The 115,343-nt window shown below is 39.6% G+C and carries 95 protein-coding genes, 1 tRNA gene, 1 other RNA gene and 1 pseudogene (1 of these 98 running past the window's edge); 53 read left to right on the top strand and 45 right to left on the bottom strand.

Annotated features, from left to right (window positions below; translation table 11 throughout):
* Nucleotides 1–595: the 3' portion of a ComF family protein gene (locus tag H6G73_RS10905; RefSeq protein ID WP_190604229.1), read on the top strand. 74 nt of this gene lie to the left of the window's left edge; only the last 595 of its 669 coding nucleotides appear in the window; the start codon falls outside the window, past its left edge; the stop codon is at nucleotides 593–595.
* Nucleotides 596–624: 29 nt separating this feature from the next.
* On the opposite strand, the gene H6G73_RS10900 is transcribed toward H6G73_RS10905, so the two are convergent.
* Nucleotides 625–1,143 carry an anti-sigma factor family protein gene (locus H6G73_RS10900; RefSeq protein WP_390839649.1) on the bottom strand — a complete coding sequence of 173 codons (519 nt, stop codon included), beginning with the start codon at nucleotides 1,141–1,143 and terminating at the stop codon, nucleotides 625–627.
* Between the two features lie 270 nt (nucleotides 1,144–1,413).
* Nucleotides 1,414–2,070 carry a sigma-70 family RNA polymerase sigma factor gene (locus H6G73_RS10895; protein WP_190604226.1) on the bottom strand — a complete coding sequence of 219 codons (657 nt, stop codon included), beginning with the start codon at nucleotides 2,068–2,070 and terminating at the stop codon, nucleotides 1,414–1,416.
* Nucleotides 2,071–2,439: 369 nt separating this feature from the next.
* Here H6G73_RS10895 and H6G73_RS10890 point away from each other — a divergent pair, with 369 nt between their 5' ends.
* Nucleotides 2,440–3,270, top strand: a complete 831-nt coding sequence (locus H6G73_RS10890) for a L,D-transpeptidase (RefSeq protein WP_390839659.1) — start codon at nucleotides 2,440–2,442, stop codon at nucleotides 3,268–3,270.
* A gap of 57 nt (nucleotides 3,271–3,327) precedes the next feature.
* On the opposite strand, the gene H6G73_RS10885 is transcribed toward H6G73_RS10890, so the two are convergent.
* From H6G73_RS10885 to H6G73_RS10860, 6 genes are all read right to left on the bottom strand, one after another.
* Nucleotides 3,328–3,873, bottom strand: coding sequence for a late competence development ComFB family protein (locus tag H6G73_RS10885; protein ID WP_190604222.1), 546 nt, complete (start codon nucleotides 3,871–3,873; stop codon nucleotides 3,328–3,330).
* Nucleotides 3,874–3,992: 119 nt separating this feature from the next.
* Nucleotides 3,993–4,910: a M23 family metallopeptidase gene (locus tag H6G73_RS10880; RefSeq protein WP_190604220.1), complete on the bottom strand. Its 918-nt coding sequence runs from the start codon at nucleotides 4,908–4,910 to the stop codon at nucleotides 3,993–3,995.
* A 116-nt stretch (nucleotides 4,911–5,026) separates the two neighbouring features.
* Nucleotides 5,027–5,731: a DevA family ABC transporter ATP-binding protein gene (locus H6G73_RS10875; RefSeq protein WP_190604218.1), complete on the bottom strand. Its 705-nt coding sequence runs from the start codon at nucleotides 5,729–5,731 to the stop codon at nucleotides 5,027–5,029.
* Nucleotides 5,732–5,762: 31 nt separating this feature from the next.
* A complete protein-coding gene (gene devC / locus H6G73_RS10870; protein ID WP_190604216.1) occupies nucleotides 5,763–6,938 on the bottom strand; it encodes an ABC transporter permease DevC in 1,176 nt (391 codons plus the stop codon).
* A gap of 80 nt (nucleotides 6,939–7,018) precedes the next feature.
* Nucleotides 7,019–8,215, bottom strand: a complete 1,197-nt coding sequence (locus H6G73_RS10865) for an ABC exporter membrane fusion protein (protein WP_190604215.1) — start codon at nucleotides 8,213–8,215, stop codon at nucleotides 7,019–7,021.
* Nucleotides 8,216–8,731: 516 nt separating this feature from the next.
* Nucleotides 8,732–9,502 (bottom strand): D-alanyl-D-alanine carboxypeptidase family protein, encoded by a 771-nt coding sequence (locus tag H6G73_RS10860; protein ID WP_242034165.1) that lies wholly within the window; start codon nucleotides 9,500–9,502, stop codon nucleotides 8,732–8,734.
* A 543-nt stretch (nucleotides 9,503–10,045) separates the two neighbouring features.
* On the opposite strand from H6G73_RS10860, the gene H6G73_RS10855 reads away from it, so the two are divergent.
* Nucleotides 10,046–11,437: an MFS transporter gene (locus H6G73_RS10855; RefSeq protein ID WP_190604210.1), complete on the top strand. Its 1,392-nt coding sequence runs from the start codon at nucleotides 10,046–10,048 to the stop codon at nucleotides 11,435–11,437.
* A 49-nt stretch (nucleotides 11,438–11,486) separates the two neighbouring features.
* Here the strand turns inward: H6G73_RS10855 and accD are convergent, their stop codons facing one another.
* A complete protein-coding gene (gene accD, locus H6G73_RS10850) occupies nucleotides 11,487–12,437 on the bottom strand; it encodes an acetyl-CoA carboxylase, carboxyltransferase subunit beta (protein ID WP_190604208.1) in 951 nt (316 codons plus the stop codon).
* 260 nt (nucleotides 12,438–12,697) lie between these two features.
* Here accD and H6G73_RS10845 point away from each other — a divergent pair, with 260 nt between their 5' ends.
* Nucleotides 12,698–12,841 carry a hypothetical protein gene (locus H6G73_RS10845; protein ID WP_190604206.1) on the top strand — a complete coding sequence of 48 codons (144 nt, stop codon included), beginning with the start codon at nucleotides 12,698–12,700 and terminating at the stop codon, nucleotides 12,839–12,841.
* Nucleotides 12,842–13,139: 298 nt separating this feature from the next.
* Here the strand turns inward: H6G73_RS10845 and H6G73_RS10840 are convergent, their stop codons facing one another.
* From H6G73_RS10840 to leuB, 3 genes are all read right to left on the bottom strand, one after another.
* Nucleotides 13,140–13,961 (bottom strand): prepilin peptidase, encoded by an 822-nt coding sequence (locus H6G73_RS10840; protein ID WP_190604204.1) that lies wholly within the window; start codon nucleotides 13,959–13,961, stop codon nucleotides 13,140–13,142.
* 131 nt (nucleotides 13,962–14,092) lie between these two features.
* On the bottom strand, nucleotides 14,093–14,353 hold the full coding sequence (locus tag H6G73_RS10835; RefSeq protein WP_190604203.1) for a hypothetical protein: 261 nt from the start codon (nucleotides 14,351–14,353) through the stop codon (nucleotides 14,093–14,095).
* 93 nt (nucleotides 14,354–14,446) lie between these two features.
* Entirely contained in the window at nucleotides 14,447–15,532 is a 1,086-nt protein-coding gene (gene leuB / locus H6G73_RS10830; protein ID WP_190604201.1) for a 3-isopropylmalate dehydrogenase, read from the bottom strand.
* 215 nt (nucleotides 15,533–15,747) lie between these two features.
* Here leuB and H6G73_RS10825 point away from each other — a divergent pair, with 215 nt between their 5' ends.
* The 3 genes from H6G73_RS10825 to H6G73_RS10815 all read left to right on the top strand — a co-directional run bounded on the left by H6G73_RS10825 (nucleotide 15,748) and on the right by H6G73_RS10815 (nucleotide 19,702).
* A complete protein-coding gene (locus tag H6G73_RS10825; RefSeq protein ID WP_190604199.1) occupies nucleotides 15,748–16,602 on the top strand; it encodes a mechanosensitive ion channel family protein in 855 nt (284 codons plus the stop codon).
* Between the two features lie 259 nt (nucleotides 16,603–16,861).
* Nucleotides 16,862–17,836, top strand: a complete 975-nt coding sequence (locus H6G73_RS10820) for an ABC transporter ATP-binding protein (RefSeq protein WP_190604197.1) — start codon at nucleotides 16,862–16,864, stop codon at nucleotides 17,834–17,836.
* Between the two features lie 54 nt (nucleotides 17,837–17,890).
* Entirely contained in the window at nucleotides 17,891–19,702 is a 1,812-nt protein-coding gene (locus H6G73_RS10815; RefSeq protein WP_190604195.1) for an ABC transporter permease, read from the top strand.
* Nucleotides 19,703–19,777: 75 nt separating this feature from the next.
* Here H6G73_RS10815 and aroB read toward each other — a convergent pair whose 3' ends face one another.
* Complete coding sequence (aroB, locus tag H6G73_RS10810) at nucleotides 19,778–20,872, bottom strand: 3-dehydroquinate synthase (protein ID WP_190604193.1); 1,095 nt, start codon at nucleotides 20,870–20,872, stop codon at nucleotides 19,778–19,780.
* A 178-nt stretch (nucleotides 20,873–21,050) separates the two neighbouring features.
* Between aroB and petL the strand changes: the two genes are divergently transcribed.
* Nucleotides 21,051–21,143, top strand: coding sequence for a cytochrome b6-f complex subunit PetL (petL, locus tag H6G73_RS10805; protein ID WP_190604190.1), 93 nt, complete (start codon nucleotides 21,051–21,053; stop codon nucleotides 21,141–21,143).
* Between the two features lie 123 nt (nucleotides 21,144–21,266).
* Here the strand turns inward: petL and bioB are convergent, their stop codons facing one another.
* Nucleotides 21,267–22,274, bottom strand: a complete 1,008-nt coding sequence (gene bioB / locus H6G73_RS10800; protein WP_190604188.1) for a biotin synthase BioB — start codon at nucleotides 22,272–22,274, stop codon at nucleotides 21,267–21,269.
* 175 nt (nucleotides 22,275–22,449) lie between these two features.
* Between bioB and rimJ the strand changes: the two genes are divergently transcribed.
* Nucleotides 22,450–23,037, top strand: a complete 588-nt coding sequence (rimJ, locus tag H6G73_RS10795) for a ribosomal protein S5-alanine N-acetyltransferase (protein ID WP_190604256.1) — start codon at nucleotides 22,450–22,452, stop codon at nucleotides 23,035–23,037.
* 103 nt (nucleotides 23,038–23,140) lie between these two features.
* On the top strand, nucleotides 23,141–24,874 hold the full coding sequence (hflX, locus tag H6G73_RS10790) for a GTPase HflX (RefSeq protein ID WP_190604255.1): 1,734 nt from the start codon (nucleotides 23,141–23,143) through the stop codon (nucleotides 24,872–24,874).
* A 61-nt stretch (nucleotides 24,875–24,935) separates the two neighbouring features.
* On the opposite strand, the gene H6G73_RS24790 is transcribed toward hflX, so the two are convergent.
* The 5 genes from H6G73_RS24790 to H6G73_RS10770 form a co-directional block, all read right to left on the bottom strand.
* Nucleotides 24,936–25,070, bottom strand: coding sequence for a hypothetical protein (locus tag H6G73_RS24790; RefSeq protein ID WP_256443801.1), 135 nt, complete (start codon nucleotides 25,068–25,070; stop codon nucleotides 24,936–24,938).
* A 279-nt stretch (nucleotides 25,071–25,349) separates the two neighbouring features.
* Nucleotides 25,350–26,567 (bottom strand): 1-deoxy-D-xylulose-5-phosphate reductoisomerase, encoded by a 1,218-nt coding sequence (gene dxr, locus H6G73_RS10785; RefSeq protein ID WP_190604186.1) that lies wholly within the window; start codon nucleotides 26,565–26,567, stop codon nucleotides 25,350–25,352.
* Nucleotides 26,568–26,689: 122 nt separating this feature from the next.
* Nucleotides 26,690–28,177: a mannosyltransferase gene (locus H6G73_RS10780; RefSeq protein ID WP_190604184.1), complete on the bottom strand. Its 1,488-nt coding sequence runs from the start codon at nucleotides 28,175–28,177 to the stop codon at nucleotides 26,690–26,692.
* Nucleotides 28,178–28,317: 140 nt separating this feature from the next.
* On the bottom strand, nucleotides 28,318–28,494 hold the full coding sequence (tatA, locus tag H6G73_RS10775; RefSeq protein WP_190604182.1) for a twin-arginine translocase TatA/TatE family subunit: 177 nt from the start codon (nucleotides 28,492–28,494) through the stop codon (nucleotides 28,318–28,320).
* A 52-nt stretch (nucleotides 28,495–28,546) separates the two neighbouring features.
* Entirely contained in the window at nucleotides 28,547–29,941 is a 1,395-nt protein-coding gene (locus H6G73_RS10770) for a serine/threonine protein kinase (protein ID WP_190604180.1), read from the bottom strand.
* 203 nt (nucleotides 29,942–30,144) lie between these two features.
* On the opposite strand from H6G73_RS10770, the gene cbiT reads away from it, so the two are divergent.
* The 3 genes from cbiT to H6G73_RS10755 are packed head-to-tail and all read left to right on the top strand — an operon-like array spanning nucleotide 30,145 to nucleotide 31,899.
* Complete coding sequence (gene cbiT / locus H6G73_RS10765) at nucleotides 30,145–30,747, top strand: precorrin-6Y C5,15-methyltransferase subunit CbiT (RefSeq protein WP_190604178.1); 603 nt, start codon at nucleotides 30,145–30,147, stop codon at nucleotides 30,745–30,747.
* A gap of 29 nt (nucleotides 30,748–30,776) precedes the next feature.
* Entirely contained in the window at nucleotides 30,777–30,992 is a 216-nt protein-coding gene (locus H6G73_RS10760) for a hypothetical protein (protein ID WP_190604176.1), read from the top strand.
* A 19-nt stretch (nucleotides 30,993–31,011) separates the two neighbouring features.
* Entirely contained in the window at nucleotides 31,012–31,899 is an 888-nt protein-coding gene (locus tag H6G73_RS10755) for a phosphatidate cytidylyltransferase (RefSeq protein ID WP_190604174.1), read from the top strand.
* 124 nt (nucleotides 31,900–32,023) lie between these two features.
* Here the strand turns inward: H6G73_RS10755 and H6G73_RS10750 are convergent, their stop codons facing one another.
* The gene (locus tag H6G73_RS10750) at nucleotides 32,024–32,737 is read right to left on the bottom strand and encodes an LmeA family phospholipid-binding protein (RefSeq protein WP_190604173.1); all 714 of its coding nucleotides are present in this window, start codon (nucleotides 32,735–32,737) and stop codon (nucleotides 32,024–32,026) included.
* A 135-nt stretch (nucleotides 32,738–32,872) separates the two neighbouring features.
* Between H6G73_RS10750 and H6G73_RS10745 the strand changes: the two genes are divergently transcribed.
* Complete coding sequence (locus H6G73_RS10745) at nucleotides 32,873–33,667, top strand: pseudouridine synthase (protein ID WP_190604172.1); 795 nt, start codon at nucleotides 32,873–32,875, stop codon at nucleotides 33,665–33,667.
* Entirely contained in the window at nucleotides 33,664–34,455 is a 792-nt protein-coding gene (locus H6G73_RS10740; protein WP_190604170.1) for a helix-turn-helix domain-containing protein, read from the top strand. Before H6G73_RS10745 ends, H6G73_RS10740 begins: the two co-directional genes overlap by 4 nt.
* Before the next feature lie 80 nt (nucleotides 34,456–34,535).
* Here the strand turns inward: H6G73_RS10740 and malQ are convergent, their stop codons facing one another.
* Nucleotides 34,536–36,038, bottom strand: coding sequence for a 4-alpha-glucanotransferase (malQ, locus tag H6G73_RS10735; RefSeq protein WP_190604168.1), 1,503 nt, complete (start codon nucleotides 36,036–36,038; stop codon nucleotides 34,536–34,538).
* Between the two features lie 329 nt (nucleotides 36,039–36,367).
* On the opposite strand from malQ, the gene H6G73_RS10730 reads away from it, so the two are divergent.
* Together H6G73_RS10730 and H6G73_RS10725 are read left to right on the top strand one after the other, a co-directional pair.
* Nucleotides 36,368–37,246, top strand: a complete 879-nt coding sequence (locus H6G73_RS10730; RefSeq protein WP_190604166.1) for a bacteriohemerythrin — start codon at nucleotides 36,368–36,370, stop codon at nucleotides 37,244–37,246.
* Between the two features lie 37 nt (nucleotides 37,247–37,283).
* Nucleotides 37,284–37,727: an NUDIX domain-containing protein gene (locus H6G73_RS10725; protein WP_190604164.1), complete on the top strand. Its 444-nt coding sequence runs from the start codon at nucleotides 37,284–37,286 to the stop codon at nucleotides 37,725–37,727.
* Nucleotides 37,728–37,930: 203 nt separating this feature from the next.
* Here the strand turns inward: H6G73_RS10725 and H6G73_RS10720 are convergent, their stop codons facing one another.
* Complete coding sequence (locus H6G73_RS10720; protein WP_242034164.1) at nucleotides 37,931–39,829, bottom strand: phosphodiester glycosidase family protein; 1,899 nt, start codon at nucleotides 39,827–39,829, stop codon at nucleotides 37,931–37,933.
* A 502-nt stretch (nucleotides 39,830–40,331) separates the two neighbouring features.
* On the opposite strand from H6G73_RS10720, the gene H6G73_RS10715 reads away from it, so the two are divergent.
* Together H6G73_RS10715 and gltB are read left to right on the top strand one after the other, a co-directional pair.
* On the top strand, nucleotides 40,332–40,493 hold the full coding sequence (locus H6G73_RS10715; protein WP_190604160.1) for a hypothetical protein: 162 nt from the start codon (nucleotides 40,332–40,334) through the stop codon (nucleotides 40,491–40,493).
* 198 nt (nucleotides 40,494–40,691) lie between these two features.
* Complete coding sequence (gene gltB, locus H6G73_RS10710; protein WP_190604158.1) at nucleotides 40,692–45,347, top strand: glutamate synthase large subunit; 4,656 nt, start codon at nucleotides 40,692–40,694, stop codon at nucleotides 45,345–45,347.
* 150 nt (nucleotides 45,348–45,497) lie between these two features.
* On the opposite strand, the gene H6G73_RS10705 is transcribed toward gltB, so the two are convergent.
* Nucleotides 45,498–46,406, bottom strand: a complete 909-nt coding sequence (locus H6G73_RS10705) for a polysaccharide deacetylase family protein (RefSeq protein ID WP_190604156.1) — start codon at nucleotides 46,404–46,406, stop codon at nucleotides 45,498–45,500.
* A gap of 1,239 nt (nucleotides 46,407–47,645) precedes the next feature.
* On the opposite strand from H6G73_RS10705, the gene H6G73_RS10700 reads away from it, so the two are divergent.
* Together H6G73_RS10700 and H6G73_RS10695 are read left to right on the top strand one after the other, a co-directional pair.
* Complete coding sequence (locus H6G73_RS10700; RefSeq protein ID WP_190604154.1) at nucleotides 47,646–50,084, top strand: hypothetical protein; 2,439 nt, start codon at nucleotides 47,646–47,648, stop codon at nucleotides 50,082–50,084.
* 3 nt (nucleotides 50,085–50,087) lie between these two features.
* Nucleotides 50,088–51,608 (top strand): ArnT family glycosyltransferase, encoded by a 1,521-nt coding sequence (locus tag H6G73_RS10695; protein WP_190604152.1) that lies wholly within the window; start codon nucleotides 50,088–50,090, stop codon nucleotides 51,606–51,608.
* A 17-nt stretch (nucleotides 51,609–51,625) separates the two neighbouring features.
* Here H6G73_RS10695 and H6G73_RS10690 read toward each other — a convergent pair whose 3' ends face one another.
* On the bottom strand, nucleotides 51,626–52,810 hold the full coding sequence (locus H6G73_RS10690; RefSeq protein ID WP_190604150.1) for a hypothetical protein: 1,185 nt from the start codon (nucleotides 52,808–52,810) through the stop codon (nucleotides 51,626–51,628).
* Between the two features lie 129 nt (nucleotides 52,811–52,939).
* Here H6G73_RS10690 and H6G73_RS10685 point away from each other — a divergent pair, with 129 nt between their 5' ends.
* Nucleotides 52,940–54,838 carry a GTPase family protein gene (locus H6G73_RS10685; RefSeq protein ID WP_190604148.1) on the top strand — a complete coding sequence of 633 codons (1,899 nt, stop codon included), beginning with the start codon at nucleotides 52,940–52,942 and terminating at the stop codon, nucleotides 54,836–54,838.
* Between the two features lie 213 nt (nucleotides 54,839–55,051).
* Here H6G73_RS10685 and H6G73_RS10680 read toward each other — a convergent pair whose 3' ends face one another.
* The gene (locus H6G73_RS10680) at nucleotides 55,052–55,408 is read right to left on the bottom strand and encodes a slr1957 family protein (RefSeq protein ID WP_190604146.1); all 357 of its coding nucleotides are present in this window, start codon (nucleotides 55,406–55,408) and stop codon (nucleotides 55,052–55,054) included.
* 577 nt (nucleotides 55,409–55,985) lie between these two features.
* Here H6G73_RS10680 and H6G73_RS10675 point away from each other — a divergent pair.
* The 3 genes from H6G73_RS10675 to ssrS all read left to right on the top strand — a co-directional run bounded on the left by H6G73_RS10675 (nucleotide 55,986) and on the right by ssrS (nucleotide 57,890).
* The gene (locus tag H6G73_RS10675) at nucleotides 55,986–56,477 is read left to right on the top strand and encodes a pentapeptide repeat-containing protein (protein WP_190604144.1); all 492 of its coding nucleotides are present in this window, start codon (nucleotides 55,986–55,988) and stop codon (nucleotides 56,475–56,477) included.
* Nucleotides 56,474–57,607 carry a 5-(carboxyamino)imidazole ribonucleotide synthase gene (locus H6G73_RS10670; RefSeq protein ID WP_190604142.1) on the top strand — a complete coding sequence of 378 codons (1,134 nt, stop codon included), beginning with the start codon at nucleotides 56,474–56,476 and terminating at the stop codon, nucleotides 57,605–57,607. The genes H6G73_RS10675 and H6G73_RS10670 overlap by 4 nt, the downstream gene beginning before the upstream one ends.
* 98 nt (nucleotides 57,608–57,705) lie before the next feature.
* Nucleotides 57,706–57,890, top strand: a non-coding RNA gene (gene ssrS / locus H6G73_RS10665) — 6S RNA.
* 259 nt (nucleotides 57,891–58,149) lie between these two features.
* On the opposite strand, the gene H6G73_RS24785 is transcribed toward ssrS, so the two are convergent.
* Nucleotides 58,150–58,278: a hypothetical protein gene (locus H6G73_RS24785; RefSeq protein WP_256443803.1), complete on the bottom strand. Its 129-nt coding sequence runs from the start codon at nucleotides 58,276–58,278 to the stop codon at nucleotides 58,150–58,152.
* A 477-nt stretch (nucleotides 58,279–58,755) separates the two neighbouring features.
* On the opposite strand from H6G73_RS24785, the gene H6G73_RS10660 reads away from it, so the two are divergent.
* Nucleotides 58,756–61,788, top strand: a complete 3,033-nt coding sequence (locus H6G73_RS10660) for an NACHT domain-containing protein (RefSeq protein ID WP_190604140.1) — start codon at nucleotides 58,756–58,758, stop codon at nucleotides 61,786–61,788.
* Nucleotides 61,789–62,062: 274 nt separating this feature from the next.
* Here H6G73_RS10660 and H6G73_RS10655 read toward each other — a convergent pair.
* Nucleotides 62,063–62,134: transfer RNA gene (locus H6G73_RS10655), tRNA-Thr, on the bottom strand.
* A gap of 422 nt (nucleotides 62,135–62,556) precedes the next feature.
* On the opposite strand from H6G73_RS10655, the gene argF reads away from it, so the two are divergent.
* From argF to H6G73_RS10640, 3 genes are all read left to right on the top strand, one after another.
* Entirely contained in the window at nucleotides 62,557–63,477 is a 921-nt protein-coding gene (gene argF / locus H6G73_RS10650; RefSeq protein ID WP_190604139.1) for an ornithine carbamoyltransferase, read from the top strand.
* Between the two features lie 153 nt (nucleotides 63,478–63,630).
* Complete coding sequence (lexA, locus tag H6G73_RS10645; protein ID WP_190604137.1) at nucleotides 63,631–64,236, top strand: transcriptional repressor LexA; 606 nt, start codon at nucleotides 63,631–63,633, stop codon at nucleotides 64,234–64,236.
* 99 nt (nucleotides 64,237–64,335) lie between these two features.
* Nucleotides 64,336–65,814: a DNA phosphorothioation system restriction enzyme gene (locus tag H6G73_RS10640; RefSeq protein ID WP_190604135.1), complete on the top strand. Its 1,479-nt coding sequence runs from the start codon at nucleotides 64,336–64,338 to the stop codon at nucleotides 65,812–65,814.
* Between the two features lie 361 nt (nucleotides 65,815–66,175).
* Here the strand turns inward: H6G73_RS10640 and murD are convergent, their stop codons facing one another.
* Together murD and glyS are read right to left on the bottom strand one after the other, a co-directional pair.
* Complete coding sequence (gene murD / locus H6G73_RS10635; protein WP_190604133.1) at nucleotides 66,176–67,546, bottom strand: UDP-N-acetylmuramoyl-L-alanine--D-glutamate ligase; 1,371 nt, start codon at nucleotides 67,544–67,546, stop codon at nucleotides 66,176–66,178.
* 84 nt (nucleotides 67,547–67,630) lie between these two features.
* Nucleotides 67,631–69,784, bottom strand: coding sequence for a glycine--tRNA ligase subunit beta (glyS, locus tag H6G73_RS10630; protein ID WP_190604131.1), 2,154 nt, complete (start codon nucleotides 69,782–69,784; stop codon nucleotides 67,631–67,633).
* A 596-nt stretch (nucleotides 69,785–70,380) separates the two neighbouring features.
* Here glyS and H6G73_RS10625 point away from each other — a divergent pair.
* The 12 genes and pseudogenes from H6G73_RS10625 to H6G73_RS10570 all read left to right on the top strand — a co-directional run bounded on the left by H6G73_RS10625 (nucleotide 70,381) and on the right by H6G73_RS10570 (nucleotide 77,793).
* Nucleotides 70,381–70,623: a hypothetical protein gene (locus H6G73_RS10625; protein WP_190604129.1), complete on the top strand. Its 243-nt coding sequence runs from the start codon at nucleotides 70,381–70,383 to the stop codon at nucleotides 70,621–70,623.
* Between the two features lie 139 nt (nucleotides 70,624–70,762).
* Nucleotides 70,763–71,200 carry a nitrogen fixation protein gene (locus tag H6G73_RS10620; RefSeq protein ID WP_190604127.1) on the top strand — a complete coding sequence of 146 codons (438 nt, stop codon included), beginning with the start codon at nucleotides 70,763–70,765 and terminating at the stop codon, nucleotides 71,198–71,200.
* Nucleotides 71,201–71,269: 69 nt separating this feature from the next.
* Nucleotides 71,270–71,545, top strand: a pseudogene (locus tag H6G73_RS10615) (Nif11 family protein); the annotation flags it as partial.
* Nucleotides 71,546–71,607: 62 nt separating this feature from the next.
* Nucleotides 71,608–71,946, top strand: coding sequence for a Nif11-like leader peptide family natural product precursor (locus H6G73_RS10610; RefSeq protein WP_190604124.1), 339 nt, complete (start codon nucleotides 71,608–71,610; stop codon nucleotides 71,944–71,946).
* 96 nt (nucleotides 71,947–72,042) lie between these two features.
* Nucleotides 72,043–73,302 carry a nif11-class peptide radical SAM maturase 3 gene (locus H6G73_RS10605; protein ID WP_190604122.1) on the top strand — a complete coding sequence of 420 codons (1,260 nt, stop codon included), beginning with the start codon at nucleotides 72,043–72,045 and terminating at the stop codon, nucleotides 73,300–73,302.
* 22 nt (nucleotides 73,303–73,324) lie between these two features.
* A complete protein-coding gene (locus H6G73_RS10600; RefSeq protein ID WP_190604120.1) occupies nucleotides 73,325–73,528 on the top strand; it encodes a hypothetical protein in 204 nt (67 codons plus the stop codon).
* A 133-nt stretch (nucleotides 73,529–73,661) separates the two neighbouring features.
* Nucleotides 73,662–73,859, top strand: a complete 198-nt coding sequence (locus H6G73_RS10595; protein WP_190604118.1) for a hypothetical protein — start codon at nucleotides 73,662–73,664, stop codon at nucleotides 73,857–73,859.
* A gap of 181 nt (nucleotides 73,860–74,040) precedes the next feature.
* Nucleotides 74,041–75,201: a phosphotransferase family protein gene (locus H6G73_RS10590; protein WP_190604116.1), complete on the top strand. Its 1,161-nt coding sequence runs from the start codon at nucleotides 74,041–74,043 to the stop codon at nucleotides 75,199–75,201.
* Nucleotides 75,202–75,227: 26 nt separating this feature from the next.
* Nucleotides 75,228–76,340, top strand: a complete 1,113-nt coding sequence (locus H6G73_RS10585) for a T3SS effector HopA1 family protein (RefSeq protein WP_190604114.1) — start codon at nucleotides 75,228–75,230, stop codon at nucleotides 76,338–76,340.
* 591 nt (nucleotides 76,341–76,931) lie between these two features.
* Entirely contained in the window at nucleotides 76,932–77,144 is a 213-nt protein-coding gene (locus H6G73_RS10580; protein ID WP_190604112.1) for a hypothetical protein, read from the top strand.
* A gap of 66 nt (nucleotides 77,145–77,210) precedes the next feature.
* Complete coding sequence (locus H6G73_RS10575) at nucleotides 77,211–77,402, top strand: hypothetical protein (RefSeq protein ID WP_190604110.1); 192 nt, start codon at nucleotides 77,211–77,213, stop codon at nucleotides 77,400–77,402.
* Nucleotides 77,403–77,538: 136 nt separating this feature from the next.
* Nucleotides 77,539–77,793, top strand: coding sequence for a hypothetical protein (locus H6G73_RS10570; RefSeq protein ID WP_190604108.1), 255 nt, complete (start codon nucleotides 77,539–77,541; stop codon nucleotides 77,791–77,793).
* Between the two features lie 131 nt (nucleotides 77,794–77,924).
* Here H6G73_RS10570 and H6G73_RS10565 read toward each other — a convergent pair whose 3' ends face one another.
* From H6G73_RS10565 to H6G73_RS10550, 4 genes are all read right to left on the bottom strand, one after another.
* Nucleotides 77,925–78,665, bottom strand: a complete 741-nt coding sequence (locus tag H6G73_RS10565; RefSeq protein WP_190604106.1) for a peptidylprolyl isomerase — start codon at nucleotides 78,663–78,665, stop codon at nucleotides 77,925–77,927.
* Nucleotides 78,666–78,757: 92 nt separating this feature from the next.
* A complete protein-coding gene (locus H6G73_RS10560) occupies nucleotides 78,758–80,296 on the bottom strand; it encodes an HlyD family efflux transporter periplasmic adaptor subunit (RefSeq protein WP_190604104.1) in 1,539 nt (512 codons plus the stop codon).
* Between the two features lie 173 nt (nucleotides 80,297–80,469).
* Nucleotides 80,470–83,184 carry a peptidase domain-containing ABC transporter gene (locus tag H6G73_RS10555; protein ID WP_190604102.1) on the bottom strand — a complete coding sequence of 905 codons (2,715 nt, stop codon included), beginning with the start codon at nucleotides 83,182–83,184 and terminating at the stop codon, nucleotides 80,470–80,472.
* Nucleotides 83,105–83,809, bottom strand: coding sequence for a helix-turn-helix domain-containing protein (locus H6G73_RS10550; protein WP_190604100.1), 705 nt, complete (start codon nucleotides 83,807–83,809; stop codon nucleotides 83,105–83,107). The genes H6G73_RS10555 and H6G73_RS10550 overlap by 80 nt, the downstream gene beginning before the upstream one ends.
* A 486-nt stretch (nucleotides 83,810–84,295) precedes the next feature.
* Between H6G73_RS10550 and H6G73_RS10545 the strand changes: the two genes are divergently transcribed.
* The gene (locus H6G73_RS10545; RefSeq protein ID WP_190604098.1) at nucleotides 84,296–84,550 is read left to right on the top strand and encodes a hypothetical protein; all 255 of its coding nucleotides are present in this window, start codon (nucleotides 84,296–84,298) and stop codon (nucleotides 84,548–84,550) included.
* A gap of 29 nt (nucleotides 84,551–84,579) precedes the next feature.
* Here H6G73_RS10545 and H6G73_RS10540 read toward each other — a convergent pair whose 3' ends face one another.
* Entirely contained in the window at nucleotides 84,580–86,520 is a 1,941-nt protein-coding gene (locus tag H6G73_RS10540) for a heavy metal translocating P-type ATPase (protein ID WP_190604096.1), read from the bottom strand.
* 106 nt (nucleotides 86,521–86,626) lie between these two features.
* Between H6G73_RS10540 and H6G73_RS10535 the strand changes: the two genes are divergently transcribed.
* The 5 genes from H6G73_RS10535 to H6G73_RS10515 all read left to right on the top strand — a co-directional run bounded on the left by H6G73_RS10535 (nucleotide 86,627) and on the right by H6G73_RS10515 (nucleotide 94,466).
* Nucleotides 86,627–88,171: a hypothetical protein gene (locus H6G73_RS10535; protein WP_190604094.1), complete on the top strand. Its 1,545-nt coding sequence runs from the start codon at nucleotides 86,627–86,629 to the stop codon at nucleotides 88,169–88,171.
* A gap of 48 nt (nucleotides 88,172–88,219) precedes the next feature.
* Nucleotides 88,220–89,341 (top strand): precorrin-8X methylmutase, encoded by a 1,122-nt coding sequence (locus H6G73_RS10530; protein WP_190604091.1) that lies wholly within the window; start codon nucleotides 88,220–88,222, stop codon nucleotides 89,339–89,341.
* Nucleotides 89,342–89,753: 412 nt separating this feature from the next.
* Nucleotides 89,754–92,636: a substrate-binding domain-containing protein gene (locus H6G73_RS10525; RefSeq protein WP_190604090.1), complete on the top strand. Its 2,883-nt coding sequence runs from the start codon at nucleotides 89,754–89,756 to the stop codon at nucleotides 92,634–92,636.
* Between the two features lie 290 nt (nucleotides 92,637–92,926).
* The gene (locus tag H6G73_RS10520; RefSeq protein ID WP_190604088.1) at nucleotides 92,927–93,508 is read left to right on the top strand and encodes a hypothetical protein; all 582 of its coding nucleotides are present in this window, start codon (nucleotides 92,927–92,929) and stop codon (nucleotides 93,506–93,508) included.
* A gap of 178 nt (nucleotides 93,509–93,686) precedes the next feature.
* Nucleotides 93,687–94,466 (top strand): hypothetical protein, encoded by a 780-nt coding sequence (locus H6G73_RS10515; protein WP_190604086.1) that lies wholly within the window; start codon nucleotides 93,687–93,689, stop codon nucleotides 94,464–94,466.
* 532 nt (nucleotides 94,467–94,998) lie between these two features.
* Here H6G73_RS10515 and H6G73_RS10510 read toward each other — a convergent pair.
* A complete protein-coding gene (locus tag H6G73_RS10510) occupies nucleotides 94,999–95,313 on the bottom strand; it encodes a helix-turn-helix transcriptional regulator (protein ID WP_190604253.1) in 315 nt (104 codons plus the stop codon).
* 126 nt (nucleotides 95,314–95,439) lie between these two features.
* Between H6G73_RS10510 and H6G73_RS10505 the strand changes: the two genes are divergently transcribed.
* Nucleotides 95,440–96,978, top strand: a complete 1,539-nt coding sequence (locus H6G73_RS10505) for an RNA-directed DNA polymerase (RefSeq protein WP_190604084.1) — start codon at nucleotides 95,440–95,442, stop codon at nucleotides 96,976–96,978.
* Between the two features lie 294 nt (nucleotides 96,979–97,272).
* Here H6G73_RS10505 and H6G73_RS10500 read toward each other — a convergent pair whose 3' ends face one another.
* On the bottom strand, nucleotides 97,273–98,784 hold the full coding sequence (locus H6G73_RS10500) for an AAA family ATPase (protein WP_190604082.1): 1,512 nt from the start codon (nucleotides 98,782–98,784) through the stop codon (nucleotides 97,273–97,275).
* Between the two features lie 269 nt (nucleotides 98,785–99,053).
* Here H6G73_RS10500 and H6G73_RS24780 point away from each other — a divergent pair, with 269 nt between their 5' ends.
* Complete coding sequence (locus H6G73_RS24780) at nucleotides 99,054–99,176, top strand: hypothetical protein (RefSeq protein WP_277925184.1); 123 nt, start codon at nucleotides 99,054–99,056, stop codon at nucleotides 99,174–99,176.
* A gap of 65 nt (nucleotides 99,177–99,241) precedes the next feature.
* On the opposite strand, the gene H6G73_RS10495 is transcribed toward H6G73_RS24780, so the two are convergent.
* Nucleotides 99,242–101,977 carry a DUF3536 domain-containing protein gene (locus H6G73_RS10495; protein WP_190604080.1) on the bottom strand — a complete coding sequence of 912 codons (2,736 nt, stop codon included), beginning with the start codon at nucleotides 101,975–101,977 and terminating at the stop codon, nucleotides 99,242–99,244.
* Between the two features lie 705 nt (nucleotides 101,978–102,682).
* Here H6G73_RS10495 and cax point away from each other — a divergent pair.
* The 3 genes from cax (at nucleotide 102,683) to H6G73_RS10480 (ending at nucleotide 106,204) form a co-directional block, all read left to right on the top strand.
* A complete protein-coding gene (gene cax / locus H6G73_RS10490; RefSeq protein ID WP_190604078.1) occupies nucleotides 102,683–103,762 on the top strand; it encodes a calcium/proton exchanger in 1,080 nt (359 codons plus the stop codon).
* Nucleotides 103,763–104,061: 299 nt separating this feature from the next.
* Entirely contained in the window at nucleotides 104,062–104,433 is a 372-nt protein-coding gene (locus H6G73_RS10485; protein ID WP_190604076.1) for a Crp/Fnr family transcriptional regulator, read from the top strand.
* Between the two features lie 100 nt (nucleotides 104,434–104,533).
* Entirely contained in the window at nucleotides 104,534–106,204 is a 1,671-nt protein-coding gene (locus H6G73_RS10480) for a glycosyltransferase family 4 protein (RefSeq protein ID WP_190604074.1), read from the top strand.
* A 22-nt stretch (nucleotides 106,205–106,226) separates the two neighbouring features.
* On the opposite strand, the gene H6G73_RS10475 is transcribed toward H6G73_RS10480, so the two are convergent.
* Nucleotides 106,227–107,243, bottom strand: coding sequence for a metallophosphoesterase (locus tag H6G73_RS10475; RefSeq protein ID WP_190604071.1), 1,017 nt, complete (start codon nucleotides 107,241–107,243; stop codon nucleotides 106,227–106,229).
* Between the two features lie 315 nt (nucleotides 107,244–107,558).
* Here H6G73_RS10475 and H6G73_RS10470 point away from each other — a divergent pair, with 315 nt between their 5' ends.
* Nucleotides 107,559–108,128, top strand: a complete 570-nt coding sequence (locus H6G73_RS10470) for a hypothetical protein (RefSeq protein ID WP_190604069.1) — start codon at nucleotides 107,559–107,561, stop codon at nucleotides 108,126–108,128.
* A gap of 81 nt (nucleotides 108,129–108,209) precedes the next feature.
* Here the strand turns inward: H6G73_RS10470 and H6G73_RS10465 are convergent, their stop codons facing one another.
* From H6G73_RS10465 to H6G73_RS24970, 7 genes are all read right to left on the bottom strand, one after another.
* Nucleotides 108,210–108,950 carry a hypothetical protein gene (locus H6G73_RS10465; RefSeq protein WP_190604067.1) on the bottom strand — a complete coding sequence of 247 codons (741 nt, stop codon included), beginning with the start codon at nucleotides 108,948–108,950 and terminating at the stop codon, nucleotides 108,210–108,212.
* 81 nt (nucleotides 108,951–109,031) lie between these two features.
* Nucleotides 109,032–110,672: a GspE/PulE family protein gene (locus H6G73_RS10460; RefSeq protein ID WP_190604065.1), complete on the bottom strand. Its 1,641-nt coding sequence runs from the start codon at nucleotides 110,670–110,672 to the stop codon at nucleotides 109,032–109,034.
* A gap of 268 nt (nucleotides 110,673–110,940) precedes the next feature.
* Nucleotides 110,941–111,240 carry a cell division topological specificity factor MinE gene (gene minE / locus H6G73_RS10455; RefSeq protein WP_190604064.1) on the bottom strand — a complete coding sequence of 100 codons (300 nt, stop codon included), beginning with the start codon at nucleotides 111,238–111,240 and terminating at the stop codon, nucleotides 110,941–110,943.
* Between the two features lie 35 nt (nucleotides 111,241–111,275).
* The gene (minD, locus tag H6G73_RS10450) at nucleotides 111,276–112,082 is read right to left on the bottom strand and encodes a septum site-determining protein MinD (RefSeq protein ID WP_190604061.1); all 807 of its coding nucleotides are present in this window, start codon (nucleotides 112,080–112,082) and stop codon (nucleotides 111,276–111,278) included.
* An 85-nt stretch (nucleotides 112,083–112,167) separates the two neighbouring features.
* Nucleotides 112,168–113,301: a septum site-determining protein MinC gene (gene minC / locus H6G73_RS10445; protein ID WP_190604059.1), complete on the bottom strand. Its 1,134-nt coding sequence runs from the start codon at nucleotides 113,299–113,301 to the stop codon at nucleotides 112,168–112,170.
* 128 nt (nucleotides 113,302–113,429) lie between these two features.
* Entirely contained in the window at nucleotides 113,430–114,749 is a 1,320-nt protein-coding gene (locus tag H6G73_RS10440; protein ID WP_190604057.1) for a four-carbon acid sugar kinase family protein, read from the bottom strand.
* Between the two features lie 356 nt (nucleotides 114,750–115,105).
* A complete protein-coding gene (locus tag H6G73_RS24970) occupies nucleotides 115,106–115,306 on the bottom strand; it encodes a DUF29 family protein (RefSeq protein ID WP_190604055.1) in 201 nt (66 codons plus the stop codon).
* Nucleotides 115,307–115,343 lie beyond the last annotated feature (37 nt).

Below are 115,343 nucleotides of genomic sequence, written 5' to 3'. Positions count from 1 at the left end.
GTGTGAATATTGCATCAAGCAACTACAAACTTGTCGATTACAAAACCCTAGTTATCTTTGGCAACAGCCTTTACCTGTGTTTGCCTGGGGAATGTATGGTGGTTCTTTGAAAAGAGCGATCGCTACGATGAAATATGATAATCAGCCGGCAATTGCCCAGATTTTAGGTCAATTTCTGGGAGAAGCCTGGTTATTGTCTTCACCTTCTCCCCAGCAGCAAGTGACCGTTGTGCCTATCCCCATTCACCCCCACAAACTCAAAGAAAGAGGCTTCAATCAAGCTGAATTAATCGCTGTCAGTTTCTGTGCCACTACAGGCTTAAAATTAAAAGTTAATGGTTTAGAAAGACGCAAAGCCACAAAAGCCCAATTTGGCTTATCAGCATCAGCAAGGCAAGAAAATTTAGCAGATGCTTTTGCCCTTGGCGCTGATTTTCACCGTCGTCATCCAAATACACCTGTGTTGTTAGTAGATGATATTTACACCTCTGGTGCTACTGCTAAATCTGCCATATCTACTCTTCAACACAGTAAAATAGCTGTTTTGGGGTTAGCTGCTGTTGCTAGTGCCCATCAAGTGGCTGGGAAAAAATAATGAGTCATGACTACAGCCCCAGAGAACTTTTAGTTGATATTGGGTTCTCTATTCTGAGAATTATGTTTAACTGAATTAGCAGAATTATCTTCAGGATTGGCTACTGCTGTTTTGGGAATTTCAATCACTGGATTGTTTAAAGCTACCATCAGCGGTGAGGCGGTAACAGCAGGTTGTGCCATTGTGGCTTTTGGTTGCTCTGGTTGTTGTGCTAATTGTAGATTTCTAGATTCACTGCCTGGTAGTAATCCAGCAAGGGAACTAATCACACAGGCAGCGATCGCAGCACCACCACCAATCCAGGCTAATTGATAACGGCGACGGATGCGATTCCAAACCTGTTGGAATGTTTCTTCTGGTGTGTGTTGGGCTTGGGGGATAGGGCAATTCCGCAAGCCTTGTCTGAGCTTTAATAATCGGGCATAAAGGCTCTTAATTGAGTCATCAGTGGCGAGCCATTCTTCAACTTGCCTGCGTTCGGATGCTGTTACCTCACCGTCAAGGTAAGCACTCAATAACTCGAAGCTATCGCGCTTCACCATATCCATAGTACCCGTTGATTCGTTGGTATGTTTAACCGTCCCCTTGGGGTCAGCCTTGGGCAGTTGTGGAAAAAATCAATTGAAAAGCTGATTATTCTGTGTTTATTTTAACGCTATTTCCCATTTACCCACGGTTAAATTCAGGGAATGATTGGGAAAAAATTAGTAAAAATCAGTCTTTATCGGGGAAATGACAGAAACAAACTCCAGTGATGGCTAAAAATCCTGAATATTTCTTAAATTTTGTGATAGGTCACCAGAAATATTCGGTAAAATTTAGTTATCTAGATAAAGTTGCAATTGCGCTTGCAATCTAGCTCTAGCTCTAGCTATTCTTGATTTGACTGTTCCTAGAGAAACACCAGTAATTTCGGCTATTTCTTCGTAGGCCATCCCCTCAATTTCTCTCAAGACAATGGTAGTCCGAAAAACTTCTGGTAAATCCGCGATCGCTTCCCGCAGTTGTTCGTAAAATTCTCTGGTGGTCAGTTCTTCTTCTGGGCCCGGTGTGTCCCCAGCAATTTCCCAATCCATTTCACCATCGTCTACGGAACGAGGCGCATCTAAAGACAAAGGACTAACAACTCGTTTGCGTTTGCGTAACTCATCGTAAAACAAGTTAGTGGCGATGCGACTTAACCAGCCACGGAATTTAGCGGGTTCTTGTAAACGGTGAATATTGCGATAGACGCGAATCCACACTTCTTGTGCTAAATCTGCCCGGTCAGCCCAATCAGGAGCGAGGTGATATAAAACTCGTTCAACCTGAGTCTGGTAACGACGTAACAGTTCTGCAAAGGCAACGCGGTCAGGCCGCATTCCTGCTTGACAGCGCAAAATAAGATCGTGATTTGAGAGTTTGTCAACTTGCACTGATGCTTCTGAATATGTGGCATCAACTGTTGACCAGGATACAGTAATCGATTGACTCATAGGTCGTACTGGCTTTAAATCATCCCTTTCTATTAGACTGCTTTATTTGTCATAAGTTCCTGAGATAGGTGACGGATTTATAAGCGGAACACTGAAATAGGAAAAGTAGATTAGATTTCTTTGTCGGTCTCCGTGTGAAATGCCCTAGATGCGGGAGTAGCCAATAATTGACCATGAAGGGGGGATGACAAAAATGATGATCGGTTTCATAACTGACCACTCCCCTGGGAGAAAAAGTGGTATCTATAAAATCAAGATGTTATTAGTAGATGAATGAAAAAACTATTAATGATTGCTAGATTTATTGCTAATTGGTCGATACTAGCGGTCAATTAGTCAGCCAGATATGTCAGGGATAAACTATAGGCGATAGCAATGGTAAGAAACGAATCTCTAGGACGTATGGTGATGTGGCTCTGCTTTGGCACAGCATTTTTATCTCTGGCTGTCCATTGGTATACGACAAATACAACAGAGCCTTTAAATTCTGCTGTCTCGATGAATAGCAGGAAAAAAGCGATCGCTGCCAATACTTCTCTAGACAATGGTTCAGTCACTAATTATAGGTATACTGCACCAGTGACTTTTGGGGAAACTGCCTTTGGCGCTTCCGTTCCTGCTACTGTCAATCAATCAGATGAACAGGTAGAAAGACAGCCCTCCAACCTGATTCAAACTCAAGATGCCCCAAAAAATACGAGATTAGTAGTTTCAGCCCAGGAATCTCCACAAAATCAGGGCAATTTACCACAGAGCATCTTGGCCCCACTGATGGGTCAATCCAAATCATCGGACACAGGGTCTAATCAGGGTCAATTATTGGTGGATTTAAGCGATCGCCGAGTTTACGTTTATCGTCAGGATGAAGTAATCGCCAGTTATCCTATAGCCATTGGTAAACCTGGCTGGGATACACCTGTAGGTGAGTTTAAAGTCCTGCACATGGAACATGATCCGATTTGGAAGCATCCGATCACCGGAAAGGTGTTTGAGCCAGGCACTGATAGCCCCTTGGGTGAGCGGTGGATTGGCTTTTGGTCGGATGGCAAAAATGAACTAGGCTTCCACGGTACACCGTCATCAGAGATAGACCTAATTGGTGCTGCGGTGTCCCATGGTTGCCTGAGAATGCGTAATGCTGATGTGAAAATGCTTTATGACCAAGTAGGGTTAGGAACTACCGTCGTAGTCCGCCCATGATGTGGCCAGTTGTCAGTTGTTGTTTTGTGCCACCGACCACTGACCACTGACCATTGTTTAAGATGGTGATTTTTGTTCAAAATTATGGGCGTAAACTTGCAGGAGGTTACTAACTTGCTTGAGTACCTCATTACCGGTGCTTTTACCCAAGGCTTGACGTTCTGGGAAGAAGCTGGGACGGTCAAGGTAGCGAGAAATAGCTTCTCCTACTTGTTGGGCAATTAATTCATGTAATTCAGTTTTCGCTCGTTGACGCTGATAGTTTGCACCTTCTTCCGTCGTTGCGTAAAGGGGAGGGAGACGGTTAAGGGCGTAGGCAGCAATATCACCAACATCTAAGGTGCTTTCGCTGGTGGCTTCAATTTCAGCAATGCGAGCGATCGCTTCACTGAGCACCAACTCTTCCATTACGTTGATAAATTGTTTGCGAGGTACCGCCACTACCTCACCAGTCAATAATGCACCCATCAGTCGATCTAGCGCCATGTACTCCTCTATAGAGAGTTCTGAGGCATTATCACAGATGCGACCGACTTCTGCTTCCATTGCTGGTGTCAAATAACCATCCTGGAGAGCTTGTTCTACGATTTTTTCAATACTCATAACCTTCTTCATCTGATAGAAGCCACCCAAGCGAGGTAGGGACGATACCGATAAGTTAAATTTTGCCCTATATCAGGCAAATTTCGCTACTTAGTGTAGAGGCGAGATTAATCTCTACTCTACTTTATAACCTGATTTCGCCAAGGTGTAGGATCAACAGATAGTCCGTTGACATATAAACCCCAGTGTAGATGTGGACCAGTAGAAGCGCCTGTAGAGCCTACAGCACCAATAACTTGACCTGGTTTAACAAAATCACCCTCTTTAACGTTAATCCGACTGAGGTGCATGAAAATGCTAGTTACACCTTGACCGTGGTCAACGCCAACTACATTACCATGAACGCGGAACCCTTGGGAGACTTTACCGACCAAAGCTACTCGGCCGGCCGCTGGGGCGACGACTGGTGAACCGGCCGCACCTGCGTAGTCTAGACCGCGATGGTAGTAGTCTTTGGCAAATTTACCATTATAGTAGCGGCGGACACCATAGGTTGTGCTCATGCGCCCTTTATTGGGGTTAATAAATGGGCCATCCCAATATTTTTCTGGGGTTTGGAGGGCTTTGAATTCGGCAACTCGCTTGAGTTCAAGTTCTGTGGCTTCTACACCGGCTTTACCGGGGGGTAAATTAATCCGTTGAACGGGGAATTTGCGATCGCGTACTTGCACTGTAATTGTTTTTTCGTCCCCGTCTCCAGCTACAGAAATTCTTCTCACACCAGGACTTTCTAGGGGAGTGGTGGGAATAAAGGCTCGATATTGATTTGGTGCTATGGGAAAGGCTGGGTAGGTTTTTTCCCCAACGCTGACATTAGGATTGCTCTGATTATCTGGGTTGTCCACATTGATGATGACAGACAGAGTGTCTCCTAACCTGGGGGTAGTTGGTGTTACCTGTACTTCTAAAGCTGCTGCGGGTAAAGCTAAAGTCATGGGTACAGCCGCAACTATGCCCATAAACATTTTCTGTAATCGGTTGGTAATACTAATCTGTGACTGATGCTGCAAATTGATTTGTGGAGCTTTAGTAGTCATGAAGTCTTCAAAAAAAGTTCTGGCTGCTGTTGAACACCAGACTAACTTACTATGACTTGTGTTTCCCAATCAGCCAAGATTTTTCTCCTCCACCCTGATTTTCACCTCTATATTCTTTAACTCCACCATTGGTAACTAAGATTTTCTACTTTTTCCTGCAATTTGCCATCTTCCATTTGTAAAATTCGGTCTGCAATGTCAAGGATGCGGTGGTCATGAGTCACCATTAAAATGGCACAGCCTTGTTCTTTAGCTAGCTTTTGCATTAAGTTGACCACATCGCGTCCAGATTGACTGTCTAGGGCTGCCGTTGGCTCATCTGCTAGGACGATTTGGGGACGACTGACTAAAGCACGAGCGATCGCTACCCGTTGTTTTTGTCCACCAGATAATTGATCAGGATAGTAGTGTAGTCGATTACCTAATCCTACTTGCTCTAGCATTTGCATTGAGCGGGTATACATTTCTTTTCCACTGAGATGGTGATGTAATTCCAAACCCATTTTCACATTTTGCACCGCTGTTAAACTGCCGTGCAAATTATGAGCTTGAAAAATATAACCATTTTGTCTTCTGGCTTGTACTAATTCTTCCGCACTGGCACCACAAAGTTCTTTTCCTAAAACATATAAACTGCCAAACTGAGCCGAGCGTAAGCCACCCACTAAAGTCAGGAGTGTGGTTTTACCAGACCCAGAAGGCCCAGTCATAATAATTATTTCTCCGGCAGCAATTTCTAAATTAATTTTAAATAGAACTTGTTTTCTTAATTGACCATAACCAAAATAATGGTCAAGATGATTAATAGATATTACTGACATATAGCTAAAATAATAATGAATAAGCAAATGTTTAAAACATATCAGCCGGGTCAGCGGCTTGCAGTTTGCGAGTAGCGATCGCTCCAGAAATGACACACATAATAGTCGTTAAAATCAGCACTAATATAGCTCGACTCAAAGTCATATACATAGGTAAGTTAGTAGCTTGTTTAGTTAATTGATATAAACCTAAAGACACTAATAAACCTGGAAAAAAACCTAATATGGCTAAAATTAAAGCCTCTTCAAAAATTACACCCAGCAAGTAATAGTTTCGATAACCTATAGCCTTAAAAGTTGCGTATTCTCTAATATGAGCATTCACATCAGTGGAGAGAACTTGATAAACAATTATTACACCCACAACAAATCCCATTAATACCCCTAAAGTAAAAATAAAACCAATAGGCGAATTTGTGCGCCAAAAATTATTTTCAAATTCTACAAATTCAGGATGAGTTAACACACGTACATCATTTTTTAGATAAGCTCTTAAATGAGTAGCTACTTGTTCTACATCATACCCAGGTTTTATTTTCACTAAGCCAATATTCACACTACTTGCAGATTGGTGATTAAATAAGCGCAAAAAATTTTGGTCACTAGTAATCAAGCTACCATCCGCAGCAAAGGAAGCACCAATTTTAAATAAACCACTCACAGTGATAGTCCGTCCATCTATTTCTGTAGTGACGGTTTTACCTTGTTTAATTTGTGCAATTGCTTGTGCATAGTCTCCCCGTGCATTTTCATCAAATAACACTGTATCGGGTAATTTAATAGCTGATAATTGTTGATTAACTTCCGGTAAATTAAATGCAGGTTTATCTGGATTTACACCAAAAATCAACACCCCAGTTTTTAAGCGGGTCTGGGGATTTTTCCAAATTACATGGTTACAATACATGGCTTCTGCTGATTTCACACCCGGTACATCCATTGCTTGATATAGTCGCCTGCGCGAGAAATTAAACATACTTTGTAGGTTACGTGCTTGGGGACTTATGAGAACAATATCGGCTTGAAAACTGCGATGTAATCGAGTATTGCTGTCATATAATGCTGCTTGAAATCCTAACTGCATGAACATCAAGACATCAGCAAAAGCTATCCCTGATAATGCCACCAGTAAGCGACTTTTTTCATGGCTGAGTTGTAACCATCCTAAAGGTGTACGGCGTTGCAGTTTTTGGAAAATGCCAATCATGGATCATTACAGTTACAAAGGACAAAATTCAAATCAGGTATTCTCAATGCAAAATTCAAAAGTCAAAATTTTATCCACGCTTAAATTTCAATTACTACCTTGACTTGCATATTAGTAAATTTGGCAGCCTTTTGACTTGCGGTTTGATCTAAACGAATCTTGACTTTAACTACTCTGTTATCAATATTGCTAGATGGATCAGTAGCTAATAAATTTTGTCTTTTGACTTGTAAGCCAATTTTTTCCACAGTTCCTTGTAATTCTTCAGGTAAAACATCACTAAATACTTTTACCTGTTGTCCTGAACGTATTTTAGTGATGTCACTTTCATAGATTTCAGCAACTACATACATCTGGCTAGTTTGCCCAATATCAGCAATACCATCGTTCGTGATTAATTCCCCTGGATGGGTATTAATTTCAAATACTTGACCAGATTGGGGCGATCGCACATAAGCTTGTTGTAAGTTGGTCTGGGCTGTTTTGACTGCGGCTTGAGTACGTCTCACTTCAGCTTCGGCCGCAGCTACATCTACAGTCCTGATTTCTGTAATTTCCTGTAAATTTGCAGCAGCTTGTTTGAGTTTTTGTTTATTCGTCCGATGGATCTGCTTTAACTGTGCTTGGGCAGAGTTGAGATTAATTTGGGCAGTTTCTAAAATGAGGCGTTGACTATCTCTCTGGGCAGAGGAAATAGCACCTTCTGCATATAGTTTCTGATAACGTTTGTCTTGAATTTGAGCATTTAATAATTCTGCTTTGAATCGGGCAATATTAGCCGTTTGAGTTTCGATTTCACCTTGACTTTCTGCCATGATGCGGTCAATAGCAGCTTTTTGGGCGGCAACTTTGCCTTGTTTTGCACCTGCAAGGATCTTCTCTAAGTTAGCTTGGGCTACTTTCACTTCTTCTTCTGCTTCTTGCAATGTTGCTGCCAAGCGATCGCGACTATCTAAAATAGCAATTACTTGTCCTATTTTGACCCGATCACCTTCCTGCACCATTAACTTTTCTACCCGACTCCCTTCACTAGATGCTGCTGCGGCAACTTTGATTACTTCTCCTTGGGGTTCAATTTTTCCCAAAGCTGTCACAGTTTTAATTTCTGGCATCATTTCTATAGGTTCCGAGACTTTTTGATTACTGACATCTCGAAACCTGACGATTGTTACCACACTAATACCAAATACCGTTAATGATGCAATCAGGGCTATACTAATCGGTAAACGTAAACTTTTGCTTGACAAAAATGAACTTTGTAGCTTGTGGTTTTGCACAATAGCATACCTTTTCGGCGATTTAAAATTAGTTCATTGAAATCTAAAAATCAAAGCCAACAAATCTTTCTCAATTTGAGTGAATTTGCTTGGAGATGCCTGGAAAAATATCTAATCAACAATAATAAAAGTTTGAAAATGCTGGAAATTAATCGTTTTCTAGCCTGTTTAACTAATTAATCCTTGATAATTGTTTGTAGAGGCTAGCACAAAATACTCTCGCAGCTTTCTGTCCTTCGGACTGTAACGTAGGACTCTACTCCTGAAAGTAAAAGTCAGGGAAATTAAAAATTTAATCCCTTCAATCTATGGAGAGATAAGATTAAAATTAAAGATGTTGTTTGATAAAACTCAGGTTGAATTCAGTTATTTGGCAAACAAATCAAACGATATTACACTTATTTTGTAAATAAAAATACATTAAATATCTGGTGAAAATGAATGTAGAGACCTTCCATTGGAACGTCTCTACAAGGATTTAAAAGCACCCATATTTAATTACCACCAGATGTCCATTTATAGAAGAGGTGTTAACCAATAGGTAATGCCATTGACAACTTTATTTTTTAATCCAAACTTAGCTAAATTTTCTTCAGTCCAACCCAGATAAGTCCAATGAGGGGCATCATTTTCGACAGTTTGAAACCAGCCATGTTGATTTAAAGTTTGTCTTTGCGCTGATGTAGAAACTCGTAAATCAATTGCTAAACCCCAAAGATGCTGTGAAGTACCTGGAGGAGCAACTGTACCCAAAATTTTTGTTTCCTTACCTTGTTTGACTTGTTCCAAAGTATGATTATTAGCGTATTTACGCCAAAATCTGAAATTCATATCAAAGTCCCGCGTACAGTCACCAATATAACCAGATTTTAAGGGAATATTTACCAATTCTCTAGCTTTATTTAAAGCATCCGCAGCATTTTTTTGTAAATAACAATCACTGGTACCAGTAACTTTAGCCCTAGTTAAAGTTGATTGAAATGCTTTTATTTCTTGTGCATCAGTAAATAAAACCTTCGTTGGCAGTTTAATATCCGCTGCTTGGTTAATAAATATAGCACCATAGGCTTTTAATAAAGTATATTCAAAAGAATTATTTTGAGGTACTATTGTTAGTCTATGAGCAACCGTCTTTAAAAAACGTTGCTGCTCATCTAGTTGCTGGTTAGGTATAAAAGGTTTAACAACTTTTATAACCTGAGTATTAGTGCTATGAGTAGCTAATGCTTTATTTACTGGTTTTTGATGAGTAATATTGTGAACAATAATCAATATAATTGTACTCAAAATTACAACTGTCAAAAAAATGATTTTTTTAGTGAAAATTGCCATTAAACATCAAAATATTGTGAGATATCGCATTTAATCATATAGCAAAATATAGGAAGCATCCTGGATTTTGAGTACATATAGCAGGTGACAGTGCTAAAAGCCTTTGTTTATCTCAGTTTTAGCTGTAGTTAATATTCTAACTGCCTCGTCTACGGCTATAAATACACAGATAAATATATCTGCTTGATTTTTATTATTTCCTATTTATCTTCATTGTCATTAAACTTCTTGCCAAAGTCACAATTTTCCTTGATTTTTTGCGATTTGGCGTTAACAAAATACTTATGTAAGATATATTTTATCTAAAAATAGATACTATTTTGATATCAATTCGTTTTGGTAATTTTAGATATCATTTTATACATATACAAATGAGTTCATTGCTGTTATTAATTTGCGGTTAATTTACTAATATACATTGACATTATTCGTTTGATGAAAATTACCAAATAATAATTTATAAACACTAGGCTATTTTATGTTTCCTAGTCTATATTCATGGAATTAATTACCGTGGAAAACATTGCATCTACATCTGATGGCATAGCGCATATTGATCCGTCATCTATTATTATTGACAAAAATTCAGCTACTAAAATTAAATTTTCTAAACATGAAATTCGTACCAGTTTGCGAGCATCTACGATGGACGGTATATTGTCGGGAATTTTTTCTTTGACAACTAATGGAATTTTTATCAGTAATTTTTTAGTAGATTTACATGCCAGTCCCATTGTGTTTGGGATGCTGGCTTCAATTCCTATGTTGGTGAATCTCATTCAACCATTGGGTGCTTATATCTCGGAACGAACAACCAGTAGATGCCAATATTCTTTGTTAATTTATGGAATTTCTCGCTTGATGTGGGTAATTCTCTTGATAGGTATTATTAGTATAAATTTAGGAGTGATTTCTGCTCAAAACTTGATACTAATCACATTAATCATTGTCCTATTCAGCCATCTTTTAGGAGGACTAGGAAGCGCATCTTGGCTGAGTTGGTTAGCAATGATTGTACCGCGAAGATTGCGGGGTAGATATTTTGGTTTACGTAACGGTGCTATCTGTCTCACTAACTTACTATGTGTGCCTTTATTAGGTTTTACTATCTCCCATTGGTATGGTGGGACAATTCAAGGTTATGGAGTGGTTCTGTGTGGGGGATTGATTTTAGGCTTGATGGGATTAGGGTGTCAGTATTTTAAGGTTGATGTTAATCCCCAATTACAAAACAATTTAATACTTAATTCCTTATCAAAACAGACTCCATCTTTGCCTATTTCTGAGAAGAAATGGCATGACAGTTTTCACCAAAATTCTAATTTTGTGATTTTTTTGATTTATTTGAGTTTATGGATATTTTCTATTAATCTCAGCGCACCTTTTGTAAACTACTATTTACTGGAAATATTGGATTTAAATATTAGCTGGGTAACTGTTTATAGTAGTCTTCAATCTGCGGCTAGTTTGATGATGCTGATTTTTTGGGGCAAACTAGCGGACAAAATAGGTAACAGAATCATTTTAATTGTGATGGGGATTGTAGTGGCAATTACGCCTTTGTTATGGCTGTTAACTGGTCGCAGTACCATGATGATTTGGTTATGGTTGCCACTAATACATATTGTGATTGGTGGAACTGGAGCAGCAATTGACCTGTGTAACAATAACATGCACATAGGTATTGCGCCAATCAAAAATCAATCTATTTATTTTGCTATCACTGCGGCTGTGACTGGTGTCACTGGTGCTTTAGGTGCAGCAATTGGCGGTATGATTGCCCAATTTCTCCAAGGTGGATTAATGGCATTATTTGCTTTATCTAGCTTGTGTATGCTAGGTGCGCTGATGCCATTGATATTTGTGGAAGAAGCGGGGGAGAAAGGATGAGAAGAAGGGGTTGAGTTTTCTTCCCCTACTTCCCCTAATTTCTGTATACCTACTCCGCAACAGTAGAACTTAATGTTCTGGTTTCCCACAAAACCATGTTGGGTGCGGTTGGTAAAGGCTGGTGTAAAGCAATTAGCTGTGCCAGAGTGTTTTTCAGTTGGGTACGAGGTACGATTTCATCAACAAATCCGTGTTTGAGTAGGTCTTCGGCTGTTTGGAAATCTTCTGGTAGTTTCTCGCGCAGGGTTTGTTCAATGACTCGTCTGCCAGCAAAACCGATGGTGGCTTTGGGTTCAGCAATGATCATGTCACCCAACATAGCGAAGCTAGCTGTGACACCACCTGTGGTGGGGTTGGTGAGGACGGGAATATATAACAATTTTGAGTCGCTGTGACGTTGTAGGGCCCCGGAAATTTTGGCCATTTGCATGAGGGAAAGCATACCTTCTTGCATTCTCGCACCACCGGAGGAGCAAACAATTACCACTGGATAGCGACGTTGGGTGGCTTGTTCAATTAAGCGGGTGAGTTTTTCACCGACTACAGAACCCATGCTACCACCCATAAAACGGAAGTCCATAACTCCTAAGGCTATGGGCCAGCCGTTAATTTGACCTAAGCCGGTTTTGACAGCATCAATTAAGCCTAGTTTATCCTGGGTTTCCCGCAGGCGATCGCTATAGGGTTTGCGATCGCGAAATTGTAAAGGATCAGTTGGCCGCAAATGCTCATCAATTGGTTTCCAGGTGTTGGCATCAATCAATTGTCTGATTCTTTCATCACTATCTACCCGATTATGATGCCCACATTCCACACAGACCATTTGATTTGCTCTCAGGTCTTTTGCATAACTCAACACACCACATTTAGGGCATTTATGCCACAAACCATCAGCTATTTCTCGTTCTTGGCGTTCAATGTTGATGGTTCCTGATTTACGCCGATTGGCAAACCAATCAAATAGAGACTTTAAACCGCGTGATTCTTCGTTGTTCGCCATTTTTATCTTATTTAACTAGGTATGAGGTCAAAAATTAGGTCAAGCAATTTTCGATTTTGGATTTGGGATTTTGGATTAAGTTCACCGATAAAGGTAATTTGTTTGAGGATTTGAGATTGATATCATCCTGCGAGGGAAGCTAAGAACCGCAAATCGAAAAAATCTAAAATCAACAATCTAAAACCTAAAATTGTCGGTCAAGGTAATACAGAGAGTAGAAGTGAAAAAGTCTAACGTTTAAATTTAGGTGATTTTGGCTGGTGACAGTGGACTTTATCATCAACTTAAGCCTGCAATTGCCAGCTGAAGGAAATGTCCTAGTCAGAGTAGTTATTGATGTCAAATTACTGGCAAAGCCTTTGGTGTTACATCCCCCAACGAGAATGCCCTTTCCTCCCTCTTGATCATGCTATTTACTTAGGTGGTAAGCAGTTAGTATGCTGGGTATTTGGTTTTACTTCCTGACTACACCTGATGATTTGGGGGTAATACAAGTCACAGCTTAATATTACCAAAGTCTTAATGGTCAATGGGGTAATGGAGGTTACAGTCACGGTGGATGGAGATTTCCTATGATTGACTGGGGTTGTAATAAACAATGAACAAGATAAACAGACATTTATAGTGGGATTTTAAAGTGGGAACTTGGCAGCAGCAGAGGAATGTTCCGCCGATGATTTGGCATTAATTTGTATCTATATCTCAAGATACAGGAATAAAGAGCCTCATGTAGTGTGACAGCATAAATTCACCACTCAATGCGGTAATTACGGCACCTAAAGCCAAGAAAGGCCCAAAGGGAATCTTTTGCCCCATTTGCTGCCGTGATAACATCATTGCTCCACCACCTAGTATTACTCCCAAGGCACAGGCGATAAAGCTCGCTAACAATAAATATCGCCAACCTAACCAAGCACCCATCATGGCGGCTAATTTCGCATCTCCTGCACCCATGACTGTTTTTCCGAAGGCTAGGGAACCAAGGAGAGCGATCGCATCAAATAACCACAGACCCACCACAGCCCCACCTATACCTACTATTAGGTGCTTGACTACCCCTACTCCAGTGGGATTGATGCTGTAACCCAAAATCATTTGAAAGGTTATACCTAAAACTAATCCTGACTTAGTGAGTCGATTAGGTAAGGTCATGGTATCCCAATCAATCAAGGCTAGGGCTAATAACCAACAACAAAAAGCCCAATAACCTATGGTGAAAAGAGAAAATTGAAAGACCCAAAATACAATTAAAAATATAATGCCCGTTGCCGCCTCTACCAAAGGATAACGGAGAGAAATTTTATTGTGACAATAGCGACAACGCCCCCGCAACCACAACCAACCCAATACCGGCACATTATCGTAGGCTTTCAGGGTGTTGAGGCAATGAGGACAACGAGAAGGAGGCCAGAGTACAGATAATCGAGCAGGTAGCCTATACACCACGACATTAATAAAGCTACCCAAAGATGCACCCAAGGCGAAGACAATGATACTTGCAGGAACTTCGAGCCAGATGTTCATAAGGTCAGTTGTCAGTCATCAAATTTTATTTTCCTGTCACCTGTTACCTACGATGCACTGTATCTCGAATACGTGGTAGTTGAGCGTAGTCGAAACTCGATAACCGCGAAGTAATATCGCTTTCCCTCTGACTAATACATGTAAGATTCGATTTGATGCAAAGGCACAAAACATTCTTGTGGTAGCAGGACTGGGTTATTAGTAAAAATTACCTTACCCCGATGAGTTACACGGCTAATGGCCACTCCTGAAGCTTGCCCAATAATTTCAGGATGTACCTCACAGTAGGTATAGTAAATTTTGCCAGCAGCCCGGATGACGGTAGGATCAATCAAAGGCGGCTGGTTATTTGGGGGGCTAGGGTTTACCTGTTCTGGTTTTAAAGCGTACACTATTGGCTTTGGGTGATTGATAGATTTGCTTTTAGTTTATCCGAATCTTTTAGCAAAAAATGCCAAAATCCACAAGGCCGCGCCAGAAAATTATTAACTCTCTAGGATGTGAATTAGTGCATCGCCCATTGCACGACAACCGACTAATTTCATTCCTGTGGACATAATATCCCCGGTTCTATAGCCTTGCTGCAAAACTTCTAACACAGCATCTTCCACTGCGTCAGCTGCTGTGGGTTGGTTTAAGGCATAGCGTAACATCATCGCCGCGCTTAATACCTGTGCCAGAGGGTTGGCTTTATCTTGGCCAGCGATATCTGGGGCAGAACCGTGAACAGGTTCAAACACACCAGGGCCAGAGGCACCTAAACTAGCGGAAGGTAACATCCCAATACTGCCTGTGAGCATGGCAGCGGCATCGGAGAGAATATCCCCAAATAAGTTACCTGTAACGATGGTGTCAAATTGTTTAGGCGATCGCACCAACTGCATAGCAGCATTATCAACATAGAGGTGAGATAGCTCAATATCTGGATATTCGGCGGACAGTTTAGTTATGCCCTCACGCCACAGTTGAGAAACATCCAACACATTCGCCTTATCCACAGAACAAAGTTTGCCCCCACGTTTTTTAGAGGTTTCAAAGGCGACTCTACCAATCCGCTCAATTTCCGATTCACTGTAAACCATGGTGTTGACACCACGTTTTTCACCTGTCTCGCTGGTGAATATGCCTTTGGGTTTGCCGAAATAAATACCGCCTGTCAATTCCCGCACCACCATAATATCTACCCCTTCCACTACTTCACGCTTTAAGGTGGAAGCGTCAATTAATTGGGGCAATATTTTTGCCGGGCGTAAATTCGCAAATAGTTCTAAACCAGCCCGTAAGCCTAATAAACCTGCTTCTGGGCGCAAATTCGAGGGCAAAGAATCCCATTTATAGCCACCAATGGCTGCGAGTAAAACAGCATCGCTATTACGGCAAGCATCAAGGGTGGCGACTGGCAGAGGTTCCCCTGTTTCGTCAATTGCTGCACCACCAATTAAAGCTGTTTGAAATTCAAAGTTAATACCAAAGCGTTTCCCGACGACTTTTAGCACGTCTACCGCTACGGCCATAATTTCGGGGCCAATGCCATCGCCAGGAAGTAGGGTAATGCGGTAGTTGTCAGTCATAATTCAGTACGATGAAGTAAAAGTTTAGGCAGATTTACTATCATACCTAGCAAGTGTACCCACATAGTTGTTAATTTCTGTGGGGATGGGGATTGGCGCTGGTTACAGCATATTTCCCAAAAAAGTTAAGAAAAAACTATCTAGAGCATTTTATTTATTTATTGGTTGTATTTTAGTTGTGTTAATAAATGCAAATGCCCAACTAAAACTAATTTATGGATTTCAAACAAATTGGCGAAGTAGCGAGCGCTTTGTTAACTCAATTTGGACTCAAGCTAATTGGTGCCATCCTACTGTGGATTGTCGGCCAAAAGTTAATTGAGTTGGGAGTGAAACTGCTTAAACGTGCTTTCAAAAGGCAGAATGTAGAACCAACACTCATTAACTATCTTTTAAATATTACTGGTGTCACCTTAAGAATTGTTCTCATTGTTGCCATTCTTGGCTTCTTCGGCATTGAAACAACTTCTTTTGCTGCCCTATTAGCGGCGGCTGGTGTGGCTATTGGTGCGGCTTGGGGGGGACTATTAGCCAACTTTGCCGCCGGTGCATTTTTAATTATCTTTCGCCCTTTCAATGTGGGTGACTTTATTACCGCCGCAGGTGTAACAGGAACTGTTACAGAAATAGGCTTGTTTACAACCTCGATTAATACGCCTGATAATGTGCTGACAATTGTCGGCAATAACAAAATTTTCGCAGATAATATTCAAAATTTTTCCTTCAATCCCTATCGTCGTGTGGACTTGTTAGCCCAACTTTCCCACGATGTAGACCATAATCAGGCGATCACACTTTTAAAAGCCAGAATTAGTCAAATTGCCAATGTACTCAACAATCCTGCACCAGATGTAGAGATTTTCACCTTTAACCTGGCAGGCCCTGTACTTGCAGTCCGTCCCTATTGCAGTAATGATCATTACTGGCAAGTTTATTTCGACACGAATAAAGCCATTCGTGAAACCTTTGGTGAAGCTGGTTATCCTGTACCTGAACAGCGTTATACAGTTAATGGTTCATCAGGTGATAGTGCCCAACCAATCATTCCCACTTCTTCAGAAATAGGGTGAATGTGAATTAAAAAGTCAAGCTTTTGTATAAAAAATTATCAATATTTAACAATAGGTAGGGTTGATGCCTTGCCTATTTTATTTTTAGGGTTTTAAGGATAGAACATATGAAAGCTGAAAACCCTCATAAATTCATAGTTTGCCAATTTAAAACTGGGAATTTTGAATTGATATTGGTTTCTATTTCCGAAACGAATATCACAACAGATGTAGAAACAGGTTAGGGTTACACTTGACAATCAGCCAAACCTGACCAGCCATGGCACAAGAATTAGCAATTTGCACTCGTGGACTCACTAAGCAATTTGAACGACACATAGCCGTGAATAATGTTGACTTAGAAATCCAAATGGGTGAAGTATATGGATTAATTGGCCCCAATGGAGCAGGTAAAACCACTCTCATTCGGATGTTAGCTATGGCTGAGGAGCCAACTACTGGTGAAATATATATTAATGGTGTTCGCGTAGCAGGTTATTCAGACCATTTCCTTTCTGAAGATAAAAGCAACTCTACCCTCAAACGTCGATTGGGTTATTTACCAGATGACTACCCACTTTATGACGAATTAACAGTTTGGGATTATCTAGATTATTTCGCGCGTTTGTATCGGTTACGGGAACCACGACGCACTCAACGTTTACATGAAGTTTTAGAACTGATCCAACTGGGGAATAAACGTTTTAGTCAAATTTCCACCCTGTCACGGGGGATGAAACAGCGTTTAAGTTTAGCTCGCACTATCATTCATGAACCCATTTTACTGCTGTTAGATGAGCCTGTGTCTGGACTTGACCCCATTGCCAGAATGCAGTTTCGGGAAATTATTAAGGCTTTGCAAGAAGCGGGAATGACAATTTTAATTTCTTCCCATGTCCTCAGCGATTTAGCAGAGTTATGTACTTCTGTCGGGATTATGGAACTCGGCTTTTTAGTAGAAAGCACTTCATTGCAACAACTTTACCAGCGTCTTTCCCGTCAGCAAATTTTCCTCTCTACTTTGGGCAACCTAGAAGCATTGGTGAGTGAAATCAAAAATCATCCCTTTGTGGAAGAGTGGGAGGTAATCCGCAACAAGAACAGTGTGAGAGTTAATTTTACAGGCTCACAGGCAGATAGTGCAGAATTATTGCGATCGCTTGTTGGTTCTGGTATTCCCTTAACTGACTTTCACTGTACCCAAGAAGACCTAGAAACTATTTTCCTCAAATTAGGTCACAAGCAAGCATCATAGAAATTAATAATTCATCTTTCAAACTTGGCAAAATAATCTTTGGAGCATTTAATTATGATAGCCAATTTTTTTGAAAAAATCGGGTCACTCAACCCGCAATTATTTCGAGAAATAAAAGGTAGATTTAATCCTTTTAATTTAATTGTTACTATAGCATCTTCTCTTTTGACCCAAATTATCGTTTTTGGCTATCAACTGCGAGAATTTCCCTCTGATCAACTCTATTTAAGAGATAAATATTGTGGATTAAACTCATTTTATTCTCAAAAAGAAACTTTTCTCTACACTCAGCAAAATGACCTCCAACAAAAAATATCTAACTATAAACAACTGAAAAATTTATCAGACCCTTCTATAATTACCCAACTAGAAACCCAACTCAAGCAAGTGACAACCGACATTGACAACTTGCGAAACTATATGAATAGGAACTTTTGCCCACTTAATGAAATTAATTTTTCATTATGGTGGCGTGACCATTGGGAATATATTTTCCTCACTTTTACTGTCATATTTGTATTTACATTATTAGTTGGTGGAACTTATTTACTCATCAGCGATTTAGCCAAAGAAGAACAGAGAGGAACACTGAACTTCATTCGTCTGAGTCCCCAATCACCAAATACTATTCTTGGTGGGAAAATACTAGGTGTACCTAGTTTAATTTATCTATTTTTCCTCACGATTTTACCTTTACATTTTTGGGCTGGGCGTTCTGCAAATATTGCTTCTAGCTATATATTGACCTTTTATCTCATCTTAGCAGCTAGTTGTCTTTTCTTCTTTAGTGCTGCGGTGCTTTTCAGTTTCGCTAGTCGTTCATTTAGCAGTTTTCAACCTTGGCTAGGTAGTGGTTCTGTTTTCCTGTTCTTATTTATAACAATCGTTTCAACTTCCTCCTCTATTAATTATTTTCATCATCCATTTAATTGGGTGAGATTTTTCAGTCCTTGGGATATCACTGCCTATTTATTTCCTAATCTCTTCAGGCAAGAAAATCCTGTAGAAAAGTTTCAATTTTTCTACTTTCCCATAGGTAAAAATCTAGTCACCTTGACTTTATTTTATCTAGTCAATTACGGGATTTTTACTTACATATTCTGGCAATCAATGATCCGTTGCTTCAGCAATAACAATGCTACATTTTTGACTAAAGGACAAAGTTACGCTTGCATGGCTTTCATTCAAGTTATGTTCTTAGGCTTGAGTATGCAAAAGAGCAGTGATTCCTATTATAGCGACACTATGGCTCTTTTATTAATAGTTAATTACTGCATCATTGTTGCTTTGATGTTTATTCTCTCTCACCCTCGTCAAACAATTATTGATTGGGCAAGATATAAACATCAAAATCAGCGTCAGGTATCTGTATTAGACGATTTAGTTTGGGGAGAAAAAAGCCCTGCCTTGGTAGCTATCGCCGTGAATGTATTAATTGCTTGCGTGCCTATCGTTTGTTTATTTGTATTTTCTGATCCAGAATTATTGAAATATGAATCACTGAGCAAATTTACACTCATGATTTTCGTATCCCTGTGCTTGATGATGATTTATGCGACCATTACCCAACTCACTCTATTGATGAAAAATCAAAAGCGATATGTATGGTCAGTTGGCATTGTTAGTTCCATCATCTTTTTACCAGGGATAATGTTAACAATGCTCGGTTTTTATCCAGAAAAATACTCAATAGTTTGGTTATTTTCTTCCTTCCCTTGGGCGGGAATACAATATGCAAGCACAGGATGGATGTTCACAGCAATGTTATTTGATTTCACTGTTTTGGCATTGTTAAATATTCAATTGAACAAGCAAGTGAAAAGGCTGGGTGAATCTGCTACTAAAGCATTGTTAGCTGGACGTTAATTAATTTGCAAATCTAGATAATCCGTCGAATTATGCCATTTTTTCGACGGTTTATTGTTGCTATTTTGCCACCTGTCATCTCATACTTGCCAATACCTGGCTGATGGTATCTGGTGGTACTTCATCTGTTACCTTCACCACACCAATTTGAGTTGGAAGCACAAACCGTACTTTTCCTGATTTGACTTTTTTATCTAATTGCAAAGCGTCAATGATGGCGGCAATTTCTATATTGGCTGGTAATTTAGTGGGTAAACCTGCTTTTTTAATTAAGGCGTTTTGACGTTCTGTATCTGCTGCTTGCCATAGTCCCAATTCCACAGCTATTTGTCCAGCAGCTACCATGCCAATACCTACGGCTTCCCCATGTTTGAACATGCGATATTCTGTTAAACTTTCGACCGCATGACCAATGGTATGACCATAGTTGAGAATAGCCCTGAGTCCAGCTTCCTTCTCGTCTTTACTGACAACATCAGCCTTTGCTTGACAAGAACGAGTTAAGATGTTTTGAATGAGTTCTGCTTTGACGTAACGCAGTTGTTCAAGATGTTTACTGGCTTCTAGTTGGTCAAATAATTCCGTATCCCAGATGACACCATATTTAATCACCTCTGCCATCCCTGCCCGGAATTCGCGCGCTGGCAAAGTTTTTAATACTTCTGGGTCAATGAGGACGAAACGAGGCTGATGGAATGCCCCAATTAAGTTTTTGCCGTGGGGATGATTGACCCCTGTTTTGCCACCAATAGCTGAGTCTACCATGGCTAACAAACTGGTGGGGACTTGGACAACGTTAATGCCCCGCAACCAAGTAGCAGCGGCAAAACCGACCATATCACCAATCACTCCACCACCTAAAGCCACCATGGTAGAGGAACGTTCTAGGCGGTTTTCTAGGGCTATATCGTAAAGTTTTTGGATAGAGTTAAGAGTTTTATAGCGTTCTCCAGCAGGGAGATTGTAACTTGCAACTTCAAAACCGGCCTTTTTCAGGGATGCGATCGCTCTTTCTCCATAATGCTTGAAAATCATCGGATTAGAAACCAGCAAAACCTTCTGGCCTAGTTTCACACCGCTCATTTGCTCACCCAGTTGATCTAAACTACCAGGTGCGATCGCAATTTCATAAGACTGTTCTGGCAGATTTACCTTAATTACAGAACTCATTCCCAAACCCTAAAAAACCGCTTGTGGGCTGTATTGTAACGTAATACCCATGAAAAATTAAAAATTAAAAATTAAAAATTGGCAAAGTCAGCTTTTACTAGGCTTTTCCGGTTCAATCTGTCGCATTCCTTCAAGTAATGATTCAATAGATTTAGTGAAGTAATGTGGAGAAACGTAAATGGCTATTGTTGAATACGTACTTTTCTTAGCGGTGTTTACAGGTGTAGCTGTCGGCTTGTTGTTTGGCTTGCGTGCAGCTAAAGTTCTGTAAAACCTTGATTTGACCCTTGGGGTTGGGAAGAGGTAGGTGATAGGTGAGAGTGAAGAAAAGGGTTGAGAGTGTAGTATCCTCCCCATTTCCTCACCTTCCCATCTCCTCACCTCCCCCTCTCCTCTACACAGTTACGGGAGTTGGTACTGCTTGCTGCTTTTGAAATGGTGGACGCATTTCTAAACCCAGCAGATTTAACATTTCTTGGTCGGCATCATAGTCAGGACAGGGTGTGGTGACAGTTAACATCTTGTTATCGTCACTGGAAAAGATGGAGTTAGCCCCTGCCATAAAACAAAAAGCTTGTTCTACTTGGGAAAGTCTGGCCCTACCGGCACTTAAACGGACATCAGAAGTAGGCATAATAATTCTGGCGGTAGCAATCATCCGCACTACTTCCCAAAAGGGTACATCTGGTTGATTTTCCAGGGGTGTACCAGGAACTTGAGAGAGGATGTTGATGGGTACAGACTCAGGATGAGGGTGCAAGTTAGAAAGGGTTTGTAACATACTGATGCGGTCTTGAATACTTTCACCCAAACCTAAAATGCCACCAGAACAGACAGTAACATTAGTTTGACGGACATTTTCAATTGTATTCAAGCGATCGCCATAGGTGCGGGTACTAATAATAGTGCTGTAATATTCCTGGGAAGTATCCAAATTATGGTTATAAGCATATAATCCTGCATCTTCTAGGCGTTTAGCTTGGTCTGCGGTGAGCATTCCCAAAGTGCAGCAAACTTCTAAACCCATACCTGTTACATCCTTCACCATGTCCAGAACTTCCTCAAATTGGGAATTGTTCCGTACTTCTCTCCAAGCTGCACCCATACAAACCCGGCTGACACCTGTGGCTTTGGCTTTTTTAGCAATATCAATGACAGTTTCTTTTTCTAACAGTGCTTCTGGTTTTACCTCTGTTTTATAACGGGAAGATTGGGCACAGTAACTACAATCTTCTGGGCAACCGCCAGTTTTAATGGATATCAGCTTACATACTTGTATTTGTTTTGGGTTGTGATATTGGCGATGTACACTAGCAGCTTGATAAATTAGCTCTAGCAAAGGAGTATTGTAGATGGCCAAAATTTCTGTGTTTTGCCAGTCGTAGCGTATTTCCACCGACATTTCTATCCTTGTTGAAGTCTTTGGGTTTAATGTCCAATCAGTATAGCGTTTAGAATCACGGGAAAATAGATGAGAAGCGAGTGGTAATAGGGAAGATGATTTTCTACCAAGCTTGTATAATGAGGTTTTTCATTTTTTAGCTTGAGTGTTAACTGCCGTACAACCCGACTGGTTTATGAGAAAAGAACCACCACTACTAACAAGCGATCGCCTAGTATTAAAAATTGGGATTCCCGATGATATTCCCCAAATCCTCAAATATTTCATTGATAACAAAGAATATCTCACGCCCTTTTATCCTCTGTGGGCTGACAACTTTTTCACAGAAGAGTATTGGCAATATCACATAGAAAATAATTTTTTAGAATGTGTCAATGAACTATCGCTGAGAATGTTTATTTGCCGGAGGAAAAAGCCCAAAGAAATTATTGGTACGGTAAATTTTACCAACTTTATTCGCGGTGCTGCCCATTTCTGCTATTTAGGATATAGCTTGGCCCAAACGGCTCAAGGTCATGGATATATGACAGAAGCCCTGCAAGTTTCCACCGAATACATGTTTCAAGAACTAAAAATGCACCGAATTATGGCAAATTACATGCCCCACAATCGCCGCAGTGGCAATGTACTCAAAAGATTAGGCTTTGTAGTGGAAGGATATGCCAGAGATTATTTAATGATTAATGGCAAATGGGAAGATCATATTCTCACCAGCCTGATCAATCCCCATTGGCAACCTACAAATACTTACCATTATTATTAAACTGAGGTTTGCATCCTTCAAAAGGTAGACCTGACAACATAATCCCTGTTGTAAAATAGACTATGAAGGATTCGGGGGGCCAGTTTACTGGTCAGAAACGCCTATAGAGACTATCTTCGGCAATCTTCAAGGTTTAAAGAGCAGCCAGCTAAAACAACTCCAGCGGCTGTATCATCAACGCATTCCGGGCGATCGCATCACTACTTCTGAGTTTGCCCAGCGTTTAGCAGCTATCAGTACAGAATTAAATCAACCCGTCTGCGCCTATCTCAACCGCCGTGGGCAAGTCATTCGGGTGGGGGTAGGTACTCCTCGTCAAACCCAAATCCCGCCCCTAGAACTGCCCCGTTACGGTGCTGAAAGGTTGAGTGGCATTCGCTGTATAGCGACTCATTTGAAGTCAGAACCACCCAACGAAGCAGCACTGACGGCCATGGCTTTGCAGAGGTTAGATGTGTTGGTGATGGTAAATATTACTGGTACAGGCTTCACCAGGCGGGGTGGTGGTGCAACTGGGTATGTGAAGGAAGCTTACTTAGCTCATCTTGTCGCCCACACCAAACAACTAGTCTTAACTCAATCTACTGGTATTACTACCACAGACTTTACTTTATACTCTCACATATCCCCACCTCTGAGTTTAGATGCCATATCCGAACAGGATTTCATTGACTTAGTAGAAAATCTAGAAGCAGAATTCAGCCGGGAATATGTTGCCCAAGAGGTAGATGCAGATCATGACCGGGTGGTAATTGTGGGTGTGCATACAGATGATATGACACCAATCCAATTTCAAGACACCATTGCTGAACTAGCAAGGTTAGTTGATACCGCCGGTGGAGAAGTATTACAAACATTACAACAAAAGCGATCGCGCATTCATCCCCAAACCGTTATTGGTGAAGGTAAAGTCCAAGAAGTTGCCCTCACAGCCCAAACCTTGGGCGCTAACCTCATCGTCTTTGACCGCGACCTTTCACCATCCCAAGTCCGCAACCTAGAAGCACAAATAGGTATCCGCGTAGTAGACCGGACAGAAGTGATTCTTGACATCTTTGCCCAACGTGCCCAATCAGGTGCAGGTAAACTACAAGTGGAACTGGCACAGCTAGAATATATGCTGCCACGGCTGACAGGCCGAGGTCGTGCCATGTCCCGACTAGGGGGTGGGATCGGGACGCGAGGCCCTGGGGAAACTAAACTAGAAACAGAACGACGAGCCATTCAACGGCGGATTTCTCGTCTACAACAAGAAGTTAATCAACTACAAGCCCATCGTTCCCGCTTGCGTCAACGGAGACAACATCGGGAAGTTCCCTCAGTGGCCTTGGTAGGATATACCAACGCAGGTAAATCTACCTTATTAAATGCCCTCACCAACTCGGAAGTTTACACCGCTGACCAACTCTTTGCTACCCTAGACCCCACCACTCGTCGCTTAGTCATTCCCCAACCAACTGGTGCGCCCCAGGAAATATTGATCACCGATACAGTGGGATTTATCCATGAATTACCAGCATCCTTAATGGATGCCTTCCGCGCCACCTTGGAAGAAGTGACAGAGGCTGATGCCCTAATACATTTAGTGGATTTATCCCATCCAGCTTGGTTAACTCATATTCGTTCAGTGCGGGATATTCTCGCCCAAATGCCAGTTACCCCTGGCCCAGCCCTAGTGGTGTTTAATAAAATCGATCAGGTCGATAGCCAAAATTTAGCCTTAGCCCAGGAAGAGTTTCCTCTAGCTGTGTTTATCTCTGCTAGTCAGCGTTTGGGTTTAGAAACTCTGCGCCAAAGATTAGGGCAATTAATTGAATATGCTGTAGATTGCAGGTAAGTATTCAATTAATTATTTACCTGATGTTTTTATGCCGCCAGCATGATTGCTGCGGCTTTATTCATTGTATTGTGCGATCGCCTACTTTATACCAATTCGCAGCAACCAACACATTGAGCAAACCCCTCCCCAACCCTCCCCGCAAGCGGGGAGGGTGCACGATAGTGCGGGTGGGGTAATCATCTGTTGCCAACATTGTTCGATTTGGTATTACAGCCGTAGACAAGACATTTAGGACATTAACTACAACTAAAACTTAGACACTCAAAGGCTTTTAGCACTGTCACCCCGCAGGGGTGCGCCAGTCGCTCATGGGGGAAACCCCCAAGACCGCGCTGGCTTACCTGTCACCTGTCACCTGTCCCCTGCTATACAGCCAATCGCACAATTTTTTGCTATGGTTATTTACGCCTGAAGAAACCTTTTCTAGACCTTGAGTTCATCATCTCAAAGTAGATACGACAACTTCCCAGCTTCAAATTGCCGCTTTATCGTAAGTTATTCCCTGGATATGATATGACTGTGCTGCTAACTTTGTAGTCGCAGTCAAAACTTCTTGCCTTGCCCATTGGTCAGCATTCAAGATGTCATCTAACGAGGGATTTTGTCGGTTATCATGTTGATGGCGATCGCACACCCATTCAATACACCGAGCAATATCCAAATAGCCAATTTTCTCTTCTAAAAACAGTGCTACAGCTTGTTCATTGGCAGCATTCAATACCGCAGGCATAGAACCACCAGCCCTACCCGCAGCATATGCCAACCGCATACAAGGATATTTTTGATGGTCTGGTTCCCGGAAAGTTAAACTTCCAGCTTTGACTAAATCCAATCTTTCCCAGTCAGTATAGATGCGCTCTGGCCAAGATAAAGCATAAAGTAAAGGTAAACGCATATCCGGCCAACCCAGTTGAGCTAACACAGAAGTATCTTGCAACTCTATCAGCGAATGAATAATACTTTGGGGATGAATGACAATTTCAATGTCGTCATAATCTAACCCAAATAAAAAGTGAGCCTCAATTACCTCCAGTCCCTTATTCATCAAAGTGGCTGAATCTACAGTAATTTTCCGCCCCATCGACCAATTGGGATGTTTCAGGGCATCTGCCACTGTTACTTCCGGTAACTTTTCCACCGGCCAATCACGGAAAGCACCACCGGAAGCAGTCAGCAATATCTTTCTCAGTCCACCTTGAGGAACACCTTGCAGACATTGGAAAATAGCCGAATGTTCAGAATCAGCTGGTAATAGTTTCACACCATGTTTTTCTACCAAAGGTAGAACCACAGGCCCCCCAGCAATCAAGGTTTCTTTGTTAGCTAAAGCAATATCTTTCCCAGCTTCAATAGCCGCAATAGTAGGAAGTAAACCTGCACAACCAACAATCCCAGTTACCACCGTTTCGGCATCACCATAGCGGGCAACTTCTATCACTCCCGCTTCCCCTGCAAGGATAATAGGTTGTGGATTGAGGTCTTGAATAGCTGCTTTCAGTTCTGCTAACTTTTCTGCCGCAGAGATAGCCACAATTTCGGGGCGAAACTGGCGAATTTGGGCAGCAAACAACTCCACATTTCTGCCAGCCGCTAAACCAACTACCCGAAACTGATCTGGGTACTGAGAAACGATATCTAAAGTCTGAGTACCGATGGAACCAGTAGAACCAACAAGAGTAATAGCTTTCACAATGTTTTAATAATTAACAGATACATTTAACTATAAATTGCTTAGGACTCGGAAGAAACACAGGGTATGGAGGATAGAGAATAGAAATAACAGAGAATAAGCCAGGTTTCTATCAGTGGTTGTTAATTTCCCGATTGTTTCAGAACATAATTAATATCACGGTTAGGAATCATATCACAGGCACCAGGGCGCTGATAAACACAAGTTCCCTGCCAACATTGCTGCAATTGATAGTTTTGGTATGGGGGTGGGAGAGGACGATTAGCGATAACGTAGTTAAATCCTGTGTTTAGTTGTTCAAAATCTCCATCTTTTTCCACAGGAAATATGGGTACATCATGATGAAGATAAGTGTACCCTCCCGATAAAGCCCAATTTACCCCCCAAAGCCCAAGACCGCATACATTTTTGTCGTGACTTAAACTCTGAAATGCTAACAAATTTTCAGATACAGCAGTCCAGTGTGTGGCTTGTAAATTAGTGCCAAAGGTGGAAAAGTTTAAAGGTGCATAGAGATTAAATCGGCTAGCAAGAGCAACAGAACTAGAAGTCCAAAGACAAAAACTGAGTAAGACTGCAATTGCTATTTTTCTCAGTGATAACCACTTGGGCAACCAATTGATCACTAACTCTGCTGTTCCTAATCCAGCTAATATCATCAGCATAGGAATTGCTGGATAAATAAAGCGATATTCTTTATGTGCTAGTAGACTGTGAGAGAGAATAATGATGAAAGCCAGCCATCCTAAAATTGGACTGCGACGACTACCTATCACCACCAAAATCATCATGGGGAAAAATAACCAAGACCAACTTTTGAGGAGAAAAACAACATATTCATACCAGGGCGAAACTCCATAAAGTTTGCTCCTACCCTCAACCAAATTTACCCAAATATTTAACCAAAAGGATTGAAAGGGATAAGTCCAGGTAAAGGCATCAACTGTACCAAAGATGAGGAATACGCCTGTAATTCCTGCTAACATTGGTAGCCAATACCGCCACTTGGTTTTACAAATATACACTAATGCCAAGGCTATACAGGGCAGTAAATGAATGCGTAAAGCTAGAGCAATTCCTAACAAACATCCAGCTAAAAACAATCGCTGTCGAGATGGGGAATATTTAGGTTGATAGCTTAAATAAAGACCTGGTAACAGGAAATGAGTAGCAACAACTTCAGTAAAAGCTTTGGGAGAAAAGTAAATTAACTCAAACCAAATCATGGAAATACTGGCACAAATAACAGCAGTTATCCTGCCACCGATGTTATTTCCCCAGAGAAAAGCTATGACGACAAGACTGAGAGAGATAAGTGATAAAAAAACATTGATTCCTGTTACGTACCCGGTCGAGCCTTCTCCCAGCCAAGCAGTGAGACCCATGACGACTGCTAAAATTCCTGGGAATACCCATGAGCGAATTCCGTCTCTAAACTCCCAGGTGACTATACCATGACCAAAAGCGAGTCGGTGGGCAGGTTCTTGAGTTTGAAAAATTTCATCTGCCCAAAACATATTCGGAAATTTCAGGGCAGTCACAACACGTATGATTAATGATAATAAAAGTATGATAGTTAAAAAAATATCTACTTGAAATCGGCGATTCATTCCCAAAAAATACATTCCTTATTTATTTGTTGCTAAAATATTAAGTTCTCTTGTCATTATTCAGAGAAAAACCATTTAAGGTGGTGATTATTAAAAATAGGAAAAATATTTCCCTATATTATTAATGATTAGCTGATTAATTAAAATTTTTCTTCTTCCTCTAAATTATGGTCTTCATTTGTTTTTTTGATGCCCTCTTGAAAATTTCTCAAACTTTTTCCTAATACTCCTCCCAATTCAGGGATTTTTTTAGGTCCAAAAATTAACAGGGCAACTACAGCAATTATTACAACTTCTGGCCATCCTAGTCCGAACATAAATATCCTTTACCATTAGTAAATTAGCAATTTGTCAAAATTTACCACAAATTTATTCTCTAGTAATTGGTATACCTAGCCAAGTGCTTAATTCATAAGCCAACCATTCTAGTTCTGTTTCTGATTTCAGCAAGCCAGTGTTTACATCCAGTTCAAATTTTTCCACTCCTACCAAAATAGTTAATTTTCCTGGTATTTGAGTTCTTTCACCATCATAGTTTTTAGCCAAGTAGGTGGGAATATAAATTATCTTGGTGATACTTTCTCTAGGTGATAAACGAGAACGGTGAGTTTGAAATCGCCCGATATTTTGTCTCAGGGCAATTTGTTGATGGTCTATCCGCAAACTAATGGTGCCAAATAAGCCCAATAATATTTTGTATACCATCGACAGGCCAGCACCCCAGAAAGGCAGTGAAAATAGAGCAAAAGGAATATTTACGGGGAAAGGCGCAAATAGTACACCAATTGTCCAAAATAAGATGAATGAATTCCAAGCTGTGGCAAATAAAGCCAAAAATATGATTGAGGGTTGAAAACCAACTGGAGGAATAACGATTTTCAGGAAGTTGTTGTTTTTAGTCAGTTCTATTTTGCTGCCATAGGGTTTTTTTACAGTTATGACTGGACTATGAACTAAGTTTGGCTGTTGTAAGGCGTTTAATGCTTCTGTGGCTGAACTTAAACGCCGATCTAAACTTGGTTCGGTCATTAACTGCAACCAGTGAGTAAAACTAGGACTCAGAGGTGTGGATGGTTGAAACTGAATCCGAAAGTCTATTTGGGGTAGGTCAGCAGGGTGAATGCCTGTGACTAGATAAATCAGAGTTGCACCTAAACTAAACAGGTCGGAAGCAGGTGTAGTACGTCCACCAAATTGTTCAGGTGGCATATAGCCGTAAGTACCCACAACGGTTCTGGTTCCTCCTTCTGCTGCCAAGATGGTTTGGACTGAACCAAAATCGACCAGATACACTTGACCCACACTATTGTCGGATTTTTCTGCTAACAAAATATTGCTAGGCTTGATGTCACGGTGGATAACGGGTGGGTTGAGACTTTGCAGATAAATGAGAATTTCTAAGACGGCTTGAGCGATCGCTTTGACTTCGGCTTCTGTAAAAGTCCTGCCACTGTGTAAGTATTGTTCTAAGGTAGAGGCAGGAATATAAGTCTGGACGAGGGCAAATCCTCTGTAGGTAGGGGAATTCACCTCAAAATAGTCTAAATAACGAGGAATGAAAGGATGAGACAAAGATTGTAAGATTGCTGCTTCTCGTTCAAACAGCTTGAGATCATCCCATTCAAAGTCGTTGCCAAAGGAAACCAGCTTCACAATTACTAATTCATTTGTATTAATATCTCGTGCTAAGAGTGTTTTTCTACCAGCTTTTTTACTTAATTGCTGTTGAACTTCGTAGCGATTTCCTAAGATTTCCCTATTCATGATATTTACTTATAGGGTTATGTTGCTAAATTTTCTTATTGCCGTTCGGTATTTTACGTTAGTTCACATTATAAATTGTAGACAGTAGATGGCTTCTTTTGTAGCACAGGAGTGAATAAAGACGAGTGAACCGTCTACTCAATATTTAGCGTTCATGACTACTCCACTCTAGATGATGGTTAATATTTAAATTTTAATTGCTTATGCCTTCTCAACTTTGGCCTTATGTTACCCCTGGTATTCCTGATGAATTATTTGAGTATTTGCCAGGTATTCCGATGAGTCAACGAGAATTAAGGTTGTTGTTGATTACCCAACTGCGCCTCAAATCTGATTCGGTGCTGTGGGATATTGGGGCGGGAACGGGTACAATCCCTGTGGAGGTTGGTTTGCTATGTCCACAGGGCAAAGTAATCGCAGTAGAACGAGATGAAGATGTGGCTAGCTTAATCAAGCGTAACTGCGATCGCTTTGAGGTGAAAAATGTGGAAGTGATTGAAGGTAGTGCCCCTGATTGTCTAGAACAGATTCAATTAGCACCCCACCGTGTTTGTATTGAAGGCGGAAGACCCATTCAGGATATATTGCAAGCAGTATGGCAGTATTTACCTCCATCCGGTCGAGTTGTGGCTACAGCTGCTAATCTAGAAAGTCTGTATGCTATTTCTCAGTGCTTTTCTCTGTTAAGAGCGAGAAATATTGAAGTGGTGCAATCAGCAGTTAATCGCTTAGAAACACGGGGCTACTCCCAAAGCTTTGTGGCCACTGATCCCATTTTTATTCTCAGTGGTGAGAAACTAGATTAAACAATTAAAAATTAAAAATCAAATTAAAAATGATAGTTTGGGCATGGGGTAGAGAAAAGACGGACAGACAGGGAATGGAGTGTGATTTCTCTCCTTTGCTGTTGTGTGGTTTGACCAGGGTGACTTTTGCTTGGGAACTGGATCAAAAGTTCTCAACCCCAGGAGAAGCTGGCTACTGTTACTCTAAAATTCAGCCCCCAGCTAGACTGTGGCTGCATATCCTCATTTTTAATTTAGCTTTTTAATTGTTAATTGCTTACTGCTATGCCTTGGTCTCGAATTATTAGTGGAATTATTGCGATCGCTCTAGCACTGTTTTCAACCATACTCGGTGGTTGGTACTTTACCGTCATGATCGCGATCGTGGTTTTTTTAGGTCAACAGGAATATTTTAATTTGGTGCGGACTAGAGGCATAGCCCCTGCTGCCAAAACTACCATATTTGTGAGTGTCATTTTACTAGTGATTTGTACTATCAATGGTGATTTAGCTGACGCGATTATGCCAGTTGGTGGTACATTTATCTGTTTTTATTTACTTTTTCAACCTCAATTTGCCACCATCGCGGATATTTCTGCGTCAATTATGGGGTTGTTTTATGTAGGTTATTTACCTAGTTATTGGGTACGTTTACGGGCAATTGATCAGACAGTAATTAGTAATATTCCCTTGAGTGGCTATTGGCCTCCTGCATGGCAAAACTTTTTAACTGCGGATAATATCGCTGCCTTACCAATGGGTTTTAAAGCTACTGTTTTGACTTTATTGTGTATTTGGGCAGCTGATATTGGTGCTTATATTATTGGCAAATTTTTTGGTAAAACCCGTCTATCTGACATTAGCCCGAAAAAAACTGTAGAAGGGGCAGTCTTTGGCATCACTGCTAGTGTTGTTGTCGCTGTTGCCGGGGCTTACTATATTCATTTACCTCTCTCATCAATTACTGGTGTGACATTGGGTTTACTTATCGGTATTGCCAGTCTGCTGGGCGATCTCACAGAATCCATGTTGAAACGAGATGCAGGTGTCAAAGATTCAGGACAATTAATACCTGGACACGGTGGTATTTTAGATCGGACAGATAGTTATATTTTTACTGCCCCTTTAGTCTATTATTTCGTAACTCTACTCTTGCCCTTATTCAAACTTTAGGGGTATTAGCAGAATTGACATCCCCTCTATCCCCAAAAAATTGACATTTTCATGAATATATTTGCCTTTAGGAATATAATTTAAAAATAAGCAATTAGCATATTGGATTTTAAATTTTTAATGTTTATGGGTTGATGTTAATCTGCCCACAACAGACAAGCTTGCCGGGGATCAGCGTAAGTTCTTGGATATCCACATCTGTACCCAGATCAAAATCTGTACCAGAATTGCTTTCCCAGAGTAATTGTTGATTTTGGTAGATTTCTACAGGAGCAAGTCGTAATTCCTGCCCATTCAATAGTTGTAACCCTAAACACATATTCAGGGATGTGGATTCAGAATCAGATGTTGGGATAGCAGCCAATATCAGTTTATGATGTTCAAGGGTAATTTTTTGCCAACTCATTGGCTTGGATTTTGAGCAGTATTCTGGTAAAAGTTTAACCAGTACATCATTTAAAGCTGTAGATAATAATGCCGATGATAGGGAAAGATTGAGGTCCTCTTCTTCAACAATAAGTTGAGCCATAATCGGTACTATTTCTAGTAATGTGAGTGGTTTCCCTTTCAGTATCGAGCCAATGTTTACACGTATATTTTCCGCTTGAATTTGAATTTCTGTAATATGGAGACCTTGATAAACTGCATGATTAGCAACAATAGATACCTCAGGAATGGAACCAGAGAGCAGTTGGCGATCGCTCGCTTTAATTTCTACTTCCAGGTGAGATACTTGACTTAATTGTGTTCTTAGCCAGAGCTTGATAGCTTCTGTCAGAACTTGCGTGATGATACGTATTTTTCTGTTATTTGTTACTAAGGAACTTTTTTCTGACATGTAACAACTCTAGTCCAAGCTCAATAAAGCAAAACATTTAAACAAGTCTTAAATGTAACATTTATGGCTATTAACTACAATTACCAAAGAATAATGAGCTAATTAACTATTAGAAAACACAAACAGTATTTTTACATGGAGGAAAGGTTACAAAAGATTATTTCTCAATGGGGTATTGCCTCACGTCGTGAAGCAGAGGAGATGATCAGGCAATCACGAGTGCAGGTAAATGGGGTATTGGCACATTTAGGGCAAAAGGTTGATCCCCAACAAGACCAAATATTGATTGATGGTCAATCTGTAACTAACAACCAACGTCCAGATTTAATTTATCTGTTGCTATATAAACCCAAAGGAGTTGTTTCTACTTGCTATGATCCCCAAGGCAGACCTACTGTTTTAGACTTACTACCTCAAGAATTGCGCGATGGTTCCGGTATTCACCCCGTTGGTCGTTTAGACGCAGAGTCTACAGGTGCATTAATCTTGACCAATGATGGAGAACTAACGTTTGGTCTGACCCACCCACGCCATAGTGTATCTAAGACATATGATGTTGTAGTGAAAGGACATCCGCCAGAGGCGGTATTACAAATTTGGCGTAGAGGAGTAGTCCTCGAAGGTAGAAAAACTAGAACAGCCGAAGTGCGCTTAATAGAAAAATGTACAGACCGCAGTCGTTTGGAAATAATTCTGCAAGAGGGTAGGAACCGTCAAATTCGTCGTGTGGCTGAACAGCTAGGATATCCAGTCATCAAGTTGCACCGCACAGCTATAGGATCAATTCACTTAAACAAACCACAAACTCCATGTTTACAAGCAGGTAATTATCGCCATTTGAGCCAAAATGAAATTCTTTTTTTAAAAAACCACATACACCAAAAACCTATTAAACACAAAGCTGAGTTAAGGAGTGAACAAAAAAAATGAAGTGGTTCAAAAGGAAAGTCCAAGTGCAGACCAAACCTTCTATTGAGGAACAACAAAAAGAACTTTTAGCAAAAATCGGCACTCAATTACAATCCTGGCGGCAAGAGCAAGCAGTATCCTTAGATGAATTAGTATTATTAACTAGAATTCCTCGTCGTTTATTACAGGCGATTGAGGAAGGTAATTTAGCAGATTTACCAGAACCAATCTATATTCAAGGCTTAATTAGACAATTTGCTGATGCTTTAGGGATGAAGGGGGCAGAACTAGCTAGCAGTTTTCCCCTTGGTGCTCCCACTGTCAGCGGAGAAAATAAGTTGAAGGTGAAAAATATTGCTCAATTACGTCCACTACATCTTTACTTACTCTATATTTTCCTGATTTTTTGCTCTGTTAATGGTTTATCTCAGTTGTTAAATAGGTCTGCACTACAGGCTAACAATAGTCAAAGTGAATTAAATTCACAACAGTTATCCAATAACAACAATGAGTCTTTTGCAGACAGAGATTTATCAGATGTAACTAGCAAAACAGCGGAAAAAGCCGTACAGATTGGTGTAACTCTGAAAGCATCTTCTTGGATTCGCGTGATTGCTGATGGTCAAACTCAATTTGAAGGAGTTTTGCCAGAGGGCACACACCGGACTTGGAAGGCCCAAGAGCAACTAACAGTGAAAACTGATAATGCCGGTGGTGTGTTGATGAGTGTCAATCAGCAAAAAGCTAGAGAAATGGGCAAACCTGGTCAGGTAGAAGAAGTGAAGATTGCGGCTAAACCACAGTCATAGTTTGAGAAATCACTTTTCTCATCACAAAGGACAGAAGACAGGAAGAAAAATATTCTTTTCTGTCACCTGTCACCTATCACCTATCTTGGTGCACGTCCGTAAAGTAAAGTGAGATGTTTCAAGCGATCGCTTAACTCTGCTTTCAGCATATCTGCCTGATAGCGCCACTGCCAATTACCCTCCGCAGTTCCTGGAAAATTCATTCGCGCTTCTGTTCCCAAACCCAGCACATCTTGTAAGGGCAAAATGGCTTGATTAGCAATGGAACTCAAAGCCAAGCGAATTAAATCCCAGTGAACACCATCAGCACTAATGCCACCTAAATACAAATCTAGATTGCGCTTTTCCCACTCACCAGCTTTCTCATACCAGCCGATAGTTGTATCGTTGTCGTGAGTTCCTGTATAAACTACCGCATTGCGAACATAGTTAAAAGGTAAAAACGGATTACCGGGATCAGAACCAAAAGCAAACTGTAATACCTTCATCCCTGGAAATTCAAACTGATCACGCAAAGCTTCTACCTCTGGAGTAATAATCCCCAAATCTTCAGCCAACACTGGCAATTTACCCAATTGCTCTTTAATAGCTGTAAATAAAGCTACTCCTGGGGCTTCAATCCATTCCCCATTCACAGCCGTTTCTTCCCCTTGGGGAACTGCCCAAAAAGCTTCAAATCCTCGGAAGTGGTCAATGCGAATAATATCTACATAATCCAGCATGGCGGCAAAACGCTGCACCCACCAATGAAAATCTTGTTTTTCTAATTCCTCCCACTGATAAACAGGGTTGCCCCATAATTGACCAGTAGCGCTAAAGTAATCTGGTGGTACACCTGCCATTAAAGCAGCTGCTCCTGTTTCCTCATCTAAGGCAAATATTTCAGGATTTGCCCACACATCCGCACTATCGTGAGCCACATAAATAGGAATATCGCCAATAATTTCTATTCCTCTTCTATTGGCATAACTTTTGAGTTCTGACCATTGGCGGAAAAATTCATATTGCAGGAACTTGTAATAAAAAATTTCGTTAGATAGCTGTTTTTGGGCATGAATTAAGGCTTCTGGTTCCCGTTTTGCTAATTCAGGTTCCCAATTATGCCAACTAGCACCATCTTGGGCATCTTTGAGGGCCATAAATAAAGCATAGTTATCCAACCAGTAGGCTTTACTAGTGCAAAACTCAGTAAAAGCTTCCTTTTGGCTGACAGTGGCTTGCTTTTGAAAATTATCCGCCGCTTTTTTCAGTAAGTTTACTTTAACGGGAATAACAGCCTCAAAATCTACCTGATGGGTGGGAAAGGTCTGCAAATTATCAAAATCTTCTGGTGTTAACAACCCCTCATCTACGAGTTTTTCTGGACTAATGAGTAGGTGATTTCCTGCCATTGCTGAATAGCACATATAAGGGGAATTACCGTACCCAGTAGGTCCCAAGGGTAAAACTTGCCAATATTGCTGAAAACTATCCTTGAGGAAATCAATAAAGCCATAAGCTTCTAAACCTAAATCCCCAATCCCAAATCGACTGGGAAAAGAACTTGGATGTAATAGAATACCGCTTGATCTAGGAAAGGGCATAGTTAATGGTAAATATGAGTAGATTATTTATCAGCACTTAGACAAATGTTACATTTAATTGATTTTGTCGCGAGTGCAAAATCTGAAAAATATCGTGATTCTTAACAACTATATTCACAGAAAACTAATTCCTGTCTTGTTTTACACTCAAAATCGAGAATAGTATGGAAATGAGCATGGTATAATTAAGTATAAATTTTAGATAGAAAAAATACAGAAGAATATAAAGAAATACAAAGATTTTGAAAGCAAATTGTAAATGAACTTAATTGCCAAGCTTATATCCTGCTGTGGAAAGTGTAATTTGATGAACTGCTAAGGAGTTTGATATGAATATTCAAATTGCCCAATGGCAACCTAAGTATGAAACAGGAAATATCATCATTGACGAACAACACAAAAGTCTATTTAGCACTATTAATGCCCTAAATAATGCGATGTTAGAGGGTCAGGGACAAAAGTTATTAATGAAAACTATTCAGAGTTTAAAGGACTACACTACAGTCCATTTTGAAACTGAAGAAAAGTTCATGTTAGACCATCAATATCCAGGCTATGCAGAACATAAAATCAAACATGAAGCACTCAAAGACAGAGTGTGTAAATTTGCACAGGAAGATGAAAATGATTTATTCAAGTTGACGAATAAAATTTCTCATTTTTTAACTGATTGGTTAATTCATCATATTAAAGATGAAGACCTAAAGATGATTGAATTTTGTCGTTCTGGTCATCTAGATGATTCTCAAGCAGACCAGCTAAGAGGTTCTGATTCTAGTTCTAGTACAATAGAGATTGCCCAATGGCGACCTGAATATGAAACAGGCTACATTTTAATTGACCATCAACATCAAAGTCTCTTCCACGCTATTAACGCCCTCAATGGTGCCATGTTAGCAGGTAGAGGAGATGAATTACTGGAAAAAACGTTAGAAAGTTTGACAATCTATACAACTATTCACTTTGAAACAGAAGAAGAATACATGGTCAAGAATGACTATCCAGGTTACCTGGAGCATAAGTCAAAACATGAAGATTTACGTCAACAAGTAGAAGAATTTAATCAACAAGTTAAAAATAAAAATAAAACCCAAATGACTATTAATGTATCCCATTTTTTAACGGATTGGTTGATTCACCACATTAAAGATGAAGACAAAAAGATGATTGCTTTTTTCCGCAGAAAACGGCAACAAGAAAACGTCTAACTAGCAGATAATTAGGTTGATTAAGTTGATAACTTCTATGAGTTATAAAAATCCTGCTCCTACTGTTGATATTATTATCGAATTAATTGATCGCCCCCATCGCCCAATTATATTAATTGAAAGACATTATGAACCTTTGGGTTGGGCTATTCCTGGTGGCTTTGTCGATTATGGTGAATCTGTAGAAGCAGCAGCAAAAAGGGAAGCTAAGGAAGAAATAGGATTAGATATAGAGTTAGTTGAACAGTTTTTAGTTTATTCTGATCCTCAGCGTGACCCCCGACAGCACACAGTGAGTATTGTATTTTTAGCATCAGCAACCGGGACTCCTTTGGCAGGTGATGATGCTAAGGGAGTAGGGATTATTGATCCTTGGTCTATTCCCAAGAATTTATGTTTTGACCACGATAAAATTTTAGGTGATTATTGGCAATATAGAAATTATGGTATTCGACCCAGATTAGGCTTGGGGACAAATTAAAAACTGTAGGAATGACGCAAGATTAACGCATTTTTGTCATTGTGAAAAACTTACACCTTTGGGATGCTACCCAAACATATACAGCAAATTTGATTTAAGTGAAGTACAACTATAGCGGGCAAGATGCCCGCACCACAAGAGTTAGATTAAATCCCCAATATTAAAAGTTTAGGGGTAGAAAAAATCAACCCCTAATGAATGACTTATTTAGGGTCTAAGAAAATCCCAATGCCATTATGAACTCTTGCCGCGGTGTTAGGAGAACGGTCAAGTAATTGTCCACTTAAATAAAGACTGGTAGAACTTCCCCCATCTAAATTTAAAGCATTGACACATCCCATAGTTTGCATAAGTTGGGCTTGTTCTGCCAATGTCGGTCCCGGTCCACCTGGACGACTATGGACGGCAGCGATGATTAAATTACCTGCGGTTGTTGTACAGATGCTACTACGAACTGCTCTTTCTCTAATAAAAGCATCACTGAATTTTTCAGCTTTAGCATCAAGAACAATTTGCCGATTTTGGACGAGTAGGGGGCCCGCAGCGATGATGTGGGGATAACGACTAAATTCTGTGGGTGTGGTGGTGCTAGTAATCTGAACAGTCGTACCCGTTGGTAACTGTGAGGCATTATTGATAGCGTTACCACGGAGGACAAGGAGATAGCCATTCTGAGGAATGGGAACAGGGTTAGCACCAGCTTTACCACCAGCTAATTGATTAGTAACTTGATTATTTTGAATAGTAATGATGGTTTCGTTATCGCTGAGGGGTGTGTAGGTTGTGCCCCAAATTGAGGTATAACGAGCTATACCATTTTGAATGTAGCCACTGTTGAAGAGGATAACTGGTAGACGCTGGTTGTTGCTGGTCACTAGGGTTTCCGTTAATGTGAGACGACCAACATAAAATGCTCCTGTATCATTCCAAGCGATCGCTCCTCGATTGAGAATTGGCCCGGATATCCATTGATTATCGCGACGAATTGCCCCCAATGGCAACCGATTATTACGGTTAAAATAACCACCGTTAATCGCGGCAATAGCTGCATAATTTTGAGCAGTTTGAATTAAAGGTGCAGTTCCTGACAGAGTTTGCTGGTTTGTCCACATCGGTTTTAAGCTGATGTGAGCAGCACGGGGATTAATTTCTAACCAGACGACAGGGAAACGTGCTGTTCCTACATTGACAAAACGTTGTCGCCAACGTAACCCTGTTGTCAAAGTAATATCTTTTTCTACTAAAGCATCTGGTCTGACATCTATCACCAAGCGATTGGGATTATCAATTGTGCTGACGCGGACAGATTGACCAAAAGGCACACTCAGACGCAAAATAGTTTGGTTTTTCACCACCTCCACTTTTTGCAGTAGGGGTTCTGGTGCAGAGGTTAACTGTTTACGTAAATTGCTAGGTGTAGCCGTGGGATTGGTGTAGGGTTGGAGTAAACTGGGTGCAGCAATACCATCTAAAGTAATTGTCCAATCTCGATTAGGGGGAGTATTAGCAGCACCAGCTACCGCATCTGCATCAACTACTCGTTTTCTGGGTAACTCTTGTCTGACTTGCCAAGGTGTGGGTCGATCTAAATCTACCACCAAGCGATCGCCTGAACTTTGTTTTCCCTGCCGAATATCTAGCACTTTAGCTGTGGGAGTAGCGATCATCAAAGTTTGACCATTGGCTTGTATTTGCCATCCTGCTGTTTTTGCCAACTCAGCAATATCTAAATAGCGGTAAGATTCCGATAGCTTAGTACCCAAAATCACAGGCTTGGTCGTCGAAGAAAACCACTGTACTGGTTGAGATGCGGGATTAGTGGTACTTAATAAATCTACCCCCATCAACTGCCGTAGCATCCCATCACTCACATAAGTTGTCAATTTTCCCCTAGTCGTGACTTGTTGTACCCAAGCACCTGGTACAATGCGACCATTCAAAGAAAGTTGATTACCAGCAGATGATGACTGTTTAACAGAGGGGGGAGGTAAAGGAGGTTGATTCTGGGCATAAATTTTGTCAGTTACCGTTAACCACCACACCAGGGAAAAAGCAGGTAACAAAATCCTATAAAGATATGTTAGTCGGGAAAAAATTGGCATTTTAAACATTATCTACTTAAATACTTTGGCAATTTATACCCATTTGCACCAGGAATGCAACAGATTAAACCTGAAAAACCCTATGCAATCTATAGATTCCCCATGTTTTATTTCTAATTTTTAATTATGATTCCTACCCCAAACCTACCTTGACCTATCATTGGCTAATCTTAAAAAAAAATGGCTTTTTTTTGTTTTCACATGATATTATATATGATGGCTCCTTATCTCTTGGAAAAATTAGCACGTAGTCTTACCGCTAAAACCTAGAAAAATTGTTACAAATTATACAATTATTTCGCAGTAGATAACTGTAGTCTGGGTATTCACAGCTGGATTAAGATATTCATCCTCACCGATGGCTCCTATTTTTGCCACTTCTAGTGAGGTCGGCTAAACAAGCAGCCAGTGGCAATGGGTAGCCAGTCAAATATAGATATTTTTTAGGAATTGTCAAATGGGCATATAGCTGCTGCATCGACTGATTTTGAGTCAAATCAAGGTGATTACACCCAAAAAAGTAGGAAAAAACAAACCTAATCGAGTTAATAAAGATTTAGGTGAATTAATGCCTGAACAGGAGCTTTTGATGGGGACACAGAAAAAACACCTACCTTCAGGATCTAAATTAAAAACTATCAAGGCAAACAAACTTTTCTGTTAACAGTAGCTTTTCCAACAGTGCATAAACACATAAAATAGAACAGCAATTTTAACACGGGTAGGCTAAAACGTCAATCCGCCGTTAAAATTTTTTTTCCCTAAATTTTGGTGATTGTGTATTTTTCTCCAGCACTCAATGGAAAAAGTTTTCCTTAGCAGTAGTGGCAAAATTCGTAACTCAATATTTCAGGAATAGAGTATGAATCATCAATCGTTGAATCAGGGTCAGAACATTACATTATCCTCACAAATTCAACCTCAGGACACCTACCCAGGGCAAAAATGGTTAACTGAAGAGCGAGACGCTTGTGGCGTGGGATTTATTGCCCATCGTCAAAATCAGTCCAGCCATGAAATTTTACAAAAAGCCTTAACTGCTTTAACCTGCTTGGAACATAGAGGCGGTTGTAGTGCTGACCAAGATTCCGGTGATGGTGCAGGGATATTAACAGCTATTCCTTGGGATTTATTTCAATCCAGCTATCCCCAAATCAGCGATGGGAATGCTAGAAGCAGAATTGCTGTAGGGATGATATTTTTACCCCAGGACAAAGCCGCAGCCCAAGCAGCTAAAGATAAATTTGCGGAAATTGCTGCTGAGGAAAACTTTACCGTACTAGGTTGGCGGTCAGTACCAGTCCGTCCAGAATTATTGGGTATCCAAGCCAAAGACAACCAACCCCAAATTGAACAAATTTTTCTGCTAGCTGCTGATAAAAGCGGTGATGAATTAGAGAGGGAACTATACATCACGCGACGACGTATCGTTCAAGCTGCCAGAGAAATTTCCGACGAATTTTATGTTTGCTCCCTCTCTAGTCGCACAATTGTCTATAAAGGCATGGTGCGGTCTGCGGTATTGGGAGAATTTTACGAAGATTTACAAAATCCCTCTTACAAAACTGCCTTTGCTGTTTACCACCGCCGCTTCAGCACCAACACCATGCCCAAGTGGCCTTTAGCCCAACCCATGCGGCTACTTGGTCACAATGGAGAAATTAACACCCTGTTGGGCAACATTAACTGGATGATGGCGAGAGAAGCTACTTTAGATCATCCTGCATGGAAAGGTCGGTTTGATGAACTCAAGCCCTTAGTCAATACTGAAAATAGCGATTCTGCTACCCTGGACAACGTATTTGAGTTGTTGGTGCGGTCTGGACGTAGCCCCTTAGAAGGGTTGATGATTATGGTGCCAGAAGCTTACCAAAATCAACCTTCTTTAGCAGATTATCCAGAAATTGTAGACTTTTACGAATATTACTCCGGCTTACAAGAAGCTTGGGACGGCCCCGCACTATTGGTATTCAGTGATGGGCAGAAAGTTGGTGCAACTCTAGATAGAAACGGTTTAAGACCTGCCCGCTATTTAATTACCAAAGACGACTATATTGTGGTTGGTTCCGAAGCTGGTGTGGTGCCATTCCCAGAAGAAAATATTCTGGAAAAAGGCAGATTGGGGCCTGGGCAGATGATTGCTGTGGATTTAACCACCCAGGAAGTGTTGAAGAACTGGGAAATTAAACAGCGCATTGCCAAACACCACCCCTATGGAGAATGGTTACAAAAGTACCGCCAAGACATTAAACAATTGGTGAGTAACTCCACAGCCAATAGTGAAAAACCAACACCAGAAAAAAGACAAGCTTTATTACAACAGCAAATAGCCTTTGGTTACACCACAGAAGATGTGGAAATGGTGATTCAGCCCATGGCTAGCACTGGTGCAGAAGCCACCTTCTGTATGGGGGATGATATTCCTCTGGCTGTGTTGTCAGAAAAGCCCCATTTACTATACGACTACTTTAAACAACGGTTTGCTCAAGTTACCAACCCAGCTATTGACCCATTGCGGGAAAAACTGGTGATGTCCTTGACTGTAGAACTGGGTGAGAGAGGTAACTTATTAGAACCTAAGGCAGAATATGCCCGCAGGTTGAAGTTAGATTCTCCTGTGTTGACAGAGGCTGAGTTAGCAGCAATTAAAGTGTCGGGTTTTGCCACAGCTGAGTTGTCTACTGTATTTGCTATTGCGGATGGGCCCAACGGCTTAAAAGCCGCAGTAGAAGCATTACAAAAACAAGCAGTGGAATCAGTCCGGGCTGGGGCCAAGATTTTAATTCTCAGCGACCGGGCTGGGGATGGCATTGGTGCAGAACAAACCTACATTCCCCCCTTGTTGGCCGTGGGTGCGGTTCACCATCACCTGATTCGGGAAGGGTTACGGATGAAGGCTTCCTTGGTGGTAGATACTGCCCAATGTTGGAGTACACACCACTTTGCTTGTTTGTTAGGCTATGGTGCTGGTGCAGTTTGTCCCTACATGGCGTTAAATACTGTGTCTGATTGGTGGGCTGATCCCAAGACACAGCAGTTTATGGAAAGAGGAAAAATTGCTGCTTTGACTTGGGCGGAAGCGATTGGTAATTATCGCAAGGCAGTAGAGTCGGGATTGTTGAAAATCCTCTCCAAAATGGGGATTTCTCTACTTTCTAGTTATCAAGCGGCACAAATATTTGAAGCCATTGGTATTGGTGGGGACTTGTTAGCCTTGGGCTTTAAAGGCACAGCTTCCCGCATTGGTGGTTTAAGTGTCAGTGAATTGGCCCAAGAGGTCTTATCTTTCCATAGCAAGGCATTCCCAGAACTAACCGCCAAAAAATTGGAAAACTTGGGCTTTGTCCAGTACCGTCCCGGTGGTGAATACCACATGAATAGCCCAGAAATGGCTAAGGCCCTGCATAAGGCGGTAGATGGGAAGAAATATGACCATTACGAGGTATATAAGCAGTACCTCCAAGGCAGACCAGCGACAGCATTACGGGATTTACTGGACTTCCAAAGCGATCGCCCCTCTATCCCCATTGAAGAAGTAGAATCAGTTAGCGAGATTGTTCAACGCTTCTGTACCGGTGGGATGTCTTTGGGTGCCTTATCACGGGAAGCCCATGAAACCCTAGCCATTGCCATGAATCGCATCGGTGGCAAATCTAACTCCGGGGAAGGCGGTGAAGACCCAGTACGTTACAAAGTGCTAGATGATGTGGATACTTCTGGCTATTCCCCCACCCTGCCCCACCTGAGAGGATTAAAGAATGGTGATACGGCAGCTAGCGCCATTCGTCAAGTAGCTTCCGGTCGCTTTGGTGTCACCCCAGAGTATTTAGCCACTGCCCAACAAATTGAAATTAAAATTGCCCAAGGGGCAAAACCAGGGGAAGGTGGACAATTACCAGGGCCCAAAGTCAGCCCTTATATTGCCATGTTGCGCCGTTCTAAACCCGGTGTCACCTTGATTTCTCCCCCACCCCACCACGATATTTACTCCATCGAAGACTTAGCCCAGTTAATTTTTGATTTGCATCAAATTAACCCCAAAGCACAGGTATCTGTGAAACTGGTGGCAGAAGTGGGTATTGGTACAATTGCCGCAGGTGTAGCTAAAGCTAACGCCGATATTATCCAAATTTCCGGCCATGATGGTGGTACAGGGGCTTCTCCTTTATCTTCCATTAAACATGCCGGGTCACCTTGGGAACTGGGGCTAACGGAAGTACATCGCGTCTTGATGGAAAATAAATTGCGCGATCGCGTCATTCTCCGGGTAGATGGTGGACTCAAGAGTGGCTGGGATGTCCTCATGGGTGCATTCATGGGGGCAGAAGAATTTGGCTTCGGTTCCATTGCCATGATTGCTGAAGGCTGTATTATGGCGCGGATTTGCCATACTAATAACTGCCCTGTCGGTGTAGCTTCCCAAAAAGAAGAACTACGCAAGCGGTTCACAGGGATGCCAGAACATGTGGTGAATTTCTTCTACTTCATCGCAGAGGAAGTCCGCAGTTTATTAGCCAAATTGGGATATCGTTCTATTTCCGAAGTAGTGGGACGGGCTGATTTATTAACTGTCCGTAGTGACGCGAAGTTAGCGAAAACCCAATCTTTGAACTTGGATTGTTTGACAAAATTACCAGATACCAGAACCGACCGTAGCTGGTTAGTCCATGAAGAAGTTCATAGCAACGGCCCAGTTTTAGATGACCAAATTCTGGCTGATGGAGAAATTCAAGCTGCCATTCGCAATCAATCCACCGTCAGCAAACTCTACCCCATCGTCAATACTGATAGAACCGTAGGGGCCAGATTATCTGGGGCGATCGCTTCACAGTACGGTGACAGCGGCTTTGAGGGGCAAATTAACCTCAACTTCCAAGGCAGTGTAGGTCAAAGTTTTGGTGCATTTAACCTTTCTGGTGTCACCCTGTTCCTCGAAGGAGAAGCCAACGATTACGTCGGTAAAGGAATGCACGGAGGAGAAATCATCATTAAACCCTCAGTAGAGGCAATCTATGAAGCATCAGCCAATGTGATTGTCGGCAATACCTGTTTATACGGTGCCACTGGTGGTGCGTTATATGCCAACGGTTTAGCCGGAGAAAGGTTTGCGGTGCGTAACTCCAAAGGTACAGCCGTAATTGAAGGTGCTGGTGACCACTGCTGTGAATACATGACCGGTGGTGTAATTGTGGTTCTGGGTAAAGTTGGTCGCAACGTCGGTGCAGGGATGACCGGTGGATTAGCATACTTCTTGGATGAAGATGGTTCCTTCCCCGCATTAGTTAACCGTACCAACGTCAAGGTACAACGGGTGATTACAGAAGCCGGTGCTAAACAACTCTATGATTTAATTAAAACCCATAGCGATCGCACTGGTTCACCTAAAGCTAAACGCATTCTCCAAAACTGGACAGAATATCTACCTCGTTTCTGGCAATTAGTACCACCTTCCGAAGCGGAAAGTCCTGAAGCTAATCCTGAAGCAGGAACAGAAACTAAACAACTCAGTTCTGTGTGATTTATCACCAGTAGCCCATGTTCAGCAATGGCTACTGGTGGGATAAACTGAATCGACCAATTAAAAAGAGCGTAGTTGATTTTACATCTGCGCTCTTTGTATATTCTGTATTTTCCATCAAGGTTTCAAGAAATTTCCCTACGCTAATATTTATTTACTCTTAGCAACTAACTGTGGGGATTTATTTTGCAGTTCTAACAGTTCGGGAACAGTGACAAACTTATAACCTTGTTTACGAAATCTATTAATAATCTCTGGTAAAGCTTTGACAGTGTGAGAGCGATCGCCACCACCATCATGCATTAATACAATACCACCAGGTCTGGCAGTCCTAAAAATATTATTAATCAAACGAGGTACACTAGGGCGAGAATAATCTATAGAATCAGATGACCACATAATAATGGCGTATTTATTACTTTTTGCATAACCAACCACCCCATTAGTTTTAATACCTCCAGGTGGACGAAACAACCCAGTCTTCACACCAGTAGTTTTAAAAATAATGTCTGTAGTATTAGCAACTTCATAAGCAGCAGTCTGGGGATTCATATGATGATACCAGTGATGCCAAGTATGATTAGCAATTGAGTGTCCTTCCTTCACTACCCGTTTTGCTAACTCTGGGTAATTCTTGACATTCTGACCAACTACAAAAAATGTGCCTTTAATATTATTCTGGTTAAGAATATCTAATACCTTTCCCGTACTTTGAGGCCAAGGCCCATCATCAAAAGTCAAAGCAATGACTTTTTGATCACTAGGAAGTTTTGCAGCTTCAATAGTTACCCCTTGAAAGCGAGGTGGTACATCAGGAGAAATACCCTTTGCTTGCGCTTCTTCCTGCCAAGTCCTCAACATGGTTGACTTTAATTCTTCTAAGCGTTGCTTAGTGCCTAGATTAGCAGCAATCTCATTAACGCTTTCCTTACTACTACTTTGAGCATCTGAGGCATTTGGCCTCACCAGAATCATCATCCCTATACTCAAAGTCCCAATTAAACCAACCAAAGCAATTAATATTCCCTGAGACCAAAAATACGACTTATGATTTTCCATGGCATCACTCCTTCAAGGGTAGAACCATTGGTTTTGGTTCTGACGGTAGGTTATAACACATTTTTTCTGTATTCCTCTAAATTTAGATACTCAATTACAGAAAAAATAATCTAGGAACATTGGAATAAAAATTTACAAATAAATACAGAGAACAGTAGATTATACTCAGTATTATGGCATCCAGTTTCAACAACTTCTTAACCTATTGCTTAAGTACCTTTTCGTAAAATGTTTCTCCTTCCAGATTTTGCTTAAACATTCACAGTTAACAAGCCAGAAAGCTGCTCCACACCTGGAAATCAACAGCATTGTAGTCATTTTTATAATTTGTTGATTTATAATTTGTTGAATTTATACCTCATCCTAAACTGATGGAAAAAAATTACTATAATGAACGGAAAGTTTAATACACCCAGATGAGATTAAAAAATTATTTTTTCTCAAATTATTATCAATTTTGACCAACATCTGGTGAGCCATAAGTTTGATTATTTAACATACCATATTTACCAATAAAGATAGTCGAAATAATTTATTTTACATAATATCCGGCAAATTTAATTAGCAAATAGCAAAGATAGCGACTGGGATAGTTTGAAGCAAACACTCAACAATAATCATTTAGCGTAAAATAATATGATTCATAAAAATGCCATTTTTTTTACTAAATAATCTATATTTTAAACCTAAGAATCATATTTTTTTGAAAAATAAAGTTAAATTTGCATAATATTGTCAAAAATCCTAGATTTTAGGCAAGTAATTAAGCTCTACTTTATCAATCTACAGTTTTTTCCATTCTGCGATGTTACGAGTATATAAAATTACATTTGTAGCCATGGGGTGATCAAAAATTCTTGTCGCTTAGGTCAAAAAAATTTTGCTTTTTTCTTGATAATTATGGATACAGGCTTCTAAATTTGCTTTAATAATTACTTAAAATCACTACCCCTAACTCGACTCACAACACTTACTAAACTATGATGATAATGGAATTTACACCATTAAATTAGTACAAAAGCCAAAATATCTATTCTCCAGTCATCACAAGCAGGTAAAATTAATTGCTCAAGTCAGACATAAATTATATTTGATTTAATCACCAAGTTTAACTGAGTTAAGAATAAATCATTTTCTTTACTCCCCATTTATTAATGGGAGTAATCCACAGCACTGAAAATTGAATTGATGAATAATTTTCTAGTAGTGTTTTGACAAAGATGTTTAACTATTATCAATATGAAAAAAATTCATTTCTCTAAATTAAATAAAGACTATCTTAGTCTATCACTCATTTGCTTAATTATATTAGTTGTAGATAGAATTTGGTTTTTCTATGATGAATCTATTCCCTCCTATGATCAAAGTGCCCATTTAACAACCGCTTTACATCATTATCGCGTTTTTCAAAACTTTAATATCTTTTCTCAATCTTGGTGGTTATCACTATGGCAATTAACTCCTAGTTATCGAGCACCATTTGTATATATTTGTACGGTTCCCTTTCTATTGTTATTTGGCAAAGGATACGACCAAGCAAGTTTAGTTAATTTAATATATACAGTAATTATCATCTTTTGTGTATATTATTTGGGCAATTATTTATTTAATAATCGCAAAATTGGCATTATCGCTAGTATATTTTGTGGTCTATTTCCCATTTTGGGAATTATGCGAACTGATTATTTATTAGATTATGGTTTAACAGCAGTTGTCACCTTTACTTTCACCATTCTCACCATTTGGAAAAATAACTATAGAGTTTTACCATCCTGGATATTGACTATTCTCTTAGGGTTGGGAATAGGATTAATTATGTTAGCAAAACCCACAGGCTTCATCTTTATTTTATGTCCTAGTCTTTGGGTGTTAGTTAGTTTTATTAGAAACCGTAAATTACTGAAAATTGTACAAACTATTTCTTCTTTAATAGTTGCTTGGTTAATTTGTGGTGGTTGGTACAGTTTAAATTGGTTAACTATTATTACTTCTGCACTCAATGCTAACAACGTAGGCAAAACAGAAGGTGATCCCTCTGTGACAACTATTGCAGGATGGTTAGCTTATCCACAAATGCTGCCAGAAACTGTGGGAATGCCTATATTAGCGGTGAGTTTAGGGATGTTGTTAGTTTATTTAATTCAACGTTATTTTTTTCATAAGAATAGTCATACTCAGTGGCAAATATCTAGTGTTAACTGGTTATCAATATTTTTGTTGAGTAGTTATTTTATCTGCTCCTTGGGTACTAATAAAGATATCAGATTTATTCTTCCTGTTTTTCCCATTGTCAGTTTAATTTTGGCCTACTTCTTTAATTTAATTCAAAATGAAGTATTTAATAGAGTCAGAGTAGGTACATTAATTATTAGTGCTTTATTATTAATTCATAACCTGTTTCCGATATCTGCTATAAAATTAGGTTCATTACAACATTTTCCTAGTCAAGAAGGTAAAAAATATCCTTTATCTGAACTAATCAATACCATTAACGAAACTAATCCATATTTAAGAACAACCTTAGGAATAATTCCAGTTTCAACACCAGAAGTAAATGAATTTACTTTAGATTATTTTGGTACCTTGGCAGATTTTCGAGTATATGGACGAAAATTAACTACGAAATTATCTCAAGTTCAGCAAGATTTACAGTCTTTTAATTGGTATGTTACTAGGGATAATGAACCAGATGAACCAGGGGAAAGAGGAGAAACTAAACGTCAATTAAAATCCTTGGTAGAATCTTCTGTAAATCTCAAGTTAGAACAAGATTGGGTATTACCGAGTGGAGACAAATTAAGATTATATCATCGCAAACATCCTGATGTAGTGCTCGAAAAAATCAATACACCAAATTCTCAAATAAAATTAGAAAAAGTCATCATTAATAATCAGGTAGCGAGAAATCAAAATAATTCAGTGAGTTATCAAGTTACAGGTAACTGGGAGGAATTACAAAACGGGTTATTAATTTTAAAATGGCATAACGGGCAATCTGCTTGGTATCATGATCATGCCATTGGTTTAGGTCGGCTATACTGTGGGTTGAAATGTCATCCTGACGGTATTTTTCAAGTCAATGAAAATCTGGCCACTTTTATCCCATCAGGATTACCATTAGGTCAATATCAGCTATCAGCACAGTATTTAGATAGAAGAAATGGTCAAATAAAACCTTTAGATATACCTGAGATTATCATTGAAGTCACTGATAACTTTCAGCCAGATAATTCGGCTTCTTTAGACTTAGTTTCCCGCATGTCACAATTAGCTAGAGAATTGCAGCAAGGGAAATTAGATCATATATTTGTACAGATAGATAATTTCAATCAATATGACCCTCTGCAAGATTATTTAAAACAAATAGAATTAGCTGCTAATTATCATTTACAAACTGAACCGGATAACTTAAACTGGCGCTATACGTTAGTATTATCTCAACTTTTGCAACGTCAAGTTCCTGAATTAATTGCCAATTTAAAAGAATTAACTAAATATGATGGTCAAAATCCTTATACAAGACTTTATCTAGCCTTTGTTTATTTGTATAACTTCCAACCCGTAGATGCCGAAAAGCAAATTCAGATAGCGGAAAAAATGCAACCAGATATCCCTGAATTAAAAACCTTGAAAACCATTACAAATATTATGAAATTTATACCGTTAATTCGTTTTTAAAATATGACTAATCAAAAATTTTTACTAGGGTTGGTAATTGCATCTATCTTTTTATGGTTAATAGCTTTAGGTAATTTACCTTTACGGGACTGGGATGAAGGAACTTATGCCATAGTCGCAAGAGAGATTTATCGCACAGGTAATTGGCTTTATCCTACCTTGCAAGGAGAACCTTTTATGTTGAAACCTCCGTTGATGCAATGGTTAATTGCCCTGTGCTATCACCTGGGAGGAGTGCAAGAATTTACAACTAGATTTCCAGGAGCATTTTTAACTGCGTTAGGAGTACCTTTACTCTACTTAGTTGGCAATTTAGTGTTTACAGAAAAGATATCAGCCTTATTTTCAGCCCTAGTCTATTTAACACTATTACCTGTGGTACGTCATGGTAGACTGGCAATGTTAGATGGAATGATTCTTACCTTTTTCTTATTATTATTCTTTTTTATTTTAAAAGCACGTGAGCAAAGAAAATATGCTTTGGGTATAGGTTTCTGTTTAGGATTAATCACTCTGACTAAAGGGACATTAGTATTAGTGTTAGCGTTGATGTCAGGTTTATTTATAATTGCCAATAAACAACTAGGTTTATTTAAAAATCCATTTTTCTGGTTGGGGATGTTATTTGGTAACTTGCCTGCTGTTGCTTGGTATCTTTGTCAATGGCAACATTATGGTAATAATTTTTTAGCAGTACATTTTGCATCTCAAGCATTTGATAGACTAGCTACTTCTGTGGAAGGTAACACAGGCCCAATTTGGTATTATTTACTAGAAGTAATTAAATATAGTTTTCCTTGGTTGCTATTGGTGCCAGGAGGCTTATATTTAGCTTGGAAAAATCGTCATTATCCTTGGGGTAGTTTAATTTTGATTTGCACAATAGTGTATTTCACAATTATTTCTTTCATGAAAACCAAATTACCTTGGTATGTCATACCTATATATCCATTTTTAGCATTAGCGACAGGAGCAAATTTAGGGTTTATTTGGCAGCAAAATAAGATTAGAAATAAGTTTTTAATCGGATTTTTTATATTTATCAGTATTGTTGGTGTAGCAGGTTGTATTTACTTTCTGAGGTTTGACCGACAACCTTTGTTAGTTTTGATGAGTATAATATTAATGCTAACTATGGGTCTAGTTGCATGGTTGATTCAAAGCAATAATCGTAATTTTATTCCTGTTTTATTTGCAGGAATGTATATGGTATTAGTTCTATTGATGAGTTCTCAATCTTGGATTTGGGAATTAAATGAAGCTTTTCCTGTAAAACCAATTGCTACTTTAATTAGTAAAAATATTCCTCCAGGAACAAAAATTTATACTTCTTTTGCTTATCATCGTCCTAGTTTAGACTTTTATAGTGATTGTCAAGTAGTTCCTGCTTCTTTGGAAATGTTACAAGAAATGTTATCTCAGAAATCCTATTTATTAGTGGATAATGATAATTTACAGAAACTGAATGTGAACAAAAGTAAAATTATGGGCACAGAAAATGGTTTGAATTTGATAGCATCTTGACACCATATTCATTATCCCTATGGTGCTAATTTTGATTTGGGGTAAATGAAATCACAGTTTTTGACAACAAACCATAGGGTACAACCTAAAGCAAGAGAACATATCTTGATATGCAATGGAGTGCCCAAGTAACTCAATAATGATGATATTTGCATGATGATTGGTACCCAATAATATCGAGGGAAGTAAAACGCAAAAATAATTGATAAAATGTCCGTAGGATAAAAATATCTTTCGTGCATTTTTGGTAAAAAATATGGCATGAAAAATACAGAAATTGTGGCTAAGTAAATCAATCTTTCTTGGGTTAGTTCTAACTTACTTTTATAGACAAAATAAGCTAAAGTAAACATAGCTATCATGGTTAAGCTTAATCCTATGGGGACAGCTATTGAATAAAAATTATTAGGAATCCATTGATAAAGATTAGGTACGTTTTTAGCTAATTCTTTATATTTATGAGATTGCTCAAAATATACTAATAATAATTCTTTTAAGGGTCTACCAGCTATCCATGCTGGTAAGATTGTTGCTAAATAAGTCAGAGTAATAATTGGTAAATAAAACCATGAAATTCTTTTTTTAATTAATAGTATTAATAAAAAAGGAGCTAAGAAAAGAGCCTGTAATTTAAAGGAAATTGCGATTCCAAAACTAGTTAAAGCATAAATTTGTTTACGAATAGAGAAAAAGTAAATACAAGCAATTAGTGCAGTTGTATATATAACATCGCATTGTCCCCAAATAGCACTATTGTAAATAACAGTAGGGCTAAGAATAACAGCTAAAAAAGCGAATATGGGTTTATTCCCATTTGGGTAATGAAGTTTAACAATTTTGTAAGTAAAAAATGCACATAAAAAATCTACCATCAAAGCAAATAGCTTGATTGCTAAAATTTTGGGCAATCCAGACAGCAAAGTAGCGGCAATGAAAATCCAGTATAAATAAGCAGGTGTATAATCAGCAAAATTATATTTAAAAGCAGCAAATCCGCCATGGGAGACAATAAAATCATACCAAGGCAGCAAAAAAGATTTATAATCTGATGATTGATTAGGAATACAAATTAATCTAATTAAAATAGAGAAAATAATGCCGATAAATAAATATCGATAAACTGGTAATTGCCAATATTTTAATGATTTTTTGAAACTATATTTAATAGATATTAAAAATTTATTTTGTGTAGTTTTTTCCATGATTTGAATCTTAAGAGTGACCAGAACAAGCGGTATTTGTTAGTATATAGGCTCTTCCATTTAAATCAGAAATATCGCATTTTTGATAGACAATAGCAATAGCACTATCAATACAGCAGGTATAAGGTAATGGTACGGTTACAACTTTGGCAATGGATCATCTTGATTTCTCCATTGGCAACAATTATCACCTTCTTACTCGTTGCTGCTGGTACGCAAATTCATGCTTGGGGGCTAAGTTGGATTTGGGCTATATTTAGTCTGGTACTGGTAGGATGGCGATGGTTATTGGTACGCTGGACGAAACCGGCAGTCAATGAAATTGAGTCGGTATTGGCAGAGGTGAGGGGAGAATTAGAAGCCCAAGTTAGTAATAATGATGAATTAGTTGGTAAAGATACTACTCAGCAAGTAGAAAAGGCTTTACAAAAAATTCTGGATGAAGCACAACAAGACCGATTAATTTGGGAAGACTGGCAAACTTTCTGGCAAAGATGTCAAAATTTAGTAGTAGCGATCGCTCATATTTATAACCCAGAAGTTAAATATCCCCTACTCAATATCTATATTCCCCAAGTATACGGGCTGATTCGGGGCACTGTAGACGATATGGATCAATGGATGGGAAAATTATCACCTGTCCTCAATCAAGTTACCGTAGGACAAGCTTATCAAGCCTATGAAGTCTATCGCAAGTTAGAACCATCAGCACGGAAATTTTTACAAGCTTGGAACTGGGCCCAATGGTTGTTAAACCCAGTTGCAGCAGTAGCAAAACAAGCTAGTCAAGGTGCAAATAACCGTGCAACCCAAGAATTGTTAGTCAATGTCAGTCAGCTATTACGAGAAGCTGCTTTACGAAATTTATGCAAACAAGCGATCGCTCTCTACACTGGCAGTAAAATCGAATTACCAACACCTACTGTCAATGATTCTAAAACCCAAACTCTACGGGAAATTATCACCCAAGCTGAACCCTTAGAAAAGGTAAAAGCAAAACCCCTAAATATCCTCCTCGCAGGAAGAACAGGTGCAGGTAAAAGCAGTGTAATTAATACTCTCTTTCAAGCTGAACTAGCGGCAGTAGATGTATTACCTAGTACAGATAAAATTCAGAGTTATCACTGGGAATTAGATACAGGTGAAGCTTTAACCCTATGTGATACGCCAGGTTATGAACAAGTCCAGCGTGAGGACTTAAGAAATATAGTGTTAGATTATGCCAGTAATGCAGATTTATTATTGTTAGTGACTCCGGCCCTCGACCCTGCTTTGCAAATGGATGTAGATTTCCTAGAAGATATCAAAGCAGAAGTCCCCGACTTACCAATGATTACTATTGTCTCCCAAGTAGACCGTCTGCGTCCCATTCGGGAATGGCAACCACCTTATAACTGGGAGTCAGGAGAAAAACCAAAGGAAATAGCCATTAGAGAAGCGACAGAATATCGTCGTCAGTTACTGGGTAATGTGAGTAATTTGGTTTTACCCATCGTCACCAATGATGGGAATAGCGGTAGAAGTGAGTGGGGGATAGAGCAGTTATCTAGGGGCATTATAGAAGCGATCGCACCTGCCAAGCAATTACGTCTCGCGCGGTTCTTACGCAACCAAGAAACTCGCACCGTCACCGCAGCGAAAATCATAGACAATTACACCTTTCAAATGACCACAACTCAAGGACTCGCTGCACTGTTAAAAAGTCCTGTTCTACAATTTATTTCCACTCTTTCCACCGGTTCTCCCACCCTCGCTTATTTACTTGCAGAGAAAATTCCCGTGGAACAATTACCCATCGTCATTGGCAAATTACAAATGGCCTATGAACTGTTTCCCCTATTCAATATAGATAAATCTTCCCCCCGCACCTTTGACCTGCTATCACTCTGGCCATTGTTATTAGAAAATTCTGGTCGTCCAGACCGCAATGCTTGGGCTTTTGGTCATGCTTTTATAGAATATTTAACCCAAGATTTAACTATTGAACAACTACAAGCAAGATTTTATTATTATCTTCAGCAAAGTTAAATTTTCATCAAATCAACGAAAATATCAACATAGGTATAGGACTGCAAAATCTCTACTTTTAATAGTTTAAACTGCTCTTGCAGGGCAGTTTAAACAAGAGCAGTAATTAATTAAAAATATGAGATTGTGCCAACTCCATCCTTGACTATTGCCATCTTCAATCAATGAGCAAACACGGAGATGCAACTCCTTAGTGAATAAGCCATTCATGTCTTATTCATGCTCACAAATCATCATCGGACTGCCATAATCATCTTCCGGTTCAAACTGTGCCACAGTGATGGCATTAAAGGCAAAAGCTAAAACTAAAGGAATGGGACATTTGAAGCTAATAGTATAAATAATAGATAAAATTGTCAGCAACACCGCCGAAAGCGACCAAAATAGCTCCTCGTTGGTGAATCCATTCTCTTCTTTAATTAATCTCAATACATGTACAGGAATCGGTTCTGGCATTACGCATCCAGGAGGAAAAGCCCAGTAGTTGTTTCGGCGTTCAACAAACAGGTCTGTCCAACCGTTTTCTAGGCACCAAGCCTCAATCCATTTGATAGAGTAACGATTCATCATCGAAGGTAGTAAGGTATTTATCTAAACTGTGTGTTGAGGAAATCTCAAACTTAGCTAAATTAGGGCTTAATTGATTATTTTTAGGAAAGTTATGTTCAAAACTATAATCATGAACATTTATTAGTGTTCAGAAAGCCTTCATTAGCTTAATGAAAAGACTAACAGTCGATAGTGAGGTTGAACAGAGAATGAAAATAAACTTTACTTGCAATTATCTATGTCAATAAATGTAAATTACCAAGCGAGTATTCGCTCAATAATTAATGAATTCTAAATTCATAATTTATTTATATATGATTGCTAAATCTTTATGAAAATAGATAATTTGCTTTGTCTTCTCTCTTCAGGAACTATCATTTGTGCTTTACCTTAGCTATCATGACTAAACTAAAATTTTACATATAATATCGAAATCAAAATTTCCAGTCAATTCCTGTAAAAGTAGCAGCAGATTCTCTTCAGTAACTCTCACAATTCAGGTAGCTAGGAAAAAGGCAGCTACTGGGCTTTCATGACAAATATGACAAAATGTTAAGATATAATACTTAGCTCTTAAACTATCGACCAGCAAATTAATATGTATCGTCAGCAAATAATAGCATTACTATCAGCATTAATGCTGTGGCTCATGGCCTATCCAGCTTCAGCAGTAGATTGGACTCATCCCTTATCCTTTAGCAATGCAGAGTTAGCCAGAAAAGATTTTTCAGGACAGAATTTGCAAGCGGCAGAATTTTCTAATGCCAATTTAGAAATGGTGAACTTTACCAACGCTGACTTAAGGGGAGCAGTGTTAAGTGCATCCGTCATGACCCAGGCCAATCTCCATGGAGCCGATTTAACAAATGCCATGCTGGATCAGGTACACTTAACAGAGGCTGATTTAAGTGATGCTGTCTTATTGGAAACTCTTTTACTGCGGACTACTTTTACAGATGTCAACATTGAAGGTGCAGATTTTACAGATGCTATTTTAGATGGGGCACAAGTAAAAGAGCTATGTCAAAAAGCCAGCGGTGTAAATTCTAAAACTGGCGTAAGAACTCGTGATTCTTTGGGGTGCAAATGAAGCGTGTAGGGGTAATTGGTGGTGGACAACTAGCTTGGATGATGGGTGATGCAGCAACAAAGCTAGGAGTTGAATTAGTGGTGCAAACGCCTAGTCAAAATGATCCGGCTGTGGCTATTGCTCAGGATATAGTATATGGGGCAGTGGATGATGCGATCGCTACTGCTAATTTAGCTAATCAATGTGATGTCATCACCTTTGAGAATGAATTTGTCGATTTAGAAGCTTTATCTTTATTAGCGGCACAAGGTGTCTGTTTTCGTCCCCAATTATCAGCCTTAGCACCCCTATTAGATAAATATCATCAACGCTGTTATTTACGGGATTTACAATTACCAGTCCCTAATTTTTTTGCCCTGGAACAAATAGAGGATATTCAATCAAAAATTGAATATTTTGGTTTACCTGTGGTACTCAAAGCCAGACGGCATGGTTATGATGGCCAGGGAACATATATTATTCATGATTTGCAGACTTTATTACAGGTTATCAGTCAAACTAAGGCCCAATTATTAGTAGAAGAATTTGTCCCCTTTGAGCGAGAATTAGCAGTGATTGCGGCCCGTTGTGTAACGGGAGAAGTTGTCATCTATCCAGTGGTAGAAACCCAACAAGAACAGCAGGTATGTAAGCGGGTAATTGCCCCGGCACAGATTACAGACCAACAAGCAGCAGAAATTCAAGCGATCGCTCGTACACTATTAGATAGCTTGGATGTAGTGGGTGTATTTGGAATTGAGCTATTTCTCACCCCTGAAGGCAAAGTTTTAGTCAACGAAATTGCACCCCGCACCCACAACTCTGGGCATTTTTCCATTGATGCTTGCGAAACTTCCCAATTTGAACAGCATTTGCGGGCCGTTTGCGGCTTACCATTAGCAAATCCCTCCTTACACTGTCCTGGTGCAGTCATGGTTAACCTCCTGGGTTATGAAACTGCTGACAGTGACTACCAGCAAAAACGCCAGCAACTAGGAGAAATACCCCATTCTCAAGTTCACTGGTATGGTAAAACTGCATCCCGTCCCGGACGTAAGTTAGGACATGTCACCGTCTTGTTAGATGAGCTAAATCAAGATAAAGCTAATGAAATCATTCACAGGATAGAATCTATCTGGTATCCAGGATAGGCAGAAAGCAGAAGGCAGAAGGCAGGGGTCTCACAAAAATTTGGGAAAAATTTTGCAGATACCACACACAATCTATTCTTGAAGGCTATAATGAGTTAGTTGCACTGCGACGATTGGTGACTGCCAACAAGTTTTTTGATCTATGTCTTTAAGAAAAAGGGAGCTAATAAGTTCTCGTGGCAGTAGACCGAGCTTGTACTCGGAAACTTTAAATGAGAAAGATCAGCACCCACCTGGTTTAACCAGGTCATAAACTTAGGTAAAACGGCGTTGCGGTGAACTAAAAATTTCAGCTTCCTTGATGTTAATCAGGGAAGCTTTTTAAGTATATGGGGTTTGCTGGAAATGGTATCTGTGAGGGAGAGAAGTATGCCTACGGCACGCTACGCGAACAGAAGTATTGAACAGGATATTAATTGGAGAAATCAAAAGCTGAAATTGTGATTTGGGCTATAGCTTTTATTGCCTCTATGTTAATTGGTAAAGTCTTGGCACAATCAAATAAACTCGCACCTAAGCGTTGAGTTACATAAACTTGATAGCTATTTATCCTCGTTGTTATCAGAAGATTTTTCTCTGATATTTTTCTTCACCCAAAATAGAACCTCATCCGCAGATTTCTCAATTGTCCAAGTGATTAAAGCCGTGACAATAATAGTTAAAAAATCCATGATAAATGCCTCCGATTGTTTTGTTTGTTTGATTCAGGACTTACGCATAGGCTAAGAAAAATATGGGTTTGAGATTGCTTCCCTGTGGTGGCAATGATGGAAATACTTTAATCTTGCGTCAGTCCTATGATTTATATAAAATCAAATAAAAAATAGAGAAAAAATATCCAAAAAATAGAATTTAATAGAATTTAATAGAAATCAGCCTCATCATGATTGATCATGTTATTTTGGAAATAGGGCATTTCTATATTTGATTGTTGATAGCTTGCGTGCTGTAGCCATACAAACTATATATACAAAAAGCCTTAATTGGGAGACGTTTAGCAATGCTAAATCCTTACATATAAATAAAAATTTATAGTCCGTTTTAACGGACTTTGGCTATTAGACTAGGAATTAATTCCCAGGCGGGTTATGAAGCTAATTGAGAATATTGAAATTGTTTATATATAATGAATCATAGAGGTGCAATTTATGATATCCCCAGAACTGACAACATTACAACAACAATTTCTACAAGAGATATCCAGAGAATTTGAATTTACTGGAGACACATATAAAGTATTTATAGTTAGATTTGACCCGAATAACTATGCTATTGATGATGAGGATAGCCTTGCTGAGAAAATTACTTTTAATAATAAGAATGAATATTTTAATAAAACTCAAAAAATTAGAGATGAATTAAGACTTAATATTTATCCTATTTTTGTAAAACATAATTGTATTATCATCTCAGAAAAGGGCAGACCAAAAAAAGGAAATGAGCCTTGGAAACAGGCTTATAAATGGCTTTGGGACGAGAAATATCCTGAATGGCTTGCACAACAAAAAAACCAAAATAATCAACCTGAACCCCAACCTGAAAACCTACAAATCAACTGGCGCGAAGTGTGCCAGAAAATGCTACAAAAACAGCAAGAACAACAACGATTAAGACGACAAATCACCGAATTAAAACACGAAATAGAAATCTTTGTTCCATTAGGTTTAGTTCAACCCAAACCCGCACGACGAAAAGAAGAAATACCCTTTCCCGATGCGGCTGAGGGAATGCGGCAATATGAATTAAAATCAGAAGAAATTACCAAACAATACGAATATCAGCAATTTATTGATGAAGTCATAGGCCAACAATCCAAAAATTTAGCCATTATTGGAGAACCAGGGGCAGGAAAAACCACTTGGTTAAGCAAAATTGCCGAATATTTAGCCGATAATTCTGATTATCCTAGCCCTATTTTTATTAATCTCAATCGCTTAGACAATAGAACCATAAAAGACTATTTACTGCATACTTGGCTAGAAGAGGCTTTAAAGTTTATTCCCTCCCAAATTACCGTTACACAGACTTTAGAGGAAAATTTTAAGCAACAGTTTAAGGATAAGCGAGTGTGGTTGCTGTTGGATGGGGTGGATGAGATGAAAACCACCGCAAACTCACCTTTATTCCAACTCCATAGCCAATTAGAAGGATGGGTAACTTGGACTAGGGTAATTCTCACCTGTCGTCTCAATGTTTGGCAACCTAACCCCATTGCTAATTTTGAATACTATCGCACTCTGGCTTTTAGTGATGTCCAAGTGGGAGATTTTATTCAGCAGTGGTATGAAAAAGCGGAAAAACGGGAGTTAGGGGAACTGTTACAGCAAAAGTTAACCGCACCCCAACACAGCCGCATTTTTGATTTAGTCAAAAACCCTTTGCGGTTGGCAATGTTGTGTCAGAGTTGGTATTTTTTGCAAGGGGAATTACCGGAAACCAAAGCGAATTTGTATCAGCGTTTTGTGGATGCAACTTATGAATGGAAAAAAGGGGAATTTGGCACTACAGCAGCGCAAAGACAACAGTTAAATCAGGCTTTGGGAAATTTGGCTTTGAAGATGATTGATGAACAAATCAGTCTCAAGGAGTCTGTGATTAAAGATGTGATGAGTTTAGATGAGTTTGAGTTAGCAGAAAAGTTAGGTTGGTTAAATTGGGTTTATCGTGACCAAAAAACTGATGAAAGGGTTTATGCTTTCTTTCACCTGAGTTTTGCAGAATATTTTGCAGCTTGTGTGATTGATGATTGGGATTATTTTTTACCTAAAAATCATGTAGATAAACCTGTTGAGGGTAAGAAATATCGCATTTTTGAGAATGAATGGAATGAAATATTTTTATTGTGGATGGGAAGAGAAAATATTGACGATAAAAAGAAAGAGTTTATTAAAAAATTAGTTAATTTTAAAGATGGTGTAAATAATTTTTATACTAATCTAGCTTATGTTCAATCTGGTATAGCCCTTGTTGAGTTTAAAAGTTGTTTGCTTGCTGATGAAATTATAGAGCAACTTATCAAATGGGGATTTGGTTATTTTGACAGTAAAGAACAAGTATGGCTAAATTTTATTGATCCCATTCCAGAAGATGCAAGAAAAACTTTATTATTGACTGATAAAGAAAGAGTAATTCCGGCTTTAATATCCCTTTTTCATAACATTCAGTCTGAAGATACCCGTAGGAAAGCTGATTTAATATCTCTTCTTCATGACATTCAGTCTGAAGATACTCGTGGGAAATTTGCTAAGAGTTTAGGAAAGATAGAGGCATGGGATGAACAAACGATCTCTGCTGTAATTCCCTTCCTAGAAAATATTCAGGATGAATTTACTCGTTGGAGAGTTGCTGAGATTTTAGGAAACATAGCAGTAGGGAATGAACAGGTGATCGCTGCTTTAATCAAACTCCTCAAAGACACTCAGTCTGAACCTACCCGTAGGATTGTTGCTGATATTTTAGGAAAGATAGCTGTAGGAAATGAACAGGTGATTGTTGCTTTAATCAAACTCCTCAATGACACTCAGAATGAAGATATTCGTTCCAGTGTTGCTGATATTTTAGGAAAAATTCTAAAGACTGAACATAACTATTTAATCACAGTGTCAGCCTTAAACAAACATCTCACCAATGAAGTCGAAAATAATTTTGACCTCTACAAAAACTGTTATAAAATCCTCTGGCAATGTGCCAAAAACCTCACCTATCCCCAATTCTACCAAGCATGGTACGCCACCGATACCACCACCCTTAACCAACAACAATACACGGATATTTATACCCAATTAAAGCAACTGCAACCCACCTCCACCACCTATCCCATCCCCCTCAACGCCGCCAACTTGGAAGGGAAAACCGCAGAAAAAGCCATAGCCAAAGGTATTTTAATCAAAATTTATGGCGAAATCTTGCCTAAACAAAAAGCCAACAGCATAGAAGATATATTCGACTTAGAAAACGAACTCCAACCTTTGAGAGAACATCTAAAAACAGATAAAATCGCCCTTATATTCTGTAACATTAATCCTCACCCAGAATTAATTAAATTCTGTCAGCAATTACAGAATCACTGGTTAAAAATCGCCTTGATTACCGATACGCCAATAGCATCTCCCTTGAGTGGTTTTCCGCCTCAACAGGATAATGTATTAGGCGTGCTTCAAACTTGGCTAGAGGAATTGTGATCATCACACTACTCTAATCCTGGTATAGTTCCCTGTATTTCTGGTGTTTTGGTTTTGCCTTTGGTGGTGCGGTTACTTTTTAGCTTGTAGATGGTTTGTCTCTATTTTTTCAATCACTAACAAATGAGCAAATCAATCTGTTTTTCATTCTCCACTTGATAAAGCCCAATATTAGCCGCTGCTAATTGCGTCATTGTGCTATGGAACTAAGATTAACTCTAAAACAGCGCAGATGCGACATCAATTTGGCAATCGACATTTGCGAATGTAAAAAAGCCAGCAGCTGGATTTGAACCTGCGACCTTCCGATTACAAGTCGGATGCACTACCACTGTGCTATGCTGGCGGGCTGAATGAGTCTTAACACTCACCGATTTATAATCTTAGCACAAATATTTTTTTTGTCTAGGGGTTAACTGAAAAAAAAATTATTTCCTGTCAATGTGGCTCAATTTCTACCTCATAGGGATTGTGGATGGAGTAAATTTAGTGATTTGAATAGGAAAGTTGATAAATTATTATTCATCACAAAAGCTCATACCGTTTTCATGTGAAATTGCGCTATATTTGCCTTTTGGCGCGATGTCTGGTGCTATTAGACAAACAAAGTCCACGCTGATAAAAATAAAGCGCATGTACATATAGAAACGGTATAACTCCAATCCGAGGCTGGAGGCAAAAATATTTTGTACAGGAATTAACCTGTATTTTTTTGACACGGCTGGATGAAAGTGCAAGAAAAAACATTGTTATTTACACATCACTAGCATGGCTGCATTGTTCGGACGAGATTTATTAAGTCTGGCGGATCTCACTTCCTCGGAACTGCATGAACTTTTAGAGTTGGCGACTCAATTGAAGTCCCAAAAGTTAAAGTTGCAGTGTCATCAAGTTTTGGGTTTGTTGTTTTCTAAGGCTTCTACTCGCACTAGGGTCAGTTTTACGGTGGCCATGTATCAACTGGGTGGACAGGTAATTGATTTGCACCCCAATGTTACCCAAGTGAGTCGAGGGGAACCGATACAGGACACAGCACGGGTTTTAGACCGCTATTTAGATGTTTTAGCTATTCGCACCTTCGCGCAGCAGGAGTTGGAAATTTTTGCTAATTATGCCAAGATTCCGGTAATTAATGCGCTGACTGATTTAGAACATCCTTGTCAAGTGTTGGCTGATTTATTGACTATTCAAGAAAAATTTGGCAGTTTGGCGGGTTTAACTTTGACCTATGTGGGGGATGGGAATAATGTGGCTAATTCCCTGATGTTGGGTTGTGCGTTGGCTGGTATGAATGTGAGGATAGCTTTTCCTTCGGGATATGCACCAGATGCGGAAGTGGTGGAAAAAGCCAGAAATATTGCCAATCATCAAACTGAAGTGATTCTTACCCATGACCCAGAAGCAGCTACTAAGGGCGCACATGTACTTTACACCGATGTGTGGGCGAGTATGGGTCAAGAGGCTGAGGCAGGCGATCGCTTCCCCGTCTTTCAACCTTATCAAATTTCCCAACAATTATTAAGTCTTGCTGACCCAGAAGCTATTGTTTTACACTGCTTACCAGCCCATCGAGGTGAAGAAATTACCAACGAAGTAATTGAAGGTTCCCAATCAAAAGTTTGGGATCAAGCTGAAAATCGATTACATGCCCAAAAAGCTTTACTTGCTAGTATTCTTGGTGCAAAATAATAGATAACAGCTAAGAAATCAAAAATACACAGGCAAAAGTGAATAAAATTTTTTATCTTTTGCCTGAAAAGTTTTAATTCAGAGCTTGTGAAGGGAAGATATTTGTAGTACAAATGTTCTATAAACATTTGGAGTTTACTTCCCAAAAGATATATGGAAAGACTAACAGAAGCTCAACAAGAACTCTATGAATGGTTGGTAGAATACATTCGTACTTATCAACATTCTCCTTCCATTCGCCAAATGATGCAAGCGATGAATTTGAAATCACCGGCACCGATTCAAAGTCGTTTGGAACATTTACGCAACAAAGGCTACATTGAATGGAGTGAAGGTAAGGCGCGGACAATTCGAGTTTTACGTCAAACTAAACAAGGTGTACCGATTTTAGGCACTATTGCCGCTGGTGGTTTAATTGAACCATTCACCGATGCAGTTGAACATTTGGATTTTTCTAATATTTCTCTACCTCCCCAAACCTATGGGTTGCGTGTAGCTGGGGATAGCATGATTGAAGATTTAATCGCTGATGGAGATTTGGTATTTTTACGTCCCGTAGCGGAACCAAATCAGTTAAAAAATGGCACTATTGTGGCAGCGCGGGTGGATGGCTACGGTACAACTTTAAAGAGGTTTTACCGTCAAGAGGATATGGTAACTCTCAAGCCAGCCAATTCTAAATATCAACCCATACAAGTCCCTGCAATGCAAGTGGAGGTGCAAGGTTCTTTAGTTGGGGTGTGGAGAGGTTATAACTAAGAATTGGGGAATATAGACGATTTTGAACATGGATACATAGCTTGATGGTTTCCTGTTCACTGTGACTAATAAAGATTTTCTTAGACCCCAATTCACCCTATGTACGTAACCCGAAAACCAGTACATCAATTGCCTACTTTCTCTCTCAAGTTGCCTTTTGTTAGAGAAAATAGGGGCAGTTATCATGTTCAGTCATTATTACCTGGATGTCCGCACATGCCATCATCTTTGCAGTTGCGGGGTTATCAGCGTCAAGCAATTACTAGCTGGTTTGCTAATAATGGCAGAGGAACTTTGAAAATGGCTACTGGTAGTGGTAAAACAATCACTGCACTGGCTATAGGGTGTGAATTGTACCAGCAGATAGGGTTACAAGTCTTGTTGGTGGTGTGTCCTTATCGGCATCTTGTCAGCCAATGGGCGCGAGAATGTGAAAAATTTAACTTAAAACCGATTTTAGCCTTTGAGAATTTACGCACTTGGCAAAGTCAAATGTCAACTCAATTATATAATTTGCGTTCTGGTTCCCAGAGGTTTGTCACGGTAATCACTACCAACTCGACTTTAATTAGTGAAGGGTTTCAGTCGCAACTCAAATATTTTCCGCCTAAAACTTTAATTATTGGGGATGAAGCACATAATTTAGGCGCACCTCGATTGGAGGAAAGTTTACCACGGCGGGTAGGGTTGCGACTGGCTTTGTCAGCTACTCCAGAAAGATATTTTGATGATGGAGGGACTCAATCTTTATTTGATTATTTCGGCCCGGTTTTGCAACCAGAGTTTAGTTTACGGGATGCGATCGCTCAAGGAGCTTTGGTACACTATTTGTATTATCCGGTCTTGGTGGAGTTAACGGAGGCCGAGAGTATCGCTTATCTCAAGTTAACAAAAAGAATCGGGCGATCGCTCCTGTATCGGGAACGAGAACACGGTGAAATTAGAGACTTTGAAGACCACGAAGACTTAAAACCATTATTAATGCAACGAGCGCGGTTAATTGGTGCCGCAGCAAATAAATTAACAGCTTTGCGGGAATTAATGCAAACTCGTCGCGAAACCACCCACACACTCTTTTATTGCAGTGATGGTTCCCAAACCGAAGAACGTTCTTCTTTACGTCAACTCAAAGCTGTAGCCAGAATTTTGGGGGTAGAGTTAGGTTACAAAGTCAGCACCTACACCGCACAAACTTCTTTAGCGGAAAGGGAATTACTGCGTCATCAATTTGAAAGTGGAGAATTGCAAGGTTTAGTTGCCATTCGCTGTTTAGATGAAGGGGTGGATATTCCTGCCATTCAAACTGCGGTCATTTTATCCAGTTCTGGCAATCCCCGTCAATTTATTCAACGTCGAGGAAGAGTATTACGTCCCCATCCAGGAAAAGAACGGGCGAATATCTTTGATATGATCGTCTTACCGCCAGACTTAGACAGAGACACAATGGAAGTAGAAAGAAATCTACTTAGGAAAGAATTGCGGCGGTTTGTCGAATTTGCAGACTTGGCTGATAACGCAGGAGAAGCCAGGATGAAGCTATTAGCCCTCCAGAAGCGTTATGGCTTGTTAGATATATAGCAGGGGATAGATGATAACTTGTCTCTGCGCCTTTGCGTCTTTGCGCGAAACTAGAAACCGTTGGGTAGGCTACAAAAACAGGTTGGTATATGGGAAGTAGATGATTATTTAATAAAAGGCTTGGAAGGGAAACCAAGCCCAGACTTCACTCAGGGTAAAATATACATTTATTGTAACTAATTTCCGTAATTAGCGAGTCATTCTTAGGGAAGATTTTGATATTTTTTTTCTAGGAAAACCAACAAGATAAACTATCCATCTCTATAGGTGGTTCTGTAGCAGCAGATATAGTAACCACATCGGTTTCCTCTCACCCAAACAACCAGAGACTTGGTTAATTAACAGATATCAAGCCAGAGTTTTAACTTTTGACCCAGTTAAGACACAACTGGCGGAAATCATCACCACGGACTTCAAAATTAGGATATTGGTCAAAACTTGCACAAGCGGGAGAAAGTAAAACCACGGCCGCTTGATGAGTCTTGGCTAATTCTGCTGACCTAGGGACAGCGTTTGCCATGGTCTCCACAATTTCGTAATTACTATATCCCACTGCTTGCAAACGTTGGGCAAACGCAGGTGCAGCACTACCAATGAGTAAAACCGCCGCAGCTTTGGCTTGAATTTGTGCTAACCAACCAGTATCATCTCCAGCTTTAGCTTCTCCACCAGCAATTAAAATTGTTGGACTGTTGACAGATGCTAAACCTACTTCCGCTGCATCGTAATTAGTAGCTTTGCTATCGTTGATAAAGTCAATACCTTGCCAAGCACAAATATGTTCCAAGCGATGGGGAACACCAGGAAAATCTGTGACAGCTTGGGTAATAGCATCAGAGTCTATTCCTGCTAACCTAGCTGCGGCCACTGACATCAAGAGATTTTGCAGGTTATGGTCTCCTACCATTCGCAATGCAGAAGCAGGAACAATTGGTGTGGGTGTAGATGTGGCTGATAACTTTTCTACTACAAAACCGTTTTCAATATAAAAACCTTTGTCACCAATTAAAAATTCTGACCCTTTAACACTAGTCCAATAAGCATCTGGCCAATGAGTTAAACCTACTTTTTGTAAATAAGCATCATCACCATTAAAGATTTGTAGCTGAGAATTCTTTAACAGTTTGGCTTTGATGTCGTAGTAATTTTCTAAAGTCTTATGTCTGGCTAAGTGGTCTGGGGTGAAGGTTGTCCAAATACCAATGCGTGGTGCCAGAGTGCTAGAAGATTCAATTTGATAACTGCTAATTTCACCAATTACCCAATCTGGTGGCGTGGGGGAAAGTGCAACTTCACAAGCAGCATAGCCGATGTTACCACAGGCAGGAGCGTTGAAACCAGCAGCTTGAAAGATAGCAGCAGTCAGGGAAGTGGTGGTAGTTTTGCCATTTGTGCCAGTGATACCCACCCAAGGAGTAGCCTTGAGATATCGCCAGGCTAGTTCCATTTCGCCGATGGTCTCTATCCCTAACTCTCTGGCTTTGACTAGAACAGGTACATCCCACGGTACACCTGGACTAACAATGATGAGTTGGGGTAAATCAGAACTATCTAGGTCTGGGGTATATCCTAATTTAACGGTGATTTGTTCTGTGGCGAGTTCTTGTTGTTGTTGCAGGAGGGTCGGGGAGGTTTTACTATCGCTTAATTCTACCTCCCAGCCTTCCCGTTTCAACAATCTTGCCGCAGCAACACCGGACTTTCCCAATCCTATAATCGACGCTCTAGGCATAGACTGTGTGGCAGAGTTCCCTGGTTAAGCTACCTTATCCTAGCGTTTATTGGCAAAAATTACACCATTTTTTGTTGATCTAAGCTACAGATTTTTCACAATGGCCCCAAAGTCGGCTAGAACACGGGCATGATTTCGCAATAATCCGAGCAAATTCAAACGATTTCGCTTAATATCTGGGTTGGAGTCCATGACTAACACGCTATCTTCTCCGTCAAAGAATTTACTCACAGTAGGAGCAATTTTTTCTAGTGCGGAAATCAAAAGTTGGTAATTGCGTGTATTTTGCGCTGCTTTGGTTTGGGGGACTAATTCTACTAAGGCGTTGTAGAATGCTTGCTCAGAAGATTTTTGGAATAGTTCTGGTTTTACCAAAGATTGGGGTTCTAGTTGCTGGAAGTCTAAATCTCCCTGTGCAGCCAATCTGGTAGAACGGTTGACAGTTTCGTAGATTTTATCTAAAGTACCTTCCCTGCGGATTTGTTGCAAGTAGAGAGCGCGATCACGTACATCCAATAAATCCTTTAATGCCCGTTCTGTATATTCTGGGTCGTTTTCCCCTAAGACAGCATTTACCAAGTCATAATCTATTTGCTTTTCTTCTTGCAATAAGGTGCGGATACGTTGCAAGAAAAATTCATTCAAGGTACTAATTAATGATTGAGCATCTTTGTTAAAAGTTGCAGCAAAATCTACAGCAGTTTGCTTTAAAAGTTGTTCTAAATTAATACCTAAATTCGCAAACCAAGTAATTTTTACCACTGCATTTGCTGCCCGTCGTAACGCAAATGGATCAGAGGAGCCTGTAGGAATTAACCCTAAACCAAAAATACTAACTAAAGTATCTAATCTATCCGCTAAACCGATGATTTGACCGGCTAAAGTTGTGGGGATATTGTCACCTGCACCTGTGGGCAAGTAGTGTTCAAATATTGCCTTAGAAACTTCTTTATCTTCACCACTGGCTAAGGCATATTTTTCACCCATAATTCCCTGCAATTCCGGGAATTCATAAACCATCTGTGTCACCAAGTCAGCTTTACACAGTAAGGCAGCACGTTGACTCTTTTGCTGTTGTTCCGCTGTTAATTGCAACTGATTACCGATGTTTGCTGCAATTTCAATAACTCTATCGACCTTGGCGCGAACAGAACCTAAATCTTCTTGGAAAGTGACTTTTTCTAACTGTGGTAAAAAGCTTTCTAATGGTTTAGATAAATCTGCATCATAAAAGAAGCGTCCATCCGCCAATCTCGCCCGGATAACTCGCTCATTACCCACAGCAATTATCTCTGATTTCTGAATATCACCGTTAGAAATAGTGATAAAATTGGGCAACAATTCTTGTTGACTATTACCAGTTTTAAATACAGGGAAATAACGTTGGTGAGTCACCATTACTTCTGTGATGACTTCCGTGGGTAATTCCAAAAACTCTGGCTCAAATTTACCCACCACTGCGGATGGATATTCAACAAGATTGATAACTTCTGCTAGCAAATCTGGGTAAATAACGGTTTCACCACCTGCTTTGGCAGCAGCTGATGTGACTTGTTCTGTAATGATACTTTCCCGTTGTTTGGGGTCAACGATGACATAACCAGAACGCAAAGTATTTACATACTCTGTAGCGTGAGGAATAGATACAGGTTCAGGATGTAAAACGCGATGGACTTGAGAAATGCGATCGCTTGTGACCGTTTTTTCCCCATTCCTTAATTCTAAGGGCATCACGTCCCCATCTAACAAAGCTACCAACCAGCGAATAGGGCGGGAAAATCTTGCATCCCCGCTTCCCCACCGCATTAACCGCTTCCCTTCCAAATTCCAAACCCATTGAGGAACCAATTCTGTCAAAATTTCAGCTACAGGACGACCAGGAATTTGTTTCTTGACAAATACAAAGTCTCCTTTGTCAGTGGGGCGAATTTCCAACGCTGAAAGTTCCACACCCTGTTTTTTCGCAAAACCTGCTGCGGCTGGTGTGGGTTGACCATCTTTAAATGCTGCTTGGGCTGGTGGGCCTTTAACTTCTTCTTCTCGGTCTGGTTGCTGAGATGGTAAGCCTGTGATGAGAACTGCTAACCGTCGGGGAGTTCCATAAACTTCTACCGCTTCCGCCTTGAGGCTATTAGCTTCTAAGCTTTGGGGAATGCGGTTTTGCCACTGTACTATAGCATCGCTGAGAAAGTTGGCAGGTAGTTCTTCTGTTCCAATTTCTAATAAAAAAGCAGGCATAGGTTTTTAACTTAAGATGGCGCAACATTAGTCAATTCCAACAGTTTACCTTGCCTTCAGCCTGAAAGATGCGATGTACAACGAGTTTGTCCAAATCATACACCACTTATTTCCACCTCCACCCTGTCATTAGAGGATGTTTTCTACAACTGGGACAATTCTGTTGCACATATTCTATATGGTTCAGATAATATCGCTTTTGCTGATCGAAAATTGGGGTTTAAAGCCCCCTGCGACTAGGACGACTTTACGCTTTTTGTATTGGTAGAGGTAGGGGCAGGTTTACCGATATTCTTTGTGGAAAGGGGCAAATCTCTGTGAACCCCCCGTAAATTAACTTTCCTGTGTGTGATTACAGTAGGTCAAAACAGTAGGTTAGGTATTTAATTTGACAACGAAAATCATCTTTAACAGTAAAGTTAATAGTTATATATAATACATCGTTCTCACATATTCTCTGAACAACTTGAATATTTTAGTGACATAAAAGGTTTTTTATTGGCTAATAAAAAGCACAATCTCATGCTTACATTATTTTTTCCTGTGGATAGAATATGCCGATATAGGCACATCCTGACAGAGGAAAAATAACCAACATGGAAACCAACAAAAAAAATCATAACCATCAGTTAGAAATTAACGACCTAATTGATGAAGCTATAAACAATGCAATAGCACGTCGGCAAGAAGCTTTAGAATCAGCTGAAATTTTATCTGATGCAGAAGCCAAAAGCGTGACCGGGGGTGCATTAATTAATCCCATCATTTTGGGTTACATTTTTAAGCCTCCTATCACTATCGGACTCATCGCCAATATTCCCATAGTTAAAACCTTTTAGGTATTGACCTATTAAGAGAATTGCCCAGCCGTATTTAGTTATTGTCTAACTTCCAACAATATCAAAAATATTTGTTTGTAGAATAGGACTTTCTAAGCACAGGTTGGGTACGGCTGGTCATTTTTCTCAGAGGTTAATTATGAAAGAAATTTCTACCGATAAAACTACACTTTGCCCCAGTGCTAGACCTGAATCTGAAAATAGTGTTGTCTTTGGTGTTATTAGCGGGACAGTTGCAGAACCCCGTGTTGCTTATCTCAAACAGCCCCAACCTATCACAGATGAACTAATAGCAAAAACTAGTCCAATTACACCTGCGGAAATTTTCCGTACAGCAGCACCTTGTGCAGCCACAGGTTGTCAGCATTTTGATGGCAAAAATTGTAGTTTAGCAACACGAATTGTCGCTGATTTTCCCACAGTCACAGAAGAATTACCCCCTTGTTCTATACGTCGAGATTGTCGTTGGTGGCAACAAGAAGGCAAGGTAGCTTGTATGCGTTGTCCACAGGTGATTACAGATAATTACAACCCATCTGAATTAGCAGCTAAGGTCGCATTACCAAATAAACACTAATCAATCAAATCATTTGAGGAAACAATAATGTCTTTGGAACAAGTAAGAGCCTTCTAGGAAAGGTTAGCTTACGATGAGGGTTTTCGTCACCAAATTCAAGCCGCTGGTAATAAAGAAATCGGTAGAGAAATTTTGCAAAATGCTGGTTACGAATTCACTCAAGCAGAGTTTGAAGAATACACAGAGCAATTACTGTCATCAGATAATTCTCCCGAAGGTTTAAGAGACTTAAATGAAAAAGAATTAGAAGCCGTTTTTGGAGGAGCAACATCTGTGCTTTTACCTATAGGTTTCCCGATTCTTTTATATGGAGTTGTGATCAGTCAAATTGTGAAACTTCTCTAAGTTTTATTTGAGAATTTTCCAGTTTTAGTTTCATTTAAATCAACTTTTGTTAAGAGAAAGTTATGTCCCTAGAACACGTCAAAGCCTTCTACGAACAACTAGCAAATGATGAAAATTTCCGTAATCAAATTGCTGGTGTTAACAGCAAAGAACAATGTAGCCAAATAGTGAAAGCTGCTGGCTATGATTTCACTCAAGCAGAATATGAGGAATACACCTATCAATTGTTAGAATCAGCCAACTCTGAAGGGGAACTTCAGGATTTAGGTGAAAAAGAATTAGCAGCGGTATTTGGTGGAATCATAGGAGCGCCAAAAATTCAACCCTTGTATGGCGTTGTTTGGCCACCATACCAATTGATGTATGGTGTGATTCGCATAGACGACACCATAACTCAATAACCCTCTAAGTTTCAAACTCACAAATTCAGTTTGGGGATGGAAACACATCCAAAATTATCCGTCCCTTTTTCAAAAAATTGATTGAGGATATTAATAATGAATTATCGCCGGATTAGTTATGCAGTTTGGGAAATTACCCTTAAATGTAATTTAGCTTGTCAACATTGTGGTTCTCGCGCTGGTCATACTAGAGCTAAAGAACTTTCTACACAAGAAGCCCTTGATTTAGTCCAACAAATGGCTGATGTTGGCATTAAAGAAGTTACCCTCATTGGAGGAGAAGCTTTTCTGCGTCCTGATTGGTTGGAGATTGCCCAAGCAATTACTAAAGCTGGTATGCTTTGTGGTATGACTACTGGTGGTTATGGTATCACCTTAGACACTGCCCGGCGGATGAAAGCAGCGGGAATTCAAGTAGTTTCTGTTTCTGTTGATGGCTTAGAAGCAACTCATGACTATATCCGGGGTAGACAAGGGGCCTGGCAATGGGCATTTAAAACCATGGGCAACTTGAAGGAAGCAGGAATTCCCTTTGGTTGCAATACTCAAATTAATCGTCTCTCTGCCCCAGAATTCCCGAAAATCTACGAACATCTCCGCGACGCAGGTATCTTTGCTTGGCAAATTCAATTAACTGTGCCGATGGGAAATGCGGCAGATAATAGCCACCTCCTATTGCAACCATATGAACTCCTGGATGTATATCCTATGATTGCTCGTGTAGCTGAACGGGCAAAGCAAGAAGGGGTACAGGTACAAGCAGGAAATAATATCGGTTACTACGGCCCCTATGAGCGATTATTACGTGGTGGTGATGCTTGGTCTTTTTGGCAGGGATGTAGTGCTGGACTTTCAGCGTTGGGTATTGAAGCTGATGGGGCAATTAAAGGTTGTCCTTCATTACCAACTACAGCCTATACAGGGGGTAATATCCGCGACCATTCACTACGAACTATTATTGAAGAAACTGAAGAACTAAGATTTAACATTGGTGCAGGTACTCCCAAGGGAACAGAACACCTGTGGGGTTTCTGCAAGAGTTGTGAATTTGCAGAACTTTGTCGTGGTGGTTGTAGCTGGACGGCTCATGTTTTCTTCGATAAGAGAGGTAACAATCCTTACTGTCATCATCGTGCTTTGACTCAAGAGAAAAACGGAATTAGAGAGCGAGTATTTCTCAAACGTCGTGCAGATGGCAACCCCTTTGATAATGGAGAGTTTTCACTGGTAGAAGAACCAATTGATACTCCTTGGCCAGAAAATGATCCTCTGCACTTTACTGCTGACTTAATTCAATGGCCGGAAGGATGGGGAAAAGAATCAGATACAGTCAAATGTTTAGTGAACTCACAATAATATCTTGCTTTTTCAACTAATTATGAACAAAATTGACATTGATGCTATGGCTATAGAAAATACTAATCAATTGGAAGAATCTCAAAGCAATTTGGAAAGTCTACCACCTTTATTACCTCGTTTAGCTTGGGATAGTCAGATAACTTATTTACGCAATATTTTTAGAGCAAAGAAAGCTTTAGACCGAATTGAAAAAGAAGCTGGTATTGTCAGAATTTACAACTGATTGGATAAATAAAACAGGTGATAGGAAACGGTGGCAAGTGTTTTATTAACCTAACTAGCTATCAACCTGTAATATCTTGACAAATGCGGTAATTTTCATTGCAAACAATCAACAAACTAAAAACGAATATACTATGTCTAACCTGAAAATTTCTGATTTAAGTCCTGTTGGCTGTCAATTTTTTCAAGACTCTGAAAGCTTTCTGCTCAATTTGCAAGAAGACGAGTTATATATGACTCATGGGGGGATTTTAATTACCGCAACTATTAGTGTCATTAAAGTTCCTGTTTCGGAAGATATTTTTGCACCATCTATTTCTTTCATTATGTGACTGTACTTTATATCTCAAAATTGGCAGATATTTTACTGCCAATTTTCACTATAATTCAATACGAGAAATATATATTGAATCTAAAATAATTATGTCCCAATAAAGATAACTTAAAGAGTTGCTTTTTGTAAGTAATGAATGCCAATATATAATTTAGCAAAAAAAAGATTAATTTGTACTTATGTCATTAGTTTTAAATTCTCAAAACGCTTTTGATTATTTGGTCACACATAATTTATTGAATACCTCTAAACAATCTCTTCAGCATATAGAAACACTGGCAGCTAAGAATTTTAATCTATTACTAACTTTTGCAGATGGTAATAAGTTGTTAGTTAAGCAAGAACGAAACAATCAGGAAGGAAAAGCAACTGGTGAATTTTTAAGTGAGTGGCGAATTCAAGAGTTTTTACAAACATTTCCTGAATTTGATCAATATCGCTTGTTATTACCAGAGGTATTACATTTTGATCGGCAAAACTTTATTATCGTTTCTCGATATTTGGATGATTACCAGGATTTAATGGATTTCTACACTAAGGAACAAAACTTTCCTGTAGAAGTTGCTACGCAAATTGGTACTTTTATAGCCAGTATTCATCGTGATACTTTCAATCATCAAGGATATAAAGATTTCTTTACTGCAAATACTGAGCATGTAGTTCCTGATCAAATATCACGTATGATTCAGGGCTTAGAACGGGTTGAACCAGAAATTTTTGGCTTAGTACCTGATGATGGATTAAAGTTTTTTGCGCTATATCAACGTTATGATAGCTTGGGACAAGCGATCGCACAACTAGGTCAATCAGTTACTCCCTCTTGTCTCACCCACAAAGACTTGAAGCTCAATAATATCCTTCTATACAAAGATTGGCAGCATTCTCATCATCATATTATCCGGGTAATAGACTGGGAACGTTCTGCTTGGGGAGATCCAGCTTTTGATTTAGGGACTCTTATCGGTAGCTATGTGCAAATTTGGTTAAGTAGCTTAGTGATTAGTAACTCTCTGGGTATTGAGGAATCTCTACGTTTAGCAATTACACCTTTAGAACTAATTCAACCTTCCATTGGTGCATTAACTTTAGCTTATTTAAAGACTTTTCCCGAAATTTTAGAACACCATCCTGATTTCTTACATAAATCAGTGCAATTTGCTGGTTTTGCTTTGATTCAACAAATTCACTCCATGATTCAATATCAAAAATCTTTTGGTAATACAGGAATTGCTATGCTTCAGGTTGCAAAGACATTGTTATGTCGTCCTGAACAGTCAATGCCAACAATTTTTGGTCATAATGCGGCTGAATTAAGTAGCTTTAAATCTACTATTCTTTAATTAATTTTCATCACTAATCAATTATCATGCAATTATTAGATAGCCATCCCCAACAATGGAAAAATACTGTAGAGAGTCAGTTACTAGATGTACTGCAAGATATCGTTCATAAAATTGAAATTCATGCCGATTTTTCTATTCATCATGCAGATTATCAATCACTAAAACTACCACCTGAAGTAGTAGAAAGGTTTCAAAAAATGCCTCTCCAGATGCAGCAGAAATATATGAGTTTGCAACTGCGAAGTTTTCTTTATGGCATCTATTACAACGGTTCAATGCGAAGTGCATTAGCACTAGATAACTCAGAACATATTTTTCCCATAGATTTGGAAAATAACACTGTTTTAGGTGTAGATGTCAGTTTTTATGAGCGATTACATGAAAGTAATTATGGAGAAGGCTATTTTGACCTTGGTTGGTCTGTAATTAGAGAAGAAGCTGAGGATATTTTAGTAGTCACTAAAGGTGGATTAAAGCTACATATTCAACGGGAAAAACATCTTAAACCTGTTGAAAGAAGTGCTTTAGTAGGTGATTTAGTGGCTATTCGTTTGCCTAAAAACCGCGTCCAGAATGGTTTTTATATGGCAGTGAGCAATCTTGGTTTTGGTTATCTGGCAGTAAATGGAAAACAACCTGTAACTGTGCGAATATATTTCAATTTAACTCCTGAAGGTTCTGTAGCGGTAATGAAAAACTTGACGCAGCACCTGAATGACCTAGAAATTCCTTTCTGCTTTAAAGTTTTGTATAACCCCAAAGAATACAGACGAACTGATTCAGGAGTTTTGTATTTTGACCAAAGAGATTATACAAGAATCAGGGAAATATTACAGGTTATATATGAGAAAAACCAGTCGTATTTTCAGCCAGACATTCCCTTGTTTACTAAGCGTCTTGCACCAGGATTAGGATTGGCTGAAGAACCCAATCAGAAGTTTGCTGAAAAGGAAAGTTTTGGCATGAATCGCTGTCAAATAGTTGCTAATGGATTATTAACAGCTTGGTATAAAGGTGAAGAATCTCCAGAAAAACGAATGCAAGCTATTTATGAGCAGTTTAATCTGTTAAGAATTGACTTGAAACATATTTACTTAAATCCTGAATCAGAAGATATTTACCAGTCCTTAAACTAATGCTATTAACTGTTCTCATTCTATAGTCTTTTTGTCATCCAGAAATTAAAGAATTAGGACTTAGGCAAGATTAACGTATTTTGGTCATTAGACCGGAAGCAATCTCAAATCAATCTATGCGTAAGTCATGAAAATATATTATGAATATACCTACTTTCACTTTATGAAAAGGTAGGTATTTTTTATTTGCAACATTAATTGTATGGGTTGAAAATAGTGAAAATAATCTAATACTTAAGTCCTTTTTTATAAAAAATAAATCAATGTATAAATGAAATACAATTATATGTATCACCTTGGGCAACCATTTGCTTAACCACTATCAAAAACTAAATCTCCTATATTTCACAAGTTCCTTCTTTTTTTTAAATAATGGACACAAATTTATACCTAAAGCCCTAAAAAAGCTATTTTTAATATTAATAAAAAAGGGCTATAAATATATTTATTTGTGTTCAGTTATTTAATTGTATTCCCTAGTCGAATTAATTTAGATATGACAGAATAATTATAGAAAAAAGAAATTCATAACCTCGAATTTCACGGTTATACTACTCACTCAAAATTACTTAAAACTATCAGGAGAAAAAAATGGCTTCTATCGCAATTCATGATCTACGTCCTGCTGGTGCAGATTTATTTGTTGGTACTGAAAACTTCATGAATGATTTAGTTGATGATCAACTCAACACAGTTAACGGTGGACTTTCACCTGTAGCTATTTGGGGTGTTGCAATCGCATCTGAATATGTAATTGGTGCCTTTGCTGTAGGCGTTGGTGCTGGTATCTATACAGCATGGTAATAGATTATAAATCATTGCTGCAAGATTTTTGTTGTTGACATATATCCTTTAATTCAGGAGTAAATCATGGCTTCAATCCGCATTGAACAATTAAGTGTAGGTTTTGACCTCATTGCTGACACAGAAACATATTTGGATGAAATAACTGATACCGATTTGGATTTAACTAAAGGTGGACTAACTCCAGTTATGACTACTCTCATAGCTTTCTCCGCTGGTTATGGAGTAGGTAAAGCAATCAGTGAAATTATCCACTAAATCCTAACATAATCATCACAGATTATTTAATGCAGAAAAACACTCAATAAGTGATAACAGGAGCAATGGTAGTTTCAGTTTGAGGGAGAAATTACTATTAGCTCCTGCTTCTCCTATGAATAACATGAGTAACACTATGATCAATCATCGCTGGAATCCTATAGATATCACAATTCCCTTATTTATAGTTATGGGAATTACACAAATACTGCTTGGTAACTATGTTGCTGCTGGTATATGGTTAATAATTGCTTTAGGGCAATTTTTAGTGCCAAGAGTCGGAGTTGCTAATTTAAATCAATGGGAACGCCCTGAAGTATTATTTGTATGGTTTATGGTGGCATTATTCACTGGTTTAGTAGTCTATCAAATTTATACAGATTTGCTCTAATCATCTAGAGGAATTCTAAACTATTAGACAATATTTAATAATAATCCTAATCATTAATAGAGAAATCATTCCATAAATTAATTTATGGAATGATTTTTTGTTTTTATTTTGTAACAACGTTAGTCATTCAGTTAATAATTTAAAGTTAATAAACCAGCTAAACAATGAGTTTTTTCTTTGAGCCAGATAGAAAATAATTGTGTGAGTATTTGAGTACGGATATTTTCATTTAACTGCGGCTGAATAATTTCTTCTACGAAAATAATATGTACTCCTGAACATGTGATAATTGGCTTGATAAGTTGGGGAGGAGTAGCAGTAAACACAGCAGCAGAAATTTCTGGCTTTAATTCTCTACGGCTTACTGTTCCTAAATATCCTCCTTTTCTCCGTAACTCTTTATCTTCGATATATTCGTGAGCTACATCAAAAAAACTCATCTCGCCTTCTTTAATAGCATAAAAAAGTTCTAGTGCCAAGTCTTCATCATTGATAATAACCTCATACATGACTACACCAGCGTAATCAAGTTGATTTTCAAAAAAATATGGTTCAACTTGGTCAGCGAATAGATGACTTACTAATTTACTAGAAATAAGATTAGTGTAGACAATTTCTTCAAAATTATCTAAAGACAAACTATGTTTATTCAACCACTTCCAAGTATCATCAGCACTATTAAGTTGGTAGCTTAGTCGTATTTTATCTGCTGCTTTTTGTAGTTCGTCTGTTTCTATTTTGATTCCAGCTTCTTCAGCAGCAGCCATAATTACCTTACGAGTCACGATTTGCTCAACTATTTCTGGGATTTTACAAGAAAACTGAACTTGCTGAAAAATATCTTCTTTAGTAATGGTGATAGCTTGTGACATGAGATTATCCTTTAATTAATCAACAAACCTAAATTATTAGAGTGAAATAGGGATAGTTGTCATTTTTTATGACTGACTTTTAAATACTTTCACTATAATTTCACTCCGCTTTTTTGCAATTTCTTGAATGGATCAATTAGAAAATCAATAATGCGACGTTGACGCACGATTACCTCTGCTGTTGCTGTATCTCCAGGATGTAAATAAATACATTTATTTGGGGTGGGAATACAATTTTGTTTGAGTGCAATTTCCAAATTGTAAGCAGCAACTTTACCAGTTGGTGTATCTATTTCTGTGGTAGTAGGTGAAATTTTAATTAATTCCCCAGCAACTATGCCATAATCCTGAAAAGGGTAAGCATCAAATTTTATCTTCACTGGTAATCCTAATCGTAAAAATCCACTTTCACTAGTTGCCATTTGTGCTCTAATGATTAAAGGAGAATTTAAGGGTGCAATCTCGGCTACCATTGTTCCTGTTTGGACAACAGATCCAGCTTTTTGAATTGGTAACTGAAACAATGTACCGCTCGCTGTAGCCTTTATTTCTCTTTGCCCCAATTGAAATTTTAATGATTCAATTTGGCTTTTGCTTTGAGCAATTTCTGATTGTAGAGAAGTAATTTCTGTATCTAAGTTTTTCTGTTGTTCTTGAATTCTCAACACAGCTAATTGACCTGAACGTACCAAGCTTTGATATCCTCTTTGCTGTTCTTTAAGTCGCAATTTAGCCTGTTCAATATCTGCCTTAGATTGACGAATATTTCTTTCATAACTACTGAGTTGTTCCGCTAAACGTAAACTAGCTTGTTTTACATCTGATTTACTTTGTTCATATAATTGTTGTTTATCCTTAGCTATGTTTTGCTTTTCTACAACATTGATTTCGGGAACAACTCCTTCTTGATTTAATTTGGTGTATCTTTGTAGTTCTCGTTGGGTACTGGCTAAACTACTTCCTACTAATTTACTAGCGGTACGATTATGTTCTAAGGTTTGTTGTGCTTGATTGACTTGAGATAATCTTTCTTCTTTCTGTAATTCATAGGCATTAATCAATGCTGTGATATTTTGTTGTGCTTGGTCTACTTGAGCCTGTTTTTCTAATTGTTGAGATTGATTTTGTTGCTGTTGAGTTGCTAAGGATACGACCAGTTGGTTTTTAGAAGAATTTAGTTGAGATAGTCGGTTTAATTGTCCTTCTAACTTATCTTGTACTTGATTTAATTCCGACTTCACTAATTCTGATTCTAATACCAATAAAGTTTGTCCTTCTTTAACTGCATCACCTTCTTTCACTTGAATTGCAGCAACAGTACCTGAAACAGCAGCATCTAGTTTAATTGTTTTATCTTTTGGTTCAACTCTGCCTCTCGCAGTACCAGTTTCATCTACTTTAGATAGTATTGCCCAAGGTAAAACGATAGATACAAATATCACCATAAAGTATAGTAATCCTCTCGTCCACACCTGAGGTAAACTATCCAGAGATTCTTTAGTGATATCAGACCAATCATCCCTACTGACTATCTTTACTGCTTCTTCTAATACTTTCAGTGCGGAATTTTTGTGTTCAGATACGTTCTCTATTGGCAGACTTTTAACTCGTTCCTGAAGTACATCTGTCATTTTTCCCTCGATATTCATTTTTGGTAAAGTTTTATTTGTGGGTAATTTTTTGCTTATTATCTCAATTACCCATGTTTGTGATTGCACAAAAAACGTTGGTGTAGCGTGCCGTATTCATACTTTCAAGTATGTAAACTAAACTAATTTAAGGGATATTTGACATAAGCACTGATTTATTCTAATTTTTGTAATTGCTGTTGGTTAAGATAGAAATAATGCCCACGTTTTGACATTAATTCTTCGTGATTACCCCGCTCAATTAATACCCCTCGGTCTAAGACTAAAATTAAATCTGCGTTTCTAACTGTGGATAAACGATGGGCAATAACTAAAGTGGTTCTTCCTTTCAAAATGGTGTTTAAATTCTGCTGAATGATTCTTTCTGATTCAGGATCTAAATGGGAAGTTGCTTCATCTAAAATTAACAGTCGAGGATTACCTAATAAGGCCCTAGCAATAGCTATTCTCTGTCTTTGTCCACCAGATAATAAACCTCCACCTTCACCAATTTGGGTTTCATATCCCATGGGTAATTTTTTAATGAATTCGTCAGCACCTGCTAGTTGTGCTGCTTCAATTATTTCTATCAAAGGTACACCAGGATGTCCTAAACTGATATTTTCTCGAATTGTGCCTCCAAATAAAAATGTATCTTGGTCAACTACTCCCACCTGCTGACGCAAGGAACGTAAGGAAATGCTAGTAATATCTTGTCCATCAATTAACACCTTCCCATCTGTAGGTGGATATAAGCCAAGGACTAATTTAGAAATGGTGGTTTTCCCTGAACCACTACGTCCGACAAGTGCTACCATTTGCCCTGGTTTAATTTCAAAGCTTAGATTTTCCAGGATATTAATATCACTTTCTGGATGATAGCGAAAGGTGACGTTATCAAAGCGGATGTTTCCTTTGAGTTGGGGCAAATTTTGTCTTGGTTGATGCTGTAAGTCTTCTTCTGGTTCTGTATCTAATACATCATTAATACGTTCTACGGCAATGACTACTTCTTGCAATTGGTTCCATAAAACTATCAACCTTTGAAAAGGGGTAATAATGTTACCTAGTAACATATTAAATGCTACTAATTGACCAATAGTTAACTGATTTTGAATTACTAAGTATGCTCCAAACCATAATAAGGCAGTGGTGGTAATTGATTGGATTAAGTTACTAAAAATTTGCAGCCGATTGCTGATAATTTGCCCAGAGAAGTTAGTTTTTATTTCTTTATTTAATAACTCTTCCCAATGCCAACGAACTGTTTGTTCTACTGCTGTGGCTTTGACGGTTCGCAAACCAGTAAGGGCTTCAATTAGGTAACTACTCTCTTGGGCAACAGCATTAAATATCTCTCTCGATATCCTTTGTAAAAAAGGTGTGGTGATGAGTGCTAATAGAGCAAAAGGTGGAACTATTACTAAGGCTAGTAAGGCCATTTTCCAGCTATACCAAAACATTAATCCTACATAGATAAAAACTGTAAATAAATCTAAGAAAATTGATGATGCTTCACCGGAAAGAAAACGTTGAATTTTGCGATTTTCTTGGACACGAGAGACAATATCCCCCACATAGCGGGATTCAAAAAAGCTTAATGGTAGTCGAAAAGTATGACGAATAAAGCCGACAATTAGTGCTAAATCGATGCGATTGGCCATGTGGTCTAGCAAATATTGTCGTAAGCCCATCATGGCTACACGAAATACGCTAAATAATAACAATCCTATGCCCACTGCTGTTAAGGTGAGTTCGGAACGCTGCACTACTACACGGTCTAAGATGAGTTGGGTAAATAGGGGGGTAATGAGTCCAAATATTTGGATAAAGATAGAAGCAATAAATACTTCTAAAACTATCAAAGAATGTGGTTTTATTAGTTCAAAGAATTGCCAAAAAGGTGTGGAAGTTTCTTGAGCTTCCTTGAGGGTAGCTGTTGGTTGTAATAGTAATGTATAACCAGTCCAATCAGCTTTAAATTCTGTGTGGGTGAGGGTGCGTTGACCGATCGCAGGATCAGCGACAATGACGTGCTGGGAGGTGATTTCATAGACGACGATGTAATGTTTACCTTCCCAGTGAGCGATCGCTGGTAGTTTTTGTTTAGCTAACTGATTCAGACTAGCTTTCACTGGTCTGGTGGCAAAACCCAAGCTTTCTGCTGCTGTTAACAAACCCCGCAAAGATGCACCATTACGGTCTACATTGGCTACATCTCGTAAACGATTGACACTAAACCGTTTACCCCAATACCGAGACACCATCACTAGGCAAGCTGCACCGCAATCAGAAGCACTCTGTTGGGCAAAAAAAGGATAGCGTCGGATGACGTGCTGCCATAAATGCCTGACTCGTTGAGTTGGACTAGGAAAATAGGCTTTGCTAATTTTTGGTTCTGATTTGGGAGAGTATGAAACTTCCGGTTGTGAGTTGATATTCTCTACTACTTCTGGGGTAGGAGTTGAGTTTACTAAGCGACTATTTAATTGTTGTGCTTGCTGCCATAAATGGGTTTTAATTTGCGGGTATGTAGCCATTAATGGCAATAAAATTGTACTTGGAATAAAGCAAAGTTGTAAATTGACACTTGCTCTTGCTCCATAGGTTTGAAAATCAGATTGTGGAAATAGAGTAAACTCTCCAAATGATTCTCCAGCTTCGAGAGTGGCAATTAGTTCACCTGCTGCATCTAGCAATCTGGCTTTACCTGCAATGACAATGTAGATGCCTGGTTCAGTATCATTTCCTTGCCAAAATTTGCCGACTTTAGGATTTTTGTGTTTAAATTGGGGAAGATATTGGTTAAACTCAGCCGAAGAGAGGGAGTAGCCTAAAGTCTGGTTGATTTGCTCTAGAGATACCAAATGAGCGGATAGATTGTGCACCATATATATCTGAATCTTTACCTAGTTTTGTAAAACTGATAGATATAAACTCGGAATTATCCGATTCATTGACGTTTTTGAGGTCATGAATGGCAATTTTGGCTTCCTGAGCAGAGGTAATATTGTTGTTTGGTTGAAGATTGGGTTTTTGAACTGTGGATAACCCTAGTTGTTTGAGTAACCTTTTGATATGGCGATCGCTAATTTCAATGCCAAATTCCCTAGCTAAATGTTTTTGTAGCCAGCTAGTTGTCCACCGTCGAAATGAATAGCCATGGTCTCTAGGACTACTATGCAAAAGTTCTTGTAATCGCTCTAAATATTGCTCATTTACTACTTTAGGACGACCAATAGGACAATCTTGCCATTGATGGGCCATCCCCATCCGCGCTATGTGCATCCAGTGTCTGACTGTTGCTGCACAACATCCTAGAAGTTGACAAATTTCTGTTTGTGATTTCCCTTCATCTGCCAATAACATAATTTCAATTCTTTGGCGATAGGATTCAGGGTAATCTTCTTGTAAATTTTTAAGCAAAAGCTTACGTTGAAAAGGTGTTAAAAATCTACCGTTCACCGTTAAATTACTGTCTTTTTGAATCTCAACTTCTGATTGATAGTAGGACATAATGCACTGATTAATACTTGACAGTGGTAGAAACTAAAATCACTAAAACTTTTGACATTTCCTTTTTTTTACATAAAACTTTACAAAATCTTTACATTATTCGGTTAAGTAGGCCATACGTACCTACGTACAAATATGAAATTCTGATTGACAAGAGTCTGTACAACATTAAATTTGCCTACTTTCTATTCTTTATGTGCAAGGCAAATGAAATATGCAAAACATTCTGCACCCATCAAAAATTGACCTTGATGATTTGTGATCTCCCAAATCAATCAGGTTAGCTAAATTTGACGATATCGCGATTTATCACGTCTTAAATTACAGCGATTAAGCTGATTGTAATTTGCTATTTCATATCCATTGACAACCATATGGGCATTACTATGATTTCTGTCTCTGGATTTATGAATTTTTTATAAAAAATGCTTATAGTTATATGCCTGGGTGGTGACTCACCTGAGTTAATAAGTGAGGTCTAAGGCAATGTTATCGAAAATAATCAATCATCCATCATTGGTGGATTTATCTGTGCAGGAACAGGAGAATTTAAGCGGTGGACAGGTGAATCCTATTTCCAACCGTACAAATCCTCCTATATCCTCTATGCCTCCGGGTTATACCATGGTAGTCCCAGATATGATTGTTTCTATTCCTCCCAAGATGCCAGATATGACGGGTGGTGGTATGGCTATTCCCGTTGAAAGTGGTTCATCGAAAGAGTCTAATTTTGACGATTAATTACAGCTGGAAGATGAAAATTGATTTTCTCATCTTTTCAACAAACGTAAGCCACTGAGGGTGACGAGGACTGTAGAACCTTCATGACCAATGACACCGATGGGAAGGTTGATGTTACCAAGAAAGTTATTAATTAAGAGTAAGACGATAAAGGTAAGAGCGATCGCGATATTCTGTTTGACTATGGTATGCGATCGCTTGCCTAATTCTATCGCCACAGAAATTTTTTCTAGCTTATCAGCCATTAAGACTATATCTGCCGTTTCTAAAGCCACATCGCTACCAGCACCACCCATGGCAATACCCACGGAAGCTTGGGCTAAGGCTGGGGCATCATTAATACCATCTCCCACCATTGCCACCGTTTGATACTTTTGCTGGAGAGTGCGAATTACTTCTAGTTTGTCTTCTGGTAATAACTGTGCATAAACTTGGTCAATACCTACTGCTTTGGCCACACTTTGGGCTGTCCTGTGGTTATCTCCGGTTAACATAACGATTTCTGCCATTCCCAACTTTCGCAACCGTTGAATAGTTGCAGTTGCTTCTTCCCGCACTTCATCGGCAATGGCAATAATCCCAATACAATTGATAGTTGGCTGATTAACTGCTTCTTCCCATCTCCCTTGTGCTACCCACACCACAGTTTTTCCTGCTTCTTCCCAGGTCTGTGCGGTTTTTTGTAATTGGGTGGGTAAATGATTGACATTGGCTTGGATAAAGGCTGCATTACCAACAAACACCTTTTCTGCTTTCACTATCCCCATAATTCCCTGGCCAGGAATAGCTTGCACCTCCACTGCCCTTGTCCATTGTAAATCAGCAGCAGCTTGGACAATAGCTTGACCAATGGGGTGTTCAGAATTTGATTCTACTGCGGCAGCGACTGTTAAAACATCGTTTTCAGTCCATGAGTCAGCTGCCATGACTTGGGAGACTTTCACCTGTCCTGTGGTGAGTGTACCAGTTTTATCAAAAGCGATCGCTCTCACTTTGCCAATCATCTCTAATTGAGCGCCATTTTTAAACAAAATCCCTTGTTTTGCCCCATTCGCAATACCAGAAAGTAAAGTAGGCATAATAGCCGCCATTAGGGCACAGGGAGAAGCCACCACTAAAAAAGTTAATGCCCTGTAAATAGTAGTTTCCCAATCCCAGCCCCAAACAAACGGCGGTAAAATTGCAAATAATATCCCAGCAATGACAATTACCTTGGCATAGCCCCGTTCAAATTTTTCAATAAATTCCTGAGAAGGTGGTGCTTCCGTTTGTGCCTGTTCTACTAACTTAATCACCCTTTGAATTAAGCTACTCTCCGCAGGTTTGTGTAATTTCAATGTCAATGCCCCATAACCATTGAGACTACCTGCAAAAACTTCCTCTCCCACAGTCTTTTCTACAGGTAAAGATTCACCCGTAATAGCAGCTTGGTTCAGGGTACTGTAACCAGCAACAATTATCCCATCCGTAGGAATTAACTCCCCTGGCTTTACCACTATCTCATCTCCCATCTGCAAATGAGAGATAGGAATCATTTCTTCCTTTCCTTCCCGCAGCACCCTAGCTGTATCTGCGGTCAAATTCATCAAGCTACGAATACTACGTTCAGTGCGACGCATAGCGTAACCTTCCAGCGCACCGCTAATCGCAAAGATGAGAATTAAAATAGCACCATCAATAATTAGATTGTATTCCTGTTTCCATAAACCCAAACTAGCAGCGCCTACAGCCGCCACAATCATCAATAAATCTACATCTAGTTCTTTTTCTTTCAATAGAGTCGTTAGCCCTTCACGGGCGCTTTCATAGCCACCAATGACATAAGCGGCTGGTAAAAGTAGCAGTGCAAAGCCCAACCAGCCCAGATGTAAAGCCAACCAACCCAGAAATAGGAGGAAAGCACAAAGGATAGCGGCTACCGTATCTGTATGTTCTTGAGTGAATTGTTGAAAACGTTGGGGATAAATCATGAGAGTTGCATCAAGATATCTATCCTCACCCTAAACCTTGACATTGATGTTAAAGTCAAGACTGAGTAATTGAAGTTACCGATTGAAAAATACTCTGCTAGAAATAATGCTCATCAAAAAATTTATTCATCCTATTTCCAAATTACCGCTCAATTCTCCTTGGTTGATGATGCTGATTTTTGCATTTATCGGTTTAATGGGAATTCTTAACCATGCCATGTGGCGAGATGAATTAAACCCTTGGTTGATTGCTAAAGATAGTCAGTCTTTTAGTGATTTAATTAGCAATATTCGCTATGAAGGTCATCCGGTTCTCTGGTATTTCTGCCTTGCATTTGTCAATAAAATTGCTGATACTCCGATAATGATGCAACTATTGCATTTGAGTATCACAACTACTGCGGTGGCGATTTTTTGGTTATGTAGTCCATTTAATCATCTACAAAAATTATTATTCACCTTTGGCTACTTTCCTTTTTATGAATATCTATTGATTTCTCGTAACTATGCTTTTAGTTTTTTATTTGTTTTTGCTTTTTGTGCTATTTTCCCCTTCCGAAAGCGTAATTATTGGCAGTTAGCAGTTTTATTGGGTTTACTTGCCAACAGTAGTGCTTACGCCTTATTTGTGTCATTGGCGTTATGTACGACTTTGGTGATCGAACTATGTTTTGATAGCGAACATCGCCACCAATATTTTAATCAAAGTAATAAATATGATTTGTTCATCAGCAGTATAATTATTATCTTTGCCTTTGGTTTAGCTATTAATATTATGACTCCTCCCGCTGATAGCTACTTGCATGGAGGTTTAAAAGGATGGTTCACGGAATTTGATTTTCGGCATTTGTTGAGGAGTTTTGGCAGATTATTTGGGGGCTATTTTTTAATTATTCCCACCCATAAAAGGTGGCTAGATTTAATTCTTTGTGCTGGTATATCCATATTTGTTTTCGGTTTGACTGGATTAAAGTTACGTAAAAAACCGATTCCACTGTTTTTCTATACTCTAGGCACGGGGATTATCTTGGCTTTTACCTATTTGAGATTTTTAGGTAACCCCCGCCACTATGGACATTTTTATTTAGTTTTGTTAGCAGCTTTATGGCTGGCTAGTTATTATCCCGATTCTGAGTCGGTAATTAACAGAATACCGTTTCTAAAACAGAGGTCATGGAAGTTTGTAGACAAATGGCATTACATAGCTTTGATGCTAATTTTTTATGTGCAACTATTGGGGGGTATTGGTAATTTTGGCAGAGATTTATTCATTCCATTTTCAGCCAGTAAAGCTACTGCAAATTACATCCAAGAATCGCGATTAGAAAAGGAATTTATTGTTGCTAGCCGCGATGCTAATATGGCTGCTTTATCTGGCTATTTGCATCGCAAATTCTACTATCCAGAATTGCAAAATCTGGGCAGTTTTACTATTTTCGGTAAAGGTCGTAAAAGTGTAGACAAAGGAGAGGCATTAAGACAAGTTAGTGAAATGCTAAATCATGGAGAAGCTAACAAAAAAATCCTGCTCATTCTCCATGAAAAATTACAGTCAAATTACCAAGGTTTGCAGATAAATCCTGTGAAAAGTTTTGAAAAAGCCTGGGTAGATACGGAGCGATTTTATCTCTATTGGGTACAAAAAGAATAGAAAATAGCTCAAAAATCTCATTTAGCGACAAAATACCACGATTTACAAATGAAACCGAGTTTAACGATTAAGGAATTGACGGCAGCGGTAGGAGGTGGAATTACACCAAGGATGGTGAGACATTATCATCAATTGGGACTGTTACCACCACCAAAGCGATCGCCTAGTAATTATCGTCTCTATACCCAGCAAGATGTCATCCGCTTGCAAAAAATCGTTGCACTTAAACAGCAAGGGTTTCAACTCAACCATATTCGCCATATTTTGGCAGTGGAATTGGCCGCAGACACCAATGAAACCCTGATGACCCAATTACAACAGCAATATCGGTCTGTGATGCAGCAAATTTCCCAACTGCGGCAAACGGCAACGGCTTTAGAAGGGTTGTTGGGACGGGATCAAGATTGTCAAATTATGCAAAGTTCTGTTTTAGCCCAACTCAAGTTACTGGAAGTGGATACTCAAGCTGGGTTGGGAGAACTCAATCAACTTTGGGGAAAACTAGATGCCCAAGTACACAATCATTCAGAAGTTTTCCCGGAAGCATTACAACGGTTATTACCTGATTTATCGGCAAGGTCAGAAATTGAACAACATTTAATTTCTCAGTTGGTGTTAGCTTGCGGTGATGTGAGTTTAGTTTCCTTTCTCCGGTTGAGTAATAGAGCGATCGCTGTAATTCGGGAAGCATTAAAATCAGGTTGTGAGATTATCGTTGATATTCCTACCGTTGCCGCAGCTTTAGACCATACGCGCTTAGTCCATTTAGGCTGTAAAGTCACCACATTAATTGATAATCCCCATATTTCCAATGTAGCGGAGGCAGAACAAGCCTTTTGCCAACATCAGGAATGGCAAACAAAGTTACTGCAAATTTCTCCTGGCGCTGTGGTAGTCATTGGTTATGCACCTTCCGTACTTTTACAAACCTGCGCTGCTATTACCCACCAAAAAATTCAGCCAGCATTGGTAATTGGGATGCCCATTGGCTTTAGTCACGCCCCAGCAGCTAAACGCCAACTCATGGAACAACAAGTATCTTTTATTACAATTGAAGGGACTTTAGGTGGTGGTTTGTTAGCAGCTACAGCCTTGAATGCCTTGGTTGAGTCCTTGATTGACAAACCACATTGTCATTGTTACCTGCAAAACTCATTAGCTGGCAAGTAGAGGCATATTTCCCTTGTCTCTTTTTTTCACCCATCATATCCATGGTACTGGGTCTGGTATCGATGGGCATGTGTCCACCGTTGAGACAATTGCCACTTATTGCATCATTAGCTTACCCTAGAAGAGCAAATTAATACGGACAAGGTATGAATCAAAAAAAACTAATTCAATTGATGAAAGTCTCTCTATGTCTAGAACTAGCTAATTGGTGGTAAATAATTTCAAAAAAAGCCACACTTTACGGATATTACTGGCATACTAGATAAATTACACCAACCTATATATGTATAGAAGTAACCTAAGTTACTAAAAATCACAAAACACAGGTTAGATAATTAGCCGGTTTTTGAATGGCAATAACATCTTGAGTAATGATTTGCGTTTGTTTTCTTTGACATAAACTAAGGGGCATATGTGGCAACAAGAGAAAAAAGAGAGTGCGATCGCTAGTCTAGCTTTATGGTTAGCTCTAGCTACCAGTCCAATTACTGCTAATCTTCTGGTAGTGGAACCGACACTGGCTCAATCGAAAGAAGCTGCTAATTTTCCCCTACCCGCTAGTGTAGAAAATGGCACCATAGTTAAGTTAGAAGGTTCTGCTAGCTGGGCAGCAATTAACCAAAGTCTCAAGGAGAACTTTGAAAAAGAATTTTCCAAAGCGAAAGTGGATGTTGGTGTCAACAACACCGCAGATGCCCTCAAAGCTGTATTAGATGGCAAAATTGATATTGCAGCGATCGCTCGTCCACTCACAGCAGAAGAAAAAGCCCAAGGTTTAGAGCAAATCCGCATCAAACGAGAGAAAATAGCCATCATTGTTGGTACTAATAATCCCTTCAAAGACAGCTTAACCGCTGAACAATTCGCAAAAATATTCCGAGGTGAAATTACTGACTGGTCAGAATTGGGACGCACATCTGGCAAAATTCGCTTCCTTGACCGTCCAGCTACCAGTGATACACGTAATGCCTTACGGGACTATCCTGTTTTTCAAGACAAGGAATTTACTGCTGGTGCCAATGCTATTCAATTGCCAGAAGATAACACTAGCCAAATTATCAAACAATTAGGCGAAGATGGCATTAGCTATGTATTAGCCCATCAAGTATCCAAGCTACAGGAAGTTAGAGTCCTAGCAGTTAATAACTTCTTACCAAATAATTCTCAATATCCCTTTTCCCAACCACTGGTTTACGTTTACAGAAAAAATCCCAGTCCGGGAATCATGGCTTTTATTGGCTTTACCTTAGCTGAACCAGGGGAAAAAAGCATTGCAGCAGCTAAGAGTGCAGAGGCTTCAGCGATCGCTATTAGTTTACTGCAAAGTTTTACCACACCCACTACCGCTAGCGTCACTTCTGCCACCCAAACTCCTGCCAAGAATAATAATTTCACTAACGCATCACAATTTATTACCTCTTTGCGAAATAATTCTTGGCTGAATGAAAACCCATCTGTATTAGCAGTATTTCCTTTATTTTTAATTGCTGGTGTGGGTGGATTTTTACCTTGGTGGTTATTCGGGAGAAAGAAAGCAAAATTAGAACAAATTGATACTGAAATACAAGCAAATATCAATCAGCCCAACTTAGAAACAAATCCACCTGGTAGTGATGCTGACACAATCATTTCTGCTGTGAACAACGGCAATAGAACTAATGGCACATCTCATTTAAGTCAGGGAGGCAATGTTGCTGTCCTCATTCCCCAAGAAACTGATTCTGAGGTGGAAACCAATGGTCATGATCCATCGGCTGATACTAATGAAATGGTCTGGGATATAGAAGCACCTGTAGCTGTTGTCAAAAGTCCCTTTCCCCAAATTCCCAATATTCCCAAACCATCCAAAGAAACTGCTCCTAACACCTTAGCTGAATCGCCCAATACACCACCACAATCAGCTAATAATCATCAAGATTTAAATGCTTTGGCAGAATTTTTGGGTGTATCTACAGAAGGGATCGACACTGAAGATAAGGATAAATCCGCCACTTCTTTATCAGAATTATTGAATTTATCAGATGAAGAAACAGCCGCAGAATCTCCAAATTCTTTATCGGAATTATTGAACTTACCAGAGGAAGAAATCACAGAAGAATCCACAGAAGATACCGAAGAACCTACAACATCTTTATCTCAATTGTTAGGTTTACCGGCTGAAGAAAACAACGAAGAACCTACAACATCTTTATCTCAATTGCTAGGCTTGCAACCGGAAGAAACCACAGAAGAACTTCCCCCTTCCCTTTCCGAATTAATTGGGTTGCAAGCTAATAAAAACCAGCAAAAAGATAATGTAAATATCCCAGAACCAGTTACCGACCAAGCAGAAGTCAACATCCTTGACACCGTTTCGGTAGTTGAAGCAGCAACTAAATCCCCATCTGAGGAAACACCCCCACCAGAACCAATTGCAGTTACAGCTGAAGACCTGATCCTCCCGGAAACACTGCCAGTCGTCACAGAAGAAGAAGAAGAAGAAGAAATTAACCCAATATCTACTCCTCCTCTAGAAATATCTTCTCCACAACTTGAGTCAAAAGAGGATTTAGAGGCAAATAGCAATGAATTGCCGCAAACAGTCCTAGAAGAAATATCACCAGCATTAGCGGCCATTTCTCTCATCCCAGAAACTGAGTCAGAAGTGCCTATCATCCCAGATGCAGTTGTTTCTGCTGAAGTAAATAGTCCTGAAGTTGAAGACATTCCAACTGAAGCGACACAAGTAATTGAGTTATTACCTGTCAGTGGTGATAGCAGCATTGTCTTTACACCCCGCACTCCTAATTGGGCTTACGTTTCTTGGTATGTTGCCGAACCGGAAAAACAACCATCTATCAGCTTGGTCGTGCGCTTGTATGACGTAACTGGTCTAGATTTAAGCTACCAAAGCCCCAAACTCGTACAACAGTATGAATGTGAAGAGGGAACACACGATCGCTATGTGGCTATTCCTGTAGGCGATCGCGATTACATCACCGAATTAGGTTATGTTACACCGAATAACACCTGGTTGCCAATCGCCCGTTCTGGCACTATTCGTGTTTTCCGTCGTCCTAGCAACGATTTATGGCTGATCACAGATACAGAAATCATCATTCATGGTGCTACACAACCAGGAGCAAAAGTATCTATTGATGGTCAAAATGTCCAGTTAGATGCCAATGGTAAATTCCAGTTTACTGTGCCCTTCATTCAAAATACAGTGGATTATTTACTAACAGCAACTACCGCTAATGGTGAACAAAGTAAGACTGTGTTGAAAAAGTTTTCTCAAGAAAGTTCAGAAAAATAATGAGTGACTTGTATAGCAGGTGACAGGTGACAGGTGACAGGTGACAGGTAAACCAGCGCAGTCATGGGGTTTGCCCCCATAAGCGACTGGTAAACCTGGAAAGGATGACAGTGCTAAAAGGCTTTTAGTATCTAAGTTTTATTTGTTGGCAATGTCCTAATACCAAATCGAAAAATTTTGGCAACAGATGATTACCCCACCTGAGCTAGCGCGCACCCTCCCCGCTTGCTCTGAGGGTTGGGGAGGGGTTTACTCAATTTGTTGGTTACTTATCAATTCAATAATTAATCATGCTGGAAAAATTAAATTATAGAAGTAGCAAAATCTTTTACCTACTATCAGCTTTCTGTATAGTTGCTAATATTAACAGTTATCACTCCACTGCTATAGCTAATACTACACAACAATCATTAGTTATTGTCAAACGTCATCAACATCAATCGTCCCAGGTAAATCGAGTTTTTCGGAAAATTTTACCTGAATTAAAAAAGAAAAGTAAAATCAGAGTTTTATTACCTCAGTATATTCCCGCAGCAGACGAAAACAATGCTGTGTATGCCATTCTGGAAAATATCAGTCAAAACAAGTATGAAATTCTACTGGGATTTACACCTGATTGCACTGGGGGAACAGCTTGTCGTTTAGGTATGATTACAGGCGAAATTATTACACCCAAAACAGCAGCTTTACCAGGAAAACCAATATCTCTAGGCAAAGGTATCACAGCTTATTTTGTTGATTTTCAGTGTGGTGCTAATTGTTCAGATGCCACTCTAACTTGGAGACAGAAAGGAGTTCAGTATACTGTAGGGTTGAAAGCAGGCGATCGCAATTCCTTAATAAAAATGGCTAAGTCTGTAATTACACTGTAGCTGAAATAACATGGTTGCTGGATAATTCTATTGGCTACACGGCAATAAAACTTAACCTATCTCATGTGTAAATATTATTTGCATTTGCTGCAATAAGTTCCAGAGCATTCCTCTGTGAAATTGCTTAAAAAATGTAGCCTATGAAATTAAATTACGGGAAAGTACAGTCGATTGAATTATGAAAACATATCCACTTACAAAGCTTCTGACCTTTCCATCCTTATCTGCATTTTTAGGAGCTAATTTAGCACTCACCCCCATCACTTTACCTGCTGCTGCTCAAACTACTCCTGTCTCTTCTGTTGGTAATGGAGTCACATTCACTTGCAATGATACAGAAGCAACTATTAGAGCTAAAAATGGACCGAGAGTCACATTCGGTACTACCTCCATCTACATTGGTTACCAACAAGTATCATCAAGTAACAAAGACCCTCGGATTATTCGCTTTGACAGCGGTGTAAGAAAATGGTGTCGTAGCGATTATGAAAACACTGGTGATGATGGTACAGGTTACGGGTTAATTTGGAATGGCAGTACCGCTTCCACTGGTGTTTTATATGGTATTTTTTCTTCTACAGGTACACAAATTGGCCCAAACTTTACCCGCTTTACATCTGGACGGTGGTTACCTGGCTATGGTACTGGTGGAGGCCCAAAAGTAGCAATTATTGCCAGAATTGATCCCACCAATGGCAATATACAGTATGCCACTTATCTTTCTGCTAGAAAAACCAGTGATGGTAAGACTAACAGCCTAGCAGTGAAAGGTTTATCTTGGAATGGTACGACTTTAACGGTTCAGGCAGATTCTTTTTTTAGTCCCCGTCGTGTTGATACCAGTTCGATGATCTGCACAGGTTCGTCACCTTTTAAATACACAATAGTCTTCACTGGTGATTTAACCAAGGCTAACTCTGCTCAAGTTACTAAGACTACAACCAATAGCTGTCAGTGAGTTGTCTATACCCTCATTCCTGATTTCGCTCATATTTCGATATTAGTAGGAGGGGAGAGGAGTTTTTGTGAATTTCCAATCCCCAATTTCCACCTTTTTGAGTGCCCAAACAAATTATATATAGCAGGTGACACTATGGCTAAAGCCACGCTCCGCGAACGACTGCGCGGTTAAGGGTAGGGAATTGGTGAAATTTTGTTAGTGGATGCTATAGAAAGGGTGTTCGATGCCTCTAGACAGGTTGCTTCTTTAGCTGTAATAGCAGAAGCTTTAGACGAGCAGGTGGTAAATTTCTATATAAAGTATGGTTTTCGGCAATTTAAGGAAAATCCGATTAAACTCTATCTTCCTATGCAATCAGTTGAAGAACCTGTTCAGAACTGAGATGAGGGATAGAGCGATGCTCCTTTATCAGTCGTCCAAAACGCAGAACTAGAAGCGATCGCTTCTCTGATTTTCTCATCAAAGTTTGAATATAGCGATCTGTATTTTGACTACAGAAACGCAACTCTACAGATTGCCATGATTTCTTTTACTTCACACCAGCAATAACCTGGCCAATATCTTGAGGAGTTGCACCAGTAGCTAATATTGCCCGAATCAACAATTCAATTGAAACTGAAGCATCGCCATTTTCAGCTTTAGCAATTCGAGGTTGGCTGGAGCTAATTCTAGCTGCAAGTTCACTTTGAGTCATTAATTTTTGGCGACGTTCTTTCAAGTTGTTACTAAGAGCCAGTTTAATTTCCACAAAGGCACTTTCTTCTGGTGTTAACTCCAAAAAATCTTCAACTGTGCCAATTTTCCAGTCTTTATTTTCTAATCGTTCTCGCTTTGCCTGATCCATCATATTACTCCTTTTGATGAGTTAAAAAAATATAAACTTTTTCCCAGGTAGTGTTGTTAGCCAATTACGATTTTTATACCTTTCTTGTAGATATAAACCAACTTATACAATAAAAATAATCATATTATGTCTTTAACCAGCGATTCAGTTCATTGGGCAATTAAGTTTGTACAAAATCATGCTGATGGAGATTTATTTCCAAAAATTTTAGAGTTTGAGGCCATTAATGCAATAGCAGATGAATTTGTAAAGCTTGTTGAAGGTAAAGATTTATCATTATTTCCGCCAGGGTCTTGTCGTCGCTTTATCGTTCCCAAAGATGAAATAGCATATCGCCAGGCGACACAATTAGATCCTCAAGATTCAATTATTCTTACAGCATTAATTTATCAATATGGACAGGGGATTGAAAATAGGAGATTGCCAAAAACAAGAGTTTTTAGCTATAGATTTCAACCAGATGCTAACTTAGGGCTGTATGCAAGCCAAACTGCATGGAATGACTTTTGGCAATCAGCTTATCAGGAAAGCAAAAAATTTAATACTATTTTATATTGTGATATCGCTGATTTTTATAACCAAATCTATCACCATACTATTGAAAATCAGTTAATTGCATCGGGATTTCCCAATCAAACTATCAAATGGATAATTTCTCTATTAGAGTCAACCACTGTAGGAGTATCTAGAGGTGTGCCGATAGGCCCTCATGCTATCCATTTAATAGCTGAAAGTACAATGATTCCAATTGATAATAGCCTATTCGCAAGTGGAATAAATTTTATGCGATTTGCAGATGATATAGTAATTTTCTGTAATTCTCCTAGTTCTGCAAGACGGGCATTAGCATCTATAGCTTCAACCCTTGATAAGCAGCAAAGGCTAATGCTTCAAAGGCATAAAACTAAGTTTTATGATACCGATCAATTTGGTAACTTATGCAGAAGTATGGTTGAAGATAGACCAATTAGTGATGAAGAGGATCAAGTTTTAAAAATTATAAAAAAATATTCACATGGAAATCCCTATGCCATAGTTTATTATAACGCCATCTCTGAAGAAGATTGGAGGAAAATATCTGGGGATACAATCAGCAGCATTATTAGAGAATACATAGAAGAAAGTGAAATAGACTATATTCGTCTTCGATGGTTCTATAGACGCTTAACGCAGATAGGTCATCCTGGTGCTATTGATATTTCACTTGATAACATTGCAAACTTAACTCCGTGTTTTGCTAATATATGTACTTACCTAGCTTCAGTTCAATCTGTAGAACAGGAACAGTGGGTACAAATTGGAGAGAAATTACTATATTTGTTAGAGTCTAACGAAGTACAAGGTAATGAATATTTTCGATTATCCATTTTAAGCCTGTTTACTAAAAATCAACATATAAATCATTTTTCAAATTTGGCTAGGCAATATACTTCTAGTGAACCATTCGCTAGAAGGGAAATACTATTATCTGCAAAACAAAATTTAGCTTTTGATTGGCTTAGAGAATATAAAGAGAGCTACCAAACAATGGATTCTTGGCAAAAAACTGCATATATCTATGGTTTTTCAGGATTTCCAAAAGATGAAAAGATGTATTTTTTAAATAGATTAAATCTTAGTAGGCCTTTTGATGCTGTCCTAGCAAAATGGGCAAAAAAGGCTTAGGATTAGACCTCTTGCAAAAGTCCAAATTCTTGGGTTCTTCTTTGCGGCTTTGCGACTTTGCGCGAAACAAAAAATATTTATGCAAAAGGTCTATCATTCTGTTTCTAATGTATCAAAGTTTAGGTATTATACCAATTAACGAAAAAATAAACCACGTTCACGCAGCGTGCCTTAGGGATAGAAAAGAGCATTTTAGAGATATCTTACGTAAGTCTTGAAATCTATTAATAATTTGGTAAACATCAATATTTGTGTTGGGTTGCGCTGTCGCTTAACCCAACCTACTTTTAAAAATTAGCGTAACTTGCCAAAAGCATCACTTAAAGAACTTTGTTTAGATGCTAACCTGGCACGTCCCGCAGCAGCCCATTCTTGCAGTTTTTGAATTTGTTCAACTGCCGTTCTTGCTAAAGGAATAATTTGACTGGCTGCTTCTAAAATATCATCGGTGGTAAAGTCACGGTTTTGACTAAACCCAATGTGCATGGCTTCAATTAAAGTTTGTTCAATTTCTGCACCAGAAAAATCCGGTGTTTCATAAGCTAATCGATTAATGTCATAGCTTTTGATGTTGTGGGGACGTAAGCGTGTTAAATGAACATTAAAAATGGCTTTTCTTTCTTCTTGATTGGGTAAACCCACAAAGAAGATTTCATCAAAGCGACCTTTTCGCAACATTTCTGGTGGTAAGGCTTGGATATCGTTGGCTGTAGCCACGACAAAGACGGGAGAAGTTTTTTCTGCTAACCAGGTGATAAATGTGCCAAATACACGGCTAGTGGTTCCTGCATCACCTTTACTACCTAAGCCAGAAAAAGCTTTATCAATTTCATCAATCCACAGGACACAAGGTGCTAGGGCTTCCGCTACTTGAATCATTTGTCGAGTCCGGGATTCTGATTCCCCTACTAACCCACCAAATAACCGCCCTACGTCTAAGCGTAACAAAGGTAAATGCCAATGATGGGCGATCGCTTTGGCTGTTAATGATTTTCCTGTACCTTGAATTCCCACCAATAATAAACCACGGGGATGGGGTAAACCATATTGTCTGGCTTTTTCTGTAAAGGAACCACCACGGCGAATCAGCCAATCCTTAAGGTTATCTAACCCTCCGATGTCAGATATTTGCTCTGTGGCGGGGTAAAAGTCCAGGATTTGGGTTTGGCGGATGGTTTGGCGTTTTTCCTCCAAAACTAAATCTACGTCCTCTGGTTGCAATTCTCCGTGGGAAGCTATGGCCCTGGCTAAAACTCGGCGTATCCTTTCCATTGATAGCCCTTGACAGGATAAAACCAAATCATCTAAAAACTTGCCGGAGGGAGAATTTCCAGTTGCTTGTAATAAACGTTCTACTTCGACCCGAATTTCTGCACCACTGGGTAAGGGAAATTCCACGACCGTCAACACTTCCGTTAAGTCATCGGGAATGTTGATGCGGGGTGAGAGGATGACTATATTTTTGGGTTGGGACTTGAGGAGTCGGGCCAAGTTACGTAGTTTGCGAGCGATCGCTACATCTTCTAAAAATCGATGATAATCTCGAAGTATAAATACTGCCGATGCCGAAGCTGGCAACTTTTCCACAAATTCTAAGGCTTGCAGTGGGTTCCGCTTTCCAAAGCCTACATCATTGGGATTGCCTTGATAACCGTCTACAAAATCCCAAGTGTACACAGGACGATTACCTTGGTTGTTGGCTTCTTCCCGAATGGCAGTTTCTACCCGCTCTTCTTCACTGGTGGGAATATAAATCAAAGGATAACGCGCCCGAAGCAGCAGTTTAAACTCTTCACGAAAGTTCATAGTAGCTGTTGTGGAAATAGTTCTTATTCCATTTTTGAGCTATGGGGAATGAAAATGAACTTCTGAATTGCTTTTTTCCTCTTGATGTTACCCATTAGCCCTTTTCTGCAAAAGCAACCAACACATTGAGTAAACCCCTCCCCAACCCTCAGAGCAAGCGGGGAGGATGCGCGACAGCGCGGGTGGGGTAATGATCTGTTGCCAAGATTTTCGATTTGGTATAGCAATAGACAGAGAGGTTAGGACATTAACTAACACTAAACAGGAGTATGCCTACGGCACGCTGCGCGAACAGAAGTATGGCTGCGCCACGCTGCGCGAACAAGAGTTTAAAAATTCAAGAATTAAACAGCAATGGCATTAATTATTCTGTAACTCCTGCAACTCTGTAACTTCTGTCTTCTTCCTCTGTCACCTGTCACCTGTCACCTGTCACCTGTCACCTGTCACCTGTCACCTACTCTAGTTGACTTAAGGCTGGAGTCACATCAACTTTTAACTTTTGTCCTAATTTGAGTAACTGACGACATTGAATACTGTCTACTTCGTTATCTAAGCTAGGAATGCGGGGCAGAATTTGGCTGTGTAAACAGTGAAAGAATAGTTCCTGGGCTTTATGTAAGGAAATATCCAAATTTAAGTGATAGCCAACATCAATTAGTCTTTCCAGCCTTTCCAAATCCAGAGTGATGTTGGTACTAGCATCATACAAAAGCTGCCAGAGTAAACGCACTATTAACTGTTCTAATATTTGCTTACCTTCAGGAATGTTGAGATGACAGCGTAAATGTTTACTTTCTGTGGCGATCGCTTCTAGTTCCACAATATGATTAAAACTAGATTGGGGTTCGGCTATATCTTGTTCGAGCGATCGTAAAGACATCATACACCGATAACCCAAAGCAATTTCCGCCGCTACTTGCAATTCCTGGGGAACTGCTAACTCATCCCGATGAAAAGCTATGATGACACCGTAATTTTCTCGGTATGTCTGGGTATAAAGTTGGTCTAAGCGGGTGAGGGTTTCCTGGTTCAAGAGTCGCATGATGCGATGGCGTTCCTCTGCAAACAGATTTTGTAAACTAAAGGCTTCACCCCCAAAACTCTGGGTCATGACTAAAATTACGTGGGCAGCACTGGCTTGCTGCATGGCTGTCAATAGCTTCTCTTTCAGGTGAGTATATTCACGTCGTCCGGTAAATGGTTGAATACAGCAATGGAAATCCCAACCGCCTAAATGCAGGACAGCAAAGACTAAATGCTCACTTTCCCAAGTAATATCTGACACTAGCTTTAAATGTCCTACTACCAATGTCAAAGAACCCAGCCGTTGACGGTGGTAATCTAACTCATTGACTGTGTAGCAATAAACTCGCTTTTGACGTTCTTGATGATTACCTTCCCGCTTCAAAGTTACCGAGGACATATCTTCAGCAGCGGCAGTAACTGTATCTGCGGGTGATGGTTTGTGGTGATTGAATAAGGAGGTGATGCCGTAGTGAGCAGCGACTTGTTTAAAGCTAATTTGTGCAGTTAATACTAGTTGGCGATATACTTCAGCACCATGTTTAAACTGTTCCACATTACTGGGGGCTAAACCCAAGCGTTTGAGGAAACCTTTTTCCAACTGTACACCTGCCACATCTCCGGCTAATTCTAAAGCGCGGGCCGCATAACGTAAAATCTGCGTTCCCTCTGGCCGGGACAGTTCTTCAAAAAACCAACCACAACTGGTGTACATCAACAACGAGTGACGCTGCATTTCCAACAAGCGCAAAGCGTCTACCTGTTCTGCGGCATTGAGTTTGCGGGTTTGATGACGGGAGAGAAAACGGCTAACATTGGCAGGGGAGCGATCGCGGATGACTTGAATATATTCATCCCTTGCTAACCAGGGATCACGAAATAACTGTCTACCATATTCTTCATACACTTCAATCAACTGATCCCGCAGCCAATTTAAAGCATTTCGCAACGGTTTCCGCCATTTTTGATGCCAAACACCACCTTCACCACCACAACCACAATCATCTTGCCATCTATCTACACCGTGGGCACAACTCCAAGCAGTAACTGGCTTTAGTTCTACTTCCCATGTGGGTGGATTTAAACTTAAGTAATGGGCAAAGTTGGTTACAGTCCAACCATGATGGGAAAATTCACCAATGAAAGCATAGGCTAAAGTTTTCTCTGTTCCCTTTTTATGGTGTCCAAAGGTTTCTCCATCGGTGGCTACAGAAATTAATTGTGCGGGACGATGATCCCCACGGACAGCCGCACCGATACGCCCGGCTAAATGATGGGAACTATAAATAACATCACTAAAACCCATATCCCTAGAAATCGGGCCATCGTAGAAGAAAATATCAATATAGGGGCAGTCTGGTTGGTATTCTGCAATATTAATTTTCGCTGTACTCAGAGGAGAATTGCTACGGCTGAGATTGGGCTTTAAATAACAACGATAGGAACGGGTGGGATCAATTTGACTACCTCCCACTTCATGCCACTCTGGGTGGGGATTTTCAGCAGTGGGAAAAGGCCGGCAACGTTGGGCCTGGGATGGTGCGAGGATAATAAACCGAATCCCTTCTTTGATTAAAGCTTCTAGGGTGGCGTAATCTACAGCGGTTTCTGCCAACCACATACCTTCGGGATCACGACCAAACCGGGAACGAAAGTCAGCTTTTCCCCAGCGAATTTGGGTATATTTATCTCTGTCGTTAGCCAAAGGCATAATGATGTGATTATACACTTGGGCGATCGCATTCCCATGACCATTTAACCGCTTGGCGCTTTTGACATCAGCCTCCAGAATACGCTGATACACCTCCACATCATGGCGTTCCAACCAAGACATCAGCGTGGGGCCAATGTTAAAACTCATGTACTCATAATTATTGACGATCCCCACTACTTCACCTTTGTCATTTAAGACCCTGGCAAAAGCATTAGGACGATAGCATTCCCAATGTATGCGTTCATTCCAGTCATGGAAAGGTGCAGCACTTGGTTGACGTTCAATGGCATCTAAATAAGGATTTTCCCTTGGTGGTTGATAAAAATGCCCATGGACAGTGACATAAACACCTTGAGCCTGTTTCAGGGGGTTGGGATCACTGCTGTATTGATAATCTTCGTGAAATTGAGGTGTTGATCCAGAACTAACTGGACGTTCAGCTGCTGAGGTCATGTATTTGGTTTCCGAGAAACTATGATTTTCACAAAAATATTGCTATGTATACCTTTCTACAATGTTTGCTTCACTACGTCAGGTATAAACAACTGCTATGCAATAAAACTAAATTTTCAACACTTCCGCCACAAGATTATGGGTAAAAATCTATTTAGGGATGTGGGGTATGGGGTTGAGGTGCTGCATTTTCCAGGTTGGGATATAGTCATGAATTTGATATTTTCCTTACCCTCTACCCAAACTAATAATTTATTCTGACGTAAACCCTAATCATCATAGCCATAATTATAGCTTAGAATAAATCTGCGTTGTTACACAGTTACATTCCCAACCCAACAAAGTTATTATCCTTGGCAACACTTAGCCTGAGAGTAAGAAATTTAATAGTCTTTTAATATATTAAAACTTATGCCAGGTGTAAAATTACCGCTTTTTGCCTAGAGTTTTACAACAAAACATGACAAAAAGTAACTAAATCTCAATCTTATTTTACAAATGAACTGCCGACCATGGAATAAATCCTCACCAACAGCGGAAAAGTTGAGTCTATTTGTGGTGTTATATCAGTAACTGATACTTTTTTGAATAACTTTCACCAACATACTTTAATGGTAAAACCCCCCGGATTTAGCTGTGGAGTTAATCCAAAATTGTCTATCCATCATCGGATAACCTGCACATAATTTACAGCCAAGTTACCAAATGTCAACTAAAAACATTATTTTCCTAATTCTCTTGCTATTTATACCCATCTCTTTAGCGGCTCATTTTCTAGAGTGGGGAGAATTAATAGTCTTCATCACCGCTGGACTGGCAATATTGCCCCTAGCAGCTTGGATGGGTGCAGCAACAGAAGAAATCGCTGTGGTGGTCGGCCCAACCTTAGGAGGGTTATTAAATGCCACCTTTGGCAATGCGACAGAATTAATCATTGCCCTTGTGGCCCTCAAAGCTGGACTAGTTGATGTGGTCAAAGCCAGTATCACAGGTTCCATCATTGGTAACTTACTTTTAGTGATGGGGCTGTCCATGCTATTAGGTGGACTCCGTTACAAAGAACAGACTTTTCAACCAATTGTGGCCCGGGTTAATGCTGCTTCCATGAATTTAGCCGTCATCGCTATTTTGTTACCAACAGCGATGAATTACACCTCTAAAGGTATTAACGAACAAACTCTACAAAACCTATCTCTCGCTGTTGCCGTCGTCTTAATTCTGGTTTATGCCCTCACTTTGCTATTTTCCATGAAAACCCACGCTTATTTATACGATGTTGGTGTGGCAGATATTGAAGAAGCAGAGGAAGAACCCCATGAAAAACCCAATGTGTTGTTATGGAGTTGTGTACTGCTAGTATGTACCTTATTAGTAGCACTGGAGTCAGAATTGCTAGTAGATTCCTTGGAAGTGGCTACATCAAAGCTAGGTTTAACCGCACTGTTTACTGGGGTGATTTTAGTACCTATTGTGGGTAACGCAGCTGAACACGCTACAGCTGTGACAGTAGCTATGAAAGACAAAATGGATCTTTCCCTATCTGTTGCGGTGGGTTCAAGTATGCAAATCGCTTTATTTGTTGCCCCTGTATTAGTAATAGCTGGATGGATATTTGGTCAACCGATGGATTTGGATTTTAACCCCTTTGAATTGGTGGCTGTCACTGTAGCGGTGTTAATTGCGAATACTATTAGTTCTGATGGTAAGTCGAATTGGTTGGAAGGCACCTTACTTTTAGCGGCTTACACAGTTTTAGGTTTCGCCTTTTATTTCCATCCGGTGTAGCAATACCTTGATTAGATATCTTGCCTAAATATTTTTTTGTTTCATGCCAAGGCGCAAAGAAAAGAACGCTAAGAAGGATTTTTGCAAGAGGTCTATTTCATAAATTCTTGTGGGGTAGGCATCTTGCCTGCCCTTTAAATTTTATCTAGGTTGGGTGGAAGGAAATTTTGTAGATACCTGGTAAGCAATTCAGTCAGCAAAATCATCAAAAATACTGGATGATTAGTGGATTTCCACCAGTTATATTATTAGTTAACTGAAAAATTCACAAAAAAATAAATAATTGTGGGGGTATAGACATGTTAAGTCCAGTTGTTACTCTCAGTATCTTTCAAAAACAACCCCAACCTCTGGTTTTCTCGGCTGGCCAAGTTATTTTTGAGGAAGGGCAGTCAGGAGATTTGATGTATGGGGTGTTGAAGGGAGAGGTGGCTGTGGTGGTTAATGGTCAGGTGCTAGAAACCATCACGGCTGATGAAGTATTTGGCACCGGTGTGCTGGTAGGTGTAAAAAAGAGAACCTATACGGCTATTGCTCAAACGAACTGTGAATTAGCTTATATCGACGAAGCGGGCTTTCTATTTGCTGTGCAGGAAACACCGACCTTTGCTTTAAAGGTAATGAAAAGTTACTCAGAACGTCTTTCTCGTTTATGTCAGAAGTGCGCTTGAGAACCTGAAGCGATCGCGGATATGATCAATAAGTGCGATCGCTTAATTTTAAATTAATCACGTATTGTAATATTGGCTCGATATAATTGCCAATTAATATATGAAAAATACTGCCGCAATTTTATATAAAAAAGATGGTTATGATACTTCTGGGAAAAGACTTTTAGGCCGTCAATCTGCCGGTGAAGGCTTTCTCAAAGCTCTAGTTCAATACGGAACAGCAGAATCTATCTATTGTTATACAACCAGTCGCGATGAATTTGGTGAATTCTGCCAACGCATTCAACCTTGGATTAATGGTTCTCGACAAGTTAGTTGGATTCCTTTTAACAATCATCAAGGTTTAGCTCAAGCAGGTACACTTTATCATCCCGATCCCCGCCTTGCTAACCCAGCTTGGGCTAGACGTTTTGACGACCAACGGTTATACAGTATCTGTGGAGTTACTCATACTATAGCCAGTATGGGGGTTTTAGAAAATATTGCTAATCTCATCCTAGCCCCTCTCCAACCTTGGGATGCTTTAGTATGTACTTCCATGGCAGTGAAAAAGGCTGTAGATCATCTATTTGATACTTGGACAGAATACCTAACTCAACGTATCGGTGGTCAACCAAGCATCAATTTACAATTACCAATCATTCCTCTAGGCATTGATTGTCAAGCATTTAATCACGGCGATTATACTGCCAATATTCGCACCTCTATGCGTTTATCTTTGGGTATTCCCCAAGATGACATTGTGGTTTTGTTTGTGGGGAGACTGTGCTTTTACGCCAAAGCCCATCCCATACCCATGTACATGGCCTTAGAAAAGGCAGCACAAGCAACACAGAAAAAAATCCATTTTGTCTTAGCTGGTTGGTTTGAAGACGACAGAGAAACAGTTAATTTCCAACAAAGTACACAAACCTTTTGCCCTTCAGTTAATTGTATTTTTGTCGATGGACGTAAACCAGAAATTCGTCACGGTATTTGGTCTGCGGCGGATATTTTTATTTCCCTAGTAGACAATGTGCAAGAAACCTTTGGATTAACTCCTCTCGAAGCCATGGCCTCTGGTTTACCAGTCATTGTTTCTGACTGGGATGGTTATAAGGAAACCGTGCGTCATGAAGTAGATGGTTTTAGAATTCCTACCCTCATACCTCCACCAGAATCGGGATTAGATTTGGCTTATGGCTATTTAACGGAAAGTCTCAATTACAGTACCTATATTGCCCATTCTTCCCTTGCTATTTCTGTCGATATTGAAGCCGCAAGTAAGGCCCTCATAACTTTAATTAATCATCCTGAATTGCGGAAGCAGTTAGGAGAAAACGGCAGAAAACATGCTTGGCAAACCTTTGATTGGCGGGTAATTATGGCTGCCTATGAGCAGTTGTGGCAAGAATTAGCGGCAATTAGGGCTGTGGAATCAATGTCTGTGCCAACAACCCCTGGTAAGCCGAGAGTACCTTGGTGTGATGACCCCTTTAGACAGTTTGCCCATTATTCTAGTGCGATCGCTACTCCCAGCCTAGTGTTAAAACTTGGTTCCATGAGTACACCAGAGAATTTACAACACATTCGCAGCAATTGGATGGCTAACTTTGGTGCAGACCGGAGGATACCCAACAATATCATTGATACTATTTTAGGTGCGATCGCACAACTAGGTTCAGCCTCCATCGAAACAATCTACAATCTCAACCCTAATATCCCTCAACCTGAGTTACTTCGCACTATTGTTTATTTAGTTAAATTTGATATTCTTGCCATTGCTCAGTAAATTATGTCTATTCTATTTAGATTTATCTGGGTAATGTACTTTCCAAGTCATTTATAACTTGTAACCATTTATCTGGTGTTGGTAAAGCTTGCTGGAGAAATTCACCAGTCAAATAGCTAGCATTGGCTTTATATAAAAGTTGTGCATAACTCAACCCGCAAGCTGGTTTTTTAAAATCATCAGCACCATACAGAGAAATCAACTCTGTCAATTTTTCCTCTACTTTCAAAATTATTTGGGTAGATAAAGCCAGTAAATCATTCATCCACTGTTCTTTTTCTCGAATAAAAGCTGATAATTCTGAATTAGAAGAATTTCTAAATTCCTGACAAATTCCCTGAATTTTTTCCCATTTATAACTACCCCAAGGTTTAGCCTTCATCACAGGTAATTGCCATTTCACTATTTCTTCCTGCCAATAATCTTTAGGCGCTTGTACCTGCACAAATTCAAAATTAGGTAAAATTAGCCCAGTTAATCTACCTCCGTGACAAGCCCCCGTATCAATTCCATATACCTTACCAGGGATAATCTTTGGCTCATCACCAACAACACGATGACCAAAAATTACTGGTTTCTCACCAGTATACCTCTGGCTCCAATAAGTATTACCATAGAGTTTTTCAAAATGCTTTTCCCCCGCAGTACAACCACACAAAACTTCTTCCCTTTGTTCTGCAATTGGTATGCCATTTTCCACCGCAGCATGAACAAAAATCGCTGCTTCAGTTTCGTAATAGTAGGGTAAATACCTCACCCATTCTAGAAATTCCTGATAGCGTTCACCAAATTGTAATTTGACAATTTCCTGAGAATAAGAAAGAGTCTGACGTAAGTGCTTACGTTCATGATTTCCCATGATCACAATGGTGTTGGGACGATTTTTGAGAAAATCATACACCTTCACCGAATCAACCCCACGGTCAACTATATCTCCCAAGGAGATTAAACAATCATCTTCTCTAATTTCTGCTTTAGCTATTAATTGCCGCAGTTCTTCATAACAACCGTGAATATCACCAACTACAATGGTTCGCATACTTTTCAGCAAGACTGGTTAATTATATTATACTACACATGTAGTATAAGAATAAAATCAAAATTATTCCCCAGATATCTGATGACATTAAATATGCGTTGTCCATCACCCTTGTACAGACTTTACATATAAAGTTTCTACAGTCTTTGCCAGCCGATATTTTATTGAGACAAGTAAATAGGTGCTAATATTTGAATCTATATTAAGAAACTTAAAGTAGGGTGTGTTGCTGCGTAGGGCAACGCACCTTGAATTATATTTCTCCATATACAATGAGTAGATAATTATCACATTGATTTCCATCAAGGAGCTATCTTGTATTATCGCAATTGGCAAATAATATTATTTTTAATTACGCCATTCATTGCTATTGGAATATTGCTATTACCAATTATTCCCAATTTAACCACTGCCCAATTTGTAATATCTGTAGTGATATGGCTATTGATGTTTATTTGCGGGTTTTTAATTTTTAAAAAACCACAGTCATTACCAATTATCAAAACGCGAATTTTGATTATTATCTACCTATTAGTATCAAGTTTAGTATTTTTATTTGTCGCCTTTCTCGTAATCATGTCGGCTGACTTTGATGCTCCTACTATCGAGACATTAAAATACCAAGAATATCCCACAACAGCATATTTATATAACTACACCTGCTTTCCCCCAGATAGCGCGACAGAATGCGATACATATCGCGGAGAACTAAAATTAAAAATTGGTATTACTCCCTTTGTGGAAACAAAATTTATTTGTCCCTGTTTGTTTGGTACACCTGAACGAGTTGATGAATGGGTTATTCTTCCTTTAGAAGCCAACCGAGATAAAAAATTATCATCAATTAAAATCAACTTAAAAACTAGCGAGATAATCAAACAATAACAGGACTTAGGCATAGACTACGAAAAATATGGGTATGAGATTGCATCCCTGTGGTCGCAATGACGATAAATACCTTGCAAATTACAAACTAATTAATTCTGCTTTTTTTATGGCATTACGCCAGGCTATTTTTGCTGCTATTCTGTAATCAATTTCTTTAGAATTTATCTGATGATGACTGCCATCATAGAATATAATCTTGGTGAATTCGATAGCAATGTTAGTCTGATGAAAATATTGAACTAATTCATCAAGTATACTTTCAAAACACGCTGGGATATAATAAGATGGAACGATATTTTCGTGAATTTGCCAAGATAAATGCAGATGTTGATGTTCTAAATTTGGTTCTATCCGCACTACCACATGACCATAACAGTCAATACTGGAACTATAACGAATTAATTTTCCTTCCCCAACTATTGGTTGCGCGATCGCACAAAGTTTACATGTAACATGATTCCATAAACTTAATTCAATACTTCCAGCAAATCTATTCCATAAATTGGTTGTCCAGTGCCACTTCTCTACATATTCACATATGTAATCCCAATCATTATTGCGTACCCCTTTATAAAATTTGAGATGATTATATAATTGGCTGATATCTTGAGTAGGGGGAGGGTCTATTTCTAGTAATTTAATTAATTTTTGAGCTACTGCGATTGTTTCCTCAATAAATAATTCTCCTACTACGTTATCTTCATATTTTCCTCGTTCAGGATATTGTTGTAACAATTCAATGGTGCGATGTAACCATCGTCTATCCTGTCTTGCCTCATAGGTATAATATTTGGCAAAACATAGTGTTTGATAGTTCATACGAAAAGGGTTTTGGATGTATGCAAAATCATTTTCATCCTCAACACTCCGCGAACAGGTCAAATGTGAGGCTGATTAAGGTCAAGCTAAATGTTTACGCAGTAATGCACTATGAGGTAACACCCTCAATACTTCATCTAAAGTTGTTACTCCTGTAGTCACTTTTTGAGCAGCTGCTACTCCGAAGGAAGTGAAATTTGTAGTTTGTAAATAACGATGTAGTTGAGCCATTGTCCCATCATAAATAAGCTCGCGCACTTGATCATCTACATCTAATAACTCAACAATTGCTTCCCTGCCTAAATAACCAGAATTAAAGCACTTGGCACAGCCACGTCCCCGTCGCCAATTTTGAGTATTTGCTGGTGTGGGTTCTAGTCCCAATTTACGCAATTCTGCTTGGGTTGGTATGTAAGTTTCCGCACAATGGGGACAAACTCGCCGCACTAGGCGTTGAGCAACAATACCTACAAGGGCATCACTAATTAAACCTGGGTCTGGGCCAATATCTTTGAGTCGGGGAATTGTGCCTACTGCGTCATTGGTGTGTAAGGTAGTAAATACCAAATGTCCAGTTAATGCGGCTCGCACTGCTGTTTCTGCGGTTTCACTGTCTCTAATTTCCCCCACCATAATCACATCAGGGTCTTGGCGGAGAATTGCCCGCAAACCAGCAGCAAAGGTCATACCTGCGGCTTCATTTACTTGAGTTTGGGTAATTCCTGATAACACATATTCCACTGGGTCTTCTACGGTGACGACGTTCACTGACTCTGTGGCTACTGCTTGCAAACTGGTGTAGAGGGTGCTGGTTTTGCCTGAGCCTGTGGGTCCGGTGAGAATAATCATGCCTTGGGGTTGGCTGATCCAGCCTTTGTAGGTTTCTAAGGCTGAACTAGCAAAACCCAGTTTATTCATGTCTGTGAAGGGGTTGCGCTGGGGTAATAAGCGAATTACGACTTTTTCACCTCCCACACAGGGAAGGGTGCTAACGCGCATATCTAAGCCCAGTTCTGAGGACTCTCCCGCAGCATATTTTTCACCGATGCGTCCGTCTTGAGGACAGCGACTTTCGGCAATGTCTATGTCTGACATGACTTTGAGGGCTACAACTACTCTGCGGCTAATTTCCAGGGGGAGAGTGGTAATATTTCGCAGGACACCATCGATACGATAGCGGACTCTTAAACCTTCTAGTGTGGGTTCGAGATGGATATCACTAGCACGGTTACGTAATGCGCCACCGATGATGGTTTTGACCCGCTGAATTTGGTCTGAGGCTTTGGATAAATATAGTTCTGTGATTTCGGAGATGTTTTCTGGTTCTGATTCGTTGGTGAGGGGGTTAATCAGAAAAGTGCCGTTGATTTTGTTGAGGTCAATATTTTGGGTAAGGAACCAGGCTTTGTAACTTTTTTCACCGATGGGTATAATTTTGATATCTGTAAGGGTGCGATCGCTTAATTTTTTGATGTCTGTCTCTACCAAAGCCACAGGACTACCAAGATAATAGCAGTTACGCCAAAGTAACAGAGGAATGACTGGGGGTAACTCTTGGGGAGTGGGAAATAATCTAAAAAACCGCGAACTAACTTCTGTATCCAAGAAACTCAAATTCAGTTGTCCGGTTTCATCTAGTAACAAACTTAGTGCTTGTTCGCAGTCAATTTCTCCTTTCTTTAGTTGTTGCCAAGGGGATGTGACAATGACATTGGCCTGCATATTTTTTGATTACCAAGATGATTTTATTGTCAGTTTGAATATTTAAGTTAAATAAAATTTTTAATGTTTTTAACTATACCAATACTTTCTAACAAAATCACTCTCGTTCTGAAAACCGGATATATACCTATAAATTAATTCATAGGCATGAATAACATCATTCCAGTCAGTTTGACCTTCAGGAAAAATCACCACTATCATATACGCCACATACTTTTCAGACCTGAGCCTCAAAAGCATGGGCTATGGTGATCAATCAAAGGAAAAATTACTGTGACGTATCGCTACTTTCTAACTCAGGTATGATTTCTTTAACCCGACGAATAGGTAAATTAGCAATCAAAGCTGTTGTCCGTTGATTGCTTTCGAGGGAAAATTCCAAACCTTCGGTTTCAACTTCTACATAGCGACAAACAATTTCTAAGATTTCTTGCCGCATTTTTTCTAAAGTTGGTGGATCTAAATCAGCACGGTCATGGGCAATCACTAATTGCAGACGGCGTTTAACTTGATTGCGGCTAGAGTCAGGCTGACGAGAAAAAAGTTTATCTATAAGTTCAAGAATCATTGCAGCTAGGTTTCAGACGGAGACTGGAACAGTATTTACACAATCTTTGTCCATAACAATTTTCTCAAACGCGAGAAGATATTGTCATTAGGCGAATCAAGTTCTAGAAATTCTACACTTTCCCCTTCAATTCTCCGCGCAATGTTTTCAAAGGCTATAGATGCTAAAGAGGGGTTTTCAGCTAATACTAATGGTTCACCCTTATTGGTAGAAACAATTACACGTTCATCATCAGGGACGACACCGATCAGGGGAATGGCGAGCAGTTCCTGAACGTCTTGAACAGACATCATATCATTTGCCCGTACCATTGCTGGTCTGATGCGATTAACAATTAAGTGGGTGCGTTTAATACCTTGGGCTTCCAGTAATCCAACTACCCGGTCAGCATCACGGACGGCGGAAATTTCGGGAGTTGTGACAATCAAGGCTTCTTTAGCTGGGGCGATCGCATTTTTAAATCCCATTTCAATCCCCGCGGGACTATCAATAATTACATATTGATATTTTTGTGCTAGGGCATTGACCAAGAGTTTCATTTGGTCGGGAGTCACCGCGTCTTTGGTGCGATTTTGAGCAGCTGGTAACAGGACAAGGTTGGGTTGTCGTTTATCTTTAACTAGTGCTTGTTCTAAACGACATTCCCTAGCCAGGACTTCTACCGCAGTGTAGACAATGCGATTTTCTAATCCTAGTAGCAAATCCAAATTTCTTAGTCCAAAATCGGCATCCACCAAGGCTACTTGCCGTCCGATTTTGGCTAAAGCCATACCTAGATTTGCTGACACCGTGGTTTTACCCACCCCTCCTTTACCGGAGGTAATCACAATAATGCGAGTCATGATAGCGATGTGCTCTCTTTGAGATGCTAGGCGAACGATGAGGGTTCAGGAAATAATACTAGATATTCAGAGTTAGTGATTCATCCTACTTAATGGAATTTCGAGAAAAATCCATAGCTCTGACAATGCGAATTCCTTGAGTACCGATATGCGCCACTTCTGGAAAAAACTGCGTCGGTGAATTTTCTGGTGCTCTAGCTACTGCATCTGCAATTCGCAGTTGGGTTGGTTCCATTTGCAACGCCATAATCAGACAGTCACGATTGCCTAGAGCACCAGCATGGGCAACTCCGCGCAGACGACCCCAAACTAAAATATCTCCATCTGCAACTACGATACCACCGGGATTAACATCTCCTAAGATAACGACTGTGCCAGGGTGACGAATTTCCACACCTGAACGAATGGTCATTTCTAGATAAAGGGCATCTGCTAGGGGTTGAACAGGATTTTTGAGATTTTGTTTGAAAGACTTGTTGGGTTGTATTTGTTCGACCGAATAACCAGAAGAGACAGCAGTGACGGCTGTTTGTCGCCTACTGGTGGCGATGGATGCTAATTCTAGTTGATATTCTTTGAGGGTTTCCGCCAGTTCTTGCAGTTGTCTGGTATCTAACAAGCGGTCTTGAGCCACAAGATGGACTGCACAGTTTGGTCTTCGCAAGCGATCGCCCCCATTCAGACGCTGCTTGATTTGGTTCCAAATCTCTGACCAACTATATTGAGAGCTAGATGCAGCAGATTCCGGCGGCAAAATTAATAATATTCGCTCCTCCTCTGTTTTGAACTGTACTTGAGCATGATGATTAATTTTCTCTGGTGGTAATTCTGATTCATTGGTCAGTAAACCATCAGAGTTGGCAATAGTCTCTGTTTTCTGGGTTACAGTTGCCGATGACACTTCCGATACAGGATTGTCAGCATTGACAACCTCAGTTGTACCGTCAGTTACCACCTCTGTCGATGGAGCATCAGACTCAACTTTCTCTATTACAGCCTCTGTTTTCACTTCTGTCTTTGGGGATTCACCCTTTAAATAGACAAGAACTGAATTTAGCTCGTCGCTGGAAATAATCCGTTCTGAATCTTGATCATCAAAAGTGTCTAAATTGTTTTCTGTATAATCATTGACCTCCACATCCACTGAGTTAACAGTTGATTCTGCATTAGGAAGTGCAGAATTGGATTCCCAATCAGGGTTATTAGCATCTGAATTCATGCCATACTAGCCAAAAGACACCAACACACTGAGCAATTACCAATACAAGATTAATCAGATTATGTCAACGGATCATCACCCTCAAGATTGCTGATGAGTCGGTTTTAACTTGATGTGATGGATATCAGCTATTTTCTTGTTAAGCGTTGATAAATTGTTCCCAGGGCTTCAGCATTACCCACATTGCCAGGAAACAGCACCACAGGCAAGTTAGGAAATAGAGGATGGTCAGATGGGGTAATTACCATAGAACAACCAGCTAAAATTTGCCCTAGTAATCTGGCAGATGTTAAAGCTAAACCTGTGCTCAAAACATCGTTGGAAGTAATGCCACCTTTGCTGATTAAAAAGCCGATATCACTGGGTAAACCCCGGACAATATCCATTAATAAACTAGAAACTTGAGCGCCAAAATCTAGGCGAGTTTTCACATCTGGGAAAGTTAATTCCTGACGGCTTGTATACACCACAGGTGTTTGTCCACCGTTATGTACCATTTGGATTTTGTCCAGAATTTCTGTCAGTAATTGGCTAGAAGCATTGCTATCTTCTAGCAACCTAGAAACATTGACTTCTATGCCCACCGTGCCATCAAGTTTGAGTAATGCTTCTAACTGTTGGGTGGTTTTTTTGACATGGGAACCAACTATAACTGCACCTGGCTGGTCATATCTAACATACTCCGCCATGTTTTCAGCCGCGATGGGTTGGGGTGGTAAGGCGGCTAAAGCTGTTAAGATGCTGGCAGCAGAACGGAATAGAAAGCGTTTACCTTGACCGGCTGCGGTGAGGATATCTTGAGCAAATTGGTTGAGGTCAGCTTGCTTTTCTCCATCGACAACAGCGCATTGATTACCTTGTAGTTGGAGGAGGCGTTCTAAACTACCTTGACGGATATCTGCAAGTAAAAATCTGGTGATTGCATCTTCCCTAATGCGTCCTTGGGTTTTTTCTTCTACATACTTGGGTAAATAGCTGTGGTGATAGCTGAAGACTGAATCATGGGCAAATTCGGTTTCATGGACTGGGGTGGGTACACCATCAATGATGAGGTAGTGTATGCTGTCACGGGTGAAGCGTCCACCTTCAAAAAAGGCGGGGACGAGAAAATGAGCGTCAAAGGGGCCTAGTTCTTGGGCGATAACATCAGTTTCAATGGGGTAATGTCCGCGTAGGGTAGAATCGGAACGACTGACTACGAGAAAGTCGTGGATTTGTTCTGCGGCTAAGGCCAGTTTGAGATTTTCACACACTTCCTTGGTGACAGACGCGGCTGATTCTGGGGTAAGCGATCGCGTATTGGTCAAAATAAAGAAAATGGGTGCATCATCTCTTAACCCCAAACGCAAGGTTTCCACATCCCATTTCATCAGCAATAAGCAGCTGTGGACTGTTTGTGAACCAGTGGGGTCATCATCCAGGACAATTATCTTTGGTTTGGTACTCATTTAACTCGGTGTGAAAATTTTTGTTGATAAAGCTTTATGATTACACTTTTTTGATGTTTATGATTTTTACCTACCCTACATAACCATCTGCAATGATTGAGGGAGGAGCAAAACTAGTTCACTAGGGGAACGAGTAAGTTTTATATCGGTATAGCTAAATTATTTACCAGTAGTTATTGAGAAGTAACAAACAGTTTTTTATTATCGCGCAAAATTTGTACAGTTTTCCGTGCTGTTACTAAATGTTCTTTGAGCAATTTTATGCGAGTGATAAATGTTTCTCTATCTAGGGTTTGCTAAAAAATTTATCTGTGAGGGCTAGGAGTATGCCTACGGCACGCTGCGCGAACAGAAGTTCAGAAGTTCAGAAGAAGGTAGAAATATAATCTTTGACTTCTACCCATATTTTCTAATTCTGCTAATAAATTATCTAAATCAATTAAGGAAAATTGACCAGCCCGAATTTGATTAATAGTTGTTCTCAACCCAGAAGTGTTGAATGTTAAGAAAAATGCGATAAAAACAGCCCAAAATATGTTAGATTTTGGGCGAAACATTAAAGTATATCTATTTGATAGTGATTATAAATTCATT

The organism is Richelia sinica FACHB-800, assembly GCF_014698825.1.
Lineage (GTDB): Bacteria > Cyanobacteriota > Cyanobacteriia > Cyanobacteriales > Nostocaceae > FACHB-800.
The sequence above is the reverse complement of the archived record's forward strand: the minus strand, read 5'-3'. Positions and strand labels throughout refer to the sequence as shown.

Excerpts from the sequence above, each read along its gene's own strand:
- H6G73_RS10585 (WP_190604114.1), top strand. The coding sequence starts at position 75,228 with ATGCAATTATTAGATAGCCATCCCCAACAATGGAAAAATACTGTAGAG.
- H6G73_RS10680 (WP_190604146.1), bottom strand. The coding sequence starts at position 55,408 with ATGATGAATCGTTACTCTATCAAATGGATTGAGGCTTGGTGCCTAGAA.
- H6G73_RS10695 (WP_190604152.1), top strand. The coding sequence starts at position 50,088 with ATGACTAATCAAAAATTTTTACTAGGGTTGGTAATTGCATCTATCTTT.
- H6G73_RS10590 (WP_190604116.1), top strand. The coding sequence starts at position 74,041 with ATGTCATTAGTTTTAAATTCTCAAAACGCTTTTGATTATTTGGTCACA.
- H6G73_RS24790 (WP_256443801.1), bottom strand. The coding sequence starts at position 25,070 with ATGTTGGCAACAGATGATTACCCCACCCGCACTATCGTGCACCCTCCC.
- glyS (WP_190604131.1), bottom strand. The coding sequence starts at position 69,784 with ATGCCTGCTTTTTTATTAGAAATTGGAACAGAAGAACTACCTGCCAAC.
- H6G73_RS10755 (WP_190604174.1), top strand. The coding sequence starts at position 31,012 with ATGCCTTGGTCTCGAATTATTAGTGGAATTATTGCGATCGCTCTAGCA.
- H6G73_RS10480 (WP_190604074.1), top strand. The coding sequence starts at position 104,534 with ATGAAAAATACTGCCGCAATTTTATATAAAAAAGATGGTTATGATACT.
- H6G73_RS10625 (WP_190604129.1), top strand. The coding sequence starts at position 70,381 with ATGGAAACCAACAAAAAAAATCATAACCATCAGTTAGAAATTAACGAC.
- H6G73_RS10475 (WP_190604071.1), bottom strand. The coding sequence starts at position 107,243 with ATGCGAACCATTGTAGTTGGTGATATTCACGGTTGTTATGAAGAACTG.
- H6G73_RS10525 (WP_190604090.1), top strand. The coding sequence starts at position 89,754 with ATGTGGCAACAAGAGAAAAAAGAGAGTGCGATCGCTAGTCTAGCTTTA.
- H6G73_RS10550 (WP_190604100.1), bottom strand. The coding sequence starts at position 83,809 with ATGTCCTACTATCAATCAGAAGTTGAGATTCAAAAAGACAGTAATTTA.
- H6G73_RS10545 (WP_190604098.1), top strand. The coding sequence starts at position 84,296 with ATGTTATCGAAAATAATCAATCATCCATCATTGGTGGATTTATCTGTG.
- H6G73_RS10720 (WP_242034164.1), bottom strand. The coding sequence starts at position 39,829 with ATGCCAATTTTTTCCCGACTAACATATCTTTATAGGATTTTGTTACCT.
- H6G73_RS10565 (WP_190604106.1), bottom strand. The coding sequence starts at position 78,665 with ATGTCACAAGCTATCACCATTACTAAAGAAGATATTTTTCAGCAAGTT.
- H6G73_RS10465 (WP_190604067.1), bottom strand. The coding sequence starts at position 108,950 with ATGAACTATCAAACACTATGTTTTGCCAAATATTATACCTATGAGGCA.
- H6G73_RS10855 (WP_190604210.1), top strand. The coding sequence starts at position 10,046 with ATGGAATTAATTACCGTGGAAAACATTGCATCTACATCTGATGGCATA.
- H6G73_RS10500 (WP_190604082.1), bottom strand. The coding sequence starts at position 98,784 with ATGAACTTTCGTGAAGAGTTTAAACTGCTGCTTCGGGCGCGTTATCCT.
- malQ (WP_190604168.1), bottom strand. The coding sequence starts at position 36,038 with ATGCCCTTTCCTAGATCAAGCGGTATTCTATTACATCCAAGTTCTTTT.
- minC (WP_190604059.1), bottom strand. The coding sequence starts at position 113,301 with ATGAATTCAGATGCTAATAACCCTGATTGGGAATCCAATTCTGCACTT.
- H6G73_RS10495 (WP_190604080.1), bottom strand. The coding sequence starts at position 101,977 with ATGACCTCAGCAGCTGAACGTCCAGTTAGTTCTGGATCAACACCTCAA.
- H6G73_RS10460 (WP_190604065.1), bottom strand. The coding sequence starts at position 110,672 with ATGCAGGCCAATGTCATTGTCACATCCCCTTGGCAACAACTAAAGAAA.
- H6G73_RS10880 (WP_190604220.1), bottom strand. The coding sequence starts at position 4,910 with ATGACTACTAAAGCTCCACAAATCAATTTGCAGCATCAGTCACAGATT.
- tatA (WP_190604182.1), bottom strand. The coding sequence starts at position 28,494 with ATGTTCGGACTAGGATGGCCAGAAGTTGTAATAATTGCTGTAGTTGCC.
- H6G73_RS10780 (WP_190604184.1), bottom strand. The coding sequence starts at position 28,177 with ATGAATCGCCGATTTCAAGTAGATATTTTTTTAACTATCATACTTTTA.
- H6G73_RS10535 (WP_190604094.1), top strand. The coding sequence starts at position 86,627 with ATGCTCATCAAAAAATTTATTCATCCTATTTCCAAATTACCGCTCAAT.
- H6G73_RS10875 (WP_190604218.1), bottom strand. The coding sequence starts at position 5,731 with ATGTCAGTAATATCTATTAATCATCTTGACCATTATTTTGGTTATGGT.
- murD (WP_190604133.1), bottom strand. The coding sequence starts at position 67,546 with ATGCCTAGAGCGTCGATTATAGGATTGGGAAAGTCCGGTGTTGCTGCG.
- H6G73_RS10520 (WP_190604088.1), top strand. The coding sequence starts at position 92,927 with ATGCTGGAAAAATTAAATTATAGAAGTAGCAAAATCTTTTACCTACTA.
- H6G73_RS10485 (WP_190604076.1), top strand. The coding sequence starts at position 104,062 with ATGTTAAGTCCAGTTGTTACTCTCAGTATCTTTCAAAAACAACCCCAA.
- H6G73_RS10825 (WP_190604199.1), top strand. The coding sequence starts at position 15,748 with ATGGATTTCAAACAAATTGGCGAAGTAGCGAGCGCTTTGTTAACTCAA.
- H6G73_RS10895 (WP_190604226.1), bottom strand. The coding sequence starts at position 2,070 with ATGAGTCAATCGATTACTGTATCCTGGTCAACAGTTGATGCCACATAT.
- H6G73_RS10530 (WP_190604091.1), top strand. The coding sequence starts at position 88,220 with ATGAAACCGAGTTTAACGATTAAGGAATTGACGGCAGCGGTAGGAGGT.
- cbiT (WP_190604178.1), top strand. The coding sequence starts at position 30,145 with ATGCCTTCTCAACTTTGGCCTTATGTTACCCCTGGTATTCCTGATGAA.
- H6G73_RS10640 (WP_190604135.1), top strand. The coding sequence starts at position 64,336 with ATGTACGTAACCCGAAAACCAGTACATCAATTGCCTACTTTCTCTCTC.
- H6G73_RS10660 (WP_190604140.1), top strand. The coding sequence starts at position 58,756 with ATGATATCCCCAGAACTGACAACATTACAACAACAATTTCTACAAGAG.
- leuB (WP_190604201.1), bottom strand. The coding sequence starts at position 15,532 with ATGACTGACAACTACCGCATTACCCTACTTCCTGGCGATGGCATTGGC.
- H6G73_RS10575 (WP_190604110.1), top strand. The coding sequence starts at position 77,211 with ATGGCTTCAATCCGCATTGAACAATTAAGTGTAGGTTTTGACCTCATT.
- H6G73_RS10570 (WP_190604108.1), top strand. The coding sequence starts at position 77,539 with ATGATCAATCATCGCTGGAATCCTATAGATATCACAATTCCCTTATTT.
- H6G73_RS10770 (WP_190604180.1), bottom strand. The coding sequence starts at position 29,941 with ATGAATAGGGAAATCTTAGGAAATCGCTACGAAGTTCAACAGCAATTA.
- H6G73_RS10705 (WP_190604156.1), bottom strand. The coding sequence starts at position 46,406 with ATGGAAAATCATAAGTCGTATTTTTGGTCTCAGGGAATATTAATTGCT.
- H6G73_RS10600 (WP_190604120.1), top strand. The coding sequence starts at position 73,325 with ATGAACAAAATTGACATTGATGCTATGGCTATAGAAAATACTAATCAA.
- H6G73_RS10685 (WP_190604148.1), top strand. The coding sequence starts at position 52,940 with ATGGTACGGTTACAACTTTGGCAATGGATCATCTTGATTTCTCCATTG.
- H6G73_RS10745 (WP_190604172.1), top strand. The coding sequence starts at position 32,873 with ATGGAGGAAAGGTTACAAAAGATTATTTCTCAATGGGGTATTGCCTCA.
- H6G73_RS10580 (WP_190604112.1), top strand. The coding sequence starts at position 76,932 with ATGGCTTCTATCGCAATTCATGATCTACGTCCTGCTGGTGCAGATTTA.
- rimJ (WP_190604256.1), top strand. The coding sequence starts at position 22,450 with ATGAGAAAAGAACCACCACTACTAACAAGCGATCGCCTAGTATTAAAA.
- bioB (WP_190604188.1), bottom strand. The coding sequence starts at position 22,274 with ATGTCGGTGGAAATACGCTACGACTGGCAAAACACAGAAATTTTGGCC.
- H6G73_RS10555 (WP_190604102.1), bottom strand. The coding sequence starts at position 83,184 with ATGGTGCACAATCTATCCGCTCATTTGGTATCTCTAGAGCAAATCAAC.
- H6G73_RS10610 (WP_190604124.1), top strand. The coding sequence starts at position 71,608 with ATGTCCCTAGAACACGTCAAAGCCTTCTACGAACAACTAGCAAATGAT.
- H6G73_RS10900 (WP_390839649.1), bottom strand. The coding sequence starts at position 1,143 with ATGGATATGGTGAAGCGCGATAGCTTCGAGTTATTGAGTGCTTACCTT.
- H6G73_RS10540 (WP_190604096.1), bottom strand. The coding sequence starts at position 86,520 with ATGATTTATCCCCAACGTTTTCAACAATTCACTCAAGAACATACAGAT.
- H6G73_RS10725 (WP_190604164.1), top strand. The coding sequence starts at position 37,284 with ATGAGTTATAAAAATCCTGCTCCTACTGTTGATATTATTATCGAATTA.
- H6G73_RS10675 (WP_190604144.1), top strand. The coding sequence starts at position 55,986 with ATGTATCGTCAGCAAATAATAGCATTACTATCAGCATTAATGCTGTGG.
- aroB (WP_190604193.1), bottom strand. The coding sequence starts at position 20,872 with ATGAGTTCTGTAATTAAGGTAAATCTGCCAGAACAGTCTTATGAAATT.
- petL (WP_190604190.1), top strand. The coding sequence starts at position 21,051 with ATGGCTATTGTTGAATACGTACTTTTCTTAGCGGTGTTTACAGGTGTA.
- H6G73_RS10740 (WP_190604170.1), top strand. The coding sequence starts at position 33,664 with ATGAAGTGGTTCAAAAGGAAAGTCCAAGTGCAGACCAAACCTTCTATT.
- H6G73_RS24785 (WP_256443803.1), bottom strand. The coding sequence starts at position 58,278 with ATGGATTTTTTAACTATTATTGTCACGGCTTTAATCACTTGGACAATT.
- H6G73_RS10515 (WP_190604086.1), top strand. The coding sequence starts at position 93,687 with ATGAAAACATATCCACTTACAAAGCTTCTGACCTTTCCATCCTTATCT.
- minE (WP_190604064.1), bottom strand. The coding sequence starts at position 111,240 with ATGATTCTTGAACTTATAGATAAACTTTTTTCTCGTCAGCCTGACTCT.
- H6G73_RS10750 (WP_190604173.1), bottom strand. The coding sequence starts at position 32,737 with ATGTCAGAAAAAAGTTCCTTAGTAACAAATAACAGAAAAATACGTATC.
- H6G73_RS10510 (WP_190604253.1), bottom strand. The coding sequence starts at position 95,313 with ATGGATCAGGCAAAGCGAGAACGATTAGAAAATAAAGACTGGAAAATT.
- H6G73_RS24780 (WP_277925184.1), top strand. The coding sequence starts at position 99,054 with ATGCCTACGGCACGCTGCGCGAACAGAAGTATGGCTGCGCCACGCTGC.
- H6G73_RS10690 (WP_190604150.1), bottom strand. The coding sequence starts at position 52,810 with ATGGAAAAAACTACACAAAATAAATTTTTAATATCTATTAAATATAGT.
- H6G73_RS24970 (WP_190604055.1), bottom strand. The coding sequence starts at position 115,306 with ATGTTTCGCCCAAAATCTAACATATTTTGGGCTGTTTTTATCGCATTT.
- minD (WP_190604061.1), bottom strand. The coding sequence starts at position 112,082 with ATGACTCGCATTATTGTGATTACCTCCGGTAAAGGAGGGGTGGGTAAA.
- accD (WP_190604208.1), bottom strand. The coding sequence starts at position 12,437 with ATGGCGAACAACGAAGAATCACGCGGTTTAAAGTCTCTATTTGATTGG.
- H6G73_RS10560 (WP_190604104.1), bottom strand. The coding sequence starts at position 80,296 with ATGACAGATGTACTTCAGGAACGAGTTAAAAGTCTGCCAATAGAGAAC.
- H6G73_RS10670 (WP_190604142.1), top strand. The coding sequence starts at position 56,474 with ATGAAGCGTGTAGGGGTAATTGGTGGTGGACAACTAGCTTGGATGATG.
- H6G73_RS10505 (WP_190604084.1), top strand. The coding sequence starts at position 95,440 with ATGTCTTTAACCAGCGATTCAGTTCATTGGGCAATTAAGTTTGTACAA.
- H6G73_RS10605 (WP_190604122.1), top strand. The coding sequence starts at position 72,043 with ATGAATTATCGCCGGATTAGTTATGCAGTTTGGGAAATTACCCTTAAA.
- H6G73_RS10760 (WP_190604176.1), top strand. The coding sequence starts at position 30,777 with ATGATAGTTTGGGCATGGGGTAGAGAAAAGACGGACAGACAGGGAATG.
- H6G73_RS10700 (WP_190604154.1), top strand. The coding sequence starts at position 47,646 with ATGAAAAAAATTCATTTCTCTAAATTAAATAAAGACTATCTTAGTCTA.
- devC (WP_190604216.1), bottom strand. The coding sequence starts at position 6,938 with ATGATTGGCATTTTCCAAAAACTGCAACGCCGTACACCTTTAGGATGG.
- H6G73_RS10730 (WP_190604166.1), top strand. The coding sequence starts at position 36,368 with ATGAATATTCAAATTGCCCAATGGCAACCTAAGTATGAAACAGGAAAT.
- gltB (WP_190604158.1), top strand. The coding sequence starts at position 40,692 with ATGAATCATCAATCGTTGAATCAGGGTCAGAACATTACATTATCCTCA.
- cax (WP_190604078.1), top strand. The coding sequence starts at position 102,683 with ATGTCAACTAAAAACATTATTTTCCTAATTCTCTTGCTATTTATACCC.
- H6G73_RS10885 (WP_190604222.1), bottom strand. The coding sequence starts at position 3,873 with ATGAGTATTGAAAAAATCGTAGAACAAGCTCTCCAGGATGGTTATTTG.
- lexA (WP_190604137.1), top strand. The coding sequence starts at position 63,631 with ATGGAAAGACTAACAGAAGCTCAACAAGAACTCTATGAATGGTTGGTA.
- argF (WP_190604139.1), top strand. The coding sequence starts at position 62,557 with ATGGCTGCATTGTTCGGACGAGATTTATTAAGTCTGGCGGATCTCACT.
- H6G73_RS10620 (WP_190604127.1), top strand. The coding sequence starts at position 70,763 with ATGAAAGAAATTTCTACCGATAAAACTACACTTTGCCCCAGTGCTAGA.
- H6G73_RS10440 (WP_190604057.1), bottom strand. The coding sequence starts at position 114,749 with ATGAGTACCAAACCAAAGATAATTGTCCTGGATGATGACCCCACTGGT.
- H6G73_RS10595 (WP_190604118.1), top strand. The coding sequence starts at position 73,662 with ATGTCTAACCTGAAAATTTCTGATTTAAGTCCTGTTGGCTGTCAATTT.
- H6G73_RS10840 (WP_190604204.1), bottom strand. The coding sequence starts at position 13,961 with ATGAACATCTGGCTCGAAGTTCCTGCAAGTATCATTGTCTTCGCCTTG.
- H6G73_RS10815 (WP_190604195.1), top strand. The coding sequence starts at position 17,891 with ATGATAGCCAATTTTTTTGAAAAAATCGGGTCACTCAACCCGCAATTA.
- H6G73_RS10820 (WP_190604197.1), top strand. The coding sequence starts at position 16,862 with ATGGCACAAGAATTAGCAATTTGCACTCGTGGACTCACTAAGCAATTT.